The 110,915-nt window shown below is 62.8% G+C and carries 114 protein-coding genes, 3 tRNA genes and 3 pseudogenes (1 of these 120 cut by a window edge); 71 read left to right on the forward strand and 49 right to left on the reverse strand.

Annotated elements, in window-relative coordinates; genetic code table 11:
• The 3 genes from NLY37_RS03260 to NLY37_RS03270 all read left to right on the forward strand — a co-directional run.
• Positions 1-577: the 3' portion of a DinB family protein gene (locus NLY37_RS03260; RefSeq protein WP_023742330.1), read on the forward strand. It extends 152 nt beyond the left edge of the window; 577 of the gene's 729 nt are visible here — the last part of the coding sequence; its start codon lies beyond the left edge, outside the window; the stop codon is at positions 575-577.
• A 377-nt stretch (positions 578-954) separates the two neighbouring features.
• On the forward strand, positions 955-1,344 hold the full coding sequence (locus tag NLY37_RS03265; RefSeq protein WP_023742331.1) for a hypothetical protein: 390 nt from the start codon (positions 955-957) through the stop codon (positions 1,342-1,344).
• A gap of 341 nt (positions 1,345-1,685) precedes the next feature.
• Complete coding sequence (locus NLY37_RS03270) at positions 1,686-2,282, forward strand: glutathione S-transferase family protein (RefSeq protein ID WP_023689091.1); 597 nt, start codon at positions 1,686-1,688, stop codon at positions 2,280-2,282.
• Between the two features lie 63 nt (positions 2,283-2,345).
• On the opposite strand, the gene NLY37_RS03275 is transcribed toward NLY37_RS03270, so the two are convergent.
• Positions 2,346-2,996 carry an outer membrane protein gene (locus NLY37_RS03275; protein WP_023673452.1) on the reverse strand — a complete coding sequence of 217 codons (651 nt, stop codon included), beginning with the start codon at positions 2,994-2,996 and terminating at the stop codon, positions 2,346-2,348.
• Between the two features lie 411 nt (positions 2,997-3,407).
• On the opposite strand from NLY37_RS03275, the gene NLY37_RS03280 reads away from it, so the two are divergent.
• The 6 genes from NLY37_RS03280 to NLY37_RS03305 all read left to right on the forward strand — a co-directional run bounded on the left by NLY37_RS03280 (position 3,408) and on the right by NLY37_RS03305 (position 8,585).
• Positions 3,408-4,172 carry an SDR family oxidoreductase gene (locus tag NLY37_RS03280; protein ID WP_023742332.1) on the forward strand — a complete coding sequence of 255 codons (765 nt, stop codon included), beginning with the start codon at positions 3,408-3,410 and terminating at the stop codon, positions 4,170-4,172.
• Complete coding sequence (uvrC, locus tag NLY37_RS03285; RefSeq protein WP_023689090.1) at positions 4,169-6,244, forward strand: excinuclease ABC subunit UvrC; 2,076 nt, start codon at positions 4,169-4,171, stop codon at positions 6,242-6,244. The genes NLY37_RS03280 and uvrC overlap by 4 nt, the downstream gene beginning before the upstream one ends.
• A gap of 170 nt (positions 6,245-6,414) precedes the next feature.
• Entirely contained in the window at positions 6,415-7,011 is a 597-nt protein-coding gene (pgsA, locus tag NLY37_RS03290; RefSeq protein ID WP_023673449.1) for a CDP-diacylglycerol--glycerol-3-phosphate 3-phosphatidyltransferase, read from the forward strand.
• A 1-nt stretch (position 7,012) separates the two neighbouring features.
• Positions 7,013-7,270 carry a molybdopterin converting factor subunit 1 gene (moaD, locus tag NLY37_RS03295; protein ID WP_023673448.1) on the forward strand — a complete coding sequence of 86 codons (258 nt, stop codon included), beginning with the start codon at positions 7,013-7,015 and terminating at the stop codon, positions 7,268-7,270.
• A 4-nt stretch (positions 7,271-7,274) separates the two neighbouring features.
• Entirely contained in the window at positions 7,275-7,748 is a 474-nt protein-coding gene (locus NLY37_RS03300; protein ID WP_023742333.1) for a molybdenum cofactor biosynthesis protein MoaE, read from the forward strand.
• Positions 7,749-7,817: 69 nt separating this feature from the next.
• On the forward strand, positions 7,818-8,585 hold the full coding sequence (locus NLY37_RS03305; protein WP_023742334.1) for a YbaY family lipoprotein: 768 nt from the start codon (positions 7,818-7,820) through the stop codon (positions 8,583-8,585).
• Between the two features lie 65 nt (positions 8,586-8,650).
• On the opposite strand, the gene ndk is transcribed toward NLY37_RS03305, so the two are convergent.
• Complete coding sequence (gene ndk / locus NLY37_RS03310; RefSeq protein WP_023701900.1) at positions 8,651-9,073, reverse strand: nucleoside-diphosphate kinase; 423 nt, start codon at positions 9,071-9,073, stop codon at positions 8,651-8,653.
• 238 nt (positions 9,074-9,311) lie between these two features.
• On the opposite strand from ndk, the gene NLY37_RS03315 reads away from it, so the two are divergent.
• Positions 9,312-9,536, forward strand: a complete 225-nt coding sequence (locus tag NLY37_RS03315; protein ID WP_156933958.1) for a hypothetical protein — start codon at positions 9,312-9,314, stop codon at positions 9,534-9,536.
• Positions 9,537-9,548: 12 nt separating this feature from the next.
• Here NLY37_RS03315 and bluB read toward each other — a convergent pair whose 3' ends face one another.
• Positions 9,549-10,184 (reverse strand): 5,6-dimethylbenzimidazole synthase, encoded by a 636-nt coding sequence (gene bluB, locus NLY37_RS03320; protein WP_023684733.1) that lies wholly within the window; start codon positions 10,182-10,184, stop codon positions 9,549-9,551.
• 121 nt (positions 10,185-10,305) lie between these two features.
• Positions 10,306-10,392: pseudogene (locus NLY37_RS30900) on the reverse strand (glutathione S-transferase family protein); the annotation flags it as partial.
• 68 nt (positions 10,393-10,460) lie between these two features.
• Here NLY37_RS30900 and NLY37_RS03330 point away from each other — a divergent pair.
• The 3 genes from NLY37_RS03330 (at position 10,461) to NLY37_RS03340 (ending at position 13,259) form a co-directional block, all read left to right on the forward strand.
• Positions 10,461-10,973, forward strand: a complete 513-nt coding sequence (locus NLY37_RS03330) for a DinB family protein (protein WP_023684734.1) — start codon at positions 10,461-10,463, stop codon at positions 10,971-10,973.
• Between the two features lie 447 nt (positions 10,974-11,420).
• The gene (locus NLY37_RS03335) at positions 11,421-12,080 is read left to right on the forward strand and encodes a hypothetical protein (protein ID WP_023684735.1); all 660 of its coding nucleotides are present in this window, start codon (positions 11,421-11,423) and stop codon (positions 12,078-12,080) included.
• A 393-nt stretch (positions 12,081-12,473) separates the two neighbouring features.
• Positions 12,474-13,259 (forward strand): GGDEF domain-containing protein, encoded by a 786-nt coding sequence (locus NLY37_RS03340; protein ID WP_023742336.1) that lies wholly within the window; start codon positions 12,474-12,476, stop codon positions 13,257-13,259.
• Between the two features lie 26 nt (positions 13,260-13,285).
• On the opposite strand, the gene NLY37_RS03345 is transcribed toward NLY37_RS03340, so the two are convergent.
• From NLY37_RS03345 to NLY37_RS03380, 8 genes are all read right to left on the reverse strand, one after another.
• A complete protein-coding gene (locus tag NLY37_RS03345) occupies positions 13,286-14,308 on the reverse strand; it encodes a class I SAM-dependent methyltransferase (protein WP_023742337.1) in 1,023 nt (340 codons plus the stop codon).
• A gap of 21 nt (positions 14,309-14,329) precedes the next feature.
• On the reverse strand, positions 14,330-15,265 hold the full coding sequence (locus tag NLY37_RS03350) for a class I SAM-dependent methyltransferase (RefSeq protein WP_050586865.1): 936 nt from the start codon (positions 15,263-15,265) through the stop codon (positions 14,330-14,332).
• 7 nt (positions 15,266-15,272) lie between these two features.
• Positions 15,273-16,325 (reverse strand): acyltransferase family protein, encoded by a 1,053-nt coding sequence (locus NLY37_RS03355; protein ID WP_023715088.1) that lies wholly within the window; start codon positions 16,323-16,325, stop codon positions 15,273-15,275.
• 97 nt (positions 16,326-16,422) lie between these two features.
• Complete coding sequence (locus NLY37_RS03360; protein WP_023684740.1) at positions 16,423-17,493, reverse strand: glycosyltransferase family 2 protein; 1,071 nt, start codon at positions 17,491-17,493, stop codon at positions 16,423-16,425.
• Positions 17,490-19,829: a class I SAM-dependent methyltransferase gene (locus NLY37_RS03365; protein WP_156933959.1), complete on the reverse strand. Its 2,340-nt coding sequence runs from the start codon at positions 19,827-19,829 to the stop codon at positions 17,490-17,492. The genes NLY37_RS03360 and NLY37_RS03365 overlap by 4 nt, the downstream gene beginning before the upstream one ends.
• 873 nt (positions 19,830-20,702) lie before the next feature.
• The gene (locus NLY37_RS03370) at positions 20,703-21,005 is read right to left on the reverse strand and encodes a DUF982 domain-containing protein (RefSeq protein WP_023670262.1); all 303 of its coding nucleotides are present in this window, start codon (positions 21,003-21,005) and stop codon (positions 20,703-20,705) included.
• Between the two features lie 158 nt (positions 21,006-21,163).
• Positions 21,164-23,245, reverse strand: a complete 2,082-nt coding sequence (locus tag NLY37_RS03375) for an ATP-dependent helicase (RefSeq protein ID WP_023742340.1) — start codon at positions 23,243-23,245, stop codon at positions 21,164-21,166.
• A gap of 50 nt (positions 23,246-23,295) precedes the next feature.
• Positions 23,296-23,463: a hypothetical protein gene (locus NLY37_RS03380; RefSeq protein ID WP_023684745.1), complete on the reverse strand. Its 168-nt coding sequence runs from the start codon at positions 23,461-23,463 to the stop codon at positions 23,296-23,298.
• 136 nt (positions 23,464-23,599) lie between these two features.
• Here NLY37_RS03380 and NLY37_RS03385 point away from each other — a divergent pair, with 136 nt between their 5' ends.
• Positions 23,600-23,752: a hypothetical protein gene (locus NLY37_RS03385; RefSeq protein WP_023684746.1), complete on the forward strand. Its 153-nt coding sequence runs from the start codon at positions 23,600-23,602 to the stop codon at positions 23,750-23,752.
• A 241-nt stretch (positions 23,753-23,993) separates the two neighbouring features.
• On the opposite strand, the gene NLY37_RS03390 is transcribed toward NLY37_RS03385, so the two are convergent.
• The gene (locus NLY37_RS03390) at positions 23,994-24,962 is read right to left on the reverse strand and encodes a LysR substrate-binding domain-containing protein (protein WP_023705327.1); all 969 of its coding nucleotides are present in this window, start codon (positions 24,960-24,962) and stop codon (positions 23,994-23,996) included.
• Positions 24,963-25,073: 111 nt separating this feature from the next.
• On the opposite strand from NLY37_RS03390, the gene NLY37_RS03395 reads away from it, so the two are divergent.
• From NLY37_RS03395 to NLY37_RS03420, 6 genes are all read left to right on the forward strand, one after another.
• On the forward strand, positions 25,074-25,892 hold the full coding sequence (locus NLY37_RS03395; protein ID WP_031193522.1) for a hypothetical protein: 819 nt from the start codon (positions 25,074-25,076) through the stop codon (positions 25,890-25,892).
• A 28-nt stretch (positions 25,893-25,920) separates the two neighbouring features.
• Complete coding sequence (locus NLY37_RS03400) at positions 25,921-26,889, forward strand: DMT family transporter (RefSeq protein WP_245262692.1); 969 nt, start codon at positions 25,921-25,923, stop codon at positions 26,887-26,889.
• Complete coding sequence (locus NLY37_RS03405; protein ID WP_023684750.1) at positions 26,882-27,115, forward strand: hypothetical protein; 234 nt, start codon at positions 26,882-26,884, stop codon at positions 27,113-27,115. Before NLY37_RS03400 ends, NLY37_RS03405 begins: the two co-directional genes overlap by 8 nt.
• Positions 27,116-27,282: 167 nt before the next feature.
• On the forward strand, positions 27,283-27,729 hold the full coding sequence (locus tag NLY37_RS03410; RefSeq protein WP_023670270.1) for a Ros/MucR family transcriptional regulator: 447 nt from the start codon (positions 27,283-27,285) through the stop codon (positions 27,727-27,729).
• Positions 27,730-27,866: 137 nt separating this feature from the next.
• Positions 27,867-29,744 carry an ABC-F family ATP-binding cassette domain-containing protein gene (locus NLY37_RS03415; RefSeq protein ID WP_023689073.1) on the forward strand — a complete coding sequence of 626 codons (1,878 nt, stop codon included), beginning with the start codon at positions 27,867-27,869 and terminating at the stop codon, positions 29,742-29,744.
• A 158-nt stretch (positions 29,745-29,902) separates the two neighbouring features.
• Complete coding sequence (locus NLY37_RS03420) at positions 29,903-32,011, forward strand: molybdopterin-containing oxidoreductase family protein (RefSeq protein ID WP_023695559.1); 2,109 nt, start codon at positions 29,903-29,905, stop codon at positions 32,009-32,011.
• A 58-nt stretch (positions 32,012-32,069) separates the two neighbouring features.
• On the opposite strand, the gene NLY37_RS03425 is transcribed toward NLY37_RS03420, so the two are convergent.
• Positions 32,070-32,546, reverse strand: a complete 477-nt coding sequence (locus NLY37_RS03425) for an Lrp/AsnC family transcriptional regulator (RefSeq protein ID WP_023689068.1) — start codon at positions 32,544-32,546, stop codon at positions 32,070-32,072.
• Between the two features lie 103 nt (positions 32,547-32,649).
• Here NLY37_RS03425 and NLY37_RS03430 point away from each other — a divergent pair, with 103 nt between their 5' ends.
• The 6 genes and pseudogenes from NLY37_RS03430 (at position 32,650) to NLY37_RS03455 (ending at position 38,471) form a co-directional block, all read left to right on the forward strand.
• The gene (locus NLY37_RS03430) at positions 32,650-33,852 is read left to right on the forward strand and encodes a diaminopropionate ammonia-lyase (RefSeq protein ID WP_023705323.1); all 1,203 of its coding nucleotides are present in this window, start codon (positions 32,650-32,652) and stop codon (positions 33,850-33,852) included.
• Positions 33,853-33,854: 2 nt separating this feature from the next.
• Positions 33,855-35,080, forward strand: a pseudogene (locus NLY37_RS03435) (Zn-dependent hydrolase).
• Positions 35,081-35,092: 12 nt separating this feature from the next.
• Positions 35,093-36,265, forward strand: a complete 1,173-nt coding sequence (locus NLY37_RS03440; protein ID WP_023684755.1) for an amidohydrolase — start codon at positions 35,093-35,095, stop codon at positions 36,263-36,265.
• A gap of 96 nt (positions 36,266-36,361) precedes the next feature.
• Positions 36,362-37,165, forward strand: a complete 804-nt coding sequence (gene speB / locus NLY37_RS03445; RefSeq protein ID WP_023684756.1) for an agmatinase — start codon at positions 36,362-36,364, stop codon at positions 37,163-37,165.
• Between the two features lie 62 nt (positions 37,166-37,227).
• Positions 37,228-38,001, forward strand: coding sequence for a 4-hydroxy-tetrahydrodipicolinate reductase (gene dapB, locus NLY37_RS03450; RefSeq protein ID WP_023684757.1), 774 nt, complete (start codon positions 37,228-37,230; stop codon positions 37,999-38,001).
• Positions 38,002-38,237: 236 nt separating this feature from the next.
• Positions 38,238-38,471, forward strand: a complete 234-nt coding sequence (locus NLY37_RS03455) for a DUF680 domain-containing protein (protein WP_023689062.1) — start codon at positions 38,238-38,240, stop codon at positions 38,469-38,471.
• Between the two features lie 193 nt (positions 38,472-38,664).
• Here NLY37_RS03455 and NLY37_RS03460 read toward each other — a convergent pair whose 3' ends face one another.
• The 3 genes from NLY37_RS03460 to purM are packed head-to-tail and all read right to left on the reverse strand — an operon-like array spanning position 38,665 to position 40,979.
• Positions 38,665-39,189 carry a SixA phosphatase family protein gene (locus tag NLY37_RS03460; protein WP_023705321.1) on the reverse strand — a complete coding sequence of 175 codons (525 nt, stop codon included), beginning with the start codon at positions 39,187-39,189 and terminating at the stop codon, positions 38,665-38,667.
• 6 nt (positions 39,190-39,195) lie between these two features.
• Entirely contained in the window at positions 39,196-39,903 is a 708-nt protein-coding gene (purN, locus tag NLY37_RS03465; RefSeq protein ID WP_023689060.1) for a phosphoribosylglycinamide formyltransferase, read from the reverse strand.
• Positions 39,900-40,979 carry a phosphoribosylformylglycinamidine cyclo-ligase gene (gene purM / locus NLY37_RS03470; protein ID WP_023689059.1) on the reverse strand — a complete coding sequence of 360 codons (1,080 nt, stop codon included), beginning with the start codon at positions 40,977-40,979 and terminating at the stop codon, positions 39,900-39,902. The genes purN and purM overlap by 4 nt, the downstream gene beginning before the upstream one ends.
• Before the next feature lie 187 nt (positions 40,980-41,166).
• Here purM and NLY37_RS03475 point away from each other — a divergent pair, with 187 nt between their 5' ends.
• The 5 genes from NLY37_RS03475 to NLY37_RS03495 all read left to right on the forward strand — a co-directional run bounded on the left by NLY37_RS03475 (position 41,167) and on the right by NLY37_RS03495 (position 44,387).
• Positions 41,167-41,724 carry a CDP-alcohol phosphatidyltransferase family protein gene (locus NLY37_RS03475; protein WP_023742432.1) on the forward strand — a complete coding sequence of 186 codons (558 nt, stop codon included), beginning with the start codon at positions 41,167-41,169 and terminating at the stop codon, positions 41,722-41,724.
• Positions 41,696-42,889, forward strand: coding sequence for an AI-2E family transporter (locus tag NLY37_RS03480; RefSeq protein WP_023684761.1), 1,194 nt, complete (start codon positions 41,696-41,698; stop codon positions 42,887-42,889). Before NLY37_RS03475 ends, NLY37_RS03480 begins: the two co-directional genes overlap by 29 nt.
• Before the next feature lie 2 nt (positions 42,890-42,891).
• On the forward strand, positions 42,892-43,596 hold the full coding sequence (hdaA, locus tag NLY37_RS03485) for a DnaA regulatory inactivator HdaA (protein ID WP_023684762.1): 705 nt from the start codon (positions 42,892-42,894) through the stop codon (positions 43,594-43,596).
• A gap of 123 nt (positions 43,597-43,719) precedes the next feature.
• Positions 43,720-43,974, forward strand: coding sequence for a FitA-like ribbon-helix-helix domain-containing protein (locus tag NLY37_RS03490; RefSeq protein ID WP_023670289.1), 255 nt, complete (start codon positions 43,720-43,722; stop codon positions 43,972-43,974).
• A complete protein-coding gene (locus NLY37_RS03495; RefSeq protein ID WP_023684763.1) occupies positions 43,971-44,387 on the forward strand; it encodes a type II toxin-antitoxin system VapC family toxin in 417 nt (138 codons plus the stop codon). The genes NLY37_RS03490 and NLY37_RS03495 overlap by 4 nt, the downstream gene beginning before the upstream one ends.
• Positions 44,388-44,693: 306 nt before the next feature.
• On the opposite strand, the gene NLY37_RS03500 is transcribed toward NLY37_RS03495, so the two are convergent.
• The 4 genes from NLY37_RS03500 to NLY37_RS03515 all read right to left on the reverse strand — a co-directional run bounded on the left by NLY37_RS03500 (position 44,694) and on the right by NLY37_RS03515 (position 47,122).
• The gene (locus NLY37_RS03500; RefSeq protein WP_023684764.1) at positions 44,694-44,954 is read right to left on the reverse strand and encodes a hypothetical protein; all 261 of its coding nucleotides are present in this window, start codon (positions 44,952-44,954) and stop codon (positions 44,694-44,696) included.
• Between the two features lie 378 nt (positions 44,955-45,332).
• A complete protein-coding gene (locus tag NLY37_RS03505; RefSeq protein ID WP_023684765.1) occupies positions 45,333-45,644 on the reverse strand; it encodes a hypothetical protein in 312 nt (103 codons plus the stop codon).
• 165 nt (positions 45,645-45,809) lie between these two features.
• Positions 45,810-45,886: transfer RNA gene (locus tag NLY37_RS03510), tRNA-Pro, on the reverse strand.
• Positions 45,887-45,937: 51 nt separating this feature from the next.
• Positions 45,938-47,122: a flavin-containing monooxygenase gene (locus tag NLY37_RS03515; protein ID WP_023742341.1), complete on the reverse strand. Its 1,185-nt coding sequence runs from the start codon at positions 47,120-47,122 to the stop codon at positions 45,938-45,940.
• A gap of 173 nt (positions 47,123-47,295) precedes the next feature.
• Here NLY37_RS03515 and NLY37_RS03520 point away from each other — a divergent pair, with 173 nt between their 5' ends.
• Positions 47,296-47,601 (forward strand): ETC complex I subunit, encoded by a 306-nt coding sequence (locus NLY37_RS03520; RefSeq protein ID WP_023670294.1) that lies wholly within the window; start codon positions 47,296-47,298, stop codon positions 47,599-47,601.
• Positions 47,602-47,661: 60 nt separating this feature from the next.
• Positions 47,662-47,738 (forward strand) — tRNA-Arg (locus NLY37_RS03525).
• 20 nt (positions 47,739-47,758) lie between these two features.
• Here NLY37_RS03525 and NLY37_RS03530 read toward each other — a convergent pair.
• Positions 47,759-47,832 (reverse strand) — tRNA-Cys (locus NLY37_RS03530).
• Positions 47,833-47,962: 130 nt separating this feature from the next.
• On the opposite strand from NLY37_RS03530, the gene NLY37_RS03535 reads away from it, so the two are divergent.
• Together NLY37_RS03535 and NLY37_RS03540 are read left to right on the forward strand one after the other, a co-directional pair.
• Positions 47,963-48,298, forward strand: coding sequence for an antibiotic biosynthesis monooxygenase family protein (locus NLY37_RS03535; protein WP_031246330.1), 336 nt, complete (start codon positions 47,963-47,965; stop codon positions 48,296-48,298).
• The gene (locus NLY37_RS03540) at positions 48,298-49,188 is read left to right on the forward strand and encodes an alpha/beta fold hydrolase (protein ID WP_023742343.1); all 891 of its coding nucleotides are present in this window, start codon (positions 48,298-48,300) and stop codon (positions 49,186-49,188) included. The genes NLY37_RS03535 and NLY37_RS03540 overlap by 1 nt, the downstream gene beginning before the upstream one ends.
• A 46-nt stretch (positions 49,189-49,234) precedes the next feature.
• On the opposite strand, the gene NLY37_RS03545 is transcribed toward NLY37_RS03540, so the two are convergent.
• The 6 genes from NLY37_RS03545 to NLY37_RS03570 all read right to left on the reverse strand — a co-directional run bounded on the left by NLY37_RS03545 (position 49,235) and on the right by NLY37_RS03570 (position 54,907).
• Positions 49,235-49,849: a LysE family translocator gene (locus tag NLY37_RS03545; RefSeq protein WP_245261757.1), complete on the reverse strand. Its 615-nt coding sequence runs from the start codon at positions 49,847-49,849 to the stop codon at positions 49,235-49,237.
• A gap of 107 nt (positions 49,850-49,956) precedes the next feature.
• A complete protein-coding gene (locus tag NLY37_RS03550; protein WP_023742344.1) occupies positions 49,957-50,763 on the reverse strand; it encodes an ABC transporter permease in 807 nt (268 codons plus the stop codon).
• On the reverse strand, positions 50,763-51,596 hold the full coding sequence (locus NLY37_RS03555) for an ABC transporter permease (RefSeq protein ID WP_023670301.1): 834 nt from the start codon (positions 51,594-51,596) through the stop codon (positions 50,763-50,765). Before NLY37_RS03555 ends, NLY37_RS03550 begins: the two co-directional genes overlap by 1 nt.
• Before the next feature lie 21 nt (positions 51,597-51,617).
• A complete protein-coding gene (locus tag NLY37_RS03560) occupies positions 51,618-52,733 on the reverse strand; it encodes an ABC transporter substrate-binding protein (RefSeq protein WP_023742345.1) in 1,116 nt (371 codons plus the stop codon).
• 83 nt (positions 52,734-52,816) lie between these two features.
• The gene (locus NLY37_RS03565; protein ID WP_023742346.1) at positions 52,817-53,908 is read right to left on the reverse strand and encodes an ABC transporter ATP-binding protein; all 1,092 of its coding nucleotides are present in this window, start codon (positions 53,906-53,908) and stop codon (positions 52,817-52,819) included.
• Between the two features lie 102 nt (positions 53,909-54,010).
• Entirely contained in the window at positions 54,011-54,907 is an 897-nt protein-coding gene (locus NLY37_RS03570) for a LysR substrate-binding domain-containing protein (protein WP_023684774.1), read from the reverse strand.
• A gap of 83 nt (positions 54,908-54,990) precedes the next feature.
• On the opposite strand from NLY37_RS03570, the gene NLY37_RS03575 reads away from it, so the two are divergent.
• Positions 54,991-56,592, forward strand: coding sequence for a zinc-binding metallopeptidase family protein (locus NLY37_RS03575; protein ID WP_031246332.1), 1,602 nt, complete (start codon positions 54,991-54,993; stop codon positions 56,590-56,592).
• A 19-nt stretch (positions 56,593-56,611) separates the two neighbouring features.
• Positions 56,612-57,544: a dimethylarginine dimethylaminohydrolase family protein gene (locus tag NLY37_RS03580; RefSeq protein ID WP_023693913.1), complete on the forward strand. Its 933-nt coding sequence runs from the start codon at positions 56,612-56,614 to the stop codon at positions 57,542-57,544.
• Positions 57,545-57,868: 324 nt separating this feature from the next.
• Here NLY37_RS03580 and NLY37_RS03585 read toward each other — a convergent pair whose 3' ends face one another.
• The 3 genes from NLY37_RS03585 to NLY37_RS03595 all read right to left on the reverse strand — a co-directional run bounded on the left by NLY37_RS03585 (position 57,869) and on the right by NLY37_RS03595 (position 59,372).
• Positions 57,869-58,030, reverse strand: a complete 162-nt coding sequence (locus NLY37_RS03585) for an FCD domain-containing protein (protein WP_023742348.1) — start codon at positions 58,028-58,030, stop codon at positions 57,869-57,871.
• A gap of 237 nt (positions 58,031-58,267) precedes the next feature.
• On the reverse strand, positions 58,268-58,690 hold the full coding sequence (locus tag NLY37_RS03590) for a hypothetical protein (RefSeq protein ID WP_023684778.1): 423 nt from the start codon (positions 58,688-58,690) through the stop codon (positions 58,268-58,270).
• Positions 58,691-58,820: 130 nt separating this feature from the next.
• Positions 58,821-59,372 (reverse strand): cytochrome c, encoded by a 552-nt coding sequence (locus tag NLY37_RS03595; protein ID WP_031246333.1) that lies wholly within the window; start codon positions 59,370-59,372, stop codon positions 58,821-58,823.
• A 530-nt stretch (positions 59,373-59,902) separates the two neighbouring features.
• Here NLY37_RS03595 and NLY37_RS03600 point away from each other — a divergent pair.
• The 9 genes from NLY37_RS03600 (at position 59,903) to NLY37_RS03640 (ending at position 70,308) form a co-directional block, all read left to right on the forward strand.
• Positions 59,903-61,417 carry a DUF2778 domain-containing protein gene (locus NLY37_RS03600; protein ID WP_023742350.1) on the forward strand — a complete coding sequence of 505 codons (1,515 nt, stop codon included), beginning with the start codon at positions 59,903-59,905 and terminating at the stop codon, positions 61,415-61,417.
• Positions 61,418-61,598: 181 nt separating this feature from the next.
• On the forward strand, positions 61,599-62,384 hold the full coding sequence (locus NLY37_RS03605) for a ThuA domain-containing protein (RefSeq protein WP_023742351.1): 786 nt from the start codon (positions 61,599-61,601) through the stop codon (positions 62,382-62,384).
• Positions 62,385-62,487: 103 nt separating this feature from the next.
• On the forward strand, positions 62,488-63,546 hold the full coding sequence (locus tag NLY37_RS03610; RefSeq protein ID WP_023742352.1) for a Gfo/Idh/MocA family protein: 1,059 nt from the start codon (positions 62,488-62,490) through the stop codon (positions 63,544-63,546).
• A gap of 20 nt (positions 63,547-63,566) precedes the next feature.
• On the forward strand, positions 63,567-63,968 hold the full coding sequence (locus NLY37_RS03615) for a GFA family protein (RefSeq protein ID WP_023670313.1): 402 nt from the start codon (positions 63,567-63,569) through the stop codon (positions 63,966-63,968).
• A gap of 196 nt (positions 63,969-64,164) precedes the next feature.
• Positions 64,165-64,830 (forward strand): hypothetical protein, encoded by a 666-nt coding sequence (locus tag NLY37_RS03620; protein ID WP_023670314.1) that lies wholly within the window; start codon positions 64,165-64,167, stop codon positions 64,828-64,830.
• Between the two features lie 7 nt (positions 64,831-64,837).
• Positions 64,838-67,516 (forward strand): OmpA family protein, encoded by a 2,679-nt coding sequence (locus tag NLY37_RS03625; protein ID WP_286441532.1) that lies wholly within the window; start codon positions 64,838-64,840, stop codon positions 67,514-67,516.
• 11 nt (positions 67,517-67,527) lie between these two features.
• Positions 67,528-68,022 carry a Rab family GTPase gene (locus NLY37_RS03630; protein WP_023670316.1) on the forward strand — a complete coding sequence of 165 codons (495 nt, stop codon included), beginning with the start codon at positions 67,528-67,530 and terminating at the stop codon, positions 68,020-68,022.
• Between the two features lie 3 nt (positions 68,023-68,025).
• Positions 68,026-69,096, forward strand: coding sequence for an adenylate/guanylate cyclase domain-containing protein (locus NLY37_RS03635; protein WP_023742354.1), 1,071 nt, complete (start codon positions 68,026-68,028; stop codon positions 69,094-69,096).
• A gap of 144 nt (positions 69,097-69,240) precedes the next feature.
• Positions 69,241-70,308 (forward strand): cyclic nucleotide-gated potassium channel, encoded by a 1,068-nt coding sequence (locus NLY37_RS03640; RefSeq protein WP_023742355.1) that lies wholly within the window; start codon positions 69,241-69,243, stop codon positions 70,306-70,308.
• 208 nt (positions 70,309-70,516) lie between these two features.
• On the opposite strand, the gene NLY37_RS03645 is transcribed toward NLY37_RS03640, so the two are convergent.
• The 7 genes from NLY37_RS03645 to NLY37_RS03675 form a co-directional block, all read right to left on the reverse strand.
• Positions 70,517-71,290, reverse strand: coding sequence for an amino acid ABC transporter ATP-binding protein (locus NLY37_RS03645; RefSeq protein WP_502882091.1), 774 nt, complete (start codon positions 71,288-71,290; stop codon positions 70,517-70,519).
• 25 nt (positions 71,291-71,315) lie between these two features.
• The gene (locus NLY37_RS03650; RefSeq protein ID WP_023684787.1) at positions 71,316-71,990 is read right to left on the reverse strand and encodes an amino acid ABC transporter permease; all 675 of its coding nucleotides are present in this window, start codon (positions 71,988-71,990) and stop codon (positions 71,316-71,318) included.
• Positions 71,987-72,664 (reverse strand): amino acid ABC transporter permease, encoded by a 678-nt coding sequence (locus tag NLY37_RS03655; protein ID WP_023742356.1) that lies wholly within the window; start codon positions 72,662-72,664, stop codon positions 71,987-71,989. Before NLY37_RS03655 ends, NLY37_RS03650 begins: the two co-directional genes overlap by 4 nt.
• 150 nt (positions 72,665-72,814) lie before the next feature.
• The gene (locus NLY37_RS03660) at positions 72,815-73,603 is read right to left on the reverse strand and encodes an ABC transporter substrate-binding protein (RefSeq protein WP_023742357.1); all 789 of its coding nucleotides are present in this window, start codon (positions 73,601-73,603) and stop codon (positions 72,815-72,817) included.
• 108 nt (positions 73,604-73,711) lie between these two features.
• Positions 73,712-74,875 carry a saccharopine dehydrogenase family protein gene (locus NLY37_RS03665; protein ID WP_023742358.1) on the reverse strand — a complete coding sequence of 388 codons (1,164 nt, stop codon included), beginning with the start codon at positions 74,873-74,875 and terminating at the stop codon, positions 73,712-73,714.
• Positions 74,872-75,381 (reverse strand): Lrp/AsnC family transcriptional regulator, encoded by a 510-nt coding sequence (locus NLY37_RS03670; protein WP_023670324.1) that lies wholly within the window; start codon positions 75,379-75,381, stop codon positions 74,872-74,874. Before NLY37_RS03670 ends, NLY37_RS03665 begins: the two co-directional genes overlap by 4 nt.
• Positions 75,382-75,483: 102 nt before the next feature.
• Positions 75,484-76,215, reverse strand: a complete 732-nt coding sequence (locus NLY37_RS03675) for a 3-keto-5-aminohexanoate cleavage protein (RefSeq protein ID WP_023689036.1) — start codon at positions 76,213-76,215, stop codon at positions 75,484-75,486.
• Between the two features lie 200 nt (positions 76,216-76,415).
• On the opposite strand from NLY37_RS03675, the gene NLY37_RS03680 reads away from it, so the two are divergent.
• From NLY37_RS03680 to NLY37_RS03695, 4 genes are all read left to right on the forward strand, one after another.
• Positions 76,416-76,838, forward strand: coding sequence for an OsmC family protein (locus NLY37_RS03680; RefSeq protein WP_023742359.1), 423 nt, complete (start codon positions 76,416-76,418; stop codon positions 76,836-76,838).
• A gap of 44 nt (positions 76,839-76,882) precedes the next feature.
• Positions 76,883-77,407 (forward strand): carboxymuconolactone decarboxylase family protein, encoded by a 525-nt coding sequence (locus NLY37_RS03685; protein WP_023742360.1) that lies wholly within the window; start codon positions 76,883-76,885, stop codon positions 77,405-77,407.
• A gap of 117 nt (positions 77,408-77,524) precedes the next feature.
• Entirely contained in the window at positions 77,525-78,268 is a 744-nt protein-coding gene (locus tag NLY37_RS03690; RefSeq protein ID WP_023715114.1) for a 2OG-Fe(II) oxygenase, read from the forward strand.
• Between the two features lie 378 nt (positions 78,269-78,646).
• Positions 78,647-80,269, forward strand: coding sequence for an ABC-F family ATP-binding cassette domain-containing protein (locus tag NLY37_RS03695; RefSeq protein WP_023742361.1), 1,623 nt, complete (start codon positions 78,647-78,649; stop codon positions 80,267-80,269).
• Between the two features lie 24 nt (positions 80,270-80,293).
• On the opposite strand, the gene NLY37_RS03700 is transcribed toward NLY37_RS03695, so the two are convergent.
• The 3 genes from NLY37_RS03700 to NLY37_RS03710 form a co-directional block, all read right to left on the reverse strand.
• Positions 80,294-82,915 (reverse strand): bifunctional diguanylate cyclase/phosphodiesterase, encoded by a 2,622-nt coding sequence (locus tag NLY37_RS03700; RefSeq protein WP_023742362.1) that lies wholly within the window; start codon positions 82,913-82,915, stop codon positions 80,294-80,296.
• Positions 82,916-83,177: 262 nt separating this feature from the next.
• The gene (locus NLY37_RS03705; RefSeq protein WP_023733931.1) at positions 83,178-84,071 is read right to left on the reverse strand and encodes a hypothetical protein; all 894 of its coding nucleotides are present in this window, start codon (positions 84,069-84,071) and stop codon (positions 83,178-83,180) included.
• A gap of 244 nt (positions 84,072-84,315) precedes the next feature.
• Positions 84,316-85,962 (reverse strand): acyl-CoA synthetase, encoded by a 1,647-nt coding sequence (locus NLY37_RS03710; RefSeq protein ID WP_023733933.1) that lies wholly within the window; start codon positions 85,960-85,962, stop codon positions 84,316-84,318.
• A gap of 201 nt (positions 85,963-86,163) precedes the next feature.
• On the opposite strand from NLY37_RS03710, the gene NLY37_RS03715 reads away from it, so the two are divergent.
• The 6 genes from NLY37_RS03715 (at position 86,164) to NLY37_RS03740 (ending at position 94,592) form a co-directional block, all read left to right on the forward strand.
• Positions 86,164-87,285 carry a KamA family radical SAM protein gene (locus NLY37_RS03715; RefSeq protein WP_031246337.1) on the forward strand — a complete coding sequence of 374 codons (1,122 nt, stop codon included), beginning with the start codon at positions 86,164-86,166 and terminating at the stop codon, positions 87,283-87,285.
• 150 nt (positions 87,286-87,435) lie between these two features.
• Entirely contained in the window at positions 87,436-91,245 is a 3,810-nt protein-coding gene (gene metH, locus NLY37_RS03720) for a methionine synthase (protein ID WP_023742364.1), read from the forward strand.
• 190 nt (positions 91,246-91,435) lie between these two features.
• Complete coding sequence (locus NLY37_RS03725) at positions 91,436-92,029, forward strand: BA14K family protein (RefSeq protein WP_023742365.1); 594 nt, start codon at positions 91,436-91,438, stop codon at positions 92,027-92,029.
• 85 nt (positions 92,030-92,114) lie between these two features.
• Positions 92,115-92,432, forward strand: a complete 318-nt coding sequence (locus NLY37_RS03730) for a DUF2934 domain-containing protein (protein ID WP_023742366.1) — start codon at positions 92,115-92,117, stop codon at positions 92,430-92,432.
• A 262-nt stretch (positions 92,433-92,694) separates the two neighbouring features.
• Positions 92,695-93,702, forward strand: coding sequence for a hypothetical protein (locus NLY37_RS03735; protein ID WP_023693882.1), 1,008 nt, complete (start codon positions 92,695-92,697; stop codon positions 93,700-93,702).
• Positions 93,651-94,592 carry a class I SAM-dependent methyltransferase gene (locus NLY37_RS03740; RefSeq protein WP_196814116.1) on the forward strand — a complete coding sequence of 314 codons (942 nt, stop codon included), beginning with the start codon at positions 93,651-93,653 and terminating at the stop codon, positions 94,590-94,592. Before NLY37_RS03735 ends, NLY37_RS03740 begins: the two co-directional genes overlap by 52 nt.
• Positions 94,593-94,600: 8 nt before the next feature.
• Here NLY37_RS03740 and NLY37_RS03745 read toward each other — a convergent pair whose 3' ends face one another.
• On the reverse strand, positions 94,601-96,559 hold the full coding sequence (locus NLY37_RS03745; RefSeq protein WP_023711864.1) for a tripartite tricarboxylate transporter permease: 1,959 nt from the start codon (positions 96,557-96,559) through the stop codon (positions 94,601-94,603).
• Positions 96,559-97,611, reverse strand: coding sequence for a Bug family tripartite tricarboxylate transporter substrate binding protein (locus NLY37_RS03750; protein WP_023742367.1), 1,053 nt, complete (start codon positions 97,609-97,611; stop codon positions 96,559-96,561). Before NLY37_RS03750 ends, NLY37_RS03745 begins: the two co-directional genes overlap by 1 nt.
• A 210-nt stretch (positions 97,612-97,821) precedes the next feature.
• On the opposite strand from NLY37_RS03750, the gene minC reads away from it, so the two are divergent.
• The 8 genes from minC (at position 97,822) to NLY37_RS03790 (ending at position 104,306) form a co-directional block, all read left to right on the forward strand.
• Positions 97,822-98,655 (forward strand): septum site-determining protein MinC, encoded by an 834-nt coding sequence (gene minC / locus NLY37_RS03755; protein WP_023742368.1) that lies wholly within the window; start codon positions 97,822-97,824, stop codon positions 98,653-98,655.
• Between the two features lie 49 nt (positions 98,656-98,704).
• On the forward strand, positions 98,705-99,520 hold the full coding sequence (gene minD, locus NLY37_RS03760; protein ID WP_023670342.1) for a septum site-determining protein MinD: 816 nt from the start codon (positions 98,705-98,707) through the stop codon (positions 99,518-99,520).
• Positions 99,517-99,789: a cell division topological specificity factor MinE gene (gene minE / locus NLY37_RS03765; RefSeq protein WP_023684809.1), complete on the forward strand. Its 273-nt coding sequence runs from the start codon at positions 99,517-99,519 to the stop codon at positions 99,787-99,789. Before minD ends, minE begins: the two co-directional genes overlap by 4 nt.
• A gap of 269 nt (positions 99,790-100,058) precedes the next feature.
• Entirely contained in the window at positions 100,059-100,505 is a 447-nt protein-coding gene (locus tag NLY37_RS03770) for an ArsR/SmtB family transcription factor (protein WP_023742369.1), read from the forward strand.
• Positions 100,502-101,038 carry an SRPBCC family protein gene (locus NLY37_RS03775; protein WP_023684811.1) on the forward strand — a complete coding sequence of 179 codons (537 nt, stop codon included), beginning with the start codon at positions 100,502-100,504 and terminating at the stop codon, positions 101,036-101,038. Before NLY37_RS03770 ends, NLY37_RS03775 begins: the two co-directional genes overlap by 4 nt.
• Before the next feature lie 165 nt (positions 101,039-101,203).
• The gene (locus NLY37_RS03780) at positions 101,204-101,785 is read left to right on the forward strand and encodes a dihydrofolate reductase family protein (protein WP_031246339.1); all 582 of its coding nucleotides are present in this window, start codon (positions 101,204-101,206) and stop codon (positions 101,783-101,785) included.
• 318 nt (positions 101,786-102,103) lie between these two features.
• A complete protein-coding gene (locus NLY37_RS03785; RefSeq protein WP_023742371.1) occupies positions 102,104-102,985 on the forward strand; it encodes an EamA family transporter in 882 nt (293 codons plus the stop codon).
• Positions 102,986-103,130: 145 nt separating this feature from the next.
• Entirely contained in the window at positions 103,131-104,306 is a 1,176-nt protein-coding gene (locus NLY37_RS03790; protein WP_023742372.1) for a hypothetical protein, read from the forward strand.
• Positions 104,307-104,496: 190 nt separating this feature from the next.
• Here NLY37_RS03790 and NLY37_RS03795 read toward each other — a convergent pair whose 3' ends face one another.
• The 3 genes from NLY37_RS03795 to dinB form a co-directional block, all read right to left on the reverse strand.
• Positions 104,497-104,595, reverse strand: coding sequence for a hypothetical protein (locus NLY37_RS03795; protein ID WP_023670350.1), 99 nt, complete (start codon positions 104,593-104,595; stop codon positions 104,497-104,499).
• 58 nt (positions 104,596-104,653) lie between these two features.
• Entirely contained in the window at positions 104,654-104,752 is a 99-nt protein-coding gene (locus tag NLY37_RS03800; RefSeq protein ID WP_023670351.1) for a hypothetical protein, read from the reverse strand.
• 285 nt (positions 104,753-105,037) lie between these two features.
• Positions 105,038-106,279: a DNA polymerase IV gene (gene dinB / locus NLY37_RS03805; RefSeq protein ID WP_023742373.1), complete on the reverse strand. Its 1,242-nt coding sequence runs from the start codon at positions 106,277-106,279 to the stop codon at positions 105,038-105,040.
• A 233-nt stretch (positions 106,280-106,512) separates the two neighbouring features.
• On the opposite strand from dinB, the gene NLY37_RS03810 reads away from it, so the two are divergent.
• The 3 genes from NLY37_RS03810 (at position 106,513) to NLY37_RS03820 (ending at position 107,790) form a co-directional block, all read left to right on the forward strand.
• Positions 106,513-106,749 (forward strand): hypothetical protein, encoded by a 237-nt coding sequence (locus NLY37_RS03810; protein ID WP_023689015.1) that lies wholly within the window; start codon positions 106,513-106,515, stop codon positions 106,747-106,749.
• 153 nt (positions 106,750-106,902) lie between these two features.
• Positions 106,903-107,310, forward strand: a complete 408-nt coding sequence (locus NLY37_RS03815; RefSeq protein WP_023684822.1) for a heme-copper oxidase family protein — start codon at positions 106,903-106,905, stop codon at positions 107,308-107,310.
• A 258-nt stretch (positions 107,311-107,568) separates the two neighbouring features.
• Complete coding sequence (locus NLY37_RS03820; RefSeq protein WP_023670355.1) at positions 107,569-107,790, forward strand: hypothetical protein; 222 nt, start codon at positions 107,569-107,571, stop codon at positions 107,788-107,790.
• Positions 107,791-108,089: 299 nt separating this feature from the next.
• Here NLY37_RS03820 and NLY37_RS30905 read toward each other — a convergent pair.
• Both NLY37_RS30905 and NLY37_RS03830 read right to left on the reverse strand, forming a co-directional pair.
• Positions 108,090-108,224 (reverse strand): annotated as a pseudogene (locus tag NLY37_RS30905) (PRC-barrel domain containing protein); the annotation flags it as partial.
• Positions 108,191-108,520, reverse strand: coding sequence for a hypothetical protein (locus NLY37_RS03830; RefSeq protein ID WP_023742374.1), 330 nt, complete (start codon positions 108,518-108,520; stop codon positions 108,191-108,193). The pseudogene NLY37_RS30905 and the gene NLY37_RS03830, both read right to left, overlap by 34 nt.
• A gap of 160 nt (positions 108,521-108,680) precedes the next feature.
• On the opposite strand from NLY37_RS03830, the gene NLY37_RS03835 reads away from it, so the two are divergent.
• The 4 genes from NLY37_RS03835 (at position 108,681) to NLY37_RS03850 (ending at position 110,300) form a co-directional block, all read left to right on the forward strand.
• The gene (locus NLY37_RS03835) at positions 108,681-108,983 is read left to right on the forward strand and encodes a hypothetical protein (RefSeq protein ID WP_023684824.1); all 303 of its coding nucleotides are present in this window, start codon (positions 108,681-108,683) and stop codon (positions 108,981-108,983) included.
• Positions 108,984-109,324: 341 nt separating this feature from the next.
• Positions 109,325-109,654, forward strand: a complete 330-nt coding sequence (locus NLY37_RS03840) for a DUF1236 domain-containing protein (RefSeq protein WP_023670359.1) — start codon at positions 109,325-109,327, stop codon at positions 109,652-109,654.
• 98 nt (positions 109,655-109,752) lie between these two features.
• Positions 109,753-109,968 (forward strand): hypothetical protein, encoded by a 216-nt coding sequence (locus NLY37_RS03845; RefSeq protein WP_023670360.1) that lies wholly within the window; start codon positions 109,753-109,755, stop codon positions 109,966-109,968.
• Positions 109,969-110,060: 92 nt separating this feature from the next.
• On the forward strand, positions 110,061-110,300 hold the full coding sequence (locus NLY37_RS03850) for a DUF2934 domain-containing protein (RefSeq protein ID WP_023742375.1): 240 nt from the start codon (positions 110,061-110,063) through the stop codon (positions 110,298-110,300).
• Between the two features lie 154 nt (positions 110,301-110,454).
• Here the strand turns inward: NLY37_RS03850 and NLY37_RS03855 are convergent, their stop codons facing one another.
• Positions 110,455-110,706, reverse strand: a complete 252-nt coding sequence (locus NLY37_RS03855; protein WP_023684826.1) for a hypothetical protein — start codon at positions 110,704-110,706, stop codon at positions 110,455-110,457.
• Between the last annotated feature and the right edge of the window lie 209 nt (positions 110,707-110,915).

The raw sequence follows: 110,915 nt of genomic DNA on the forward strand, positions 1-110,915 counted from the left end.
GAAGATATTCGCCGCGCATCTTTCCGGCACGCGTCATGGCTATGCGTCCAACAACACCGAGGACACACCGGCACTCGATGAATTGAGCGCTGATGTCGCTGCGATGGATCGTTGGTATCTCGACTATATCGAAGCCGTCTCGCCAAAGCTCATGTCAGAGCCTGTGGCTTTCACCTTCACCGACGGCGACAGGGCGATGATGTCACGCCAGGAAATGCTGACACATGTCGTCACGCATGGCGGCTATCACCGCGGCGAGATCGGGCGGATCCTGATGCAGATCGGCATTGCGCCGCCGTGGGATACGTTTGCCGTCCACCTCCACCACGCCGAGCCTTCGCGCCGGCTGCAGGTGCGCGAGCGGTTGGCGCTTAGGGGCCTGCACCCCGTGGCTTCCAAGGGATCGCGGCTTCCCGGGAGGAGGATTCCCCGATCTTCGTTTCCCATTTCCGTTAGGCATCTCTTGCGCCGAAGCTGGCGATCTCCCTTCTCGTCTGGGAAACTCCGACACAACAGGCTGTCCCTTCAAGTGCTGTCTTTCCTGGCTTCCATCCAACCACTTTCGATATACGAGTAAAAAGCTCGCGTCTAGTTTAGTGCTGTTCCTGCAACCGTTGGGATGAAGCAAGATCAGCCTCTGCTGTGCGATGATTGTTGCCATCCGATAGGCCGCCGATGACCGCGTGAGATCGACGGCGTTGCAAGAGAATGTGAGCTTGACGAGAAGATCGTGTGAGTCGCGATATCAGAGATTTCTCTCGCAATAGTTCGCTGCGAAGCGGGAAGATTCTTTGCCGATTTCTGTGCCGATCATTGCGATCATGCTCTCAGCGTAACCGAAACTTAATCTGCAAAATTCTATGTAATGCTTCGCTGGCTAGATACGCACGAGTCAGATATGCATTAGCTCGCCGGGTCACTCACGGCCATCGGCACAAACGCAAGGGGCATCGCATGGCAAAGACCACGACGAAGGCGCCGGCGGCGAAAGCGCCGGCAAAGAAAGCGGCACCGAAAGCTGCCGCGAAACCTGCAGCAGTAAAGAAGGCAGCACCGAAGGCAGCGGCAAAGCCGGCCGCCAAGGCAGCGGCAAAGCCGGCAGCTAAGGCAGTTGCAAAACCCGCCGCCAAGGCAGCAGCGAAACCCGCCGCCAAGAAGCCGGCCGCCAAGGCTGTGGCGAAGCCTGCTGCGAAGGCAGCAGCCAAGCCCGCCGCCAAGAAGCCGGCAGCCAAGACAGCGGCAAAACCCGCCGCCAAGGCTCCGATGAAGGCCGCCGCCGCCAAGTCGACGGCAGCTGTGAAGAAGGCTGCACCGGCCAAAAAGCCAGCCGCCAAGAAGAAGTAACAGCGGACCATCTCAAAGCTCCCGGGAACTTTGCCGACTGGCAGATTCCCGGGAGCTTTTTTGTTGTGATTTAGGTCTTGTTTTGATGCATGTCGTTCTCTCGAAATTGACGCCACTTCTGTGAGACATGCATTGGCGATTTCATTGTCGGCGGATTGGCCGCCTGGTTTTGCCCTTCTGGCAGTTGCTCCCTCAGGGAAGATCGGCCAACACTAAGGCGGTCGCATCCGATGGGGTTCAGGCGACGCGCTCTAGACCTTTGTTTTACGCGCGTCGTTCTCAAGACCGGAGCCGCATTGTTGAGCGACATGCACTGGCCGTCCGAAAACAGGGAACCGATCATGCCGAAGCTGCTCTACGCGTCCTCATCCCCCTACAGTTCCAAGGTGCGCATGGCAGCACTCCATGCCGGCATTGCCGTCGAGCTGGTGCCGGTCAAGACCGAGGACAAGCCTGCTGAACTGATGTCAGCCAATCCTCTCGGCAAGATTCCGGTGCTGGTGCTCGACGACGGCCGCTCGATCCACGACAGCCGCGCCATCACCCAGCATCTCAACCGCGCTTCCAAGAGCCTGTTGTTGCCGCGCAATGCCGACAAGCGCCTCGAGGCCGAAGTGCTGGAGGCGCTGGCCGACGGCATATGCGACTGCGCGCTGTCGATGGTCTATGAGCGGCGCACGCGTCCGGAGGAGATGGTCTATCAACCCTGGCTCGATCGCCAGTGGACCAAGATCACCGCCGCACTCGATTTCCTCAACGCCAATCCGCCGAAGCTGCCGAAGAAGATCACGCTTGGCCAGCTGGCGTTGCGTGCCTGCCTCGGCTACCTCTCTCTGCGCTTCGCCGGCAAATGGGAAAAGGGCCGCGGCCGCCTGACCCGCTGGGCAGCGCGTTTCGATGAGAAGTTTCCGGGGCTGAAGGTGGCTGTGCCGGCCTGACGGGCGAAACAAAAAAAGCCGGGCGCGAGGCCCGGCTTTCTTGTGTCGTGGCTTGAACGACAGTTAGAACTTCATACCGACGCCGAAGGTGACGCGGTTGTCGCTCTCTTTGACCTTGGTGCCGACACTGTCGAAGCTCTTGGAACCGAAGTCGGTGTAGCGGTACTCGACACGGCCGAACACATTGTCGGTGATCTTGATGTCGGTGCCGACGCCGGCCGTCCAGCCGAGCATGGTGTTGCTGTCGCTGTCGCCGGGGACCGAGACCTTCTGGTTCTTCAGGGCGCCGCCGCCGGTGCCGTAGAGCAGGATTTCCGGGGTCACGGCGTAACCCAGACGGGCGCGCAGAGAGCCTTCGAAGCCGCCCTTGGAATTGACGCCGCCGCTGTCACCCTTGACGCCATTGTAGCCGAGATCGGCTTCAGCACCGTACACGAAGTTTTCCTGCTGCCACTGGTAGCCGCCGAAAACGCCGCCGACAAAGCCCTTGGTCTTGATGTCGGGGCCGCCGTCCTGGACTTTGGCATGACCGCTGAAGCCGTAGCCGGCGCTGAGACCGGCATACGGGCCGGCCCAGGAAGCGACGGGGAGCTCGGCGATCGGGGCCGGCGCCGGGGGCTCTTCCGAGACGACATCGGCAGCAAAAGCGGTACCGCTGAGGGCGAAGAGCCCGAGCGCAACCGCGAGCGGCGCGAATTTGAGATTGGTTTGCATTGTTGTTTACTCCTTAAGCCACAAGACACGTAGGCTTGTTTGTCCTGAGCGCCATCAACCCGTCCGGGGGGTGAAACGGATCTGGCACTCAACGGTTCCGAATGTCGTGTCAAAATGCGGCGGCAGCGAACCTGAAAATGGGTCATTCCCCGGCACGAATGAGGCCGAAGCTTGACGTTGCATCTTCGCAACAGCGAAATGTCAGTACGCAGGCGATGCTGCACTGCACTCGGCTTGGTGCAACGGGTTCAGCGTCCTATATTGCGGTCCTGCCGACCCGAATCCGGGGCGGTGCCGGCGGCGAAAAAGCCGTTTCGCCACATTCCTGCCCCAGGTGGAAACGGCATTTAACCCCTGGACGCGTCACAATGTGCCGCCAGCCGAATTGAGGCGCAGATTGAGGATTGACAGATGATCGAAGCCGCCGGAACGGCGCTGGTGACGGGCGGGGGGAAGCGGATCGGCAAGGCGATCGTCGAGGATCTGGCCGCGCACGGTTTTGCCGTCGCCATCCACGCCAACCGCTCGACCGCCGAGGCCGACGCGCTGGCTGCGAACATCAGGGACGGAGGCGGCCGCGCCGGCGCGGTAGCCGCCGATCTGACCGACATGGATGCGGTTGGCGATCTCGTCGGCCGCGCCGCGGCAGCGCTCGGCCCGGTCACGCTTCTTGTCAACAATGCGTCGCTGTTCGTCGACGATAGCGTCGAGGACTTCGACTGGGCGGCATGGGACCTTCACTTCGCCATCCATGTGAAGACGCCGGCGCTGTTGGCGCAAAACTTCGCCCGCGCCTTGCCGCAAGGGCAGGAGGGGCTGATCGTCAACATCATCGACCAGCGCGTCTGGCGGCCGACGCCGCGCTATTTCTCCTATGCGCTGTCGAAGTCGGCCCTGTGGACGCAGACCGAAATGCTGGCACAGGCGCTCGGTCCGCGCATCCGCGTCAACGCCATCGGTCCCGGTCCGGCGCTGAAGAATGCGCGCCAGGACGATGATGATTTCCAAAAGCAGGTCGATGGCCTGATTCTGAAGCGCGGCCCGCAATTGGCCGAATTCGGCGCCACCATCCGCTATCTCTGGGAGGCGCGCTCGGTGACCGGCCAGATGATCGCGCTCGACGGCGGCCAGCATCTTGCATGGCAGACGCCGGATGTGACAGGCATGGTGGAATGAGTCCCGCAGACCAGAAACACAAGACGCGCGCCGGCGCCGCCGACGATATGCCGCCTGACATCGAGCTTGAGGATGAAGCGGTCGAGGAGATCGTCGAGCCCGAGGCCACCGGGCCCGATGTCGCCTTCACAGCGATAGACTGGGCGCCGCATGCCGGCGACGCCGACGGCATGGTCGGCGCGGAGGTCATCCAGACATTGGTCAAGCGGCTGCCCAATGCGCCCGGCGTCTACCGCATGATGAACGCTGCCGGCGACGTGCTTTATGTCGGCAAGGCGCGCAGCCTGAAGAAGCGGGTGACCAACTACGCGCAAGGCCGGTTCCACACCGCCCGCATCGGCCGCATGGTGCGCGAGACATCGACGATGGAGTTCGTCGTCACCCGCACCGAAATCGAAGCGCTGCTGCTCGAGGCCAATCTCATCAAGCGCTTGCGGCCGCGTTTTAATGTGCTGATGCGGGACGACAAGTCGTTCCCTTACATCCTGTTGACCGGCGATCACGTCTCGCCCGGCATCTACAAGCATCGCGGTGCGCGCTCGCGCAAGGGCGACTATTTCGGACCTTTTGCGTCGGCCGGCGCGGTCGGGCGCACCATCAATTCGCTGCAGCGCGCCTTCCTGCTCAGGAGCTGCACCAACTCCTTTTACGAAAACCGCACCCGGCCGTGCCTGCTCTACCAGATCAAGCGCTGTGCCGGTCCATGTACCGGGGAGATCTCGCATAGCGACTATGCCGAGCTGGTCAGCGAGGCGAAGGATTTTCTGTCGGGCCGCAGCCAGAAGGTGAAGACCGAAATCTCTGCCGCCATGCAGCAGGCCTCGCAGGAGCTCGATTTCGAGCGCGCCGCCATTTATCGCGACCGGTTGGCTGCACTGTCCCATGTGCAGAGCCATCAGGGCATCAACCCGGCCACGGTCGACGAGGCCGATGTCTTTGCCATCCATCAGGAGGGCGGCCAGGTCTGTATCCAGGTGTTTTTCTTCCGCACCGGCCAGAACTGGGGCAACCGCGCCTATTTCCCCAAGGCCGATCCGGCACTGGAGGGGGCGGAAGTGCTGGGCTCGTTCCTGGCGCAGTTCTATGACGACAAGCCGACGCCACGGAACATCCTTCTGTCGCGAGGCGTCCAGGATCAGGAACTGTTGGCCGAAGCGCTGTCCACCCGCGCCGGCCGTAAAGTGTCGATCTCGGTGCCGCAGCGCGGCGAGAAGAAGGATTTGACCGACAACGCGCTGCAGAATGCCCGCGAGGCGCTCGGCCGCCGCCTGGCCGAAACCTCCACGCAAGGCCGGCTGCTCGCCGGCTTTGCCGAGACCTTCGGCCTGCCGAAGCCGCCGGTGCGCATCGAGGTCTATGACAATTCGCATATTATGGGCACCAACGCCGTTGGCGCCATGGTCGTCGCCGGGCCGGAAGGGTTTGTGAAGAACCAGTACCGCAAATTCAACATCCGCTCGACCGAGATCACGCCCGGTGACGATTTCGGCATGATGCGCGAGGTGATGGAACGGCGCTTTTCGCGGCTGCTGAAGGAACATGGCGATGTCGTTCCCGACGACGCGGCAGCCGGTGGAGCAGGCGACGACATCGAGGAAGACATCTCCGGCAGCTTCCCGGCCTGGCCGGACGTCATCCTGATCGATGGCGGCCAGGGCCAGATGAGCGCGGTGCGCAAGATCCTCGCCGACCTCGGCATCGAGGATCGCGTGGCGGCCATCGGCATCGCCAAGGGCCAAGACCGCGATGCCGGCCGCGAGCGTTTTTTCGTCAGAGGCAGGGACTCGTTTTCACTCCCCGTGCGGGATCCCGTGCTCTATTTCGTCCAGCGGCTGCGCGACGAGGTCCATCGCTTCGCCATCGGTTCGCACCGCGCGCGGCGCAAGAAGGAATTGGTCAAGAGCCCGCTCGACGAGATCGCCGGCATCGGTCCCGGTCGCAAGCGCGCGCTGCTGCTGGCCTTCGGCACTGCCAAGGCGGTCAGCCGCGCGGCAGTCGAGGATCTGGTCAAGGTCGACGGTATTTCAGAGCAGGTCGCCAAGCTCGTCTACAATCATTTCCATGAGAGCTGAGCGCCGGTGACGCCGCTGTCCCGATCAAATGGCAGCAGCCGTTCTTTTCTCGCAGGCCACGCGAATCCCGGCAATCGCGCGCTATTTTCGTCTGGCCAATCGAATCTCGCCTGTTGACCCCCTACATCCGGTTCTGATTTGAGTACGCAGGCAGAAAGAGTCCCTGAGATATGGCCAAGCGCGCGTTCAACCTTCCCAACATGCTTACCTACGCCCGCATCGTCGCGGTGCCGCTGGTGGTGCTGTGCTTTTTTCTCGAGGGGCATCTGAAATCGAGCGACTTCGCCCGCTGGTCGGCGTTGATCATCTTCCTGCTGGCTTCGATCACCGACTATCTCGACGGCTATCTGGCGCGCGCCTGGCAGCAGACGTCCAACATCGGCAAGATGCTGGACCCGATCGCCGACAAACTGCTGGTCGCCACCTGCCTGCTGCTGCTCGCCGCCGACACCGACCGCCATGCCGGCATCGCAGGCTGGTCGCTGTGGGCGGCAATCATCATCCTGTGCCGCGAAATCCTGGTTTCGGGGCTGCGCGAATATTTGGCGGCATTGAAAGTCTCGGTGCCGGTGACGCAGCTGGCCAAATGGAAGACCGCCATCCAGATGGTCGCCATCGCCTTCCTGCTGGCTGGGCCTGCCGGCGACAAGATCTTCCCGCTGACCACGCAGACCGGACTGGTGCTGCTGTGGATCGCAGCCCTCGTCACGCTCTACACCGGCTACGACTATTTCCGCGCCGGCCTCAAGCACATCATGGACGAGTGAGATGATCACCCGGCTCATTTATTTCGCCTGGGTGCGCGAACGGATCGGCAAGCCGGAAGAGGATGTCGAACTGCCCGCCGGTATCGAGACGGTGGCCGACCTCCTGCGCTGGCTGAAATCGCGTGGCGAGGAATATGAGCACGCGCTGCAATATCCTGATGTGATCCGCGTCGCCATCAACCAGGAACATGTCGAGCATCGCGAGAAGATAGCCGGCGCGCGCGAGATCGCGCTGTTTCCGCCGATGACCGGGGGCTGACACCATGTCCGGCGCGCCGACGGTGCGCATCCAGCGCGACGATTTCGACGTTGCCGCCGAGATCGCGAAACTGACCGGGGGTCGCGCCGACATCGGCGCCGTAGTGTCCTTCTCAGGACTTTGCCGCGACGAGCAGGGCCAGCTGTCGGCGCTGGAACTCGAGCACTATCCAGGCATGGCCGAGGCCGAAATCAGCCGGATCGCCGGCGAGGCGCTTCAGCGCTGGCCGTTGCAAGGCCTGACCGTCATCCACCGCCACGGCAAGATCGCACCGGGCGAAAACATCGTGCTGGTGGTGGCGGCGTCGTCACACCGGCAGGCGGCGTTCGAGGCGGCGAATTTCCTGATGGATTTCCTGAAATCGCGTGCGCCTTTCTGGAAGAAGGAGCACCGCGTGGACGGCAGCGATGGCGGCTGGGTCGAGGCCAAGGACGCCGACGACCAGGCTGCGGCGCGCTGGAAGGCGCGGCCCGAATAAATCTCGGCGCAGCCATGTATTGACCGCATTCCCTTGGCCAAATCGCATCGGCAAAAAGGGAGCAAGGGCATGCTGGACAGGATCGCCGAATTCTTCGTCTTCGGTTTTGTGCCGCTGGTTATCGGCGTTCTGGCCGTTCCCGAGCCTTCCGTCGCCGCCGAGAAAACCCTGAAGGGCGAGGTGATGTATCGCGAGCGCATCGCGCTGCCGCCCAACGCCGTGCTGTCGATTCAACTTGCCGATGTATCGCTGGCCGATGCGCCGGCCGCCATTGTCGGCGAGCGCAAGGTAGCGCCGGCCGGCCAGGTGCCGATCAAGTTCGAAATCAGCTTCGATCCAACGGTGATCCGGCCCAACATGACCTATGCGCTGCAGGCGCGCATCACCGCCGACGACAAGCTGCTGTTCGTTACGGACTCGCGCTATCAGGTCGATCCGCTCAGCGACGCGCCGCAGCCCATTGTGCTGAAAATGGTGGCGCCGAGCGACAAGCCGACCTCGGCCTCGCTGTTCGGCCAGAGCTGGCTGGTCGAGTATATCGACGGTATCGGCGTGATTTCGGAGCCGCAGGCGACGTTCCGGGTCAGCGAAGCCGGCAAGGCCGGCGGCAGCGGCCCGTGCAACGCCTATTTCGCCACCGCCAAGGTCGATGGCGAGACCATCGTCATCAGCGACATCGGCTCGACCTACAAGGCCTGCGCGCCGGAGATCATGGCCGAGGAAAAGGCGCTGTTCGAGGCGCTCGCCAAGGCGGCGTCATACCGTGTCGATGGCGGCAAGCTGATCATCGCCGACAAGGACGGCCGTGACATTTTGCGATTTAACGCAGCGAGTTGATCACGGGCAGCAACGAAAAAGGCCGGCAATGAGCCGGCCTTGTCGATTCAAAGCTGATGGTCGGCTCAGCCGACGATCTCGGTGTCGGAGAACCAGTACTTGATCTCCTGCGCGGCGGTTTCCGGCGCGTCGGAGCCGTGCACGGAATTCTCGCCGATTGACAGCGCGTGCACCTTGCGGATGGTGCCTTCGGCGGCGTTGGCGGGGTTGGTCGCGCCCATCACTTCGCGGTTGCGGGCAATGGCGTTTTCGCCTTCCAGCACCTGCACGATGGTCGGCGCCGACGACATGAATTCCACCAGTTCGCCGAAGAACGGACGATCCTTGTGGACGGCGTAAAAGCCTTCGGCCTCGCGGCGGCTCATCCACACGCGACGCGAGGCAATGACGCGCAGGCCGGCCTCTTCCAGCATCCTGGTGATGGCGCCGGTAAGATTGCGCCGGGTCGCGTCCGGCTTGATCATGGAAAAGGTGCGTTCGAGCGCCATGGGGTCGTCCTTGTCTTGAGATGGAAAGTCTTGAGATCGGAATGTGGAGTGGCGGGCTCTATACAAGCCGCCCGGCCCATTGCCAAGGGGAGGCGCCCCGGCAGCGTTATTCGACCGCGACCGCCCGCATGGCTGTTCGCAACGCTCTGGTCAAAGGCAAGGCTTTGCGGGAAAATGGCGATTGCGCAGGCACGCACGGTTTCGAAGGGAAATCAGCGGAACGGAAAGACATCGGACCATGTTTGACGGGACGCGCTGGCCCTACCACCACCTCAGGCCGGGCGACATAAAAGGGAGCCTATTGACTATCGGCATTTTTGCTGCCGTGGGCCTTGTTCTGCTGCTCTTTCTGGGTCGCCGCACAGATACGAACTTCGGCTTCGGCCCCGAATGGCAATGCACGCCGATGCCGAAGGGCGACCCGATCTGCGTCAAGCTGGTCGGCAAAGACGGCGCGAAGTGACTGTCAGTATCACTACCGCCTGATAACAACGGGCGGCCGCCGGCGCTCCCAGCCCTCGCGCTCCAGCGTCGGCATCTCATGCTCCTCGCTGGGATAGCCGAGGCAGAAATAGCCGATCAGCGTCCATTCGGGCGGCGTGTCGAGAATCTCGGCCATCTCGGCCGCATCGAGGATCGACACCCAACCCATGCCGATGCCTTCCGCCCGCGCCGCCAACCACAGCGTGTGCACCGCCATGACGGCCGAATAGTCGATGGTTGCCGGCATCGTCATGCGGCCGAGCCCATGGCCTTGTTGCGTTGTCCTATCGGCGAAAACCGCGAACTGGCAGGGCGCTTCACTGAGACCGGCGAGCTTCAGCCGGGCATAGAGCGCGGCGCGCTCGCCCGAAAAGCATGCCAGCGCCTCGGCATTGCAGCGCTCGAAACAGTCTCTCACCGCGCCCCGCCGCTCGGCGCTGTCGACCACCACGAAGCGCCACGGCTGGCTGAGACCGACGGACGGCGCGATGCTGGCAAGCTCCAGCAGCCGCTCCAGCGTACCCTCGGGCAAAGCCGTCCGCTCGAAGCGCCGCACATCCCGGCGCCAGCGCAGCAGCGTGACCAGCCCGGCGCGAAAATCATCGGTGAAATCGGGGGGTGGTGGCATGGCGATCAGGAGACTTGTGTGGGGAATAGGCAGTAGGCAGTAGGCAGTAGGCAGTAGGCAGTAGGCAGTAGGCAGTAGGCAGTACAGCGCTCGGACCCTATTGCCTACTGCCTATTCTCTAAGCTGCTGCCGCCGCCTCCTTCCAGCAATGCGGGCTGAACGGACGGGTCGCGTCGTGTCCGACGAGTTCATTGAACAGAATGGTCATTGGCGGCTGCGCCCTCGCGGTCTAATTAGTCGCCTGCGGCTGAAGCGGAACTCGTCGGCGGGAAAAAGATGAAACAGCATTTCATGATGTTCGCGGCCTACAATCAATGGGCCAATGGCCGCATCTACGATGCCGTCGCCGCACTTGAGGAAGAAGAGTTCAACCGCGATGTCGGCGCATTTTTCGGCTCGATGATGGGCACGCTCAACCATCTGCTGGCCACCGACCGCATCTGGATGAAACGCTTCACCGGCGAGGGCGACGCGCCGGCAAAACTCGACGCCATCCTGCACCGCGCGTTGCCTGGCTTGAAGCTGGCGCGTGAGGCCGAGGACAGGCGGATCGTCGACTGGGTCGGCGGTTTGACCGAAAAGGCTTTGTCCGGCCGCTTCTCCTACATGACCGTTTCCGACATGCGCACCGTCTCGCAGCGGCTGGCGCCGGCGCTGGGACACGTCTTCAACCACCAGACCCATCACCGCGGCCAGGCGCACGCCATCCTGACCATTCTCGGCCGGCCTTCGGTGCAGCTCGACCTAGCCTTTTTCCAACGCACCGACGAAGGCCGCGCCTACGCCTGATCTCCTGACCGCGCTTCCCGTTTAAACGCACGGGAGCGTTACCGGTACATTTGCGCCGACCATCCATCCCCGACGCCAGCTCTGAATTCCAGCCGGGTTGTGAGGACCCTGTCGGCACAACGCTGCCCGGTGACGGGGCCAGGTGGCTGGGCTGTCGGTGGCCCGCCTTTTGTGGGCCTTCGGCTCCAGGCCGCCGCAGCCACAACCCGCTCCAACTCCGGTGGAATTTCTGTTTAGAGAATTAAACAAAGTTTAAATGTTGAAGCAAAAACATATTTTTTTTTAGCAGACCAGTGCACGCCTTGAGAACTACAATCCTTATTCTTGGAAAAAATAAAGAAACTATAAGGAAGACTCGTGCGTAGCTGTGAGTGCATAAGCATATGTCTGCTTTGGTTTGCTGGCATGTTGCAATGCACAAAGCAGAACGGCAACAAGGAGAGTGTCATGGTTAATATCACTCAAAAAATCGCTAGAACACTGGCGGCGGGTGCAATTATCGTCATTTTTGCCGCTCCCGCGAATGCAGGCGGCGGAATTGGCGTCGGTGTCGGCGCATCTATCGGCGGTGCTGGCGGCATCAATGCCGGTGTTGGCGCTTCGATCGGCGGCAGCGGCGGGGTCAAGGCCGGTGCCGGCGCCTCGGTTGGCGGCAGCGGCGGTATCAAGGCGGGTGCTGGCGCAACGGTCGGCGGCAATAGCGGCGTTACTGCGGGCCTCGGCGCCTCAGTCGGCGGTAGCAGCGGCATCAAGGCCGGCGCTGGCGCGACGGTCGGCGGAGCCGGTGGCATCAAGGCCGGTGTTGGGGCCACGGTCGGCGGCAGCGGAGGTATCAATGCCGGTGTCGGCGTCAACGTCGGCAGCGGCATCAACGTCGGCGTCGGCGTCGGCATTGGCGGAACGCCGGGCACGCCCGGTACGCCCGGTACCCCCGGCACTCCAGGAACTCCTGGAACACCAGGCACCCCTGGGACACCCGGTGTCGTCGCCAGCATGTCGAACAGCCAGCTGACACGTATGAAGAAGCGCTGCGTCGATGTGCTCGCCAGCGAGGGCACCTACGACAGCGATCTGCGGCAGCTATGCCTTATGATCTCGCGTCGCTGAGACAGGTTTCGCCGGGAGTGTCGAACCAGCCGTGAGGCTTTACGGCACTCTCCTACCGCATGGCCCAGACTTCCCGAGGGACATGCGCTGACGAGAAGCCTCCGGCCAGTCGGAAAGCCCGCCGCGCAAGTGGCGGGCTTTTTGTCGCCACTCACAAGGCAATCGATCGCGCCTTTCGATTGGCGGAGCGTTTTATCGTTTAACGGAAACGATGAAACGCGCTATCCCTTTGTCTTGGTAATTCTCAGGGAAAGCGCCCACGCGCTTCTCCCGGGAAAGCTGCTCACACTTTCCTGGAATTGTTCTGGTTAACCACATTCGAATTGCAGGTAAGATTTTAGGGTTTCATTTGTGTTCCCGCTGCAAAATGGCGAACACAGTGGGAGAAATGGCATGCGGGTCGATCTTTCGCCCACGAGCTTGGGCAGGGTCATAGCAGTCACGGTTGTCGGCACGGCGATCTGTATCGCGGCGGCCTTCCTTGTCGATTCCTACAATTTTCCGTCGCTGTCGCCCGAAGCGTTGCGCTGGGCGCAGCTCACCGACCTGTTGCTGCCGCTCGTGCTGAGTGGATCGTTCTTCTCTTTCCTGATGTACAAGATGCGCCAGCTGGCGATCGCCCAGAAGAATCTGAGCATCGTCGCGGCGACCGACAGCCTGACCGCGGTGTTCAACCGCGGCGCGTTTTCGATGCTGGTCGAGGCCTATCTCGAACAGGCGCGCAGCCAGGCCGTCGTCGATGCCGGCGCCCTGCTGATCGTCGACGCCGATCATTTCAAGACCATCAACGATCGATTGGGCCACGATTGCGGCGATCAGGCGCTCAAGCTGATTGCGCAGACGATCAAGGCCCAGCTGCGCGGCGCCGACATCGTCGGTCGCATCGGCGGCGAGGAGTTCGCCATCTTCCTGCCTGGCGCCGACCCGTCGCAGTCCTGGCTGGTTGCCGAGGGGATCCGGCGGCGCATCCGCGAGGTCGAGTTTGCCCCGGATGGACGGCCCTGTCCGCTCTCGGTGAGCATCGGTGGCGTCGCCTTCAGCGGACCCACCACCTATGCCGACATGTTCCTGACGGCCGACCGGCACCTCTACAAGGCCAAGTCCAACGGCCGCGACCAGGTCAGTTTCGAAACGACCGGGCCGCGCAGCCTGCTCGCCGGTGATCCGACGTTGCATTAGGATACTTCGGTCGGCTGCAGACCCGATCAGGCGGATCGCCGCAACGCCGATCTGACATAGCGCAACGGTGCCGTCAGCTTCCACGATGTTGAGTGCAGCAACGCTTCGTTCCTCGCCGCAAGTAGCTGGATCTGCCAGTTTGCCGCTTCGATCTGTTGGTTCACGGCGTCGATTTGATGCCTCAGCGCAGCGGCCTTACTGTTCAAATGCAACCCGCCCCGGTCCACAGCAATTTCGCGCAGTTCCGCTTCCGCCTGCTTGAACAGATCGACATCGGAGACTTCCAGAACCGGAGCGGTCTTCGTCAGGCTGATATAGAACTCGTGCAGGTGCAACTGGCTCGGCTCGTTTTTGTGGAACGCAATCTCGCCAGATTTGATGTATCCGAGGGAGCGAAGTTTCTTGACCAGAAATCGGAACGACACCGGCGTGAACTGCCACGCGTGAGCATCATAATAGGCCCTGTCGACCTGCACGGCTTCGGCCATGTTTTTTGCCTCTTCGCCGCTTTGCAGCAAGGCGACGTCATCAAAGGTCGGCTCGAGCCAGACGACCTGTTGGGCCTTGGTGCAGAAATACGAAACCTGGTCGAACAGGATTCCCGGCGTGTGGCGCTTGCGCTGTTCGGCATAGGCCTGCAACGCCTGCCCCACAGTGGACAGCGGCCGCAACGCGTCAAAGCAAAAGCGCTTGTCGGGCACGGCCAGCACCAGCCGGCCCGCTGGCTTCAGAAGGACCTCGCAGTCCTGGATGAAACGAACGATATCGGTGACATGTTCGATCACATGTGAAGCAAAGATGAAGTCGTAGCGTTGCTCCTGGCCGATGGTCTCGAGCAGGCTGCGACCGTCCGAAACGTAGTCGACCTCTTCGATCTGTGATGCGTTGTCGCGATATTTCTCGCGCAAAGCCGTGGCATTGGCATGATCGACGATCTCGACGTTGAAACCACGGCATTTCGGCAACAGCGGATTGTAGCTCGGTCCGACTTCCAGGCCGAAGCCTTTGGGATCAAACATTGAAAACAAAAGTTCAGTCCTGTTCAGCATGACCCACTCCGACCGCCGGCTTCAATGTGAGTAGTTGAGATTGTAGATCGTGGCCGGGTCGGCGGCCCAGTCGGCGGTTGGAGGTCCGACCTTCCTGGCAAGGCAAGCCGACAAAAGGAATGTGGGGTGTTCGTCAAAGGTCTGTAGCGGCCCGCTCTCCATGTTTGCCGGCACGATCGCCGCCTCCAGGGCATAGCCGGCGTCGAGCACTTCGAAGCCTGTAAATTTGTTGAAGATCGACGACCATGATTCCTTGGAGAACCGGAAGAAATCCCAGGGCACCTCATGCAGGGGCCAGGCTGGATGCGACTGGATGAAGGCCAGGCCGCCGACGTTCAGCACCCGGTTGAGCGCGTGCGCTGCGACCCATGGCATCATCAGATGCTCGAAGACCGATATGGAAAAGGCAAAGTCGAACGTCTCGGTCACGCCTTCCATGGTGTGGGCGTCGGTGACGAAATCGACATTCGGCCCGGCCGAGACGTCGATGCCGAAATATCTGCAGTCGGGAAAGAAGTGCCGGTAGGTGTTGCCGGAACGGGCCCGTGAGCCGATCTCTATCAGCGGCGCGCCTGGCCTGTCGGCCACCGCCTTGCAGAATCTGGCGTGAATTGACGTCGACGTCTCCGCGTGTTTGGGCGAGCGCCTCAGCCGGTTGCCATTGTCGAACCCAACGGAGACATTCTGGTTGGCAATGTTTCTGTCGACCAGGGGAGCGGCGACCCGAAAGCCATCATGGGCCGTTGTTGCCAGGCCTGGGCGGGCAAAGCGCACGCAGACCTGGTTGGGAACCGGCTTGCCATCGTAGAGGATTACCGGGTCGGCGCCCGTGGTCCATCCGGTGGCAATCAGTATACCGTCGAGGAGGGAAAGCCGGTCGACGCAGTCTTCGGTGACTGGCCTCAGGGGTGTCGCCGGGCTGTGGACTGTAGGACGCGGTTTCAGGAACTGGAACATTCGTATCTCACTGCGCGGGGACGGAACTGGCGGCGATTTCAGCAGGTTCGCGATCTGCAGACTGGAAGAAGCGATGAAGCCTGGTCCGGGTCCACAAGGAAAGGTCTGTTTCCAGCAGCCGGTATGTTACGGCTGATATGGCGGCGATCGTCAGAAGGAACGCGCACGCCAACATGAGTATCTGCAGAGTACCCTCTACCGGTGGCGCGTAAACGGCGAAGGGGACAACAACCAGCCATTGCGAGATATACAGCGAGAAAGATGCGTTCCCAACGCTAACCAATGAGTTGGGGACCCATACCGGAGCGCGCTTCTCCATCAGCGCAACGGACATGACGATGCCGCCAAACGCTGCTGCCCAGACGAGACCATGATTGAATTCGCGGATGCTGAAAAATAGTAAATACCCAGTCAGCACGGCAAACGCCGCCAGAAGGCATGCCGCCAGCGGACGTGGCGGGCCGCGCCACTTGGAGCGATAGACAAGACCGGCGAGAACTCCGGCGATGAAGCAACCGCACACCGGGTTCGTCGCCAGCGCGACATAACCCCATAGACCGTCCGTTCGGGCCGATTGGCCGCCAAGCAGCAGAAAGGTCCCCATCGTCCCGAGTAGCAGCGGATAACGCCAGCGACCGAACAGCAGGCTGAAGGCGAAAAGCGCGTAGAAGAAGACCTCGAAAGTAAGCGACCAACCCGGGGCATTGATAGGCGGATTGTTCCATGCCGGCTGAAATGTCAGATCGTTCATCAGCCGTGCTGCCACATCTTGAGGTGCAACTGTCCCTATTATGCAGAAAGCAATCGCCATAGCGACGCTGGTGGCTGCATAGACCGGCCATATCCGCGCGAAGCGGTTGATCAAAAACAGCTTGAAAGCCCGTGGGCCGGTATGATTGCCGGTGCTGACCACCATGATGAAACCGCTTACGACGAAAAATAAATCCACTCCCGAATAGCCGAGCCTGAAGAACCACAGGTTGTGCGGCGCGTGGCAGAACAATACCAGCATTGCCGCCAAGGCCCGAAGACCCTGAATAGACCTTACCCGCTCCCGCATTCCCCACGCCCCCGTGCGTGCTCTATGTTGCTGTTTGAATGACTGCCATGTTGGTGATGATGGTGCCGCGCTGAAACAGGTGAATCGGGATCATCGGCTAGCGCAGCGACCGGGTGAAGAACACGCGCAAGCCGTGGCCGGCCTGGGCCAGCCTGATCGCCGTAAGGATGACGATTTTGGAATTGGTGTTCACAACCAGACGCTCGAGCCAGACCTTTGCTTTGAAACGCCAAGGTATCGATTTGTTGCTGAACACCGCTCGCCCATAGCCGTTGAAGATGGAGACCAACTCTTTCCTGTGTTCGGGAAGATGGTTGTCCTCCTGGACAGCCCACCGGATCGCGTCCTGGACGAATTGCGAATGGAAGCGGGGGATAAGCAAATCTCGAAAATAATAACGTACCATTTTTCGGTCGTCGGGAAACATTTCCTGGAGTTTCTTGAAGTAACGAAACCGGCTGCGCGACATCATCACGGTGTAGGACGTGCTGTTGGGGCGAATGCACCAGACGGTCACTGGCTCATCGACGAAGTAATTGCTGTATCCGCTGCGGAAAATGCGCAGGAAAAGATCGTCGTCCTCATAGCCTATGAACTGAGGGTCGAAACCGCCGACGGCTTCATAGGCGGTTCGCGAGATCAGCGACGCGGAGGGCAGGACGTGCATGTCGAAGCCCACCATCTGCTCAATGTCGCGCTTCGGGTGAGCGCTGTGGCGCTTGACGGTTGCCGTGCGCAGGACATTGCCGGCTCCGTCCGCCTCCATGAGGTCGCCATAGACCCAGCCCAGATGCGGATCGTCAGACGGAATGGCGCGCACCAGCGCCTCGACGTGGGTGTCGCGATAGAAATCATCCTGATCGAGAAAACTGATGTAGTTCGACGTCGACGCGCGAACGCCGGTGTTTCTGGCCGATCCCTGCCCGCCATTGGGCTGGTCGATCACTTTGAAATGCAGCCGTCTGGCAAGCTTGTGCAGAAATGCCGCTTCGGTGGCCGTCGAACCGTCATTGACGACGATGAATTCATCAGGCCGAAGCGTCTGGTTGAGGACGCTTCTGACGGACCTCTCGATGAACGCCGACCCGTTGTAATAGGGGATGACGACCACCACCGTGGGGGCTTTTTTCGAGGCGAGCTTCGAAAATTTGGGGGATACGTGCATCATAGGAACACCGACCTAATATAGCGTAGCGGGGCTGTTACCTTCCACGATGTCGAATGCAGCAAGGCATCGTTCCTGACCGTCAGCAGCTGGATCTGCCGGTTCGCATTTTCGATCTGCTGGCGCGCTGCCTGGGCGTCGCGCTCGAGCGCCTCGACCTGGCTTCTCGTCACCATCTCTTGAGGGCTTACGAAGAGACCGCGAAGTTCCTGCTCCGCCTGCTTGATGAGGTCAACGTCTGAGGTCGTCAGGACAGGCGCACTCTTGGAAAGGGTGATGTAAAACTCGTGCAGGTTCGGTTTCCCTGCAGGGTTGGTGTGAAATTCCATCTCGCCCGACTTAATGTAGCCGAGAGAGCGAAGCTTCTTGACCAGATAGCGAAACGAAGTCGGCGTGAACTGCCAGCCGTGAGCGTCCTGGTAGTTCGGATTTTTCTGTGACTTGTCGAAGTGGTCCTTTGCTGTCTCTTCACTCAGCATCAGGGCGACATCGTCGAGAGTCGGTTCGATCCAGACAGTCTGCTGCGCCTTACAGCAGGCATAGAAGGCTTGGTCGAAGAGAACCGCCGGTGAGTGGCGCTTGCGCTCCTCGAAATAGGACTGCAGCGCCTGCCCGACCGTAGACAACGGCCGCAAGGCGTCGAAGCAGAACCGCTTGTCGGGGACGGCCAGCACCAGCCGTCCATCCGGCTTCAGCAAGGTTTCACAATCCTGGATGAAGCGGACAATATCGGTCACATGTTCGATGACGTGCGAAGCATAGATGAAGTCGTAGCGCTTCTTCTTGCCAATGGTCTCGAGGATGCTGCGTCCGTCCGAAACGTAGTCAACCTCTTCTATCTGCGATGCGTTATCTTTGTACTTCTCGCGCAAGGTGGCGGCGTCGGCATGGTCGATCGTTTCGACGTTGAAGCCACGAGACTTCGGCAACAGCGGATTGTAGCTCGGGCCGACTTCGAGGCCGAAGCCGCTGGCATCGAACATCGACAACAGCAGCTTGGTCCTTTCCGGCATAACCCATTCCGGTCGGGGCGCGGGCTTGGATGGTTCCGACACCACGCCATTCGAAGCTGCCGCGTCGCTTTTCGGGTTCGCCGCAGCTTCGCTGCCATGCGCGGGGTAGGCTTGGCTGTGTTTGATGGACTGGCTTTTCTGCAGTGGCCAGGCGACGGCGCCTCCCGGAAGATCGAACGTCTTGCGGGCCAGCACGAAGGATGAGGCCATACCGTCGAATAGGGGAAACTGATGCATGGCGCCTTCGCGGAAATCCGGATGCACATACATCCTGAGCGGCGTGCACATGCCGACCTTGAGGATCTCGAAACCCATCTCCGGCGAAAACAGGACCTTCAGCGCTTCATCCGAAGCGCGCCAGAAATCGTTTGGCGTTTCATGTATGGGGAAGGCCTGCGGCAAGGAATGCAGCGTCAGCCCGCCGACCTTGAGGACCTTGTTGATCTCGGCCGCCAGCAGCCACGGGCATGCCAGATGCTCCATGACCGCAAACGACATAATTCCATCGATGGAACCGGGCTCAAAATGGTCGCCGAGGAAATGCGCGTCCGCCACCACGTCGACACCTGGCGCTGCGTGGATGTCCACGCCGATAAACTTGCATTCCGGCTTGAACAGTGGCGCCTGCAGCGACGATGCGGGTCCGACGACGCGGGCGCCGATTTCCACGACGGTTCCATTGACCCTCTTCATCTCGTTGATGAAGTCGGCCATGCCGTTGTCGACGGTGGGCAGCGGCGCGTTAAGGGGGTGTTCTGCGGGCAGCGCCGTGATGTCGACCTCGGTCCAGCCCGCAGGCGTCTCGGCTACCAGCCTGACCGGACGAAACGGACTGCACGCCAGATAGACGGCAAACCCGCATTTGGTGGAAGGAAGATGCGGATAGAAGTTCAGCACGTCCGGCCGGTCCTCAAACTCCGTGACCTGCGCCTGAAAATCGCCGCTGCAAAGCGACATCGCCGTGATCGGCTGCTCATGTGCATGCGCCCAACCCTTCAGGAACACGCCATGCCTGTCGCACCACATGTAGTCGATCAGGTGGACGAATTTTCCTCGGGCGAGCGTGCCGCGATGCGGTGCTTCGGCAAACAAAGCACTGGCGTTGGTTGCCGAGGAATCACCTATAGGCGGAAAAAGCCGACCCAGTCGTTCGGCCGTTGTGAACAGAGAGCCAAAATTGGCCTTATTCCAAAGCTGACCTGACCTAAACGTCAATACACCTCGTGTATTCTGCAAGATTCCACCATTCCCTGCGAGGATATACTTGGGATTTCCCTTATTAGTGTTTTCAGCGCACAGATCGCTTGATCGTCCTCCCGATCCCAAGGCACGTTAGCCCTCAAAGCTTGACCGCACAATATGCTCCATGGAGTTATGTACATCATGGATTGACCTACGTGGGGGGAGAGTTTCGTAAAGCAAAAATTGGAAATTGTGCCCAGTTTTTGGTGCAGCGGCGGCCAACATATTTGTTTCCATGTTGCCGGTAAAAACTATCGCTTCTGAGATCGACTTCTCGATAACCGCGATAATGTACAAAAACTTTGGAAAACATCGTTATACAGATGAAATATCGATTTTCGGGGCATCAGCCGCCGTCAGCAATCCGTTCATCTCTTAGCATTAATCTCTGGCGAGCTGATCTTCGGCCCCAACGAGGGCAGGGTGCCTCAAGGCGGTGCCGGTCATAGGAGATGGATTGGCTGGCAGCGCACCGCGTCCATCCTGTCGACCAGATCCTGACCAAATCGGCGTCGTTCCTGCCGGTCTTCGCGCTAGATTTTCGAGCCCCGCCATACTGGTCTTCACAGTGATCTATCAATGGCAGGCGCTGTTCATCCATTCGACACGCGTATCAGGGTCGGACCGTTGAAATGGCTGCTGGCGTCACCGCAATTTCATCACTGGCATCATGCCAATGAGCGCGAAGCCTGGGACAAGAATTTCGCCGGGCAGCTGCCTTTGCTCGACATGCTGGGAGGCACATTGTTCATGCCCGGCAGGATGCCGAGAATACGACACCGATGACCCGGTTCCCTCGCTCTATCATCAGCAGCTTGCCTATCCCTTTGTCGGCGATCAACTCTTTGTCGGCAACACCGAACAGACCGCCCCGCCGGCAAGGCTGCCAGAGGCTCGCCGACGTCTGCCGGCAAGTCCGAGTGATCTTTTTGCTGGGCAGGCCTGGTCCCGGCCGTCTCAGACGGCGTAGCCGCCATAACCGTGTGCGACCGGCTTGACCGAGACGGCCGGCTGGACCGCGGGCCAGAGGATGCCTGCCGTGACCGCAAAGGTGATCAGGGCATCGCGTGCGGCCTCGGTCGAGATTTCTCCGGCGCGCGCCGCCTCGCAAGCCCTCACGGCCGCGCCATAGCTCAGGCGCCGGCGTGACGGCGGAAATTCGGTCAGGAAATCATGCATCTCGAACAGCGAGGCGAGCATGCGTTTGTGGCCGGCGCCAACGCTAACGGCAACCGGGGTGAAGAACATCGCGTCGTGCATTCTGGCCTCTCTGGATGGGCGGAAGGGCGGCGGCCGCCGCCCTCCGATCGCGGGTTGGACGCCAGAAAACGCGGCTGGCGGCCCGAGGTTCCCTGAGAGATGCCATGACAGGACGATTTGCTCTTGAGGTCGCTCCCTGCCGGCATTCGCGGTTGCGGCTATTTCCACATGCCGCGCATGCGGGCGCCGAGGTCGACGCGGACTTCAGGTCTGTGGCGCGGATCGTCCTTGGCGTGGACGCTCGCCCAAGAGGTCTGCTCGAAGGCGCCGAGGATCGAGGCCGGGATGAAACGGGTTCGCGAGGCGTAGACGTGACGGTCGCCGCGCGCTGCCTGGCCGTGGGTGAAGAAGCGCTGCGGCGTCACCAGATGCAGGCCGTCCTTGGCCCGCGTCATCGCGACGTAAAGCAGCCGGCGCTCCTCCTCGATGTCTTCCTTGGTGCCGACGCCGAGATCGGCCGGGATGCAGCCATCGACGGTGTTGAGCACGAAGACGTTCTTCCATTCCTGGCCCTTGGCCGAATGAATGGTCGACAGGATCAGATAGTCCTCGTCGCGGTGCGGCGGCCCGGCCTGGTCGCTGGTCGCATCCGGTGGATCCAGCGTCAGCTCGGTCAGGAAGCGCTCGCGCGAAGCATAGCCTGAACCGATCTGCTCGAGCTGCATGAGGTCGGCCCGCCGCGTCGTCGCATCCTCGTGCATGCGCTCGAGATGCGGCTCGTACCACAGCCTGACCTGTTCGAGATCGGCCGGCCATTTCCCCGACCGGGCGCGCAGGCCGGAATAAAGCGCAACGAAGGCTGGCCAGTCCTCAGCCGCGCGTTGCGGCGGCCGGTAGCGGGCCAGCCCCATTTCCTCGTCGAGCGATGTCGCCATGGTCTCGACGATGGTGCTCGCCGCCGAAGGGCCGATGCCGGGCAGCAGCTGCAGCACGCGGAAGCCGGCGACGCGGTCGCGCGGGTTCTCGGCAAAACGCAGCACCGAAAGCACGTCCTTGACATGGGCGGCGTCGAGGAATTTGAGCCCGCCGAACTTGACGAAGGGGATGTTGCGGCGCGTCAGTTCGATCTCCAGCGGGCCGCTGTGGTGCGAGGCGCGAAACAGCACCGCCTGCGATTTCAGCACCGTGCCGGCCTCGCGCTCGGCAAGGATGGCCTGGCAGACATAGTTCGCCTGCTCCGCCTCGTCGCGCACGCTGACCAGTTTCGGTTTTTGCGAGGATTTGCGCTCCGACCAGAGGTTCTTGGTGAAACGCTCCGATGCCTCCGAGATGACCGCATTGGCTGCCGCCAAAATGGTCTCGGTCGAGCGGTAGTTGCGCTCCAGCATGATGACATCGGCGGCTCGCGCGAATTGTTGCGGGAAATCGAGGATGTTGCGCACTTCCGCGGCGCGAAACGAATAGATCGACTGCGCGTCGTCGCCCACCACCGTCAGTCCGGCGCCATCCGGCTTCAGCGCCGAAAGGATCGAGGCCTGCAGCCGGTTGGTGTCCTGGTATTCGTCGACCAGCACATGGTCGAAGCGCGAGCCCAGATGCACCGCGATCTCCGGCTCGGCGGCCATCTGCGCCCAGTAGAGCAGGAGGTCGTCGTAATCGAGCACGTTCTGCGCCTGCTTGGCCTCGACATATCGGGCGAACAGAACCTTCAGTTGTTCGGCCCAGCCGGCACACCACGGAAAGGCCGAACCCAGCACCTCGCCAAGCGGCGCCTGCGCGTTGACAGCGCGCGAATAGATCGCCAGGCAGGTGCCCTTCGTCGGAAACCGGCTTTCGGTCTTCGAGAATCCAAGCTCATGCCGGGCAAGATTCATCAGGTCGGCGGAATCCTCGCGGTCATGGATGGTAAAGGCGGGGTCGAGGCCGATCGTCAGCGCATAGTCGCGCAGCAGCCTGGCGCCGATGCCGTGAAACGTACCGGCCCAGCTCAGCGCGTCGGCGATGACGGACGCGTCTCGGCCCAGCACCTCGCCGGCGATGCGTTCGACCCGCCTGGCCATTTCGGTGGCGGCGCGGCGCGAGAATGTCATAAGCAGAATGCGTCTGGGATCAGCGCCCTTGACGATCAGATGCGCGACCCGGTGGGCGAGCGTGTTGGTCTTGCCGGAGCCGGCCCCGGCGATCACCAGCAGCGGCCCGGCGATCTGGCCGTCGCCATGTTCGACAGCGAGCCGCTGCTCGGCGTTGAGCTTCGCCAGACAGGCGGGCCGCAAGGACGAATCATTGATGGCGATGGTCATCGCCTATCAAGCATCGTTTCCGCTTTGTTCGCAACGGGCGGAAGTCGCCCTTACCGCCGTGGCGCGACACCCGTTGCCGCCGACTGGCGCCGCAAGGCGGCGCGTTCGTCGCCAGGCACCGGCAACGGATCGAAATTGTCAGGCACGTCCTTGATGATCTCCTTGGCGATGCGATAGGTCGCGTAAGCGAAAAGGCCGGTAATGAGCAGACGGATCATGGCGCGATCTCCTTTGGGCAACCAACCTCAGAGCCGCCGTTTGGTTCCAGCCGACGCGGTGTCGTTTGCGAGCGTGCAACCAAAGCTGAACCCTCTCGTTGCCTTCACGAGGGGAGGGCAAACGAAGGAGGTTGCCATGAAGAAGCTCCCTGTTCTGTTGGCCGTCGGCTTGGCGCTCGCCGCCTGCGACAACAATATCCAGCCGACCAAAGCACCCTTGCTCGACCATGCCCCGCAGTCGGATTCGGCGCCAAAGCCGGCGGCCGGCGGCGATCAGCCCGCGCAATGATCGTTTTAGCGGGACGACAAGGCTGAAGGTAGCCTTCGGGAGAAGAAGGCCGGCGCCGCTTGGGAGGTGAGCTGATAGCGCCGGCCAGGCGGATATCAGGTCCGCCGCAACAACCGAAGATAGCTGAGTCTCTCGCCTGCGTCATGAGGTGGCAGTTTTCGTGCTGGTTCTGCTCGTGCCGTCTGCGCAAAACCAGCAGAAAAGGCCACAAATCCCGCAAGGCCGCGGAAAGAATCCGACCTCAGGCAATGGCCTTGCGCAGCACCGGGCCGCTGGCAATCCCGGCGTCCAGCTGGCACTGCGTCAGCGCCGCCTCGGCCATGATCCACTGTTTGAACAGTTCCACCTTGCGCGTGTAGGGCGCGGTGACCGGGCAGACGAAATACCAGCCGGCGGTGTTGGGGTGATGCACGGCAAACGGCGCCACCAGTCTCTCTGCGCGGATCTCGCTCGCCATATAGGCGCGGTTGGCGACTGCAAAGCCCATGCCGGCATTGGCCGCCTCATAGGACATCATGCAGGAATCGAAATAGATGCTCTTGGTCTCGCCGAGCACGGAACTCGCGCCGGCAAAACCCAGCCACGACTGCCAGTTCTGCGTGCAGGTGTCGGAATGCAGCAGCGTGAAATGCCTGAGGTCGTCGGGCGTCACCTTTGACGGCGGCCTATCGCCGAGAACCTCGTGGAACAGCTTCCTGCTGCACACCGGCGTCAAATCCTCCTTGAACAGCAGGTCCGCTTTGAGGTCGGGAAAGCTGCCGTCGCCATAGCGGATCTCAAGGTCGAACTCGGAGGTGGCGAACTCATTGGTGGCGTAGGAGGTCGAGACGCGCATCTCGATTTCGGGATATTGCCGCTGGAACAGCGGCAGGCGGGCAAACAGCCAGCGCGCCGCGAACGTCGGCAGCACCGAAATCTTCAGCACATGCGCCTGCGACTGTCCGGTCGCCTCCATGCTGGCCGCCACGATGCGCTCCAGCGCCTCGCGAACGCGCGACACATAGGTCTCGCCTTCGGGTGTCAGCGACACCGCATTGCCACCGCGCTGGAAGATCTTGAAGCGCAGCTGGTCCTCGAGGCTTTTAACGCGCTGGCTGACGGCGGAGGCAGTAATAAACTGCTCTTCGCCGGCGCGCGTGAAGTTACGGTGCCGGGCGGCACTTTCGACAATCTTCAGCGAATTGAGGTTGACCTGACTGAGCAGACGCACGCGTTTCGACCTTAAGCTGGGCTTACACTAGCACCAGCATTCCTAATTTTACAGGGGTGGGGAAATTAATCGACAGTTTACCAAGTGATGCCCCCATCCTGGAGAAGTAGAATGAACGCCCATACCATACCTGAACTGCGCTACGCGATGAGCCGAGAAGCCATTATCGGCCATGAGACGGCCTGGAAAGTGTCGGGTTTCGGCGTTGCGCAGTATCTGCATGGCTACGACCCGGCGCTGCTGGCGGCGATCGAAGAGGCGGCGTTGAAGCTCAAGGCCAGCCACGCCGTGCACAAGCACCTCGACCTTACCTTCATCACCGGCGCCGACCGTTTTATCCCGGAGATCAAGGAGTTGCTGCATGACAAGCTGCGCCTGGAACGTCTGTCCGACATGATGGGCACCAAGCTCGAGCCCTATCCGCTGTCGATCGTCGGCTCGACCGTCACTTTCATGAATCCCAAGGACGGCGCCGTCGATTGGCATTGCGACGGTGTCCCGGTCACCGAACTCATTCCGCTGTCGATCAGCAATCCGCTGGTCGGCGGCCATCTCGAAATCTACTGCGACGATTCCGAGACCGGCCGCGCCATCCTTGAATCCGGCCGCGAGATTCCGCGCAACCAGGTCATGCGCATCGACCACAAGATGAACTACGCCACGCTCGGCCAGTTTCTCGGCGTCCTGCACCGCACCGCGCCGATCCAGCTCGGCTCGCGCGTCACGCTGGTCCTCAACCAGCGCTCGGTGGCCAAGCCTTATGTCGACGACAATCGCATGTTCTATCTCGCAGCCGACAATGATCAAGATCGCGAATGGGTCAACGAGCTCGCCGAAGACGTCTGGACGAACCAGCTGCCGGCCTATCGCCGCTTCGAGGAAGAACGTCCGGTTACGGCGGCGGCCGATGCGCCGGTCCCGGGCGGGTGAAGGGAATCCTGGTAGCCAGAGCATAGAAGTGGACGCCGGTTTGGCCGTCGGTAACATCATGGTCGGCGATAATGACAAGGCACCGTCTCGGCGATTCCGGGATGGATCGGGCTCGCCATCGGCCCTGGTCTTCGCCGCCGGCGCGGTCGCCCTGTGGTCGACCAACGCGCTGGTCGGCAAATCGCTGCTGGCCAGCCATCCGGTGTCGCTGGTGCAGTTGCTGCAATTTTGTGGAGCGGCTCTGGTGTTCGCCGTCATCCATCTGGCGAGCCGGAAGAGGGGCCTGCAAGACGCAGCCTTTTCCAAGGGTGCTGACGGCACCCTGGCGCCGGTCGCGGTCGGCTTTATTGGCCTGGTCGGCACCATGGTGCTGCAATACATCGCCTTTGCGTCCATGCCGGTGATCGAGGCCAATCTCGTCGCCTACACCTGGCCGCTGATGGTCGCGGCGGCGGTCATCGTGCTGGGCAAGCGGCAACGCCCCGTGCTGCTGGGGTTGACTGCCGTGCTCGGCTTTGTCGGCGTGGCGCTGGTGATCTCGGGTGGTCGCGGCCAGCCTTTTCTCCAAGGCAGCATCGTCGGCTATCTCGCTGCCTTCGGCTCGGCGCTGTGCATGGCCTTCTATTCGATTGCGGTCGCCCGCCTGGCCACACCGTCGGAGCGTTTGCTTTTGCCTTCGGCGTTGGTCGGCGTCGGCCTGACCTTGCTGTGGTGTATTCACGACGGCGCTGCCTGGCCATCCAGTGAGCACCTCCTGCTTGGCCTCTATCTCGGTGCCGGCCCGATGGGGCTGGGATATTATTTCTGGTCGCGCGCCTTGAAGCTTGAAGGCGGCGGCAAGGTTGCGGTCATCGCCTATCTGACGCCGATCGCATCGACGCTGCTGCTGACACTTTCGGGCGAAAGGCTGACGCTTACCGCGATAGCCGGTGCGGTCCTCGTCATCGGCAGCTGTATTGCGGTGGGCATAGAACGCTCGGAGGCTGAACATGCTTGACGACGATGAACGCCTCGCCAGACAGGAAGCATTCTGGCTGCTCAAGGAGTTCGGCGCCGAGGCGCCGCTCTACGCCGCCATGAAGGCCGAAAAGGCGATAGAGCAAAAAGATTTCGGCCGGTGCGCCCGCTGGAAGCGCATTCTGGACATACTGGCCGACTCTAAACCTGCGGCGTCCGTGCAGTTGAAATCTGCTGGCGCGAAGTCGGCCGTTTCCAAGTATTAGATTTTCTAATTTGCAACGTTGCAACCTGTTGTGGAAACATCCTCCTGTTCCGATTCTTGATCGTTTATTGAGACTTTAGCGACCCGTTGGGGGGTGCAGCTAGGTCGATACATCAAGAGAAGTCTTAAAAAAAGCCGGCAACTTCATGACCGGCGGGAGAAACAGAATTGCACACCATCGACAGCAAGACCGCTATTGAACTGACTGCTGACATCGTCTCGGCCTATGTCGGCAACAATCCTCTCCCTGCGTCTGGCCTGCCGGATCTGATCGCCAGCGTCAGCGCATCGGTGCGCAAGCTGGGCAGCATTGCCGCCGTGGAAAGCCCCGCGCTGAACCCCGCTGTCAATCCGAAGCGGTCGGTGTTTCCCGATCACATCGTCTGTCTTGAGGACGGCAAGAAATTCAAGTCGCTGAAGCGCCACCTGATGACCGACCATGGTCTGAGCCCGGAGGAATATCGTGGCAAATGGGGCTTGCCGTCGGACTATCCGATGGTGGCGCCGAACTACTCCGCGACCCGTTCGGCACTGGCCAAGTCCTCGGGCCTCGGCCGCAAGCCGGCCGTTCCGGCCGCCGCGGCCAAGGTGACGAAGCGCAAACCCAAAGCCTGAACCAGGCAGCCTCTTAAAGTCGGTCTGCAGTTAGCAGTGATGGACGGCGCGCTTTGGGCGCGCCGTCTTCATGCCTTATGCCCCCGCCAGCGCCCAGGCCCTTGCGAAGCGCCGCCCTCCCGTGCAAAAGCCCCGGCATGCTTATCATCAACGATCTTTCGCTCCGCATGGCCGGACGCTTGCTTCTCGATCATGCCTCGCTGACCTTGCCGGCCGGCACCAAGGCCGGCCTCGTCGGCCGCAACGGCACCGGCAAGACGACGCTGTTCAAGGCCATCACCGGCGACTTTCCCTCCGAGACCGGCTCGATAAGCCTGCCCAAGAACACCCGCATCGGCCAGGTGGCGCAGGAAGCGCCCGGCACCGAGGAGCCGCTGATCGAGATCGTGCTCAAGGCCGACCTCGAGCGCACCGCATTGCTCGAGGAGGAAAAGACCGCCACCGACGCGCACCGCATTGCCGACATCCATATGCGGCTGGCGGATATCGATGCGCATTCGGCGGAATCTCGCGCGGCCACCATCCTCGCTGGCCTTGGCTTCGACGACGCCGCGCAGCGCCGCCCGGCCTCGTCCTTCTCCGGCGGCTGGCGCATGCGTGTGGCGCTCGCCGCGGTGCTGTTTGCCGAGCCCGACCTTCTGCTGCTCGACGAGCCGACCAACTATCTCGATCTCGAAGGCACGCTTTGGTTGGAAAACTACGTGTCGAAATATCCGCACACGGTGCTTCTGATCTCGCACGATCGCGACCTGCTCAACCGCGCCGTCAATTCCATCGTTCATCTCGACCAGAAGAAGCTGACCTTCTGGCGCGGCGGCTACGACCAGTTCGAGCGCCAGTACACCGAGCAGAAGGAGTTGCAGGAGAAGGGCCGCGTCAAGCAGGAAGCCGCGCGCAAACACATGGAGTCCTTCGTCGAACGCTTCCGCGCCAAGGCTTCGAAGGCGAGACAGGCGCAGTCGCGCATCAAGGCGCTGGAGAAGATGAAGCCGATTGCCGCGATCGTGAACGACACGGTGAGGCCGTTCTCTTTCCCCGAACCGGTGAAAACGGTGGCGTCGCCGATCATTGCCTTGAACAACGTCAATGTCGGCTACACCGAGGGCCAGCCGATCCTGAAGAAGATGACGTTGCGCATCGATGCCGACGATCGCATCGCGCTGCTCGGCGCCAACGGCAACGGCAAGTCGACCTTCGCCAAGCTTCTCTCGGGCCGGCTGAAGCAGGAAACCGGCACCATGACGGTGGCGCCGGGCCTGAAGGTGGCGATCTTCGCGCAGCATCAGCTCGACGATCTCAGGCCTGATGAAAACGCCTACGAGCATGTCCGCCGGCTGATGCCGGAGGCGCCGGAATCCAAGGTACGTGGCCGCGTCGCCCAGTTCGGTCTCACCACCGAGAAGATGAACACCGCCGCCAAGGACCTGTCCGGCGGCGAGAAGGCGCGCCTGCTGATGGGCCTGTCGGCCTTTGAGGGGCCAAACTTGTTCATCCTCGACGAACCGACCAACCATTTGGACATCGACAGCCGCGAGTCCCTGATCCATGCGCTGAACGAGTTTCCCGGCGCCGTCATCCTCATCTCGCATGACCGCCATCTGCTGGAAGCGACCGCCGACCGGCTGTGGCTGGTCAAGGACGGGGCGGTCAACCCGTATGACGGCGACCTTGAGGACTACAAGACGCTGGTCACCGGCGTGTCCGGCGACCGACGCGGCAAGCGCGAGGCCGAGAAGGCATCCAAGGCCGATCGCCGCCGCGATGCCGCGGCGCGCCGCGCCGCCTTCGAGCCGCTGGCAAAGGAAATCCGCGCCACCGAAGCGCTGATGGACCGCATCCGCAAGCGCATCGACCTGATCGAGGATGAACTCGCCAATCCGGCGGTATACGAGAAGGATCCATCGACGGCGACCCGGCTGGCCAAGGAGCGCTCGCAACTGGCACAGCAGCTTGCCGGTCACGAGGAAAAGTGGCTGACCATGTCGGCCGAGTACGAGGAAGGCACGGCGGAGTGATTTACCCTCCCCCTTGTGGGGAGGGTCGATCCGCAAAGCCGAGCGGGGCGGGGGTCTGCGCCGCACCCCACCCCGGCGCTGCGCGCCGACCCTCCCCATCAAGGGGAGGGTAAGATCTGGCCCTACACGCCGCCTGCGAAACCCGCTAAAAACGCCGCATGAACCAGCACGCCAAGCTCAGAATCGGCCACTCCGCCTGTCCGCATGATTGCCCTTCGACCTGCGCGCTCGAGGTCGAGCTGCTCGATGGCAACCGCATCGGCCGTGTCCATGGCGCCAAGTCCAATACGTATACGGCTGGCGTCGTCTGCGCCAAGGTCGCGCGCTATGCCGATCGTGTCCATCATCCGGACCGACTGCTGAAGCCGCTGATGCGCGCCGGCGCCAAGGGCGACGGCGTCTGGAAGGAATCCAGCTGGGAAGCGGCACTCGACGTCGTCGCCGAGAACTTCATCGCGGCCGAGGAAAAATACGGCTCCGAGACCGTCTGGCCTTATTTCTATGCCGGCACGATGGGGCTGGTGCAGCGCGACGGCATCGACCGGCTGCGCCATGCGAAAAAATACTCCGGGTTCTTCGGCTCGATCTGCACCAATCTGGCCTGGACCGGCTGGATGATGGGAGCGGGCGCCTTGCGCGGTCCCGATCCGCGCGAGATGGCGAAGTCCGACTGCGTGGTGATCTGGGGCACCAATGCCGTGGTCACGCAGGTCAATGTCATGACCCACGCCATCAAGGCGCGGAAGGAGCGTGGCGCCAGGATCGTCGTCATCGATGTCTACGAGAACGCGACGATGAAGCAGGCCGATATAGGCCTTGTGCTGAAGCCCGGCACCGATGGCGCGCTGGCCTGCGCGGTCATGCATGTGCTGTTCAGGGAAGGCATGGCCGACCGCGCCTATCTCGAAAGATACACCGACGATCCGAAGGGGCTGGAAGCGCATCTGGAGACGCGCACGCCGGAATGGGCTTCCGCCATCACCGGTCTTGCCGTCACCGAGATCGAGGCTTTCGCCCGCCTCGTCGGCACGACGAGGAAAACCTATTTCCGCCTCGGCTATGGCTTTGGGCGTCAGCGCAATGGTTCGGTCAACATGCACGCGGCGTCCTGCATCGCCGCCGTCACCGGCGCCTGGCAATATGAGGGTGGCGGTGCCTTCCATTCCAATTCCGGCATCTTCAAGCTCAACCAGGATGTGCTGGAAGGCACCGCGATGCGCGATCCCAATATTCGCCATCTCGACCAGTCGCGCATCGGTCCGGTGCTGACCGGCGCAGCGGACGCGCTTTACGGTGGCCCGCCGGTGACGGCGATGCTGATCCAGAACACCAACCCGGTGAATGTCGCACCCGAGCAGCGGCTGGTGAAACATGGTTTTCTGCGTGATGACCTGTTCACCTGCGTGCACGAACAGTTCATGACCGACACGGCAAAGCTTGCCGATGTCGTTTTGCCGGCAACGATGTTTCTCGAGCATGACGACGTCTACAAGGGCGGTGGCAACCAGCACATCACGCTCGGTCCCAAGCTGATCGAACCGCCGGAAGGGCCGCGCACCAACCATTTCGTCATCGAGCAATTGGCGCAGCGTCTCGGCGTCGCCGACCGGCCGGGCTTTGGCCTGACCGAGCAGCAGCATATCGACATCATCCTCGGCAAGCGCGGGCTGGGCTCCTTCGCCAGCCTCAAGGAAGACAAATGGGTCGACCTGCAGCCGGATTTCGAGGCGGCGCATTTTATCGATGGTTTCGGCCATGCCGACAAGAAATTTCACTTCCGCGCCAACTGGAGCGGGCAGGCGGCGCCCAACCGGCCGCCGAAAAGCATGGGCCTGTTCGGGCCGGTGGCGGAACTCCCCGAATTCCCCGACCATGTCGACCTGATCGAGGTCGCGGATGCGGAGCATCCGTTCCGGCTGACGACATCACCGGCGCGCAACTTCCTCAATTCGACCTTCTCGGAAACGCCGGTGTCGAAGGCCAAGGAAGGCCGGCCGGAATTGTTGTTGCATCCGGACGACGCTGCCGCGCTTGGCTTGGGCGACGGCGACCGTATCGAGGTCGGCAACCGGCGCGGCGAGGTGGTGCTGCACGCAAAGCTGTTCGAAGGCCTCAAGCGCGGCGTGGTGATCGCCGAGGGCATCTGGCCAAACAGCGCCCATGAGCGTGGCGAAGGCATCAATGTGCTCACCGGCGCCGACGCACCAGCGCCCTATGGCGGTGCGGCCTTCCACGACAACAAGGTCTGGCTGCGGCCGGCTGGCTGAAGCAATTCCAGGAAAAGTGTGAGCGGTTTTCCGTCCGGAATTGCGTAAAAGTGACTGGCTATCCCGGCAGAGGCACCGTCAGCCCCACCTTGACACGGTCCATGGCAACGAAGGTGCGGAATTTTCGGACATTCTTGCTGTCGAAGAACAGTCTGCGCGTCAGCGCCTCATAGGCCCCCATGTCGGCCGCGGTGATGACTAGGATGAAGTCGGCCTCGCCGGTGACGTAGTAGCATTGCTGCACTTCGGGCTCTGCCGAGAATTGCCGCTTGGCCGCGTCGATCAGGTCCGAGCGTTCGCTCTCCAGTTCCACTTCGACGAAGATGGTGATGGGATGGCCGACCGCCGCCGGGTCGACCACGGCGACATTGCCCGCAATGACGCCGGACTGTTCCATGCGCTTGATGCGCCGCTGCACCGCCGGCGCCGACAGGTTGACGGCTTCGCCGATCAGCCGCTGCGGCGTCGTGTTGTCCCGCTGCAGGATGGCAAGGATGGCGAGGTCGAAACTGTCGAGCGAAGGCGATCGAGGCAAAGCGCTATCCTGGCGAAACAAACTTGCATTTCGAAGCGCCAATAACAGCGCTATTTGCGCCTCGGCTGCAATATGATTTCGTCACACCCAAAGGAGGCCACCCGTGTTCCTGCTCAACAGCAATGCCTTGCACCGTCGGCCGCTCGATCCGGTCGAGGCCGAAACGCTGGGGAATGCCGGCGCCGATACGGTCGAGCGCTTTCTGGCCCATCGCGACAATCACCTGGCAACTCCGTTGCATGCATTGCCGACGCTGGCCGGCGAACTCGGCCTCGGCGCCGTCCACATCAAGGATGAAGGCTTTCGCCTCGGTCTCGGCAGTTTCAAGGCGCTCGGCGGCGCCTATGCCGTTTTTCGACTGGTGCTGGAGGAGGCGAGCCGATCGCTTCATCGGCCCGTTGACGTGGCCGATCTCAACCGGTTCGACGTCCGGGCGGTCGCTGCCGGCATGACGGTTGCCTGCGCCACCGACGGCAATCATGGCCGCTCGGTCGCGCAAGGTGCACAGTTGGTTGGCGCGAAAGCGGCAATCTTCGTTCACGCCGGCGTCAGCGAGGCGCGCATTGCAGCAATAGCCCGCTATGGCGCCGAGATGATCCGCGTCGACGGCAATTATGACGACTCGGTCAGGCAGGCCGCCGAGGTTTCAGCGGAGCAAGGCTGGACCGTGGTGTCCGACACCTCCTGGCCGGGCTACGAGCGCATCCCCGGTCTGGTCATGCAGGGCTATACGGCGATCGTGCGCGAAGCGTTGGGCCAGTTGCCGCAGCCGCCGACCCATGTCTTCGTGCAGGCCGGTGTCGGCGGTATTGCCGCCGCCCTGGCCGGCCATCTCGCCATCGTGCTCGGTGACGCCAGGCCGACCTTCATCGTCGTCGAGCCGGCCCGCGCCGCCTGCGTTGTCGCAGCCGCCCGGGCGGGCCACGTGGTCAAGGTCGCACACGATCAGCCGACGGTGATGGCGATGCTCGAATGCTACGAGGCCTCGCAAGTTGCCTGGCGCGTTCTGGCGCGGGTTGCCGATGCCTTCATGACAGTGGATGAGGAGGAGGCGGTCGCGGTGATGCGGCGGCTGGCACGGCCGGCTGGCAATGATCCAGTGATCGTCGCCGGCGAAAGCGGCGGCGTCGGTCTGGCCGGGCTGATCCGGGCGGTGGCCGACCACAAGGCCGCGCTCGGGCTCGACGACAAATCCCGCGTGCTGCTGATCAACACCGAAGGCGCCACAGACCCGCATCGCTATACCGAGCTGGTCGGGCAGAGCCCCGCCGATGTGCTGGCCGGCAAGCTGAAGGCCGAGGCATAGCCATGATCGGGATCGATGCACAGCGTCTGCTTGGCCGCATCCGGGAACTCGGCGCCGTTGGCCGCGACAGTGAGGATAGGCTGATCCGGCTCGCCGCCTCCGACACAGACAGACAGGGCCGTGACCTCTTTGTCGGCTGGCTCAGGCAGGCCGGGCTGGAAGTCGCCATCGACCGGGTCGGTAATATCTTCGGCATCTGGCAAAGCCCCGACAATGCCGGGCAGGCGCCGCTGCTCATCGGTTCGCATATCGACACCGTTATCGATGCCGGCATCTATGATGGCTGCTACGGCGTGCTGGCCGGGCTGGAGGTGATCGAGACGCTGCAGGCTTCGGGCTTTTCGCCGTCACGCCCGGTCGCGGTCGCCGCTTTCACCAATGAGGAAGGCGTGCGCTACACACCTGACATGATGGGCTCGCTCGCCCATGCGGGCGGCGTCGACGCCGATGCGGTGCTGGCCGCTGTCGGCACGGACGGCAGCGTGCTCGGCCGGGAACTCGCCCGCATCGGCTATGCCGGCGACCGCGAACCCGGCTTCCTCAAGCCGCATGCCTATCTCGAACTGCATATCGAACAGGGGCCGGTGCTGGAGCGTGAAGGGTGCCGATCGGCGCGGTCGAGAATTTGCAAGGCATTTCCTGGCAGCGCATCACCATCGACGGCGCCGCCAACCATGCCGGCACCACGCCGATGTCGATGCGCAGCGATGCCGGCCATGCCGCCGCCCGCGTCATCACTTTCCTGCATGATCGGGCGAGCGCATCGAACACGCCGACAGTCGCCACCGTCGGCACAATGCGCTTCGAACCCAATGCCATCAACGTCATTCCCGCGCGCGCCGTCTTCACCATCGACCTGCGCGATCCCGACGAACAGTGCCTGCAGGCGCATGAGGCGGCCCTTGCTGCCTATCTCGAGGAGCTCGCTGCAGCCGAAAGCCTGTCGATTTCGGCAGAGCAACTGGCCCGTTTCGAACCGGTGCTATTCGACATCGGCATCGTCGAACGGATCGAGGCGGCCGCGAAGAACCGCGGTCTCGGCGTCAGGCGCATGACATCGGGCGCCGGCCATGACGCGCAGATGATGGCCCGCCTCGCGCCGGCGGCAATGATCTTCGTGCCGAGCGCCGGTGGCATCAGCCACAATCCGCGCGAACACACTGAAGATGCCGAGCTTGTCGCCGGCGCCAACATCCTGCTTGATGTCGCCAGTGAGCTTGCAAAATAGGTCGGGGAGAAAATGGCTGAGCTCGATCGTGATGTGCTGAAGCAGGAAATGACCGGCTGGCGGCGCGATTTGCACGCGCACCCCGAGTTCGGCTTCGAGGAAAAGCACACCGCTGCCTTTGTCGCCGCGAAGCTGCGCGAATTCGGGCTGGACGATGTTGCAGAGGGGGTCGGCGGCACCGGCGTCGTTGGCACGTTGAAGCGCGGCAGCGGCAACCGGGCGATTGCGCTCAGGGCCGACATGGATGCGCTGCGCATCACCGAGCAGTCCGCGACAGCCTATCGCTCGCAGAACCCCGGCATCATGCATGCGTGCGGTCATGACGGCCACACCACCATGCTGCTCGGCGCTGCAAAGCTGCTGGCCGCCGAGGGTGGTTTCGACGGCACCGTGCGTTTCGTTTTCCAGCCGGCCGAGGAATGGGGCAAGGGCGCGCTGGCAATGCTCGATGACGGGCTGCTGCAGCGCTTCCCCTTCGACGAGATCTTTGGCCTGCACAACATGCCGGGCCTGCCCATTGGACATTTCGAGACCCGTGCCGGCCCGTTTATGTCGGCGGAGGACAATTTCGAGATCGTGCTCAAGGGGATCGGCGGCCATGCGGCGCGGCCACATTCCGGGAACGAGACGCTGGTCGCCGCCTGCGCGCTGGTAACCAATCTGCAAACCATCGTCTCGCGAAGGCTGAGCCCGGCCGACATTTCGGTGGTTTCGGTGACCGAACTGATCACCGACGGCACCCGCAACGCATTGCCCGGCCTCGCCCGCATCCTTGGTGACGCCCGCAGTTTTCGTCCCGAGGTCAGCGCCGAGATCGAGCGCCAGATGCGGGTCATCGCGGCGGGCACCGCCGCCGCCTACAATGTCACCGCCGACGTGACCTACAGCAGGGAATTCGTGCCGCTGCAGAACGATGCCGACCTGGTGGACGCGGCCTTTGTCGCCGCAAGGCGCGTGCTGGCCGATGGCGCCGCCGGCATCGCGGCGGAGCCGATGACCGCCTCGGAGGATTTCGCCCGCTTTCTCGACCACGTACCGGGCTGTTTCGTCTTCCTCGGCAATGGCGAGGCCTCGGCCCCGCTGCACAATTCCAGCTACGACTTCAACGATGACGGGCTGTTGCACGGCACGAATTTCCACGCCGCGATCGTCAGGCAAAGGCTGGGCGGCGCGATCGGGAAGTGACGCCTGATCGCCTTCGCAGCTGGCCCAAGCGGCACTGCTATCGCCAGCCAGCTCCCAGGTTTAGGGAGATTGCCTGTTCCCGGAGATCGCACGCCGATGACCAGGGTTTCGCTTCTGGGAATACCGCATGACGAGAACTCGTCCTATCTCAAGGGCGCGGCTGCAGCGCCGGCCCTGATCCGGCGCGAACTCAAAAGCGACGCGCACAGCTCGTGGAGCGAAACCGGCTTCGATGTGGCGGACAGTTTCGTCGACCACGGCGACATCGACTTTTCAGGCGCCGGCGATCCGTGGGAGCGAATCGAGGCCGAGGTCGGCCGCGCGCTGGATGCCGGCCACCCGTTGATCAGCCTCGGCGGCGATCATGCCATCGCCTGGCCGGTGCTGCGTGCCGTGCGCCGCCGCCATGCCAGGCTAACGATCGTCCAGATCGACGCCCATCCCGACATCTACGATGCCTATCAGGGCAACAGGCGGTCCCACACCTCGTCCTTCGCGCGCATCCTGGAGGAGGGGCTGGCTGACCGGCTGATCCAGATCGGCCTGCGCACCCTCAATGATGAGCTTCGTGACCAGCTCAAGCGCTTCGGCGTCGAAATGATCGAGGCGCGGCATTTCAGCGAGGATCTGCAGCTCGATCTCAAGACGCCGGTCTATCTCTCGGTCGATCTCGACGGCCTCGACCCGGCTTGTGCGCCCGGCGTGTCGCACCGCGAACCCGGTGGTCTTACAACCCGGCAAGTGATCAACCTGATCCAGCGGATCGACCAGCCCATCGTCGGCGCCGATGTCGTCGAATACAATGCAAGCCAGGATGTCTCCAATCTCACTGCGCTGGTTGCCGCCAAGCTGGTCAAGGAGATCGCCGGCATGATGCTCAAGACCCATGGCGCCGGCTGAACCAATCTGGCAGGGCGGCATGGTAGATCATTGTTGTGACTCGCATTTCCAGTGAAAGCCGCATGCCGCATCCTTTGAAAATAGCCATAGCCGGCGCGAACGGGCGCATGGGCAGCCAGATGGCGCTGGCCGTCGAGGCCGATCCCAGGCTGACGCTCGTCGCCCGCTTTCACAGGCCGGGCAGCATCGGTGAGGGGCTGGTCGAGCGCGACGAAGCACTGGCGCTTGCGGATGTCGTCATCGATTTCACCACGCCTTCGGCCTCCGTCGATCTTGCACAAGCTTGCGCGGCCTGCGGCGGCCCGGCGCTGGTCATCGGCTCGACCGGCTTCGAGCCGGCCGATCTCGCCGCCATCGCTACTGCTTCGAAGTCCGTCGCCATCGTTCGCTCCGGCAGCTACTCGCTCGGGCTCAGCATGCTGACCGGGCTGGTCGAGCAGGCGGCGCGAGCACTTGGTCCCGCCGCCGACATCGAAATCCTGGAAGCGCATCACCGCATGAAGGTCGACGCACCGTCGGGCACGGCGCTGATGCTGGGCGAGGCGGCCGCTCGCGGACATGGCGTCAGGCTGGACGATGTGGCGAAACGCATCCGCGACGGCCTTACAGGTCCACGCCCTGCCGGCGAGATCGGCTTTGCCGTGCTGCGCGGCGGCAGCATCGTCGGCGAGCACAGCGTGAGCTTGCTGGCCGAGGGCGAGACGCTCACGCTTTCCCATTCGGCGGGCCACCGCTCGATGTTCGCGCGCGGCGCCATTGCGGCAGCACGCTGGGTCGCCGTCCGGCCGCCCCGCGAATACGACATGCGCGACGTACTGGGCTTCACGACCTTTTGAGATGCAAGGGTAACGCAACGAGGGGCGTTGGAGGTCGGAGCCGCCTAGAGAATAGAATATAGCAACAACTACGCCATTTCGCGCCTTCCAACACCGAACCGAACGGTTCGGTTCGCACATTTTTGTGATTGGCAATGGCAGCAACGCACACCCATTTCGGGGTGGTCCGAGCGACGCGAATTCCTCCCAAGGCACGCCACTTGACGGACAGAACTGAAAAATCTGGATTACCTGAAATGACCAAGATCGCACTTACCGCTGCTGCCATCCTCCTTGCCACCGGCACCGCTTTCGCAGGCAGCGACCACTACGGCTCCGACAGCGTCAACCAGCCTGCTGTAACAGCGCCCGCCGGCAACATCGATCACAATTATACCGCCTCGATCCGCAAGCCGGCCAGCCTCGGCGATTTCACGATCAAGGGCGACTCGAACCAGCCGGAATCCGGCCAGGGCATCTGGGGTCGTTGATTTTCTGAGAAATCTACGACCACAAAGAGCGGTGGGCCCGGCCCACCGCTCTTGTTTTTATGCAATCGACTCGGGGCCGCAAAGATCTTGAATCAATCCGCCAGCAATTGGTCCTATCTCCTTGTTTGACCGTGGTCTTTTCAAAACACGGTTTGCGGCTGTCACCTGCGGCTAGCCCGTTAGGCAGCTTGGTCTAGCTTAGATCCTTCGGCTTGATGCAATGCGTCAACCGGGCCGCGCCGAAGCCGAGATCCGCCCAGTCGCCGTCGATGACAAAGCGGGCAAGGGCGCCGGTCGGGAATTTCTCTTCAAGTTTCCTGAGAGCAGCCACACCCGATCGCGGACCGGCGAGCCGGCGGGCAAAGTCCTCCAGGCCGGGATTATGGCCGAGCACCAGGAGACAGCTAGCCGATGCGACTGCCTGCTGCAGCTCGGCCAGAATGTCGCCAGCCGTGGCTTCGAAAAGCGCCTCGGCGAACTCCACCGTTACGCTCGCCGACAGTTCCGCCGAGACCAGCCGCCATGTCTCGCGCGTACGCAGCGCCGGCGACACCAGCGCCAGGTCAGGCAGCCAACTGCGCCGGGCCAGTTCGCGCCCCATCAGCGGCGCCGTCTTCAGCCCGCGCGGCCCGAGCGGCCGGTCGAAATCAGCAAGCGCCGGGTCGTCCCAGCTCGACTTGGCGTGGCGCAGCAGGAGCAATTGTCTCGGTGTCGCCATGTCGGCCTACGGCGTGATCCGCGCCAGATGTTCGAGATCGCGTTCTTCGCGCAGCGGGTCGGGCGCCATCACCACGGAAGTTCCGTTTTCGGCATCGTCGGCGAAATGCGCCAGCACGGTGCGGCCGCCTTCCATGTGCGCCTTGCCGTCGGCGACCAGCCCGAGTGCCAGCGCATAAAGCCGGTGCTCGGCCTTCAGCACTCTGGCGGCCAGCGTGTCTTCGTTGTCGCCGACCATCACCGGCACCGCTGCCTGCGCGATGATCGGGCCGTCATCCATCTCTGATGTGACGAAATGCACCGTGCAGCCATGAATGCGAATGCCGGCGCGCAGGGCGCGCGCATGCGTATCGAGCCCTTTGAAGGCCGGCAGCAGGGCAGGGTGGATGTTGAGCATGCGCCCTTGCCACTTCTCGACCAGGCCGCGGGAGAGAATGCGCAGATAGCCGGCCAGCGCCACGATCTCGGCATTGAACGCAATCAGCGCGGCGTCGATCGCCGCATCATGGGCTTCCTTGCTGGCATGGTCGGCGCGCACGATGACCTTGGTCGGGATACCGCGCGCGGCCGCGATGCCGAGGCCGGCGGCGTTGGCCCGGTCGGAAATGACGCCAACGATCTCGGCCGGATAGGCCGGGTCGCTGGCCGCCGCGATCAGCGCCGTCATGTTGGAGCCGCGTCCCGAGATCAGAACAACCGTGCGTTTCCTGCTCATAGGCCGATCGAGCCCCGATAGATGACGCCGGCGTCGCGGCGCGGAACGATGCGGCCGATCGGCGTCACCGTCTCGCCGGCCTCCTGCAGCACGGCTGCGACCTGTGCGGCCTGGCCGGAGGCGACGACGAGGATCATGCCGATACCGCAGTTGAAGGTGCGCATCATCTCCTCCGGCGCCACGCCGCCAGTCTTCGCCAGCCAGGAAAACACCTGCGGCACATCGATGGCATTGAGATCGAGCTCTGCGGAAAAGTCCTTTGGCAGGACGCGCGGGATGTTTTCGGGGAAACCGCCGCCGGTGATGTGGGCCAGCGCCTTGATGCCGTGCGTGCCACGGATCGCTTTGAGGACCGACTTCACATAGATGCGGGTCGGCTCGAGCAGCGCCTCTGCCAGCGTCGCCTCATCGTTGAACGGCGCCGGATCGCCCCAGGCAAGACCGCTGACGCCAACGATGCGGCGCACCAGCGAAAAGCCATTCGAATGCAGGCCCGAGGAAGCCAGGCCAAGCAGCACGTCGCCTTCGACGATATCGTCGGTCGGCAGCAACTGGCCGCGTTCGGCAGCACCGACGGCGAAACCGGCCAGGTCGTAATCCTTGTCGTGATACATGCCGGGCATTTCGGCCGTCTCGCCGCCGATCAGCGCGCAGCCGGCCTGTCGGCAGCCGATTGCTATGCCGCCGACGATTGCCGCCCCCTGGTCGGGGTCGAGCTTGCCGGTGGCGAAATAGTCGAGGAAGAACAGTGGCTCGGCGCCCTGCACGACGATGTCGTTGACGCACATGGCGACGAGGTCGATGCCGATCGTGTCGTGCTTGCCGGCATCGATGGCGATCTTCAGCTTGGTGCCGACGCCGTCATTGGCGGCAACCAGCACCGGATCCGTGAAACCCGCCGCCTTGAGGTCGAACAGGCCGCCAAAACCGCCGATCTCGCCATCGGCGCCCGGCCGGCGCGTCGCGCGCACCAGCGGCTTGATCTTCTCGACCATGAGGTTGCCGGCATCGATGTCGACGCCCGCCTCGGCATAGGTGAGCCCGTTCTTGCGCTTGGCCCGGTCGCCCTTGCTCATCGTCGGCGCATCCCTGTTTCCCTCGGCGGCTCTTCGCATGAATGGTTTCGGGGGGCAAGGATGACGACAGGATACCGGGCTTTTGCCCAAGATAAATACGTGGACAGTCGCCCCTTCACCGCTGGTCCTTGCACCCACAATCCAACTCCATCATCTATCTGCAGAATAAGCATGGCGGGACATGCCTTTGACCATTCCCAACCTCATCACCATCCTGCGCTTCGTGCTGGTTCCGGCCGTCGTACTGGCGATGCTGAACATGCGCTGGGACTGGGCCTTTGCCGGCTTTCTCGTTGCAGGCATTTCCGATGGCGTCGACGGCTTCATCGCCCGCCGCTTCAACCAGCAATCGAGACTAGGCGCCTATCTCGATCCGATGGCCGACAAGGTGCTTCTGGTCTCGGTGTTCGTGGTCATGGGCTTCATCGGGAAATTGCCGCTGTGGCTGGTGGTGACCATGGTGTCACGCGATGCGCTGATCATCTGCGCCGTGCTCTTGTCCACGGTCATGGCGCATCCGGTCGAGATGAAGCCGCTCTATGTGTCGAAGGCCAACACCGCCGCCCAGATCGTGCTGGCGGCCGTGGTGCTGGGCGAACTTGCCCTTGGCCTCCACCTCGACCCGCTCAGGCCTGCGCTCATATTGCTGTCCGGGGTCTTGACCGTGGCTTCGGCCGCGGCCTATCTCGTGGCTTGGCTGAGGCATATGAGCGGCTATGGCGAAGGCTCCACCCCGGGTAGTTGACAAGAATGCCGCGACCGCCGCGCTGGCAGAGGCGGCTGCGTCCCTGGCGTTTCGCCGCCAGATTTTCTTCTGGCTGGGCACGGCAATCTTCCTGGCGCTGTTCCTCTACATTTTTTCCAGCATCCTGTTGCCGTTCGTTGCCGGCATGGTGCTGGCCTATTTCCTCGACCCGGTCGCCGACCGGCTGCAACGCCTCGGCCTCTCCCGGCTGATGGCGACGGTGGTCATCCTGATTGCCTTCATCGTCCTTTTGGTGCTGGCCTTCGTCATCCTGGTTCCGGTACTGGCCACGCAGATGGCCGATTTCGCCAGCAAGCTGCCGGAATATCTGACCCGGCTGCAGTCGCTGATCACCAGCTTCGATCCGAAATGGCTGGAGCAGAAATTCGGCGTCAATGCCAATGGCCTGCGCGACGGGCTGAATTCGCTGCTCACTTCCGGTTTCGGCCTGCTGAGCACCGTCTTCACCTCGATCTGGAGTTCCGGCGTTGCTCTGGTGTCGGTGGTCAGCCTGTTCGTGGTCACTCCGGTTGTCGCTTTCTACATGCTGCTCGACTGGGATCGCATGGTGGCGGTCGTCGACAGCTGGGTGCCGCGTGATTATGTCGGGACGGTCAGGGCGATCTCCAGGGACATCAACACCGCGACCGCCGGCTTCGTGCGCGGCCAGGGCACGCTGTGCCTGGTGCTCGGCGGCATGTATGCCACCGGCCTGACGCTGACCGGGCTGAATTTCGCCATCCTCATCGGCCTCTTCGCCGGGCTGATCTCGTTCATCCCTTATGTCGGCTCGCTGACCGGACTGGTCCTGGCCGTCGGCGTCGCCTTCGTCCAGTTCTGGCCGGACTGGACCATGATCGTTGCTGTCGCCGTGGTGTTCTTCATCGGCCAGTTCATCGAAGGCAACATCCTGCAGCCCAGATTGGTCGGAAAAAGCGTCGGCCTGCACCCGGTCTGGCTGATGTTTGCGCTGTTCGCTTTCGGCGCCCTGTTCGGCTTCGTCGGCCTTTTGATCGCCGTTCCTGCTTCGGCGGCGGTTGCCGTGCTGGTGCGCTTTGCCATTGCCCGCTATCTCGAATCGCCGCTCTACAAGGGACACTCCACCGAGCCAGTCCCGCCGCTGCCTGCCGATCGCGGCGGCGGCCACCGCTCGCCGCGCGGCTGAACGTGGCGGATCAAAAGACCGAACCGCCGCGCCAGCTGCCGCTAGACCTTGGGCATGGCACCGGCTATTCGCGCGACGAGTTGGTGGTGTCGGCCACCAACCGCGAGGCGGCAGCCCTTGTCGACCGCTGGCCGGACTGGCCGTCGCCGGTGATCGTGCTCGCCGGCCCGGCCGGTTCCGGGAAGACACATCTGGGCTCGATCTGGCAGGCGCGGGCCAACGCTGTGGCGGTCGATGCCCAGCGCATCGGCAATGCCATCACCGGGCTTGGCGGCAGGCCCGCGCTGATCGACGATGTCGACAAGACAGCCATCGACGAGACGGGCCTGTTCCATCTCATCAATGAAGTGCGCGGCGCCGGGGCCACCTTGCTGTTGACGGCGCGGCGCTTCCCCGCCGCCTGGAGGGTGACGTTGCCCGATCTTGCCTCGCGGCTGAAGGCGGCGGCAACCGTCGAGATCCATGAGCCGGACGATTTGCTTCTGGCCGGTGTCATCACCAAACTCTTCGCCGACCGCCAGGTCGAGGTCGAGCCGCATGTCGTGCAATATCTGGTGCGCCGCATCGAGCGCTCGCTGGCCACCGCCATGCGCGTGGTCGAGCGCCTCGACCGCACCGCGCTCGAGCGCAAGACGCCGATCACCAGGGCGCTCGCCGCCGAAACCGTCAGCGCAATGGACGAAGGGCAGGGCGAGTTCGAGGTATAGATCCTGCTGCAATTCCCTGGACGGCGATTGTCGATCCCGCCCGTGCGACGTTTTCAAAACACGCATGGTGACATCACCTGAAACAATATGATACTTTCAATCAATGACATCGGAGCGATATCAATGCCTGCAGTGACCGTCCGAAATCTTCCGGAAGCGACCCACCGAGCTCTGCGTGTACGGGCGGCCTTGCACGGTCGCAGCACCGAGGCCGAGATACGCGACATTCTGGAAAACGCGGTGCGGCCGGACGGCCGTGTGAAACTCGGCTCCGTTCTGGCAGACATTGCCCGACGCGCCGGGCTGACCAATGAAGACGTGGAGGTCCTGGAGCAGGCTCGCGACAAGGCGCCGGCCGAACCGCTGGGGTTCGAATGATCCTCCTCGATACCAATGTCGTTTCGGAGGCCATGAAGCCCGAACCGCATCAAGCTGTGTTGGCCTGGCTTGATGACCAGGCCGAGGAAACGCTTTACCTCTCCAGTGTGACGCTCGCCGAAGTGCTGTTCGGCATCGAGGCCATGCCGGCGGGTCGTCGCAAGGCTGCGCTCGCTGAAACCTTCGCCGGTGTGTGCGCCGTGTTTGAGCGCCGCATCCTGCCTTTCGATACCGAGGCGGCCCGGCACTATGCCCGACTTGCAGTGAAGGCGAGGGCAGCCGGCAAGGGGTTTCCTGTGCCCGACGGCTACATCGCGGCAATCGCCTCCGCAAACGGCTTTCATGTCGCCTCGCGTGACACGGCGCCATTCCATGCGGCCGGCGTGCCTGTCATCGATCCTTGGCAGCCGTAACCAGGTACGGCAGCCCGACCAGAGCGCGAGCTGCGAACATGCGTTTCGGCAGGATTTCCTCTTCAGCGACGACAGCGTGTTCGAATGAATACACTCGATCTCTCCGTGCCCACCGCCGCATGAGGGCCGCTGTCCCATTTCGGGAACATTATTTGGCATCCGTCTTGCACCTGGGAACTTGCCGGCTGACCCCGGTCCTGGTCGCGTTCCTGATCGGGTTGTAGGCTCGCCGGGAGTGATGATTGGGGTTCTCGCCCGGCGAGCTTACCTTCGTGGAGCAGTCACCGGAGTGTCCGGGAGGGTGCCCTATAGCCACAACGCCGCCAGATACCGGACCAGCAGATAGACCACCGTATGCGCTGCCACGTAGCACGCGGCGACGACGACAAAGAACAGCACGCTGGCGGGCCACGAGCGGGGACGGCCTTGCCTCTTGCTCGGCCGGTTGTTCCAGATCCACAGGGCTGCACAGATAATGGCCCAGACGACGACGAACGGAACCGTGATCCCGATGTAAGCGAAGTAGGCAGGGCCAATCAGCGAAAGCCATGCCTCGAGACCAAGCATCCAGAATCTCCCCTTTGCCCGGAGTCTAATGCATGTCGCTCAAGGTGGTCCCGGTTTTGAGAGAACGACATGCATCAAAACAAAAATCAAAACGCGTCGCCTGGATACGTTTCAGCGCGACGCGCTTTTAGACCGGCGATAGAGGTGGAAGCGAGGGGATTATCCCTGCGTCGATTTTCAGCCAAACCCGCCGAAGGCATGCTGTTCGATGACACGGGCGCCTGATGCATGTCGCTCAAGTGGCCCCGGTTTTGAGAGAACCACATGCATCAAACAAGACCTCAAGCGCGTCCTTGAGTCCGTTCAAATGCGACGCGCTTTAGGTCAGATTGGTGCTCCGGCCGCCAACCCGGCCGGAGCAGGTCCAAAGCGATCGGATCAGCCGCAGACCCTGACCTCTTCGACGACCCTGTGGTGATGGCGCCAGTGCCTGACCAGTTCGATATGGCAGCGGTGATGGCGATGGTGGCGCCGCCATTGGCCATCCTGGTTGTCGCTGTAGTCGTCGCCATAGTCGTCGCTATAGTCTTTGTGGCGCTGGTGATGGCGAAGAACCTGTATATCGCCATCGTCGGACGAATATTGATCGTCGTCATCGGACTGGATAGTCAGACTGGCGGCTTGCGCCGGTGCGATCAAAGCCGCCGTTCCGGCGAACGCGATCATCGAGGCGATGAGAAGGGTTTTCATTGTTGGCTCCTTGGGTTGAACATACACAACTCTCGGAGCGAACTGGTGTTCCAATGTAGGGTCCGATCGGCGAGCGGCTGCTGCTTGGGCAATGCGTGCCGCCATGCGCTACCGGCGAGGCAGTCATTGGCGACCTTGGGCAAGGACTGGCTTTGTGGGAAAAAATGGTCGGAGTGGAGAGATTCGAACTCCCGACCCTCTGGTCCCAAACCAGATGCGCTACCAGGCTGCGCTACACTCCGAGGCCCTGCGGCGTATACGGTTCCGGACCCTGTCGCGCAACCCCTAAAACATCAAACGGGGCTTGGCGGTCTGCGCTCCCGCGCAATCCTGGCTGCGATCGCCTTGGCCTGGATGCGAGCATTGGCGAAGCAGCCGCGGATGCTTGGCCGCATGCCGGTGAACCACAGGCCCGGCAGTTTCGGGTCGCTGTCGGCGCCGTTGAACAGCGGCACGCCCTTTTGGTCGAGCACGCCGAGCTTGCCCAGCATGGCCTCGAGCCCGGTGCGGTAGCCGGTCGCGGCGATGACGATATCCGGCTGGATCGTCGCGCCATCGTCGAAAACGACCGCGTCGCGGGTAAATTCCCGCACGGTTGGCAGCACGATGATCCTGCCGTCCTTGATGGCATCGACGGCGCCGTCATCGGTGGCGATGGCGGTATAATCCGACGCCAGCCGGCTTGCGCCGCCCGAAGGCGTCGGCGGCAGGCCGTAGGCCGTGAGGTCGCCGAAGGCCCATCGCTGCGTCGCCGCCATCACCGCATCGGCGAGCTTGAACGGCAGCCGCGCCAGGATCGGCGAAAACCGGTGGACGGCGATCTGGCCGAGGCGCTTGGGCAGCAGTGCCGGACCGTTGCGCGCCGACAGCCAGATCTGTCCCGTGCCGGCTGCCGCCAGGTGATTGAGCACGTCGAAGCCGGAATTGCCGGCGCCGACGACCAGCACTTTCTTGCCCGCATAGGCCTTGGCGTTACCGAATGCGGCCGAATGGATGATGCGTCCGGCAAAGGCCTTCATGCCTTTCCAGGCCGGGATGAAGGGCTGCCGGTCGCGCCCGGTGGCGATGACGACATGGCGCGCCAGCCGCGGCCCGGCACTGGTCCGCACAAGCCAGTGGTCGCCCTCGAAGCCAATCTCCTCGACCGCGATGCCGAACTCGACCGGCAGCCGGTGCATGGCGTGGAATTCGTTCAAATGGCCGATGATGGTGTTTCGGTGCGGAAAGGCAGGGGTGCCGGCAGGAAAGGAAACGCCCGGCAGCGCCGAAAGGTCGCGATGCGTGTTGAGATGCAGTCGCTCGTGCCGCCCGTGCCATGGCTCGGCCAGCTGGGCTTCCTTTTCCAACACCATCACAGGCACGCCGGTCTTGAGCAGCGCATGGGCTGCGGTCAAGCCGGCTGCCCCGGCGCCGATCACGATCGCGCCGTCGAAAATCGCTTGGCTGTCGGCCTCGGCGTGCAAAATCCCTGCGTCCATGCCTCTTTGTGTCGCCATCATGACCATGACTTTTGATGCTACGCCAGTGTATCCAGCCTATGCCGCTGCCGAAGCGGCCTGGTTGCAGGCCGCTTCGGCCTTGCCGTCGGCAGTGTTGCACAGTATTGACTGAAATAAGGCGGCGCTACCGCCAACGCAGCTACGAGGTGCCCATGTCCGCGCGAATTTTCAGCCCAGCCAAAACCGCGATGCAGTCCGGCAAGGCCAAGACCGGCCATTGGGTGCTGGAATTCGATCCCGCCCAGCGCAAGAAGATCGACCCGCTGATGGGCTACACCACATCGGGCGACATGCTGAGCCAGATCAGGCTGACCTTCGATACCAGGGAAGAAGCGGTGGCCTATGCCGAAAAGCAGGGGCTGGCCTTCCGTGTCGAGGAGCCGAAAGAGACCAAGCGCCGGCAGATTTCCTATGCGGAAAATTTCCGCTATGACCGCAGGATACCCTGGACGCATTGACCGGCGGTCAGCGCCTGGCACATAGACATCAGCCGGCCAAGATATCAAATGCCGGCCAGCGGTCCCGTAGCTCAGCTGGATAGAGCACCGGCCTTCTAAGCCGATGGTCACAGGTTCGAATCCTGTCGGGATCGCCAACAACTTCAAAGAGATAGTGTGGAGGCCTGAGTGGGAATTGAACCCACTACGTCGGTTTTGCAGACCGATGCGTCACCGTCCCGCCCTCAGACCATGGCTCCTTGTGCATTGACCGCGACAGCTAGTCAACTTGGCCAGCCTCTGCTCGCAGGTTCGGACCGCGATCCGGCTGCCACCAGTCGAGATGTTCGGAACGCGGCTCGCGTTCAGGCGTTTGTTGCTGATGGCACCGACAACCCCGACCATTGCGCGCATCTGGCGCGGCAGGACCTTGCCCGACAAGGCCGACGCCTATGAGCGCTACAACTACGAGGTCGGTATCAAGCCGCTGATCGAGAAAGCGCTGGGCGTGCAGACTTTTCGCGAGGACACGCCGACGCATTCGGAATTCATCACCATCTCCTATTGGGAGAGCGTCGAGGCGATGGCCGCCTTTACCGGCGGCGATCCGCAAAGCATCCACCATCTCGACCGCGACAAGGAGTTCCTGATCGAATTGCCGAAGGGTGTCCAGGTGTTGCGCATCCTTTCCAGCCACGGAATGGTTGGCGGCAGCTGATGTTTGCGGGCTTTGACGCCAGGACCGTTCAAATGGAGGAGACATCGATCTTCGTCAGGGCCGGTGGCTCAGGGCCGCCGCTGCTGCTCCTGCATGGCTTTCCCGAAACGCATGTTATGTGGCGGGACATTGCCGTGGCATTGGCGCCGAACTTCAGCGTGGTTGCCGCCGATCTCAGGGGCTACGGCCAAAGTGGTTGTCCGGCTTCCGGAGCCGATCATGCCGCCTATTCCAAACGAGCGATGGCGCGCGACATGGTGCAGGTTATGGACGCACTCGGTTTCGACCGCTTCATGGTTGCCGGCCACGACCGTGGCGGCCGCGTCGCCTACCGCATGGCGCTCGACCACCGTGAAATCGTATCGAAGGTCGCCGTTCTCGACATCGTCCCCACGGCCTCCGCCTGGGATCGGGCCGATGCCAGGTTGGCGCTGGCCTTCTGGCCGTGGAGCCTGCTCGCCCAGCCGGAACCGCTGCCTGAGCGCCTGTTGTCCGCAGCACCCGACGCAGTTGTCGACAATGCGATCGCCGGCTGGGGCTCGGCTCCAGATGCTTTTCCCGCTGAGGTCAGGGCCGCCTATATCGAGGCGCTGCGTGATCCCGCCCATGCCCACGCCATCTGCGAGGAATATCGCGCCGCCGCAGGCATCGACCGCGAGCACGACGCGCAGGACCAGGCTGATGGCTGTCGCATCAGATGCCCGCTGCTTGCGCTCTGGAGCGGCGAGGGCGGGTTGGAGAACTGGTATGCGGAGGAGGGCGGCCCGTTGGCGATCTGGCGGCAATGGGCTGATAACGTCGGAGGCGGCTCGGTCAAGGGTGGGCATTTCTTCCCGGAAGAGCACCCCGAAGACACGGCTGCAAGGCTGTCGAGATTCTTCGCAAGCTGACTACGGGCCGATTGCTAAAATCCGGGCCTGTGTGTTCCTGTGTCGACTATCTCAGATGGCCGAGGGATTGCAGGATCAAAGTGCTCGAAAGACCAAGCAGGGCGATACCGTAAAACCGGTCGATCCACACGGCGTTCGGCCCAGCCAGAAGCCTTGCAGCCCGCGCGCCAAGGGCTGCGTAAAACGTCAGCACAAACACATCGGCAAGCGCGGCGATAATGGCCAGGATGCCATACTGGATCGCGATCGGCTCATCCACGCGGACAAAATGCGGCAGGATCGCGGGGAAAAGCAGCCAGGCCGCCGGATTTGTGACCGCCACCAGGAAGCAGCGCCCAATGAGTGCCTTGGCTGAATGGCGTGTTTCGGGAAGGTTAGGGTTGAACGAAGGTCGGGATGCGGTGCGCAGGGTACCGATGGCGACGAAAAGCAGATAGCCCGCGCCGAACATCCTGAGAGCCGAGAGATAGAATTCCGAAGCCAGCAGAAGAGCGCCGAAGCCCAGCGCGACGATGCTGATAAGAACGAAATCAGACAGTACGACGCCGGCCATGCCGAGAAACGCGCGTCGAAAACCGTAGCGGGAGCCGTTGGTAATGGCGAGCACGACGTCCGGTCCCGGAACCGCCATTCCGAGAACCGACACGAAGGCAAATGTCACCAGCGGCAGGTTTCCCATGACGCCGCGTAATGTACCCGGCGCTCACCGTCCGTAACGCCCTTCACACAGCGGCTTGGCTATCGCCGATTGTTGTTGGCCACCTTGGCTCAGTGCCCGCCGCGCATCTTCACCACCACAGTCCTCACCGCCAGCACCAGCACAGTGATGATGATCAGGATCACCGAGAGCGCGGCGATCGCCGGGTCGATGTTGTCGCGCAGGCCCATCCACATCAGCCGCGGCAGCGTGATGGCGTTGACCGAGGTGATGAACAGGGTGACGCCGATCTCTTCCCAGGACAGCACGAAGGACAGCAGCGCGGCGGTGACGATGCCGAACTTGATGTTGGGCATGATGATGCGCGTGGCGCGTTCCCACACGCCGGCGCCAAGGCCGCGCGCGGCAAGGTCGATGCGGCGGTCGAGCTGGCTGAGCGAGACCAGGATCAGAACCGTGGCGAAAGGCACCGTCATCACCGAATGCGCCATGGCGACGCCGAGCCAGGTGTCGTAGCCGAAGAACGAGCTCATGCCCGAGATCGACGTCAGCAGGAAGTAGAGCGTGATCGCCGAGACCACCGGCGGCACCACCATCGGCAACAGCACGAAGCCGACAAGGGCGGCGGTAAATCGCGGCTGGAACATCCAGGCGCCAAGGCTGAAGCACAGCGCCAGCACGGTGGAGATGACGCTGCTGACGATGCCGATGCGGATCGACAGCAGGATGGCGTCGAGCCAGCGCGGATCCTCGATCAGCGCGCGGTAGTGGCGCAGCGACAGTTCGCCCGTCGGCATAGCCAGCATGCGGCTTGGCGTCAGCGACACCGGGATGACCGCCAACAGCGGCAGCAGCAGGAACAGCGCCACCAGCACGGCGAGGATCAGCGAGACGGGACCGGGGCGATAGGTCGGCATCAGATCAGTTGCTTCGGTCTGACATAGCGGAACAGCAGCGCCATGAGCGCGCCGACGAACAGCACCAGCACGACGCTGATCGCCGCGCCCAGTCCCCAATCGGGACTCTGAAAGATGCGCAGATAGATCAGCTCGGCGATCATCACGCTGCGGCCGCCGCCGAGGATCGCCGGCGTGACGAAGAAGCCGAGCGAGAAGACGAACACGATCATCGCCGAACCGATGATGCCGGAGCGCGTCATCGGCACGAACACGGTCCAGAAGGTGCGCATACGGCTGGAGCCGAGCCCGCGCGCCGCGAGCAGCACGCGCTCGTCGAGGCTGCGCATGGCGGAGGCCAGCGGGAACACCGCGAAGGGAATGAGGAAATGCGTCATGCCGACGATGACGCCGAACTCGTTGCGCACCAGCGCCAGCGGCTCGGAGATGAAGCCGATCGATTGCAGCCAGGTGTTGATCAGGCCGCGGTTGGACAAAAGCGCCACCCAGCCGAAGGCGCGGGTAAGCACCGAGATCCAGAAGGGGACGAGAATGCAGAATTCAGCGATTATGCGCTGTGCCGGGCTGCCGCGCACCCACACCATGGTGATGGCGTATGCCGCCGCCACGGAAACCACGGTGACGATCAGCGCGATGCGCAGCGTGCGGATGAACACAGACTGCACCAGGGCATCGGTGGCGAGCGCGCCATACTGGCCGAGCCCCGGTGTCGGCAAGGTGACGCTCCACTTGACGACGCCGAGGAACGGCCAGGCGTAGGCCAGCACAAGGAACAGGAGCAGCGGCGCCATCAGCACCGCCGCGCCCATCCTGTCGGAGAGGGTGCCTCTCATCGAAGCTCGTGCCCGGCCTGGTCAGGCCGAGATGATCTTGGTGTATTCGTCGAGTGCTGCCCCGTAATTCTTGGCGTACCAATCCATGTCGAGCGCGATCTGCTTCTTCATGTTTTCGGGATCGACCGGGTTAATGCGCTTCTTGTCGGCGGGGATCAGCGCATCGGCGGCCGGATTGGCCGGACCTTGTCCAAGCTTGTCGAACATCACCAGTTGCTTCGCCGGATCCTGGGCGCTGGCGATGAACTTCATCGCTGCGTCCTTGCCGCCGGGGTTGCCCTTGAGCACGGCCAGCGCGCCGGGCGAAATCAGGCCCTGGTCCCAGATGAACTTGATCTTGCCGCCCGAGTCCTGCTCGATCAGCGAGGCGCGGGTCGACCACACGATCGCCATCGAGGCTTCGCCGTTGAGCAGCACGCTCTGGCTCTCGGCGCCGCCGCCCCAATAGGCCACGACGTTTTCCTTGAAAGCGGCGATCTTGTCATGCGCTCGCTTCAGGTCGAGCGGGTAGAGCGAGGCCGGCGCGATGCCGTCTGCAAGCAGCGCTGCTTCCCAGCTCGACACGCCCCATTTGTAGAGCGAGCGCTTGCCCGGAAACTTCTTCACGTCGAAGAAGTCGGCCATGCCGGTCGGCGCGTCCTTGCCGTATTTCTCCGAGTCATAGGCGATGACGTAGGAGAAGAAATAGGTCGAGGCCGCGTATTCCCAGCCGAAGCCTTCTCGCATCTTCTTCTTGTCGACGACGGCGTAGTCGATCGGCTCGAGCGCACCCTGGGCGCCGAGCGTGATGGCCGAGAACGGGTCGACATCGACGAGATCCCAGGTCGGCGCGCCGCTCTTGAACTGTGCGGCAATCGCGCCTTCGGTGGGGCCCGAACCGTCCATCTTGACGGCGATGCCGGTCTCCTTGGCGAAGGCCTGGCCATAGGCGGCGTCATAAGCGGTGAGGGCATCGCCACCCCAGTTGACCAGCACCAGTTCCTTGGCCTGCGCAAACGCGCCGGTCGAGCGCAGCAGCATCGGCGTGCCGGCCAGCACGAAGGCTGCAAGCTGGGTGAATTGCCGGCGCGAAATCTCGCCGCGCACAGCCCGGGCGGATAGCGCGTCCATGGCTTGTTTTTTGCTTTGGTCTGTCATTTTAGTTCCCCTTTTTCGTTGTTGGTTCCGGTGGTTATGGCGCGCTCCAGATTCTTTGCTGGAAGACTTCGCCGTTCTCGTCGTCATCCTCCGTCCGGAAGGAGGAAACCCTTTTCCGCCGGCCAGGTCAGCCAGACGGAATTGCCTTTGCTCAGCGCCGCCGCCGCGACCTCATTCGGCACCGAGACGGTCACCTTGGCGCCCTGGCGTGTCGTCAGATCGAGTTTGGTCGCCGCACCCAGATAGGTCGAGCCGATGGCGGTGGCGGCAATGCCGTTCTCGCCGGCGGCGGCTTCGCGCGCGATCGACATATGTTCGGGCCGGATCGCCAATATGGCGTTGCCGTTCACCGCCTCGGCATTGCCGCGCAGCGTGATCGCGCGGTCTTCGCAGAGCGCGGTGGCGCCATTGTCGGCGCGCTTCACGCCCTTGAGCGGCAGCATGTTGATCTCGCCCAGGAACTCAGCGACGAAACGATTGGCCGGCCGGTCATACACCTCGTCCGGTGCACCGACCTGCAGCAATTTGCCATGGTTGAAGATGGCGACGCGCGACGACAGCGCCAGCGCCTCGCTCTGGTCGTGGGTAACGAAGACGAAGGTGGTGCCGGTCTCCTGATGCAGCCGCTTCATCTCGGCCTGCATCTGGCCGCGCAGGCTCTTGTCGAGCGCCGAGAACGGCTCGTCGAGGAGCAGCACGCCGGGTTCGAACACCAAAGCGCGGGCCAACGCCACGCGCTGCTGCTGGCCGCCGGAAAGCTGCGCCGGCAGTTTCGTCTCATGGCCCTTGAGGCCGACGCGCTCGATCATCTCGGCAACGCGGCGCTTGATCTCGAAAGCCGATTTCTTGCGTACCTTGAGCGGGAAAGCGATGTTGGCCTCGACCGACATATGGGGGAACAGCGCATAGCCCTGGAACACCATGCCGGCGGCACGCTGTTCGGCCGGCCGCTCGGTGATGTCGATGCCGTCGCTGAAAAGCTTGCCGGCGGTCGGTTGCACGAAGCCGGCGAGGATCATCAGGAATGTGGTCTTGCCCGAGCCGGAGGGACCGAGCAGCGTCAAAAACTCGCCGCGGCCGATATTGAGCGTCAGGTCGTCCAGCGCCCGGAACGAGCCGAAGCTCTTGCCGATCCCGATTGCCTTGATCTCTGCGGCCCGGCCGGGTTGCTGCATCCTGCCTCTTCCTTGATCGTGGCTTGAGCGTAGGGCAGGGCCCCGGCTCACCGCAACCGAATAGTTTTCGCCTGATCGGCAAATTTGATTCACGGATGGGGGCTAGTACGGGCTGATCCGGTTCTCCGACAGCTTCGACCTCAACCACCCATTGAACGCTTCCAGCACCGGGTGGCTGGCCTTGGCATGTTCCGACACCAGGAAATACGAGCGCGGCGAGGGGATCGCGATGTCGAAGGGGCGCACCAGACGGCCTTCGCTCAGCGCCCGGCGGCTGGTCAGCTCGTCGCCCATGGCGATGCCCTGGCCGGCGATCGCCGCGGAAAAAACGAGGTTCATGTCCGAGAAGAAGATGCCGCCTTCGGTGTCGGGGTTTTCCACCTTGGACAGCGCCAGCCAGCGCGCCCAGTCCTCGGTGTCGCCGAGATGCAGGAGATTGGCGCGCAGCACATCGGCCGGTTTTGAAAAGCCGCCGACCTTGTTGAGCAGTGTCGGGCTGCAAAGTGGCGTGAACGAGATTTCGCACAGCAACTCCACCGAGCGGTTCGGCCAGTTGCCCACGCCGAAGGCAATGAAGGCATCGGCGTCCGGATTGCTGACATCGTCCAGCCGCCGCGGTGTCAGGATCGACAGCGCCACATCCGGATACATCTGCCGGAACTCGCCGATGTGGGTGCATAAAAACAGAGAGGCGAAGCCCGGCGTGCAGGAAACGGCGAACGAACCGCCGACGCCGGTGCCGGCCTGGCGCGTTACCGCATCGCCAAGCACGGTCAGCGCCTTCCTCACATCGGCGGCATAGCGCTGGCCGCGCGGTGTCAGCGCCACGCCCTTGCCGATGCGCTCCAGCAGGTCGAAGCCGAGGTCGCGTTCGAGGAGCCGCAACTGATGGCTGACGGCGCTGCGGGTGAGGTGCAGTTCGTCGGCGGCGCGCCAGACGCTGCCGTGACGGGCAAAACTGTCGAGGGCGCGCAGCGCCTGTGTGGAAGGTATTCGCAAGAGGCCTCAGGTGAACCGAATTTGCATGAACCGGAAAAACATATCACTTTTTGCAATGCCGCTTCACTGCTTTCTTGGGCCGCATGGAGAAACCGGTGACGACCTCGGCGCAAGCCACCGCGCTTGCCTGTCTCGATGGCATCCAGCCGTCGCTGTCGGCGTGGACGCGCACCATTTTCGATTTCGGCGAAACAGCCTGGCGCGAATACCAGTCGGCGGCCTGGTATGTGGCGCGGCTGAAGCATGAGGGCTTTTCGGTCGAGGAAGGGTCGGCCGGCATGCCGACCGCCTTTTGCGCCCACTGGACGAATGGCCCGGGGCCGACCATCGGCATGTACGGCGAATACGACGCCGTGCCCGGCAACTGCCAGGACGCGGCAACGGTGAACCGATCGCGGCCGGGCCTCGGCAGCGAGGCCGGCGGCCACACCGATCCGCATTCCGGGCTTGGCATTGCCGGCCTCGGCGGACTTCTCGCCACCAAGGCGGCAATGCAACGCCACGGCATCAAGGGGACGCTGCGCTTCACCGGCGAGCCGGCCGAGAAGGTCAGGGGCTCGAAGCCGATCCATGCAGCCAAAGGCTATTATGACGGCCTTGCCGGCATGATCTCGTTCCATCCCTTCTATATGCTGCCGCTCTGCAACACGGCGCGCTGGGACACGCATTGCGGCGCGGCCTACGCGATGATCTACCGTTTTGTCTGCGACGAACCCGAAAACTGGGTTCGCGCAAGCGATGGCGCGCCGATCCCGCAGGCGCATTCGGCGGTGCGGGCGCCCGGCGCCAATGACGCGCTGATGACGATGTACATGACCTCCAAGGCGCTGCGCGATTCCATGCTGCCTCACCAGGGCGGCTGGTCGATCAGCGAGGCGATCCTCACCGCCGGGCAGGCGACCGCCGACAATCTGCCGGCGGGGCTGGCCGAGATCCAGTACATGATCCGCGTGCCGACCATCGCCATGGCAGAGCAGGTCACCGCGGTGCTCGACCGTAATGCGGCCGCGGCCGCGGCGATCAGCGGTTGTCGCTATGAGCGCCATTGGGTGTCGAAGTCGAGGCCGGGCCTCGCCAATCACGCCATGGCGGGGATTGCCTATGAGGCGCTGTCCACCGTTGGCGCTCCGAGCTGGGACGAGGCGGCGAAAGCGATCGGTCGCGAGGTCCAGGTCAATGCCGGCGGCACCGCGACCGACAACCCTTTCATCGACGAGATGGAGCGGCTGGTTGCGCCGCAAGAGGCCGAGGCAATCCTGCGCCGCGATTTGCCTCCGTCGCAGATCAACTCGACCTCCGACGACTACACCGACATGTCGTGGCACACGCCGACCGCACGCTTCTATGTCGCCCGCCCGGCGCTGCGCTCGGCGAATGGCCATGCCTATCCATCCTGGGCGATGAACGCGCTGGGCGGTATCTCGGCCACCATCGACCCGATGGTCATTTGCGCCGCCAAGACGGTTGCGCTTGCAGCCCTCCGCCTGCTCGAGGACAAGTCCGCGCGCGATGCGGCCATGGACGAATTCGTCACCCGCACTGGCGGCGGCGTCGGCGGCTCGAACTGGATCGCGCCGCTTTGCGACTATGACCCGCCGATCAATTTCCGCTGGCCGGAATATGTCACCACCGCGCGCGGACGCGATTGGTGGATTCCGAGCAGCCAATCCAATCAAGCTGCATAGTCAAATCGAGGAGAACCTTATGACCGTCCATGACCGCATCGTCGCCGAACCGTTCTCGCTGCAGCGCCGCAATCCCGCCGGCGGCACCAAGCCGCTGACGTCATGGGGCTTTGCCAACGAGACCGACGTGCTGACAGACGTGTTGCTCGGCTCGCCAAACTTCCTGCGCCACCTCTCGACCAGCTCGCTCTCGCGCAAGCATTTGCGCGAAGCGCCCTGCAACGTTCAGATCGCCCAGGCGCAGCACAAGGACCTCGTCGCCGCCTATGAGCATTTCGGCGTCAACATCCACTGGCACGAGCCGACGCCGGAACTGCCGATGCAGGTCTATTCCAGAGACTCCAGCGTCATGACGCCCTACGGCGCCTTCATCACCGCCATGGCCAATTGGTGGCGGCGCGGCGAGAACTATGCCGCCATCCGCACCTATGAAAAGCTCGGCATCCCCATCTACGACATGGTCACGGCTGGCACCTTCGAAGGCGGCGACTTCAACGTCATCGAGGAGGGCGTGGTGCTGATCGGCTGCGGCGGCGCCCGCACGCAGGAAGAGGGCGCCCGGCAGGTGCAGGACTGGTTCGAAAAGGAAGGCTGGGAAACGCGCCTCGCCTTCATCGACGAATATTATGTCCATATCGACCTGATGGTGGTGCCGATCGCTGAAAAGCTCACCGCGGTGTGCCTCGCCTGCACCGAGCCCGGCATTGTCGACTGGCTGAAGGGCAAGGGCCACGAGATCATCGACGTGCCCTTCCAGGACACGATGGCGCTCGGCTGCAACTTCATGTCGCTGGGCAAGGACAGGGTCATCGCGCCGACGTCGAGCCAGTCGCTGATCGGCCAGCTCAAGGCACGCGGCTTCGAGGTTGCTGCCGTCGACATGAGCGAGATTTCCAAGACCGGCGGCGGCATTCACTGCATGGCGCAGGCGCTCAAGCGCGAGCCGGCGTAAGGGCACGAATTGCCGCCGGGACCTGTGACGGAATGCTGTCAGATTTGACAAAACAGGCCTGGCAGAGGAAATTGATGCCATTAGAGGAGGGATTCTGTGAAGAAAACTTACGAAAAGCCGAGTCTGGCCAAAGCCGGCAAACTCGGATCGCTGGTCGCTTCAAACCCGTCGAAGCCCGCCCCCTGAGCGCAACCAGCCGCTGAAGGCCGAAATTCGGTCGTCCTGGTTACCGGCGACCGGATCGCGCTGTATGATTGAAGGGAGCCCGCCGGCTTTGAACGGCGGGCTTTTTGCTTTGCGCCAGAGCGCCGCCGCGTCAACTGGCTAGCCCAGTCTTCCCGACCCTGAATTGAACTTGCGCCGGGCGTTTTCCAGATGCGCGCGCATCGCCTGGCCGGCCGATTCCGGGTCGTGGCGCTCGATCGCCTCGAACACCGCCTGGTGGCCGGCAAAACTCCTGCGGTTTTCGATCTCCGTATTGGCCACGTGGATGCGCTGGTTGATCAGCCATTCGACCTAGCCGATGATTTGAAAACCAAGCCAGCTTCCCCAAAAGATCATGCCCAAACAAAGCCATAGCGCGAAGACCACATGCGCGCTGTTCCCGCCCGCCCGGCGATCAGGGAGTGGCTGGCGTGAGATGGCCGCGCTGACGACGGAACGAGATCGCCTCGTCTGGCCGGCCGGACTCGCGACGGCGTGGTCCGGCCGGAATTCCATCTGCTATGCGGGTATCAATACGGCGATGCGATGCACGCCGACCTCCTTGCTTGTATTCGTCGCTTCATCGGTCTTGCCCTTGGAGCAGGTGTACATATCACCCGTCTTGAGCTTGAATTCCTTGTCCGCTTTCTTGATCGTGAATGCACCTGAGGTAATGGTGCACACCATGTCGTTGTCCATCACGGTTTGAGGAGCATGTGCTCCGGGCTGAAACACAACGTCGATAATTGCGATGCTCTTGTAGGCGGGAATGTCAGCATTGCCGGTGCCGACCTCCACCACCCTGACACCGGGCGCAATCTCCTTGCCCTCTTTCGGGCCGTATTTCTTGATTTTTGCCGATGCCGCCAAGGTGAACAAAGGCGCTACCGCGGCGGTCGTCAGACCGAGGGCAATTGCAGACCTGCGATTCATGGTTTTCATTGCATCCTCCCGATGCTCGTCATGCATGGATATGCATGACCTCGATATATTAGCACGAACGAATTTACTTGTATGCAAGCGGCTGGGGCGCAGGCCAGCAAAGGGTATCGCTCCGGCGGGTAAGTCTATTTCACTGCAGCTTCCGCCGGAACTTCGAATGACAGCTCGAGCAATCCTGCAGGATCAGGTGCAGGAGATGCTCCGCCGGCACTTTGGTAGGATCGACTTCCACGGTGCTCGGCCGCTTGCCGAGCAGGCTGCCGCCGCCCATCGCCAGGCCGGTGCCCATGCGCATGTCATCGGTGATGACGGCCGGCGCGCTTTCGGCCTTGGCGGCCAGCGCGCGCGCCAGCGCCCCGATATGATTTGCAAGCGCCTCGAATTCCGCCCGTGACTGATCGATCTCCAGCCTGGCCTGCGAAGGCGGTCCAAGCGAGCCGCTCGGAAATTCGGCAATCAGGGCAGGGCCGGTGCGTGCGCGCAGCGTGTCCGCTGCCGCCTTGAAGGCTGCGGCGTCATAGGGTTGCCTGCGGTCGAACATGCCGGCAACGGTTTTCGCAGCCGCCGCCATCTCCTTCATCGACGCCTGGCGGGCCGCGACGATCGGTCCGCTGCCGACGGAGGCGCCCATCGTAAGGGCACAGACCAGCCACAGCAGCGCCGCTTTCACAGTCCATCTCACGGCGCCATGTCCTTGCCCCATCCATCCGTGCTCAGCCAGCCGCAGCAGGGGTTCGACCTGCAGTCGGATTCTTCAGTCGTGATGCCGGTTCTCATCGGTAAATTTCCGTCGCCGGAGGTCTCCGTCTCTGAGCAGATAGACCTTCCAGCCACCGGAAGGTCAACTGATTGAGAAGGCCGATCAGCGGGCAATCAGCACAGGCTTGCAGCAAGCTGACGCAGCGTTTCCTTGACTTGGATCGCAAAAACGGGCAGCAAGGCGGGGGTGAGGGAGAGCATTCTACCGTGGCGCAGACCATGGAGTGCTCTTTTTTTCGTATCAGGCGCCGCATAATCGGTGGCTGATGGAGGGATTGGTTAACCAACTTTGTCCATCTTTTGATTCAATCGGCAACAGAAGCGAAAGGTGCAGGGGGCACCAGCGAACTGTGGATGTCACGGATGCGAGGGTCGCAAGCCTGCATGCCGATTGAGAGTGGTTGTATGGCGTTTTTGCGTTTGAAAGACCGGGGCGATACTCCTGAACGGGGTTTGACTTCGAAGAGATCCGGCCAGCGCTGGGTGGTGGTGCCGGTTGTCGGCGCGGCCTTGGCGCTGTGGTCGGTGGCAACCATGGCCGGCCTCTATTCGCTCGGTACCTCGCTCACCGCAGCCTCCAACAGCCTTCCGCACAGTCTGCTTCTGCCGAACGCAGCACTTGCCGATTCGCGCCGCAGCCTCGCCAATTCGTGGGCGCCTCGGCTTTCGGCGCAAAAATCACAGGCCTCGCTGCTCAGCCAATGCGACGCCGGCTGCGCGCAAGCCGCCGCGAACTTCGCGCATGACGGCAAGATGGCGCGGCTGAAGCCGGCCGCGCACGCTGTGGCCTCGAGCATTGTCGCCTCAAACATTGCGCCAAACACCAGCGTCGCTCTCGCCACTTCGCGCGGCATGCGCTTCGACGGCGTGGTGGCCAAGGCAGAACTGTCGCCGCAAAAGCTGGCTGCCGCCTTCGCCAGGGCCTCGAATGCGCCGTTCATGCTTGCCAGCCTTCCGGTCGCTGCCCGTTTCGCCGAAGTCCGGCTGCCCGATCAGCATGGCCCCGCTTCGGAACGCTTTGGGCTGGAAGTGGCTGAGATCGAACGCTCATCGCGCCTGGCGCTGGCGCTGGCCAACAGCTTGCCGGAAGACGCTGACATGCTGGCCCCGCCGCCGGCCGTTGAAGCAATCGCCGGAGGGCAGGATCCTGAGCAGGCCGAGGTTCAGGTCGCTTCGCTGCCGCCGCAGGACGATCTGCCCGACAACATTGCGTTGCCGGGTTGGCGTCCACGCGCCGAAACCGCTCAGCCTGCCGAGGCTCGGCAAGCCAGCAAACCCAGGGCAGCCAAGCCACAGACCGACAGGGCGGCCGAGAGCCCCGCACCCCAGTCGCCGGGCAATTCGTCGCCGCGCTCGCCACGCAGTACTTCGGAGGTTGCCGCACTGCCTGGCGTGCCAGAAAGCCAGAGCATCCAATCAAGCCGGATCAAACCTGGCAAACGGTCGAAGACACAGGCCGGCGAGATGCTGGCCTATGCCAAGCCGGACGTCCCGGCGGGCGGTGTCGGTCGCGCCTTCAAGGATCTGTTCGCCACGCCCGGAATGGGCGGCGGCGTCGCCGTCTACGATATCTCGGCCAAGACCGTCTACATGCCGGACGGCTCGCGGCTGGAGGCCCATTCGGGGCTGGGTTCGATGGTCGACCAGCCGCGCTTCGTGCACAAGAAGAATGTCGGCCCGACGCCGCCCAACACCTATGATCTGCGTCTTCGAGAATCCCGCTTCCATGGCGTCGAGGCGCTCCGTCTCACTCCCGTCAGCGGCGGCAACAAGTACGGTCGCGACGGCCTGCTCGCCCACACCTACATGCTGCGCGGCGGCCGTGCGGAATCCAATGGCTGCGTCGTCTTCAAGGACTACGCCCGCTTCCTTGCCGCCTACAAGAAGGGCAAGATTAAGCGCCTCGTCGTCGTGCCGCGCCTGACCAAGCCGCTGACGCGGGTCGCTCAGGAAGGCCGGGGAGCGTAAGGCAGTAGGCAGTAGGCAGTAGGCAGTAGGCAGTAGGCAGTAGGCAGTAGGGCCCAGGAGCGTCCATCGCCTGTTGATTGTTTTTCTGCCCCTATTGCCTATTCCCCACTGCCTATTCCCTTTTCACCCCCAGGCAGACTATGAGTGACCCCTGCGGGTCGGCTTCACCACGAGGACATCCATGACAATACGCGCTGTCGTTTGGGGCGAGAACATCCATGAGCGGACCAATGAGGTGGTCGCAGCCCTCTATCCCGAGGGCATGCACACGACCATCGCCAAGGCGCTGAATGCCGACAAGGCGATCTCCGCCTCGACCGCCACGCTCGAGCAGCCGGAGCACGGCCTGCCGGCCGACCGTCTGGCCGAGACCGACGTGCTGGTCTGGTGGGGCCACAAGGATCATGGCGCGGTGGCCGACGAGATCGTCGAGCGCGTCGCCCGCCGGGTCTTTGAAGGCATGGGGCTGATCGTTCTCCATTCCGGCCATTTCTCGAAAATCTTCAAGCGGCTGATGGGCACGCCCTGCACGCTGAAATGGCGCGAGGCGGGTGAGCGCGAGCGGCTCTGGGCGACCAGTCCCAGCCATCCGATCGCCGAAGGCGTCGGCGAATATTTCGAGCTCGAGAATGAAGAAATGTATGGCGAGCAGTTCGCCGTGCCCGAACCGCTGGAGACCGTCTTCATCTCCTGGTTCCAGGGCGGCGAGGTGTTCCGTTCTGGGCTGACCTATCGCCGCGGCGCCGGCAATGTCTTCTACTTCCGCCCGGGCCACGAGACCTATCCGACCTATCACGACGCCAATGTGCACAAGGTGCTGCGCAATGCGGTTAAGTGGGCGCACAATCCGCAGGGCACCAAGTCGGCGATCCTTGAGGCGCCGAACGTGCCGGTCGAAAAGGCGCTGGAGCCGATCGTCGAGCGCGGCGGCAAGCTGCACGTTTCGGGCGAGGCCGGCTACCGCTAAAGCAAAGTCCAGGAAAAAAGGCGTAGCGGCTTTCCGCATGGGTTTCCTAGACCGTATCTGCGCCATATGATTGAATCGAACCAATTCGCTCGGAGTGCAGAGAATGCGGCTTTTGATACTGGGTACCGGCTGGATGGCGCAGGAGCATGCCCGCCGTTTCGGCGGCATCGACGGCGTCGAGATCGTCGGTGCTGCCGACGTCGATGAAAAGCGCGTGGGCGAATTCGCCGACGGGTTCAAGATATCGAAGCGATTCACATCGCTGGAAGACGCGCTGGCGTGGGGCGAGTTCGATGCGGTCGCCAACGTCACGCCCGATCGCATCCATCATCCGACGACCATGGCGCTGATTGCGGCCGGCAAGCCGGTGCTGTGCGAAAAGCCGCTGGCCGAAGACTTCGGCAAGGCAAGCGAGATGGCCAACGCGGCTGAGGCAGCCGGCATCGTCAACATGGTCAACCTCACCTATCGCAATGTCGCTGCCTTGCAGAAGGCGCGGCAGATGGTGCTGGCCGGCGAGATCGGCACCGTCCGCCACGTCGAGTCCTCCTATCTGCAGAGCTGGCTGGTGTCGAAATTCTGGGGCGACTGGCGCGCCGACCCGAAATGGCTGTGGCGGCTGTCGCGCGACCACGGCTCCAACGGCGTGCTCGGCGATGTCGGCATCCACATCCTCGATTTCGCCAGCTATGGCGCCGCACTCGACATCGACCACGTGTTTTGCCGGCTGCGCACCTTCGATAAGGCGCCAGGCAACCGCATCGGCGAATACGACCTCGACGCCAATGACAGCTTCGCCATGACGCTGGATTTCTCCAACGGCGCCTTTGGCGTCGTTCACGCCAGCCGCTGGGCGACCGGCCACATCAACGAATTGCGCCTGCGCATCTATGGAGACAAGGGCGGCATCGAAGTCGTGCACAATCTCGAGGGTTCGGAACTGAAGGCGTGTGTCGGCGAGGATATCGAGAACGCCAAATGGCAGGTGCTCGACGCCGGCACGGTGCCGACCAATTACCAGCGCTTCGTCGATGCGGTTCGCAGCGGCGTGCAGGCCGAGCCTTCATTCCACCATGCCGCCGAACTGCAGAAGGTGCTGGATCTAGCCATGGTTTCGGAACAGAAGCGGACGGAACTGAGGGCCAGCGCCGATACGCAGTGATGTGAAGGGAGGAAGAAACAATGGTCACGCGCCGCGCGCAATGTCTCTGCGGCCAGCTTTCAGCCGTCTGTTCGGGCGAGCCGGTGCGCATCTCGGTCTGTCATTGCCTCGACTGCAAGCGCCGCACCGGCAGCGCCTTCAGCTACAATGTCCGGTTTGCGCAAGCTGATGTATCGATCGAGGGACGGGCGAAGCAGTTCACGCGCACCGGCGACGAGGGCGGCCGCGTCATCTACAATTTCTGCCCGGAGTGCGGCGCCGCCGTCCACTATCGCATCGACACGCAGCCCGGTGTGATCGCCATTCCCGTCGGCGCCTTCGCCGACCCGTCGTTCCCGCCGCCATTTCAGTCTTTTTACCACGAAAGCCGGCGCTGTGAGTGGGTCGAGATCAATGCCGAGCCGCTGGCGACGTTCGACTGAAGGCCGCTTTTTGGATACCCGGAACCGTCCGCACGCTCCGCGCCTTCAAGAGGGCATCGCCCCTGATTGCCATTGCCGGGCCGTTAGCCATCGCGCTCGGCTGCCCCATGAATAGGCATAAGTCAAGACGAATCCGGCTTGCGGCCCGATTGCTGACATGCTTACCTGACGGCATGTGTTCAATGGGGGTATATGGATGGCTAAGGAATCTTCGAATTCCGCTTCTTCAGAAAAGAAGGCGGACGTAAATCTGATAGGTAACACAGAAGGAAACGGGCTGAACTTCATGGGAGTTCAGGCCCGCGAAAACGGAACCGCCGGCGACGCCGTCGGTGTCGACAAGATCCGTGACCTGCTGTTCGGCAACCAGATGCAGGACTATGACCGCCGTTTTTCCAAGCTTGAAGAACGGGTGTTGCAGCGCTTCAAGGATGTCGAGTCCGAGGCCAAGCGCAATCTCGAAATGTACGAGTCGAATGCAAAGAAGCAGATCGATTCGCTTGCAGGGCAATTGCGGAGCGAAAAAGATTCACGAGCCGATGCCGACAAGGAGATCGACCGGAATCTTCGCGAGCAAAACCAGGCTCTTGAAAAGCAGGTGCGCACGTTGTCGGATCAGTTAAGCGCGCTCGAGCGCGATGTTTCGGACCGGATAAATCGAAACGATCATTTGCTGCGTGAGGAAATCAAGCAGAAGAATGAAGGCGTTCAGATGCTGATCGAGAAGATGTTTGCCGACCTCAGCAACGTCAAGACCGACCGAAATCTTTTGGCTGGCCTGTTTGTCGAGGTTGCAAAGTGTCTCAATCAGGATCCCGTCGGGAGCAAGAGCAACTCGGACCGTAGCTGGAAAGTGAGTTGATGGGACCTTGACGTCCACCGTCGACCCATTCAACCTTCCGCAAAGAACAGCCTCGAACGATACAGAGATTGATCGCGAGGCTCTGGCTCGTCTTTTGATCGAAATTGCCCGGAACGTTGATCCGGACTACCGTGCGCAGTTCGAGGCGGTTCCAACCGCCGATCCGCGCATGGAAACGCTGCGGCAGTTGCTGGTCAGCCGCGAAATCTCCGAGCTTTCACGCGTCACGCATCTGCTCGACGAACCCGAGCAGCTTGCGGCGGCCGTGGGCGACGTTCTTCCCAGTGCTGCCGGACGAGCGCCTTACGCGCAACTCGGCGAGGCGCTTGCGCCAGCTGTCGAACGGGCTGTGCAACGGTCGATCCAGAAGAGCCCGCGCACGCTGACGGACATATTGTACCCGGTGTTTCTGCCGGCAATTCGCAAGTCGATCGGCGAAAAGATCGACCAGACCTTTCAGTCGCTGAATGAAACTCTAAGGCACATATTCACCTGGCACGGGCTCAAGTGGAGACTTGAAGCCTGGAGAACAGGGGCAAGCTTCTCGGCAGTTGTTCTGAAGCATTCCCTTGTCTACCGTGTGGAACATGCGTTTCTCATTCATCGGAATTCCGGCCTTTTGATAGCGCATGTAACTGCCGACAATGCGACGAGCGAAGATCCTCAGCTCATTTCTTCGATGCTCAGTGCGATTCAGGATTTTGTAAAAGACTCATTTAACGAGAAAGAGCAGAGCGGCCTGGACACAATCCGTTTCGGCGAGCTTCGTCTCTGGTCGGAAGTTGGACCGTTTGCGACACTGGTTTCGGTGATCCGGGGAAATCCGCCGGAGGAATTGCATGAAATCGTTCGCGATGTGTTGCTTCGCATCCATGAGCAATCCTCAGAGGCTTTAGAGCAGTTTGACGGCGACGGTTCGCAGCTGGCCTCTGTAGAGGCGCAGTTGCAGACCTGCGTCGAGCTCAAGCAAGAGGAATCAAACGACGGATTTCCGTGGCTGGTGGCGGCCGTTGCCCTGTTGCTCTTGAGTCTGGCAGGCGGTTGGTACTTTCTTTCCTGGCAATCAGCGCAGCGCTGGCAGGCTTACGTGTCGCGCTGGCAGGCTTACGTGTCGCGAGTGGAGGCCCAGCCGGGCATCATCGTTGCCGAACAGCAGGTACGCGATGGCCAGTTCTATATTGCCGGCCTGAGGGACCCGCTTGCCGTCGACCCGCAGTCGCTGTTGTCAGGCACGGGAGTCGATCCGGCCGGGGTTCATTCGCAATGGCAATTTTATCAGAGCCTTGAGCCGGAGTTCGTGCTGAAGCGGCTGACGGCGTCGCTGGCTCCGCCGGATTCAGTGCGACTTTCGATTGTCGATGGCCGCATCGTCGCCGAGGGTGAGGCTCCCGACACCTGGATCAGCCGGGCGCGCGCGGCGGCCCAGCAGCTTTCGGCAGGCGGGCCGGTCTTCGATATCTCGGGGGTTCGTGACGTAAGTCCCCAAGTGCGCGAGGCGGAGCGCTGGCACGCCTATGTGTCGCGACTGGAGACCCAGCCGGGCATCATCGTTGCAGACCAAAAGATAAGCGACGGCCAATTCTATATTGCCGGCCTGCGAGACCCGCTTGGCGCCGATCCGCAGTCGCTGTTGTCGGGAACAGAGGTCGATCCCGCCCGGGTTCATGCGCAGTGGCAGTTCTATCAGAGCCTTGAGCCGGAGTTCGTGCTGAAGCGGCTGACGGCGTCACTGTATCCGCCGGAAACAGTACGACTTTCGATCGTCGATGATCGCATCGTTGCCGAGGGTGAGGCTCCCGACACCTGGATCGATCGCGCGCGCGCGGCGGCCCGGCAGCTTTCGGCAGGCGGACCCGAATTCGACATCTCCAAGGTTCGTGACGTGAGCCCCGAAGCACGCGCGGCGGAGCACTGGCAGTATTATGTGTCGCGACTTGAGGCCCAACCGGGAATCATCGTCGCCCAACAAACGGCGAGGGGCGGACATTTCTATATTTCCGGCTTGAGAGACCCGCTTGCCGCCGACCCGCAAGCCCTGCTGTCCGGAACGGACGTTGATCCTGCCCGCGTTCATGCACAGTGGCAATTCTATCAGAGCCTTGATCCGAAGTTTGTGGTGAAGCGGCTGACGGCGGCGCTGTCCCCGCCGAAAACCGTTCAGCTCTCGATCATCCAGGGTCGCATTGTGGCCGCGGGTGAGGCTCCTGCCGGCTGGATCAACCGCGCGCGGGCCGCCGCTGAACAACTTTCGGCGGACGGAGTGGTTCTGGATGTCTCGCAGCTGCGTGAGCTGAACCTCGCAGAACTTAATCATTTGAGGCAGGCGATCCAGACGACCGATATTTTCTTCTCTTCCGGCAAGGTTGTGCCGGGACCCGAGCAGACGCCGGTTCTCGACAGGTTGGCGGATCAAATAAAGGAATTCGCCCAGAGTGCCCGCAATTCCGGCGTAACGGCGCGGTTTATGTTGACCGGGCATTCGGACACCACGGGCCGTGAGACGGCCAACGCGTCGATCAGCGCCGCCCGCGCCGAGACAGTTCGTGCGCTTCTCAACAAGCGCGGCGTTGCTCCCGAACTGCTGCTGGTTCGGGGCGCGGGCACTTTTGAGCCGGCTGTACCTGAAAACAGTCTAACCGGTAGCTCCACCAATCGCCGGGTTTCGATTACGGTAAACCTGGACTAGCGGAGCCCAACATGTTGCAAAAAAAGATCTGCATGCTGGGCGGCTTCGCCGTCGGAAAGACGAGTCTGGTCCGCAGGTTTGTGCAGAGCATCTTCTCAGAAACCTACTTGACCACCGTCGGAGTGAAAATCGACAAGAAAAGCGTCGCGCTCCCGGACAAAACCGTGGATCTGATTTTGTGGGATTTGGCCGGCGAGGACGATATCGGCTCATTCCGCGTCAGCTATGTTCGAGGTGCAACCGGGCTCGTGCTAGTCGTCGATGGAACCCGCGCTGCTACTCTTGCCGTGGCACTCACGCTGCGCGAACGGGTCGAGGCCGAATTCGGCGCCATGCCGTTCGTATTGCTGTTCAACAAGTCCGATCTGGCCGATCGGTGGGCGATATCGGATGGTGAGATCAACGAGTTGAGGCAACGTGGATGGCAAATCTATCTAACAAGTGCGCTTTCGGGCGAGCAGGTCGATGACGCCTTTCGTCAACTTGCCTTGATGGTCACCAAATAGACCATGCATGAATTGCCAAAAGAAGTCAGAAATTGGTTTTTCAATTTCTTCTTCGACGGGCACGCTGTCGCTTATCTGAAAATCGACGCTGAGCTTTGCATAGCTGCCAAGGGCGGTAATGTTGAACATTACGGGCTGTCATCGCTTCGCATCGGCAAGCCTGTTGCGGAGCAGCTTGAATTCATGGAAGGTTTGCTGCCTTGCCCGGAGCTTCCGTTTCGCATGGACATGGTTGAACTGCCCGGCGGGCGTGTCGCCGACCTCCATTTTTTTGCTGACAATGCGTTCGTGTGGCTGCTTTTTCTGGACGCCACTGCCGAACGAGACAACAGGCAGCGGCTTCAACAGAAGGCCTATGAAATGACGCTCCTGCAAGAGAGGGAGCGTCAACTCAACGAAAAATTGCAATCGACGAACGAGGCACTGAGAAAGAGCCAGGAGGGATTGGCGCGTGAATACCAGCGCGCCGAAAACCTGCTCCTCAACATTCTCCCGGCGTCGATCGCGGAGCGATTGAAAGCGCAAAAGAAAATTGCCGACAACCACGCAGAGGTGAGTGTGCTTTTTGCCGACATCGTCGGTTTTACGGAACGAGCGCGCAGCGTCGGAGCGGTGACGACGCTCGCTATTTTAAACTACTTCTTCAAGGCGGCGGATCGGCTCTCTGAGCGATACGGCTGCGAAAAGATCAAAACAATTGGCGATTGTGTGATGGTGGTCGCCGGCCTGCCCACGGCGCGATCCGATCATGCAAAGGCCCTCACGCGCTATGCGATTGAGCTGCGCAAAGCGGTCAAGCGGGAACGCTTCGCAGGAGAACCGATAAGGCTGAGAATTGGAATTCACTCAGGACCGATTGTCGCCGGCGTCATAGGCAAGAGGCGGTTCGCCTATGACCTGTGGGGTGAGACCGTTAATCTCGCCTCACGTATTCAAACGTCCGCGGAGCCCGATGAAATCCGTATTTCCGATGCAACTTACCAACTGCTTGGACCGAAATTTGCTTGCGACCCACTCGAGGAAACGGAATTGCGCGGTGCGGGTCGCGTGCGAATGTGGCGGCTCCCGAGCTGATCCGTCGCCTGCGGTGCGACCGTGGAGCGCCGATAGCGGCGCCCGAAAGCCATTGGCGTGACCTGATCTTGCGATCGCAAAGCACCCTTTGCGCTTGCCCGGAAGGCCTCTATTCTGGAGCACAGTGGCCGCTGGTGGGATAGAATGTCGGTACTGCCTTTTCTGAGAATCTACGCACCGCTAAATGCGGTGCTCGCTGCGCCTGGGCTTCTGGCGGTGGCTGCGCTCACGATGCCGAACATGTCCGGACGAAGCAGACTGGCTCTGGCTGCCGTGCTCGCTGTCATTTGGGCCGCCTATCTTCTGCAGATGGCCGAGACCCTGCTCAAGCGCTGGGCGGGAGACCTTCGGGACAGGACGCCGGCAATCACAATCGATGTGCTCGCGGTTTTGGTTCCACTCGCCGCATTCCTGCTCGACGGCACGCCCGACCGTAGCCTCTACTGTGCTGTCTGGCTGCTGAAACCGCTGCGCGACTCGACCTTCTTCCCGCTGCTTGGCAGGGTTCTGGCCAACGAAACGCGCAACCTGGTCGGCGTCACCACGGTCTTCGGCCTGGTTCTGTTCGGTGTCGCACTTGCGGCCTACGTCATCGAGCGCGACGTCCAACCGGAAAAGTTCGGCAGCATCCCCGAAACAATGTGGTGGGCGGTGGTCACGCTGTCCACTACCGGCTATGGCGACGACATTCCGCAAAGCTTCGCCGGCCGCGTTCTTGCCGGGGCTGTCATGATGTGTGGCATCGGCATCTTCGGGCTCTGGGCCGGCATTCTTGCCTCCGGCTTTTATCAAGAAGTCCGTCGCGAGGATTTCGTCCGCAATTGGCAATTGATTGCCGGCGTTCCGTTGTTTCAGAAGCTTGGCCCGGCCACGCTGGTCGAGATCGTGCGCGCGTTAAGACCTCGCACGGTGCCGACGGGCGCCGTGATCTGCCGCAGTGGCGAGACCGGTGATCGGATGTTCTTCGTCGTGGAGGGCCGCGTCAGCGTCGCGACGCCGAACCCGGTGGAACTTGGCCCTGGCGCCTTCTTCGGCGAGATGGCGCTGATCAGCGGCGAACCGCGTATGGCGACCGTCACTGCCGCAACTTCTGTCTCACTCCTGTCGCTGCACGCGGCGGATTTCCAGATGCTGTGCAGCAGCAGCCCGGAAATCGCGGAAATCATCCGCAGGACCGCGCTCGAGCGGCGCGGCGCGGCGCCGGTGGCTTGACCGTACAGCCGATGGTGGCCCGGCTGGAACTGGATGGTACGGCTCTATCGACCACGCGCGGAGGTTATGGACGGCACGTGGAAGTTCCCAGAGGCGTAGCCGGAGACCTAAACGTAGCCGATCCACTCTACCGGCGGCTCGTTGTTTGGCGCTGTGCGTCGACAGTTCCTGCCCCGCGGCCTTTCGGACGACCGGCTTTGGCTAAACTCTAATGCCTTAGAATCTTGCTTAGAAAAGCCCGGCTGCGGTCGGTCTTCGGGTCAGAGAAAAACGCCTCCGGCGTGCCGCTTTCGACGATGGCGCCGGCGTCCATGAACACCACGCGCTGCGCCACCTTGCGGGCAAAGCCCATTTCGTGCGTTACCACCATCATGGTCATGCCTTCCTCGGCCACCGCGACCATGACGTCGAGCACTTCGGAAATCATCTCGGGATCGAGCGCCGAGGTCGGTTCGTCAAACAGCATGATCTTGGGGCGCATGCCGAGGCAGCGCGCGATGGCCACACGCTGCTGCTGGCCGCCGGACAGCTGTGACGGGTAGGCGTTGACCTTGTCGGCGAGGCCGACCTTGGCCAGCAAGTCGCGCCCGGCCTGCTCGGCCTCGGCGCGGGGGATCTTGCGCACATGGATCGGCGCCAACGTGACGTTTTCCAGCGCCGTCTTGTGCGGGTAGAGGTTGAACGACTGGAAGACGAAGCCGATCTCGGTGCGCAGCTGCGTCATGTTGGTGGCGGGGTCGCCGAGGCGCTGGCCGTCGACGACGAGGTCGCCATCCTTGATCGCTTCCAGGCCGTTGATGCAGCGGATCAGCGTCGACTTGCCCGAGCCGCTCGGGCCGCAGACGACGACCACTTCGCGCGGCTCGACGCTGAGCGTGATGTCCTTCAGCACATTGAGCGAGCCGAACCATTTGTTGACGCCGCGAAAGTCGATCATGCCCGTTTTGGTCAGGTTTGGTTTGGTCGGGCTTGGATTGGTCATGGCGGTCGCCCTTTGGGGTTCGATGTCACAGCTGCACCTCGCCATGCGCCGCGCCCATGCGGCGCTCCAGCCGGCGGGCGAGCATGATCAGCGGATAGCAGACGACGAAATAGCCGACGCCGACCAGGAAGAAGACCAGCAGGCCGTTGGGCACACGCTGCACCACAAGCCAGCCGACGCGGGTGAGGTCGGTCAGCCCGATCGCCGAGACGACGGAGGAATCCTTGATCAAGAGTACATATTGCCCGACCAGCGGCGGCAGCACGATGCGCATCGCCTGCGGCAGCACCACCTGGCGCATGCGTTGCCAGCGCGACAGGCCGGACGCCAGCGCTGCCTCGACCTGGCCGGTCGGCACCGAGCGGATGCCGGCGGCGACGATCTCGCAGATGAAGCACGCGGCGAGGTTGGTGAGCGCGATGATGCCGGCCGTGAAGGCATCGAGCTCGATGCCGAATTCCGGCAGGATGAAGAAGATCAGAAAGATCTGCACCAGGAACGGCGTGCCGCGGATCAGGTCGACCCAGGCCCCGATCACGCTCGAGATCAGCCGGTTGCCGCCGGTGCGCAATATGCCGAGGCCGAAGCCAAGCAGCGTGCCCAGCACCAGGCTGATCGCCGACAGCATCACGGTCATGCCAAGGCCGCGCAAGGCGAGGGGATAGCTGCCGGCCAGGCTTTGCAGCTGTTGCCAGATCATGTGCTGCTCCTTGCCGGCTGCAGACCGAGCCAGCGACTGGACAGCCCCGCCAGTCCTTTGAGGCCGTAATAGAGCAGCAGATAGAAGGCGGCGATGGTGAGAAAGCCTTCCGCCGGCATGAAGCGGTCGGACGCCAGCAACTGGCCGGCGCGCGTCAGTTCGGAAACCGAGATCAGCGACAAAAGCGCGGAATCCTTGACCAGCACGATCGCCTGGCCGAGCAGCGGCGGGATCGTCACCTTGAAGGCTTGCGGCAGGATGACCAGGCGCATGCGCTGGACATAGGTCATTCCCGAGGCAACCCCGGCCTCGACCTGGCCGCGCGGGATCGACAGGATGCCGGCGCGGATGATTTCCGCGACATAGGCGCCGCTGTTCAGCGACAAAGCAATGATGCCGACGACGAGCTCGGGCAGGACGAAGCCGAGACGCGGCAGGCCGAAATAGAGGAAGTAGAGCTGCGCCAGCAACGGCGTGGCGCGCACGGCATCGATATAGCCCTTGGCCAGCACGCGAAACAGCCGGCCGCGCTGCAGGTTCATGGCGGCGAGCACGATGCCGACCGCCAGCGCGCCCGCAAAAGACAGCGCCGACAGCCACACGGTCGTGATCAGGCCCTGCCCGAACAGCGGCAGATATTCGACGATGGTGCGGAAGCTGAAATTTTCGAGCATAGCGGTGAATGGTGAATGGTGAATGGGCAGTAGTGAGTAGTGAGTAGTGAGTAGTGAGTAGTGAGTAGTGAGTAGTGAAGGGCGTCCGGAACGGACATTCACCATTCACTACTTCCTACTCACTACTTCCTGCTCCCTGCTTACCTCTGCTTAGTGATCCTTCTTCCAGGCGTCGGAATTGACCCAGTAGTCGAGGTTCTTCTGCAGGCGGCCGTCGATGCTGACCTGGTTGAGGAACAGGTTCATCCAGATCAACAGGTCCGGCTCGTCGTAGCGGGTGGCGAAGGCAAGCGGCTCCTTCGACAACAGGTCCGGCATGATGGTGAAGGTGCCGGCGGGATAGGCTGTCGACTGACCCTTGACCGCCGAGACGTCGTTGACGCCGCAATCGGCCTGGCCGTTGTTGATGGCATCGAGCAGCAGCGGGCCGCCGCCCTTGTAGCTCTTGATGTCGGCATCCGGGAAGGCGTTCTTGGCTTCCTTTTCGCCGGTGGCGCCCAACAGCACGGCGATCTTGGTGCCCTTGGCCTTGCAGTCCTCGGTGGTCTTGAACTTGCTGTCGGCCTTGGTGAAGACGGTGCTGCCCGTATACATGTAGGGCGTGGTGAAGGCGACCTTCATGCCGCGCGCCAGCGTCGGCGTCATGTCGGCGACGAGCAGATCGGCCTTGCCCGAAAGCAGCGCCGGGATCAGCCCGTCCCAATCATAGTCGAGGAAGGTGATCTTGACGCCCATTTCCTTGGCCATCAGTTCGGCGAGTTCGACCGAACTGCCGGTGCGCTCGCCATTGGCACCGACCAGCGAGAAGGGAGGTCCTTGCGTCTGCACCGCGACCCGCAGTTCGCCGCGCTTGGTGATCTCGTCGAGCGTTCCGGCACTGGCAGCAGCGGTCAGGCCCGCAAGCGCAAGTCCGGCGATGAAAAGCTTGGCAATCTTCATTTGGCATTCCTCCTGTTATCGTTGTTGTTCCACTTTGTTATTCCACCCTTTAGGGAGTTTTTTGAGCGGCGGCACCGTTTGCCGGCGGCAGCCATCGTTCGAAAATCGTCAGTCCCAGGCCACCGTTTCGGTCACCTTGATGCCACGCCTCGCCAGCTCGTCGAAGAAGGGTTCTTCCGGCACATGCAGCAGCGGGTTGAGCAGGCCAGGTGTGGCGATCTCGCGCCGCGCCAGCATCTGAGCCACGATGCTGGCGGGATAGCCGACGCCGAGGCTCATGCCGAACAGGCCTGATGCCACGTCGCGTTCGATGATCAGGTCCGACGTCACCGTTTTGGCGCGGCCGCCCTCGAGACCGGAAAAGACATTGCGCATCACGCAAAGGTCCTTCTCGTCGGCGCCATATTGCAGTTGCGGGCCGAGCAGACGGCCGAGAAATTCGCGTGGGCTGGCGCCGGTGCCGGGCACCTTGTCTTCGGAGAGGAAGCCGAGTTCCTTCAGCGGCGCCCAGAACGCCGACCATCCCGGCCAGCGCAGTGTATAGCGGCCCGAGCGTTGCAATCCCTTGGCGGCCGCCAGCATCTCGACGTAGTGCAGCGCGTCGCCATTGGGGAAAGCTTCCAGTCGGCCAAGGCCCGCGACCTCGATTTCGTGGATGAAGGGATTGTCGTGTTGCCGCCCGGCCGGCACTTCGACGCGCTTGCCATCCTCGATCATGACGCTGTCGCGGTTCTGGCTGACCAGAACCATGTCGAAATTCCAGCTCACCTTGTAGCACAGCGGCTTGGCCATCGCCTTCGGTTCGGGGATGCCGCCGCAATAGGAATCGATCGAAGAAATCGTAGAGAACTGCTTTGCGGCGCGCGCGTAGAGCACGAGGTCGATGCCGGGATCGAGCCCGCATTCGGTCATGATCGAAACGCCGGCCTGTTCAGCCTCTGGCCCCAGGTCGGCGATTGCCTTGCCGTAATTGGTAGTGACCAGCGGCGTGCGCGTTGCGATCGCGGCCTGCACCGCCTCGCGCATCAATGGCTGCGGCAACAGATCGATGATGGCGTCGACATCCGCCAGCACAGTGGTCAGCGCCGGACCGATCGCGCCTTCGGGCACGACGAAACGCACGCGGGAAAGATCGGTCAGGCCGGCAAGCCGGGCAGGGCCGTCAGCGGCTGTGTCGACGCAGACGATTTCCTCGACACCGGCGCTGGCGACGAGATCGGCGATGGCCGCCCGTCCCTGCAGGCCGAGGCCGCCGAGAACAGCTATTCTCATGCCGGCTCCTTGCGTGACGGTGTTTCTTCCGACCAGCAGCCTTCGGGAAGGCTGACCCATTTGTTGCATGAAGCCATGACGACGAAGGTTTCGCTGCGCACGACTTCGCCGGGAATGCCGGCGCCGGGGATCAGCTCGCTGGTGATGCGGTAGAGGTCGGCGACATCGCCGGCCACGGTGACATCGACAATGATATCGAAGCGCCCGGTGACCACCGAGGCCGAGTTGACGAAAGGCAGTTCGGCAATGCGCTGCGCCAGTTCCCGGGCGCGGCCACGTCCCTGAGCGTTGATGCCGACAATGGCCGAGATCAACTCGGGGCGTTCGGTCAGATTGAGCAGCCCGACGATCTTCAAGAGGTTGCGGTCGAGCAGATTGCGCAACCTTGAGCGCACCGTCGGCACCGAGATCGCCATCGTCTCGGCGAGCCGATTGATGCCGGGCTGGGCATCCTGCGACAACAGCTTTACCAGCCGTCGATCGGTTTGATCGAGATGCTCACGCAAAAGGCAAGGCTTTCATAAAGGAGAAAAATGTGGTGGAATTTCTTCCTGATATGAAAATAGCCTACGAGATATTTATAGTAACAGCAAGAGGTGAGTTTGTTGCTACGCTGATCGAATGGACTGGAACATCGCTACCGCCGCAGCTGTCAGCGCCGCATTGCCGGATGCCGCCGCGCCATCCGGCAGATGCTTCCCATCCTCCAGCCCGACTCGCGTCGACCAGTTGCGATCCGCGGCACGGCGCACGAACGGCCACACCGTCGCGTTCTCGCCATGCAGCAGGATGGCACGGCGAATGCCGGCGCGCTCCAGGACCTGTTCGATGCCGCCGGCGACCGCAAAAGCCTCGTCTAGCGTCTGCTCGGAAATCTCGATCAGGACGCGCAGCACGCGCCCGCCATGGTCGAGGCTGACGAGGCGCTCGGCGTCGGCGACCGAGGCCAGACCCGCCTCGATGCCGATGCCGCGCTGGCGCAGGCTCTCCATGACGATGGGTGCCGCCGCCTCGCTGAGATTGACGGAGGCATAGTCCGGCAATTCGCGCCAGCCGGCGATGGCGACCAGCGTGCTTGTATCGTCATTCTCGATCCAGGCGCCGGTGGAGACGCCGATCAGCGTACCGGGGCAGGCACGGCGCAGCCCTGCGATGGTCGGATCCATCGCTGCCGGCGCAAGGCTCTCGCGGCGGTCCGCGCTGCGGGCATGGACATGCAGCTCAGCTGCGCCCGCGGCAATCGAAGCCGCCCCGTCGCGCGCCATAGCGTCGGAGTCGAGCGGCAGTGTGGGGTGAAAATCGGCGGCGCGCGCGCCATTGATGCAGGCCTGGACGATCATGGCTCTCGCGATCCTGTTGCGGATCGCGCGAGCCTACCGCAGGGCAGGGCGGAGAGGGAACGGGCGTGGTGAAGATTGCTGACAGGGTGCCGCTTCTGCGGAGGTTGCGGTATCGGCCCAGGACATACCATATAGCGGGACAGGACACGCCACGGGCGATCCTTACCCCTTTGCCGGACTGCCGGCCAGAAGGATTTGCGATGGCTGAGTTGAAGGTCAGGACCCGTGTCACCGGCGCGACGGCGACGCTTCAGCCAGGCGGCTTGCCGGCTGTCACGACGCCGACCGGCGGCGCGGTCGACGTAGTCACCGGCGTGAGCGCGCCGGGCTTCAATCCGCTCGACCTGCTCTACGCCTCGCTCGCCGCCTGCATGGTTCTGAGCGCGCGCATCGCCGCCTCGCGCCTCGGGGTTGCCGCCGAGCTTGGCGAGGTGCGCGCCGAAGTCAGCGGCGAGAAAGCCAAGGACGAGCCGTCGCGCGTCGAAAGGCTCAACATCAGGCTCGACATTGCAGGCGATCTCGACGCGGCGACGAAACAGCGGATCGTCGAGGACGCCGAGGCGATCTGCACGGTGTCCAACACGCTGCGCGCCGCGCCGCACTTGCATACGACGCTTGGGTGAGGGTGTCGCAGAATGCCTCCCTACCACCAACCAAGGACCGTCCCATGGCCATGATCCCGCCGATCGACTACGCCTCGGCATCGCAAGAGATCCGCGCCGAGCACGACAGGGAACTTGGCCTGCGCGGGCGCATGACCAACATGAAGCGCATCCTGCTGCATTCACCGGCGGCCCACCGCATCTATGCCGAATGGTTCGCCCTGCGCGATCTGCTCAAGCCCACGCTCGACGACCGCGCCATCTGGCTGTTGTCGCTGGCGGTCTCCGAGAGATGCCGCGCCGAGATACCGCTTACCTTCTTCCGCCGCGCGCTGATCGATGGTGGCCTTGATCCCGAGGCAATCCAGCCAACTTCCGACGAGGCGTTGCTGATCGAATTTGGCAAGGCAGTCGCCGCCGATGCCAACGCCGTTCCCGACGATGTCTGGGCGGCAATCAAGGCTCGCTACGACGACACACTGCTGGTCAACCTCGTCGCCTTCGCCGGCGTCATGGTGGCGACCTGCTTGTTCACGAATGCGGTGCGCGTTGATCTCGACCCGGAGCTGGAGGTGTATCGCAAGCGGTGAAGCGCGTTTTCCCTTCTCCCACAGGGGGCGAAGGGGAAGATCGCGCTTCACCTCGCAGGAATCGGGTGGTTCACGCCCGCCGTTCGCCCCACTTTGATCACATCAAAGGAGGCATCGATGACCATCCATTCGATAAGCACCAAACGCGCAGCCCATTCGGCCGAAGCGCGCGTCGCAGCGCAGGACTGGAGTGCTCTGATCGGCGAACTGAACAGCCACGGCAGCACCGTCATGCCGGCGCTGCTTTCACCCGAGGAGTGCACCGAGATCGCCGGTCTCTATCCGCATGAGGACCATTTCCGCAGCCATGTGGTGATGGCCCGCCATGGCTTCGGCAAGGGCGAGTACCGCTATTTCCGCTATCCGCTGCCGGATCTGGTCGGTGGCCTGCGCACCGCGCTCTATCCCAGGCTGGCCGGCGTCGCCAACGACTGGAACGAACGCATGGGCGCGGCACGGCGCTATCCCGATGACCACGCCGCCTTCCTCCAGCTTTGCCACGAAAGCGGCCAAACGCGGCCGACGCCGCTTCTCCTGCAATATGGCCCCGGCGACTTCAACTGCCTCCATCAGGACCTCTACGGCGATCTCGCTTTTCCCCTGCAGGTGGCGATCCTGTTGTCGCAGCCCGGCGAGGATTTCACCGGCGGCGAATTCGTCCTGACCGAACAGCGCCCGCGCATGCAAAGCCGTGCCGAAGTGGTGCCGCTGACCCGGGGCGATGCGGTGATCTTTGCTGTCCACAACCGCCCGGTGCAAGGCACGAAAGGCCATTACCGCGTCAACCTCAGGCACGGCGTCAGCCGCCTGCGCTCCGGCAGGCGGCATACAGTGGGGATCATTTTCCACGACGCGAAGTGACAATTCGTCGGACACAGCCAAAGCACCTCACTACCGCTGCTTATTGACATGGCGAGTTCGGCGGAACAGTCTCCGCTTGTGTAAGAGAGGGGAATTTATGAAACGATCCTATGAGAAGCCGACACTCGTCAGACGGGGCAAGCTCGCCTCGCTCGCCGCCCAGCAGGTGCCGTCAATAGAAGCGGAAGTGCCCGCACCGAACTGAGTACAGAAGCTGGTTCAAAAACAGCCCGTTGCGCAAAATCGCGCGGCGGGCTGTTTTGCATTCTGGAGGTGCGGACCGCAGCGGCTTTTGCGCGCGGCGTCAAATGGGCGCTTCCTCTGGCGCGGCCGATCGCGTAAGGGCCGAGGAAAATCCTCCAAGGTTCTTCCAGTCGCATGATCCGTCTTGAAAGCATCAGCAAGCAGAACGGCCGCCAGCTTGTCTTCATCGAGGCCTCGGCCTCGCTACAGAAGGGCGAGAAGGTCGGCCTTGTCGGCCCGAACGGCGCCGGCAAGACGACGCTGTTTCGCATGATCACCGGCCAGGAACAGCCTGACGAAGGCCAGGTGCAGGTCGATCGCGGCGTCACCATCGGCTATTTCAGCCAGGATGTCGGCGACATGGCCGGCCGCAGTGCTGTGGCCGAAGTGATGAACGGCGCCGGGCCGGTCAGCGACGTGGCGGCCGAAATGGCGGAACTCGAGGCGGCCATGGCCGATCCCGACCAGGCCGACCGGATGGATGAGATCATCGAGAAATATGGCGAGGCGCAGCACCGTTTCGAGGAACTCGACGGCTATGCGCTGGATGGCCGCGCCCGCGAAGTGCTCGACGGCCTCGGCTTTTCCCAGGAAATGATGGATGGCGATGTCGGCAAGCTGTCCGGCGGCTGGAAGATGCGCGTCGCGCTGGCCCGCATCCTGTTAATGCGGCCCGACGTGATGCTGCTCGACGAGCCGTCGAACCATCTCGATCTCGAAAGCCTGATCTGGCTGGAGCAGTTCCTGAAGGGTTATGAGGGCGCGCTGCTGATGACCTCGCACGACCGCGAGTTCATGAACCGCATCGTCAACAAGGTGGTCGAGATCGACGCCGGTTCGCTCACCGCCTATTCCGGCAATTACGAATTCTACCAGCAGCAGCGGGCGATCGCCGACAAGCAGCAGCAGGCGCAGTTCGAGCGCCAGCAGGCCATGCTGGCCAAGGAGATCGCTTTTATCGAGCGCTTCAAGGCGCGGGCGTCACACGCCGCCCAGGTGCAGAGCCGGGTGAAGAAGCTCGACAAGATCGATCGTGTCGAGCCGCCCAAGCGCCGTCAGATCGTGAATTTCGATTTTCAGCCGGCGCCGCGCTGCGGCGAGGATGTCGTGACGCTGAAGAACGTCCACAAGGGATATGGCAGTCGCTCGATCTATGAGGGGCTGGATTTCCAGGTCCGCCGCCGCGAGCGCTGGTGCATCATGGGCGTCAACGGCGCCGGCAAGTCGACGCTGCTGAAGCTGGTTGCCGGCGCGTCTGACCCGGATGCCGGCACAGTTGCTCGGGGGCCGAGTGTGAAAATGGGCTATTTCGCCCAGCACGCCATGGAGGTGCTGGAGGGCGAACGCACCGTGTTCCAGACGCTGGAGGACGCGTTTCCGCAAGCCGGCCAGGCGCCGCTCAGGGCACTCGCCGGCTGCTTCGGCTTTTCCGGCGACGAGATCGAGAAGAAATGCCGGGTGCTGTCGGGCGGCGAAAAGGCGCGCCTGGTAATGGCGCTGATGCTGTTCGACCCGCCCAACCTGCTGGTGCTGGACGAGCCGACCAACCATTTGGACATCGCCACCAAGGAGATGCTGATCACGGCGCTGTCGCAATACGAAGGCACCATGCTGTTCGTCTCGCACGACCGCCATTTCCTGGCCGCACTCTCCAACCGCGTGCTGGAACTGACGCCCGAAGGCATCCACACCTATGGCGGCGGCTATACCGAATATGTGGAGAGGACCGGGCACGAGGCGCCGGGGCTGCGGACCTGACGCAGGTCCTGCGTCCAGGATTTGTCAGCTCGCCGCCAGCCATTTGCGCGACTGCGCGAAGGCCTTGAAGGCTTTGGCATCCATCGGGTAGCCGAACAGGAAGCCTTGCAGGATGTCGCAGCCAAGCTCTTTCAGGATGCGCGCGTGCTCCATCGTCTCGACGCCCTCGGCGATCACTTCGATCCCGAGCGACTTGCCGATGTCGATGATGGACGACACAAGCTGCCGCTGTGCGGTTGAGCTGGTGATGGGGGTGACCAGCTGGCGGTCGATCTTGAGGCGACGGGGCCGCAACTTCAACAGCGAGACGATCGAGGCATGCCCGGTGCCGAAATCGTCGATCTCGACGTCGATGCCGAGCCCCTTGATGTGTTCGATGTTCCAGCTGACCAGCTCGTCGTTTTCGTCGAGGAAAATCGACTCCACCAGTTCGAACGACACGGTCCCTTCCTTGATGGGAAGCTTGCGCAAACCCTTGATCAGATCCCTGTCTTCCAGGCGCCTGGCGGAAACGTTGACCGAGACGCGCGGGATGTTGAGGTGGCTGCGCGACCAACGCTCAAAATTATCGAGCGCCTGCTCCAGGACGGTGCGGTCGATAAGCGCCACGACATTAAGTTCTTCAGCCACCTTGATGTAGGCGTCGGGAGTCAGCATGCCGCGTTGCGGATGATCCCAACGCGACAGCGCCTCGACGCCAACGATCTCCAGCGTCTTGGCGTCGAACTGCGGCTGATAGTAGACGATGAATTCGTTCCGCTCGAGCCCGCCCAGAATCTCGTCGGCGGTCTGCTTGGTCCGCACGATCTCGCTCTGCAGCTCTTCGTTGAAAAACTCGTAGCGGTTGCGGCCGCGGCCTTTCGCCCGGTACAGCGCCAGATCGGCATTGACAAGCAACTGCCTTGCATCGACGCCGCTATTGGCCGCAATGCCGATGCTGACGCCGAACCGGCACTGGTGACCCAGATAGTCGACCGGCTGGCGCATCGCATCGATAATGTGGTCGGCCAGCGCGGCGAGTTCCTTGTCGTCGCGTCCATGGCTCAGCACGACAAACTCGTCGCCGCCGATGCGCGCAACGAAATCGGCACTGCCGACGCTGGCCTTGATGACTTTCGAAGCATGCACCAGCAATGCATCGCCCGCTGCATGGCCGAGCGTGTCGTTGATCTGCTTGAACCGGTCAAGGTCGAGATGCAGCAACGCCGCGCGGCCGTCGGCTTCGCGGTTTTCGGCAAGCATCTCGTCCAGATACCGACGGTTGGGCAGACCGGTCAGCGAATCATGCATCGCGACATGCTCGATGCGGGCTTTGGCCAGGTTCAGTTCGGCATTTTTCGATTCTGAAAGGCGACGTTCACGCACGAGATTCTCGTTGAGCAGCACGTCGCCTGTCACATCCCATTCGGCGCCGATCATTTTTGGCGTGCCGTCGATGTCCCGGAAGAAACTGGCGCGGGTGCGCACATGGCGAATGGTGCCGTCCGGCCGCAGGAGCCGATACTGCGAAGAGTAGGGGCCTTGTGTTGCAACAGCCGAATCGAAATCTGCTTTAGCCCGTTCGAAGTCTTGGGGATGGATCGCCAGCGCCCAGTCGTCATAGCTACGGGTCTTGCCGCCGCCGGGTTTGCCATAGATTTCGTTGATGCGGTCGTCCCATACGAGTTCGTTGCTGACGGTATCGTGCTCCCACACGCCTATAGCAGAGGCTTCCAACGCCAACTCCAGCCGGCGGGACAGGCGCCTCAACTCGGCGTCACTTTTCTGCCGCTCACCGAAAAGACGTCCTGCCACGAGGATCGGCAGCACCACCAGCGCGCCGGCAAGCGCCATGAGCAGACGCAACAGCCACTCATTTTTCGGAGCGGTCGGCCAGCCGCCCTTCGGTATGGCTGAAATTTGCCAGGAGCCTGAAGGCAATTGCACCTCTGCCATCACCGGATTGCCGGACACGACATTATCGCCGCCGAAGAACAGTTCCCCGCCGCCGCCGAGCGCATCCTTGCCGATAAGCGCCACATCGATATCCAGATCAGGGTCGGTCAGTCCGCTGGCAGCGTAGAGCCGATCGACATCGATCACGGCCGAGACGATACCCCAGAAACGGTCGCCGCCGCCCGCCGTCGGCACGAAGACCGGGATACGGCCGATGAAGCCACGTCCGCCTTGCGCCAGTTTGACCGGCCCGGCGAGCACCAGCGCGCGCTGGTCACGGGCGCGAAGCGCGGCCATGCGTTGCGTATCGCTCTTGCGGTAGTCCAGCCCGATGGCTTTTTCATTGCCTTCCAGCGGATATATCAGCGCGATGACGAGGTCGGGCGCACCGGCAATATCGCGCAACTGCGATTTTTGCTCGAACAGATTGCGGGCGAGTGCCGCAAATCTTTGCTGGCCCATATAGGGCTCGGTAACGATTGTCGAAACGAGACCCTGAACCAGCTGGAGATTGCCGCCTATGTTGCCTTCGAGCTTGGCACGTATGATGTTGACCTTGGCCAGGACGTCGGCGCGCGCCAGCTGATCGGAGACCTCTCTGTTCCTCTGGTCGGCAACCAGGGCGCAGACGAGAAGCACGACAAAGGCAATCGCCGCCGGCAAGTTGGCGGAAGAAAAAACGGCCCGTTTAAACCGGCCGGAATTGAGCATTGCGCCTGCCAACTCGATCCGAAGACCTTTCCAGGACAGTAGTCCTTCGGTCGACCATAGTAGCTAAAGCTTAAATTTGAGCTTCGAGACGAATCCGAGAACAAACGGTAAGCTTTTGGTTGCCAGGGTCCAGCCGAAATCTGAATGACTGTCCGAAAGTAGGACGCCAGGTTGCAGAGTTCTGCAACCCAGCGGCGAAGTCATATTCGCCTCAGATTGCAACAAGCCGCCTGATCTTGCCGCGCGGGCCCTTGCGGGAGGCTTACTTCCCAGCCATTTGATCGGCCAGCGCCTGCGCCTGGGCGAGCAGCGCCGGGAAAGCCGGGTCAGCCGGCAGGCGCTGCGCCATGCAGGCCCGGTAGTCGCTGTCGCCCTTGTCCCAGGCGGCGTTGGAGGACTCGAACGCTTTTTCGTCCTTCAGGTCCGATGCCTGGTAGGCCTCCTGGAATTTCTGCGCGGCGGCGTCCGCAGCAGCCCACACGGCGTCGCAGGCGGCGAACTTCGGAACGGCAGGGGCTGCCGGCGCTGCGACAATTCTCACGCTGTTGCCTTTGACGAGCGTAACGATGACTTCCTGCTCGTAGATCGGCCCGACGTCCTGCGTCCAGCCGCCGAGCCGTGCGAAGGCGATGTCGGCGCCTTCGGGCTTCTTCAATGGAAAGTCGAGTGTTCCCTCGAAGGCGGCGTCGCTGTTGATCGCCTGGGTGTAGAAGGCATCGAGCTTAAGCGCCTCATCGATGCCGGCGGGCAGTTTGAAACTCTCGTCGGTCTCGGCGGTCCTGGACTGGAGCCAGCGCTCCAGCAGCCCTCGCGTCGTTGCCACTAGGCTGGGGCCGTCGTCGCCCTTGGTGTATCGCAGCCCATCGAGCATGCCATAGCCGATATCGGAGTCGCTGAGGCTTTCGATATTGATTGTGCCGGTTGGCGGAAAGTCCTTGACCGCCAGCGGCCCGATAATGCCGGCAAGACGCTGCTGGAGGTCGGCCAAGGCCTTCTCGTTCTCAGCGTCGATGGTCTCGATTGCCGCGTTCGCGCTGTTCAGCGCCGCGATATCAGCCATCGCCTTGTCACGCGCGGCGACATAGTCGTCCTCCGGCGAGGCCGCGAAAGCCACGCTGCTCACCAGCGCAAACAGAAACGTCCAGACCCACCGCATGATATAAACCCTGCTCTACGTTCGATTCCAAGGATACATGACAACATTGGGCTGAAAAAAGACGGCGTTGGAGCTGCAGATCTCTCCCCTTGATGGGGAGATGGCCGGCAGGCCAGAGGGGGTCGCCGCGCGTGAAGCGCTGACTCCTTTTGCAGCGCGAGACGACGTTAGCGCTTCACGCGCAACGACCCCCTCTGTCGCCTTCGGCGACATCTCCCCCTCGAGGGGGGAGATTGGCGCCTAGTCACGCCTTGCGCTTCTCCACCTCCGCCTTCCTCAGCAGGAAGCGCTGGATCTTGCCGCTCGGGGTCTTCGGCAGTTCGGTGATGAACTCGACCTCGCGCGGGTAGGCGTGCGCCGACAGCCGTTTCTTGACGTGCTGGGCAAGCTCTTCGGCGAGGTCGGGGTTGCCCTTGTAAGCCGGCACCAGCACGACGAAGGCCTTGACGATCTCTGTGCGCTGCGGATCGGGTACGCCGACCACGGCCGCCTCGTTGACCGCCGGATGCTCGATCAGCGCGCTTTCGAAGTCGAACGGGCCGATGCGATAGCCGGCCGAAGTGATGACATCGTCGGCGCGGCCGATGAAGGAGACCGAACCGTCCGGCTCGTACTCCACCGTGTCGCCCGTGCGGTAGTAGCCGCCCCTGATCGCCGGCGTCTCGGCTTGGTGATAGCCGTCGAACCAGCGCAGCGGCGACTTCGCGATGTCGACGGCGAGGATGCCGGGCTGGTTGGGGCCGAGCTCGTTGCCGGCCTCGTCCAGTACCACCATGCGATATCCGGGCATGGCGAAGCCGGCCGAGCCCGCGCGAACGACATGCGAGAGCCCATGATGGTTGTTGACCATCATGCCGTTCTCGGTCTGGCCGTAATGGTCGTGAATGGGCGCGGCGAGATTTGCGTCGAACCAGCGGATGACTTCCGGGTTGAGCGGCTCGCCGGCGCTGCTCACCACGCGCAGTCTGCCTTTGACGCGGGCCGCAGCTTCCGCGCCTTCCGCCATCAGCAGGCGATAGGCGGTCGGCGAGCCGGCAAGGCTGGTGACGCCGAGCCGCTCGATGATGTCGTAAGTGCTCTTGGCGTTGAAGGCGCCTTCATGGAAGGTCGTGGCGATGCCGAGCTGCAACGGGCCGGTGATGGCGTAATAGAGGCCGTAGGCCCAGCCGGGGTCGGCGATGTTCCAGAAGATGTCGTCGGGCAGCAAGCCGATCGCGTCACGCATATAGGCGCCGAAGGCGAGCAGGGCGCGGAGCGGCACCGGCACGCCCTTGGGCAGGCCGGTCGTTCCCGACGTCGACATCATCATGAACAAGTCGTCGCCCTTGCGCATCACCGGCTGGCAGTCGGGCGAGGCGGCGGCAAGCGCGGCGCGGAAATCGATGTCGCCTGCAGGCAGCACATCGCCATTGCCAAGAATGGTGGCGATTTGCGCTGATGTCTCGACCTCGTCGAGCTTACCGCGATCGGCCGGGTTGGTCACCACGATCCTGGCGCCGCTATAGCCGAGGCCGTGCTCGATGGCTTTCGGACCGAAGGCGGTGAACAGCGGCTGGTAGACCGCGCCGATGCGCCACGTCCCGAGGATCAGCGCCACCAGTTCGGGGACGCGCGGCAGCATGCCGGCGACGACATCGCCGGCACCGACGCCGGCGGCCTTGAGCACATTGGCGGCGCGCCCCGACATGTCGGCGAGATCGTCGAAGATGAATTCGCGAAGCTCGCCGCCGGCCGAGATCGCGCGCAGCGCCAGCCGGTCTTCTCCGGTGTAGCGGCCGCAGCATTCGACATAGGCATTGATGCCGGTTCCAGGGTTGCCATACAACCGCGCGATCTCATCTTCGATGCGAAAGCGCTGAACGGCATCCTCATAACGCGGCATTTTGCTCATGGCGATCCTCCCTAGGCGGCGCCCATCTCCCCTTGGAGCGCCTTATCGGTGAGATTGCCTGAAATTGCTGCGCTGGTCGATTACGGCGATAGTCGGGGGATGCGAAGGATCGCAGCGCAGCGACAATCCGCGCCGAGCCACTGCTGTTGACCGAACCGTCCATCCGGCCGATAGCACCGCCAGAATTGCCCCGAGGCCCCAATGACCCCAGACTCAACTTTCGATGACGCGGCCATCGCCGACGAAGGACGCGATGCCGACACCGCCTGGCAAAACGACATCCGCGCGGGCGTGCGCCACGTCCGCGATCTCGCCTCCCTGCCGCTGTCACCCGCCGAGCGCGCGGCGGCGCAGGAGGCGGTCGTACGCCACAAGGTGCGTGCCCCCAAAACCTATCTCGACCTGATCGACTGGAACGATCCCGCCGATCCGATCCGCGCCCAGGTCATTCCATCGCCGGATGAGCTGACGGAAACGGAAGGCGAGCTCGACGATCCGATCGCCGACCATGCCTTCAGTCCGGTCCCGCGACTGACGCACCGCCACGCCGACCGGGTGCTGTTGTTTGCGACCTACCAATGCGCGGTCTATTGCCGTTTCTGCTTCCGCAAGGAGTCCCTGACCTCGATCGGCCGCGGCTATACGCGAGAAGCGCTCGAAGAGGCTTTTGCCTATATCGAAGGCCATACCGAAATCCGCGAAGTGATCCTGACGGGCGGCGATCCGCTTTCGCTGCCCGACAAGGCGCTGGCTGAAATCCGCGCCCGCATCGAGGCGATCGCGCATGTCAGGCTGCTGCGTATCCACACGCGCGTGCCTGTCGTACTGCCCGCGCGCATCACGCCGGGGCTGGTTCACGCCTTGCAGGGCCGGCTGATGGTCACCGTCGTCACCCATTTCAACCATGCGCGGGAGATCACGCCGGCCGCCGAATTGGCCTGCCGCGCCATGCGCCAGGCAGGCTTCGTGCTGCTCAACCAGAGCGTCCTGCTCAAGGGCGTCAACGACACGGTCGAAGTGCTGGAGGAACTCTGCCGCGAACTGATGTACCGGCTCGGCGTCAAACCCTATTACCTGCACCATGGCGACCTCGCGCGCGGCATGGCGCACAGGCGCACCACGATTGCGCAGGGACAGGCGCTGGCCGGCGCGCTGCGCGCCCGCCTGTCGGGCATCTGCAATCCGGTCTATGTGCTGGACCTGCCGGAAGGCGGTGGCAAGGTGCCGCTCGGGCCATGCCATGTCGAGGGCCGGGACGGGCAGGACTGGCGCATCCGCGGCCAGGACGGCGAGGTGAGGCTGTATCGGGACGTCGTGGTGTAGGCAGGGCGCAGCGGCGACGATGACCGCCGCCGTCACATTGTCGATCGGGATGACCATCGCACCAAACTCTCGCCACTACGCGTTCGCTTGCATTCCGTATGTTGACATAAAGATATCCTTATGTGATGGTTGTCGCCTCAAGGATAAAAAATGTCGCAGAATTCTGCATCGCTGGACGCAATGTTCGGCCCCGTCGCGGCCAAGCCCGACGGTTCGGAAGTGCTTGCGGCGCTCACCGCGGCGGCACGCGAACGCATCCTCATCCTCGACGGCGCCATGGGCACGCAGATCCAGGGTCTCGGTTTCGACGAGGAGCATTTCCGCGGCGAGGCTTTTGCCGGCTGCGCCTGCCACCAGCAGGGCAACAACGACCTCTTGATCCTGACGCAGCCGAAGGCGATCGAGGAGATCCATTATCAATACGCCATCGCTGGCGCCGATATCCTCGAGACCAACACCTTCTCCTCGACCTCGATCGCCCAGGCGGATTACGGCATGGAGGATGCCGTCTACGCGCTGAACCGCGACGGCGCGCGGCTGGTGCGTCGGGCAGCGGCGAGGGCACAGCAGGAGGACGGCAAGCGGCGCTTCGTCGCCGGCGCGCTCGGGCCGACCAACCGCACCGCCTCGATGTCCCCCGACGTCAACAATCCCGGCTACCGCGCGGTGACCTTCGATGAATTGCGCCTGGCTTATGGCGAGCAGTTGCGCGGCCTGGTCGACGGTGGCGCCGACATCATTCTCATCGAGACCATCTTCGATACGCTGAACGCCAAGGCGGCGATCTTTGCCTGCAACGAGATTTTCCTCGAAAAGGGCGTGCGCCTGCCGGTGATGATTTCGGGCACCATCACCGATCTCTCCGGCCGCACGCTGTCGGGCCAGACGCCGACCGCCTTCTGGCATTCGGTGCGCCATGCCAACCCCTTCACCATCGGCCTCAACTGCGCGCTCGGCGCCAATGCGATGCGCGCGCATCTGGCCGAAATTTCAGGCGCCGCCGACACCTTCGTCTGCACCTATCCGAATGCCGGCCTGCCCAATGAATTCGGCCGCTATGACGAGAGCCCGGACTTCATGGCCGCGCAGATCGAGGATTTTGCGCGGGAAGGGCTCGTCAACGTCGTCGGCGGCTGCTGTGGCTCGACGCCGGACCACATCCGCGCCATCGCCGAGGCTGTCAAGAAGTATCCGCCGCGCGCCATCCCCGAGATCGAGCGCAAGATGCGCCTGTCGGGGCTGGAGCCGTTCACGCTGACCGACGAGATTCCCTTCGTCAATGTCGGCGAACGCACCAACGTCACCGGCTCGGCCAGGTTCCGAAAGCTGATCACGGCGGGCGACTATGTCCCGGCGCTCGACGTGGCGCGCGACCAGGTCGCCAATGGCGCACAGATCATCGACATCAACATGGATGAAGGCCTGATCGATTCGAAAAAGGCGATGGTCGAGTACCTCAATTTGATCGCCGCCGAACCCGACATCGCCCGTGTCCCGGTGATGGTCGACTCCTCGAAATGGGAGATTATCGAGGCCGGGCTTAAATGCGTGCAGGGCAAGCCGCTGGTCAATTCCATCTCGATGAAGGAAGGCGAGGAAGCGTTCCTGCACCACGCGAAGCTGGTGCGCGCCTATGGCGCGGCCGTGGTCGTCATGGCCTTCGACGAGGCCGGCCAGGCCGACACCAGGGCGCGCAAAGTCGAGATCTGCACCCGCGCCTACAAGCTGCTCACCGAACAGGCCGGTTTCCCGCCCGAAGACATCGTCTTCGACCCCAACGTCTTCGCGGTCGCCACCGGCATCGAGGAGCACGACAATTACGGCGTCGACTTCATCGAGGCCACCGGCGAGATCACCGCCACGCTGCCGCATGTGCATATCTCGGGCGGCGTCTCGAACCTGTCCTTCTCCTTCCGCGGCAACGAGCCGGTGCGCGAGGCGATGCACGCGGTGTTCCTCTACCATGCCATCCAGCGCGGCATGGATATGGGCATCGTCAATGCTGGCCAGCTGGCCGTCTACGACACGATCGAGCCGGGGCTGCGCGAAGCGTGCGAGGACGTCGTGCTCAACCGCGCGCCCAGGGCCGGCGGCACCGCCACCGAACGCATGCTGGAGATCGCCGAGCGTTTCAAGGGCACGGCCGGCAAGGACGCCAGGGAGCGCGATCTCGCCTGGCGCGACTGGACAGTCGAGCAGCGGATTTCCCATGCGCTGGTCAACGGCATCACCGAATTCATCGACGCCGACACCGAAGAGGCGCGGCTTGCGGCCGAGCGGCCTCTGCATGTCATCGAAGGCCCGCTGATGGCCGGCATGAATGTCGTCGGCGATCTGTTCGGCGCTGGAAAGATGTTTCTGCCGCAAGTGGTGAAGTCGGCGCGCGTGATGAAGCAGGCGGTGGCCGGATTGCTGCCGCACATGGAGGCCGAAAAACTGGCCAACGCCGCCAATGGCATCGACAATGGCGAGCGCCAGACGGCCGGCAAAATCCTGATGGCGACTGTAAAGGGCGATGTCCACGACATCGGCAAGAACATCGTCGGCGTCGTTCTGGCCTGCAACAATTACGAGATCATCGATCTCGGCGTCATGGTGCCGGCGGCAAAGATCCTGCAGACGGCGCGCGAGCAAAATGTCGACGTCATCGGCCTGTCCGGCCTGATCACCCCATCGCTGGACGAGATGGTGCACATGGCCGCCGAGATGGAGCGCGAAGGGTTTGACATTCCGCTGCTGATCGGCGGCGCGACAACCAGCCGCGTGCACACGGCGGTGAAGATCCATCCCCGCTACTCCAGGGGACAGACGGTCTATGTCAATGACGCCAGCCGGGCGGTCGGCGTCGTCTCGTCCTTGCTGTCGAACGAGACCAAGGGCGGCTACGTCGACACAGTGCGGGCCGAGTACAAAAAGGTCGCCGACGCGCATGCCCGCTCCGAGGCCGACAAGCAGCGGCTGCCGCTGGCAAAGGCCAGGGCCAATGCGCACAGGGTGGACTGGTCCGCCTATGAACCGCCGAAGCCGTCCTTCACCGGCGTGAAAGTGTTCGAGAACTGGGACCTGACTGAGCTCTCGCGCTACATCGACTGGACGCCGTTCTTCCAGACCTGGGAGCTGAAGGGGCGTTATCCCAAGATCCTTGAGGACGAGAAGCAGGGAGCCGCCGCGCGCCAGCTTTTCGAGGACGCGCAGGCGATCCTGAAAAAGATCATCGCGGAAAAATGGTTCGCGCCGCGCGCCGTCATCGGCTTCTGGCCGGCGAACACCGTCGGCGACGACATCAGGTTGTTCACGGATGAGGCACGCTCGCAGGAACTGGCAACCTTCTTCACGCTGCGCCAGCAACTGACCAGGCGCGACGGCAAGGCTAATGTCGCGTTGTCGGATTTCGTCGCGCCTCAGGACATAGGCAAGCCGGACTATATCGGCGGCTTCATCGTCACCGCGGGGATCGAGGAGGTGGCGATGTCAGAGCGCTTCGAGCGCGCCAATGACGATTATTCCTCGATCATGGTCAAGGCGCTGGCCGATCGTTTCGCCGAAGCGTTCGCCGAGCGCATGCACGAGAAGGTGCGCAAGGAATTCTGGGGCTATGCATCAGACGAGACGCTGGCGCCCGACGAACTGGTCGGCGAGCCCTATCGCGGCATCCGCCCGGCGCCCGGCTATCCCGCGCAGCCCGATCATACCGAGAAGGCGACCTTGTTCCGGCTGCTCGACGGCGAGCGCAATGTCGGCGTCAGCCTGACCGAGAGCTATGCGATGTGGCCGGGCTCCTCGGTCTCCGGCATCTATCTCGCCCATCCCGAAAGCTATTATTTCGGCGTCGCCAAAGTCGAGCGCGACCAGGTCGAGGACTATGCCCGCCGCAAAGCCATGCCGCTGGCCGATGCCGAGCGCTGGCTCGGCCCGATCCTCAACTATGTCCCTCAGCACTATGCCGAGGCGGCGGAATAGCGGCTGCGACGTGGCCCAATGGCTGCTCGACCGCTCCCTTGATTTTTCACCGTCGAAAAAAATCGCGCCGCACCCGGTTCTCGGCGAGCTGGCGGTTGTCGGTAGGTCAGACTTAGGTCCCTCGCGCCTGCTTTTCTGGAACAAGCCGTGATGTCCCGCATTTTATTGGCAGGGACACAAGGAGTGTCGAGTGAAAGCGATTTTGGGACTGGTCGGCGGCTTCGTGCTGACCCTTGCGGTGTTCGGCAGCGGGCTGGTTTTCGCAGCTTGGCTGCTTGCCGCCAAGCCTGTGCGGGAGGCAAGGCCCACCGTCAGCGTGGCGGAACTGTGGACCCGGAAAGCGCGGCCGGTGGACAAGACGGCGCAGGACTTCGAACGTGTGCCGCCCGAGCAGTCCGCGCCTGCCGACATCGCCGCCAAGGAGCCAGCCCAGGACCCGGCCAGGCAGCAGCCCGATCCCACAGTCACCGGCGCCATCGCGCGGACCGGACTGCCGCCGCCGCATCTCGCCTGGTGCGCCAGCCGATACCGCTCCTACGATCCCGACGACAACAGCTACATGTCCTATAGCGGACAGCAGCGCACCTGCGTATCGCCCTATCTCGCCGCCGACCGCGTCGCGCCGCGAGAGGCAAGCTACGTCGAGGGCGCGGGCGCCTACGCGGCCGCCGGCGGCGACCAACCGGACCATGTCGCCTCCTGCTTCAGCCGCTATCGCTCATACCGTCCGGAAGACAACAGCTACCAGCCATATTCCGGCGGGCCGAGACGGCAATGCGAATAGCCAGCGCGAAGGGCGCCGCAACGATTGCGACCGCGCGATTTCTGGGATCGTTCGGATCGTCCTCAAAGCCCAGGGGAGAACCACCATGGAAGACGACCGGCATCACAAGATACAGCAGCGCGCCTACCAGATCTGGGAGCGCGAAGGCACTGGCGACCCCGAGCACCACTGGCACCGGGCCGAGGCCGAAATCGACCGCGAAGCAGCCCTGCCGCTGACCGCCGACGACGCCCTGCCGCGCGAGATCGCCAGCACCGACGTCCTGACCGTCGAGGAACTCGCCGTGCGCACCGGCATATCGGGCGACGAGGCGCAGGAGTTGATCGACAGACTGGGCACGGACCGCGCCGCAGTTGAGCAGGCTGCGCGGGGGATTGAGGGAAAGAGGCGGGCGACGTCCTGATCGGAGGGCTAGGACGATCTTTCAGAGTGTCTTGTTGACACTTATCACTTGGCAGTCGCGACAGAGGCCGTCATTTCCGACAGCTTTGCGCCCAAATTGATCCGTGCTGGCCATAGCAACATCCGTAAGCGGACGGTGCCGACGCCGGCGAAGCAGCCCAGATGCCGCGATACGAAGTGCCAACCACTTCGCGGCACCAGCGTGCCTGTAGACACTCTCGCCACTTTCTCTATACGACGTCGAGACGGGGTGGCGAGCAACGATGATCACAGTGTTGGTGCACGAGTTGAATCAGACGCCGATGCGGCGGCTGATTTCGTCGGCAGGGCACTTGTTGCCGCTTTTGCGCATGGAAACCTATCAGTCAGTCTTCCGCCGACTAAACTTTCCCGCGGGTACCTTGGTTTTTACTGATTTTGAGTATCTGAATGGCATGGAAATGATGGCGGCGGCGGATATTGCCGAAGCCGCAAAGCGCGCCGACCCTGATGCTCGAATTCTAAACCATCCCGCGACTGTCCTGGAGCGGTTCGCCCTGCTCCGCCGGCTTCGTATTAGAGGAAGCAACCCGGTCGAAGTATCGCGTCTGGAGCAGGATGAGCGACCAACCCGTTACCCTGTTTTTATCCGGATGGAAGATGGCTTTTGGGGGCCGGAAACCAAGCTTCTGGAAAACCCACGCCAACTTGAAGAGGCGATCGCCGTGCTCCAGGGCAACGCCAAGCCGATGAAGCGGCGCATCGCCGTCTCCTTCGAAGCCGATCGCGATTCGAACGGCTACTATCGAAAGTATGGCGCATTCCGCATTGGGGATGCGATTGTGTCCCAGCACATACTTAGGTCCGTCGACTGGAACGTTAAGTCATCGGCAAGCAGCACCGACCCGGATTTCGTGCGCGAGGAACTCGCCTTCGTAAAGGACAATCCGCACGCTGAGGACCTGCTTCGCGCCTGCAATACGGGCCATATCCAGTTCGGCCGCGTGGACTACACGTTGCGAGACGGCGCATTGGTGATATTCGAGGTCAACCCCAATCCGACTTTTCCGAAGTTCAAAGGTGGCGCAGCCGCCCGTGAGGAACGACGTGGCCACATTATCGCGGCGTTGAAAGTTGCATTCGAGGCAATCGACAGTTCCGGCACCGGGAGAATCGACTTCCTGCCTTCAGCCGGATCTTACCAATTCATTCAGTCGGGCCGCTGGATATGGCCGGTGAGATGGCTTTGGAGAACAAGAATGGCCCGGCGAAGGAAGATGCAATCGCAATGAACGGCCCGCGAGAAAGCCCACCGGCAGGACAACGGCTCTCGATTTACACCGACGAACCACTCACGCAACTTGCCCGTTTTTCGTTTGATTGGGCTGAGGTGCTGTGTGACCCGAGCCATGGGTGTATGCCCTACCATCGCACGTGGAGCATGATCCGCCTGCTGGAATCGAAAGGTGCCAAGCCGGCCGGCGGGGGGTTCTTTGGGCGTGAATTGGCTGCCGTGGCCCAGGAGGGACGCTGTCGCATTCTCCTGTCGGGCGCGGCCGACACCGGCCTGGCGGCAATGGTTCTGGGCCAAACGAGGCCGGTCGGCATCGAGCCCGAATTTGTGCTGATCGATCGCTGTGAAACGACGGTCGAACAGAACAGGCTGTTTGCCCGCTCCGCCGGTTTTGCGCTCGAGACCCACCGCGCCGACATTCGCGGTTGCGACTGTGCGCCGGTGCAGGCAGTTGTCGCGCATAGCGTTCTTAATTTCTTCGACCGCAGCGCACGCCAGCAGGTGGTCGACAGTTGGGCGCGTAGTCTCAAGCCTGGCGGACGCCTGCTTCTCTCCCAGAGGTTGCTATCGGAAAAAGACCAGCCGAGGGGGCCTCGCGGCAGCGCTGAAATCGGCCGAAGGCTTTCGACCATCGAGAAGGCCGCCGTCGCGGCGCATTTTCCTGCCGCTGCCGTGGCGGAGCTGAAGACGGCCGTCGAAGCGCTCTGGGGTGAACCGCTGCATGAAGATCGCACTACATATTCAGACCTTGCGGATATGCTGAAGCAATCCAACCTGACGATTGTCGGCTCGGAGCAGCATCATACCGGGAAAAGCGTTTCCCCGCTTGCCGCTGCCGACAGCGTCCAGACAATTCCAAGATACGAAATCGTCGCCGTCAGGATGTAGCCCGACCACTAGAATAAGTGCGACATCGCAGAAGCGGGAAGGTCGATAGCGGCTATCCGATCGAGATAAAACCAGGTCGCCACTGCGACCGCAACCGAGGTGCAAGATGCCAGTGTCGCCGACTTCAAGGTCAGCTTCTGACCGGCTGAAATCCATACCAGGGTAAACAGGGACAGCGCCGGCGGGAGGCCCGCCAGCCAGACAGCGACCGGCAACAGGAGCATCATCATCAACGGCACACGATGGCTTTCCGGGATCGTATGGGTCCGTTCGCCTCCCTGTTTCTCGTGGCCAACAAGCGAGATCGTTTGCACAAGGGCGACCGCGAGCATCGCAAACAGACAACACCAGGCCACGGCCTGCGCGAAGATCGAATAGCCTGGCTGCCCTTGGAGCGATATCGCTGCCATCACAGCGCATCCACCGGTCAACAGCCATGCGACTGCGGCATCGGCACGCTTTGGCTTGACACGTCGCGGCGGCAAAACACCACCGCGCACGATCCATGCGAGGGAAAGCGCGATTATGACCATGATCGTCAACGACGCCGGCCGTTGTAGAGGGTTTAGCCTGCCGACACGGGCCAACTCCACACTGAGCGCCAGGTTTCGCTCGATGAAGCCGCCCAGGACGAATGATATGACAAAAGGAATTTGCGGCCAGGCGAGGCGCTTCAGCATGTAGCCGGCCAGCCCGAAAGCGACGGCTACGTACAGATCGATCAGCAGCCCGTTTAGCTGCACGATCGTCACGAAGCTGACGACAATGATCGGGAGCGCGATGCGGTCGATCCTGAGAGCAGTCAGGCGCGCAAAATATGGTGTCAACACCAATCCCACTGCGGACGTCAGCAGGTTCGACAGCAGCAGCGCGGTAATCAACGTGAACGTCAGGGGCAAGCCGGTCGTCAGCATCGGTATGCCCGGAACGATGCCGTGTACCGTCAGGACTGTCAGCAGGATCAAGCCGCCCTCGCTGCCGGGAAGGCCGAAGGCAACGGTCGGCAGAAGCGAGCCTCCGTCCTTCGAATCGACGGCCGCTTCCGGCGCAATGATGCCCCTGATGTCACCAGATCCGAACCTTGAGCGCTGGTCCTTGGGGGTTGTCTGGATCGCCTGCCCGTAGGCAACGAAGCTGGCGACCGTTCCTCCAACACCTGGAATGATGCCGACCAACACGCCGATGGCCGACGATCGCATTGTTAGTCCCCAATGACGAAAGACAGCAAGCATACCGGTCCAGATCGAGTCGTTCGCGTTTTCCAGGCCAGCCGCTTTTTCAAGCTGCAATCTTTTTCGCCACGAGATGATTTCAGAAACGGTGAAAAAGCCAAGCAGCAGCGCGACCATGTCGACGCCGTCGAAGAGAGCGATGCTCCCAAACGTCCAGCGTGGTTGGCCATAGGTCGGATCAGTTCCGACAAGACCGACCAAAAGCCCCAGCAGCGCCATCGCCAGCGCTTTCAGACGGGACGCGCTTGGAACCGCAATGATCGTCGACAGGCCCCACACGCCGAGCAGCACGTATTCAAACGGTCCGAATTGCAGGATGAACGGCCGAATGATCGGCATAAGCGCTATGAGGACGAGGACGCCAAAAACCGATCCGACGGCCGAGGCCGTTGCCGCGGCGGCTATCGCGGTGCGAGGCAGGCCGGCCCTGGACATCGGATGGCCGTCGAGCAGGGTTGCCGCGCTTGGCGCGTTGCCAGGTATGTTGAAGAGGATAGCCGTTATAGATCCCATGAAGGTCGCGCCGCCGGTCAGGGCGCCAAACAGCAACAACACCGATACCGGATCCCAATGCACGGTTGCGACCAGCAGAAGGGTTGCAAGGCTGGCGCCGCCAATCCCTGGAAGAAAGGACGTAGCCATGGCAACCAAGGTGCCAAGCACCGGGATCAGTATGTTCGGCCAGGAGAATACATTGCCCAGTCCAGTGCCGAGGGCAGCCCAATATCCGGTCATCAGCGCGTTGCTCGCGCATCCCGCTCGAGTTCCGGGTGTTTTTTCAGATACGCTTCCGCCTCATGGAAGGCACTGAGCATATCGTTGATCACGATGACGGTCTCGTCGGCGTCGCGCGGCTCGATTGGACGTTTCTGAGCTTCAAGCGCCACCTTGAACCCATCGCTCTTAACCGCGGCGGAGACGGCGTCACGAAGACAACCTAGCGATTTCTGCTCCATGTCGGCAGGGGCAAAAAATCCCCGCGCTGTCGCCGAAGCTTTCGCGACGGCGATGGCCAACCGCAATCGCTCTTCCTGCTTCTCCTTGGAAAGGCCTTGGCTGCGCTGCCACACCAACCCTCCTTCGCCCGCCAGGAAAGCCACGCCTGGCGCGTTCGGGTCAGGTCCCTCCGTGAGAACCAGACCGACTTTGGCCTCGCCTGCGGCGGTCGAGCGCAAGCCTGTCGTCAATGAATTGGATGTCATATCGCCTTCGCCACGCAGGAGCGCGGACATGAGTGCGCCGCTGCCTTCATAGCCTGAGACCACGTCGACCTTGATATCGAGGAGGTGCGCGGTGAGCACTATCGGCAGGATGCCGGCTTCAAACGATGAAACCGACGCGACCAGATGTTTGGCGCTTTGCAAATCGACATCGTTCCGAACGATCCACGCTTCGGGATCGATGTGAATCAGTCCTATCGGATTTAGCCGATTGATCCAGTTGTCGACGCCAGCCGGAATGTCACCTTGCGAAATTATGTCGGAGACGCTTTCAATCATAAGGACCAGTTCGTCGGACGGCGCATTGGTTACACGCTTTAGCGCCGCAAATCCGCCTGCCGCGGGCATATTCACGACCCTGACATCGAGCTCGGTCGTGCTGGCAAGGGCCGGCGCAAATGCACGGGCATAGGTATCATAGCCGCCGCCGGCAGCGTTGGGGACAACGAGGGTGATTCGCCGGCCGGCGTAGGTGGTTGCGCAAGCGATCTCGCCGGCGCTTGCCGCGGACGGCAGGTAGATTGCCGCGGCGGTGATTGCCGCCAACGCCACACGAAAGAACTTCATCTCGCCAAGCCCCAGATTTCACCCAGTGGTGATACTTTAGATAGCCCTTGCAACGCCAGCGTTGTTCCTTAGCAATCGCGCTTAGTTTCGTGAATGTCGCGGTCTGTGTCGCCAATTGGCGTCCGATCTGCCATGCGGTTATTCAGTTCATTAACCTTTCATTAACCATACCACGGCTAGCGTTTACCTCTCAGTAAGGAATCGCCCGCCGTGACCTTTGCCGCTCCCCTCGAGGCCAAGTCCATTCGCTTTCGCGCCCGCTCCTTCGTCGCTTTCACGCTGACGCCAGATGCGCCTTTGGATGTTTGGCTGGAGAGCCTCGATCGCTGGGTCGGCAATTCGCCGGGCTATTTTGCCGGGCGCCCGGTGGTGCTCGACCTGAACGTGCTGAAGCCCGATGTCGTGGCCATCGAAGCGCTGGTCGATCTGCTCGGCCAGCGCGGCATTCGCATCTACGCCATCGAGCTCGACGGCGGCACTGAGCTTGGCGCGCATCTGCCGCCGGTGCTGGTCGGCGCCAAGGAGGCGACCACCGACGGGCTGCTGCTGCAGCCGAGCCGCAAGGCGGGCAGGGCGGAGGACGCCACTGCGGTGGGCGACATGAAGGCGGCCGGTGACATCAAGGCAGAGGCCGGCGATTTGAAGGCGGGCGAGTTGAAACCGGCGGGCGGTGCCAAGACGCAGCCTCAAGACGTCAAAATTGCCGCGCCGGACGCCGGCACGTTGATGATCCGCTCGCCGATCCGTTCGGGGCAGCTGATCTTCCATCCGCATGGCGATGTCATCGTGCTGGGTTCGGTCGCCTCCGGCTCCGAGATCGTCGCCACCGGTTCCATCCATGTCTATGGCACGCTGCGCGGCCGCGCTTCGGCGGGCGCTCAAGGCAACACGGCGGCGCGTGTCTTCTGCCGCAGGAACGAAGCCGAACTTCTCTCGGTGGATGGCTGGTATTGCACCGCCGAGGAGATGGACCCGTCAGTCCGGGGCAAGCCTGTGCAGGCATTTCTCGACAACGGCATGCTGCGCATCGCCCCTTTCAGCTAATGCGTCTCGCCCGACAACGACATAACGAACAACAATGGAGGCTTTATTGATGGGCAAGGTAGTGGTGGTCACCTCGGGCAAGGGGGGCGTCGGCAAGACGACCTCGACCGCGGCTCTGGGGGCGGCGGTCGCCAAGACCGGCAAGAAGGTGGCGCTGGTGGATTTCGATGTCGGCCTGCGAAACCTCGATTTGATCATGGGCGCCGAGCGGCGCGTGGTGTTCGACCTCGTCAACGTCATCCAGGGCTCGGCAAAGCTGTCGCAGGCGCTGATCCGCGACAAGCGGGTGGAGACGCTGTTCCTGCTGCCGGCCTCGCAGACGCGCGACAAGGATGCGCTGACCGAGGAGGGCGTGGCCGAGGTCATCGGCAAGCTGCGCTCGGTGTTCGACTATGTCTTCTGCGACAGCCCAGCCGGCATCGAGCGCGGCGCGCAACTCGCCATGCGCTTTGCCGACGAGGCGGTCATCGTCACCAATCCGGAAGTGTCGTCGGTGCGCGATTCCGACCGCATCATCGGCCTGCTCGATTCCCGCACCTTGCGCGCCGAGGAGGGCGAGCAGATCGCCAAGCATGTGCTGGTCACGCGCTACGACGCGGGACGCGCCGCGCGCGGTGAAATGCTGTCCATCGACGATGTGCTGGAGATCCTGTCGGTGCCGCTGCTCGGCATTATCCCCGAGAGCCAGGATGTGCTGCGCGCCTCCAACCTCGGTTCGCCGGTGACGCTGTCGGAGCCGCTGAACGCCGCTGCCAAGGCTTACATCGACGCGGCCAAGCGGCTCGAGGGCGAACAGCTGCCGGTCATCGTGCCCTTCGAGCGCAAGGGCTTCCTGGATCGTCTTTTGGGAAGGAGGGCGGCATGAACCTGCTCGACATCTTCAAGCGGCGCACCAGCGCGCCGGTGGCGCGCGAACGGCTGCAAGTGCTTCTCGCCTATGAGCGCCGCAACCGCAGCCAGCCCGATCTCGTCTCCATCCTGCGCGAAGAGATCATGGCGGTGATCGCCAAGCATGTGCAGATCGACCAGGATTATCTGCAAGTCTCGATGGACCGCGGCGAGACCATGTCGACGCTGGAGATCGACATCCAGATCCCCAACAAGAGCGCGGTGCCGCTGGCCATGGCGGGGTGAGGGCACTTTACCCTCCCCCTTGTGGGGAGGGTCGATCCGCAAAGCGGATCGGGGTGGGGGTCTGCGCGGACCTCCGCCATCTTGGGTTCCTCTCCCAGACTTCGTGAGGGAAGAGGAAATCCACATCCCCCACGGTCAGCGCTAGTACCCCCGCCCGGACCTGCGGTCCGACCTCCCCACAAGGGGGAGGTAGGGGGCCAGCGCCTCTCCCCAAAAAACATTCAACCAACTAGTTGACTATCTAAAATCTCGCCTCTATATTCAACTACATGGTTGAATTAGAGACGCCCCAGATGGACCAGGTTTTTCACGCCCTTGGCGACGCCACGCGCCGGAACATGCTTAACCACCTCGCCGGCGGCGAGCGTACGGTGAGCGAGTTGGCACAGCCCTTTGCCATGTCGCTGGCCGCCGCCTCCAAGCACATCAAGGCGCTGGAGCATGCCGGGCTGATCCGGCGTGAAGTGCGCGGCCGCACCCATGTCTGCCGCCTCGAGGCCCGCCCGCTGGCCACCGCCTATCAGTGGCTCGGCCAATACGCGCGTTTCTGGAACAGCCGCCTCGATGTCCTCGAACAGCTTTTGCGCGAGGAGGCGGGGCGCAAAACGTCGACAACGCCGTCAACGCCGGCACCGGCAAATCTAGAACCATCCAAGCCGGAATCACCCAAGCCAGACACATCCAGGCCAACATCATCCGAGGGAGACGACCGATGAACCAGATGAACAGCTTCGACGGCTACGCCCAGCTGATCCAGCCGGCCACTTTGAGGATCGAACGGCTTTTGCCCGGAACCAGGGAGCGCGTCTGGGAATATCTGACGCAGAGCGACCTGCGCCGCCAATGGCTGGCGGCCGGCGACATGGAGATGGAGGAAGGCTCTTCCTTCGAGCTGGTCTGGCGTAATGACGAACTGACCGACCCGCCCGGCGACAGGCCGGCCAGCTTCAGTGGCGGCGAGCAGCGGATGCACAACCAGATCGTCGAATGCGATCCGCCGCGCAAGCTCACCATCACCTGGAACGGCAGCGGCAATGTCACCTTCGAATTGGCGCAGCGCGGCGACGACGTCTTGCTTACCCTGGTCCACCGCCGCCTGCCGGACCGCTCGAGCCTGATGATGCATGCCGCAGGCTGGCACGTGCATCTCGACCTCCTGGTTGCCCGCGTGGCGGCCGAGAAGCCCGAACCGTTCTGGGACAGCTTTAGCCGTATCGTGGCGGAATACGACCGGCGCCTGCCGGCCTGACCTGACCTGACGCATCGCCCGGTCCAACCGGGCACCATCGATCCCTTGCGCCGGATGCCGGCGCAGGGGCCGGCGAAACACGCGCCTTCGCCAGACACCGCGGCGCGCCAGCGGAAATGAAACCAGGCAACGTGCTTGCATCCCGCAAGCCCGAAGGAGGAAGTCATGCGTAAATTGATCACCGGAATGAAGATCTCCATCGACGGCAAGATGGAAGGCCCCGAAGGCTTCGCCGACTGGGTCGACAACTGGTCGGAGGAATACGGCCTGATGCCCGGGATCGACGCCTGCCTGCTCGGCGGCGTCATGTATGCCGGTTATGAGCGCTACTGGAGCGCGATCCAACAGAACGAGCCGGACCAGCCATTGCCGATGACCGGCAGACTGGTCGACCCGGCCGAACTCGAATGGGCGCGCTTTGCCGCGAAAACCCCGCACTATGTGCTGTCGAACACCATGACTTCGGCCGCCTGGGCCTCGACGCGCTTCCTGCGCCGCCTCGACGACGTCGCGGCGCTGAAGCGCGAGCCCGGCAAGAACATCTACCTCATGGGCGGCGCCCGCATCACCGCCAGCCTGATCGAAGCCGGCCTGGTCGATGAAATGCGGCTGATCGTCTATCCGCTGCTCGCCGGCGAAGGCAAGGCGCTGTTCGGCACGGTGCACGCCCGGCACGGACTGGAGCTGCGCAAGGCCGAGGCGCTGTCGGATGGACGTGTGAGCCTGGTGTATGGGCTGGCGAGCTAGCTTCTTTTCCTCTCCCTCCGGAGGGGGGAGAGGTGGCGCCGCGAAGCGGCGACGGAGTGGGGGAAGGCGCTCATGAAACCCACGGTCGCCGCCTCCGGCAAGCAGGCAATCGGGCGGATGTGATGGACGGTCGACCCCCACTCCGTCGAGCTTCGCTCGACACCTCTCCCCCGATCGACGGGGGAGAGGAAATGCGTCGGCGTTCGCCTCCCACCCTTGCCCTATCAACAGCCCGCTCGTGCCACACGACAGCCAGGCCCTTTATCCCTATCTCCGGCCTGCGCTACGGCCGGCTGGTCGCGCGGGGAGGGACTGGAATTGACGTCGACGCCGATTGCCGCAGCTGAAGCGAAGGCCTTGCCGATCGGCGCGTTGCTTGGCGCCATGGTGTCGATCCAGATCGGCGCCACCTTCGCCAAGGGCCTGTTTCCGCTGATCGGCGCCAATGGCACCACGGCGCTGCGGCTGGTCGTGGGCGCGCTGATGCTGGCGGCGGTGCTGAGGCCGTGGCGGGTGCGGCCGTCGCGCGCCGTGCTGCCCTGGCTCATCGCCTACGGCGTCAACCTCGCGGCGCTGAACCTTTTGTTTTACGCAGCGCTCGCCAGAATTCCGCTCGGCGTCGCGGTGGCGCTCGAATTCTCCGGCCCGCTGCTCGTGGCGACGCTGTCGTCGCGGCGCGCCACCGACTTCGTCTGGGTGGTGCTGGCCGTTGCCGGCATATTGCTGTTGTCGCCCTTCATCCACTCCGGCAGTGCACTCGACCCGCTCGGCGTGATGCTGGCGCTGGCCGCCGGCGGCTGCTGGGCGCTCTACATCGTCTTTGCGCAAAAGGCGGGCGCCGAGCTTGGCAGCCAGACCACGGCTTACGGGCTGGTCATTGCCGCTGCTCTCGCCCTGCCGTTCGGCCTCGCCGAGGCGGGTACCGGCCTGATCGCACCCGCGATCCTGGTCAGCGCGCTGCTGGTCGGGCTGTTCTCCAGCGCCTTGCCGTTCTGGCTGGAGATGGTGGCGCTGACCCGGATGCCGGCCAGGCTCTACGGCACGCTGACTTGTCTGGAGCCGGCGCTGGGCGCGCTGGCCGGCTTCCTGTTCCTGCACGAGATCCTGAGCCCGTTGCAATGCGCGGGCATCGCCGCCGTGGTCGTCGCCGCCTTCGGAGCCGCGCTGACCACCAAGCCGCCGGTGCCATCGCCGGAATAGGTGCCTGAAATGGGTATGTGACGCCGATGCCGTGGTCCGCCGGTCCCGTGTCCGGTTGCTCAAGCGCCTGCAGCATCGATATATGGATCGATGTATGTGCAGGAGATCCAGATGAGCAGGGCCGACAGCATTGCTTGAGCCGTCCGTGATCAAGGCAATACTCCTTGTCGGGTTCGCCGCTGTCGTTGCGGCTCTCGCCTGGCGGCTGGCGCGGTCTCGTCTCAGAGCCCGGCTTCGTGAAGATCCGGCCAGCGACTACGCCCTGCGCCGGGACTGGTCGGGCAACCACGGCAAGCTCAATCATTCGTCCTTTGTCTATTTCGATGCCGATCGCGACGGCCGCTACGGGCTCGGCGACCGCCCGATGGCCGGCATCATGGTCAGACTGCATGATGGCGACGGCCGCTTCGTCGCCGCGGCGCGGAGCAACCGCGGCGGCTTTGCCAATTTCCTGGCGTCGGCGAAACGTCGGGCCGCGCCCATCCATGTGCCGGGCAGCTACCGCTTCACCGTGTCGGTTCCGCCCGGCTGGCGCTCCAGCAGCGCCAACGAGGTCCAGTCGCAGCACCTCCGGCCGCTGCCGGGCTCGCCCACCGGGCTGGCCTCGGAAGCAATGCTGCAGCCGGTCGGCCTGTTTGCGATACGCCGGCTCAGCGGCCGCGTAGCGGACGGTGCTTCGGCGAGCATCTCGGTGATGGCGAAAGGGCAAGAGGTGGCAGTGCATCCGCTAAGTGCTGGGGCTGGCTTCCGTCTCGATCTGCCCGATGACGCCGACGCGATCGAAATCACCGGCGGTGGCATGGAACGACGACTGGCCTTGTCGGCCTACCCGACCGAACTCGGCCTGCTGTCGCCCGAGAACGCGGCTGTCGACAGCGCCGCGTCCTTGCAGGCCATCGGTTTCGACGATGTCACGACGCGCGGCCTGCGCAAGGTGCCGTCCGGTTATGCCGGGTTGACCTGGTTCAACCTGAACGCACTGGCGCGCGATCATACCGAAGGCAGCGAAGGCTACGTCAACGGCAATATCTCGGGAGACCATGTCTGCTATACGAGCAGCGGACACCCGGCCGAATTGTCGAGCGACAAACCGTTCGGGTTCCATTCCGTGATGCTGACAGCGGCATGGTTGAAGTCCGAAGGCGAAACCGCACTGGTCGAGAGCTGGCTTGGCGACCGGCTGATCGCCAGCGACACGATCGTCCTGTCGGCACTGGCGCCCGTCCACTATGCGCCGATGCTGGCGGCGGTGACGCGCGTGCGTTTTTCAACGAGCCACTATTGGCAGCTCGTGCTCGACGATCTGGTGGTTGTGCGCTGAAGCGTGTCGCGATCAATCGGGGTGAAAGGGTTTATCGCGGATTGGAAGCACCGTTCGCGGTGACCTGCGAGAGCTTGCCTTTTTGACCAGCACCGGTTTCAGATAGGTTTTCTTCATTTCCACTCTCCACGTCGGGCACCCAAAGCCCTGTTCCCGGCCAGACGGCACGAGGCGTCCGGATGATCGGCTGTTAGATGGTGACCGGCCCGGAGCCGTTACCATTATCGGCTGTAACCTGCGAGAGCTTGCCCTTCTTGACCAGCACCGGCTTCGAATAGGTCTTCTTCATGCCGCATCTCCAGTGTCAGGCGGGCCGCCAGATCAGGCGACAGTCGGACTCAACGACCTCACTCGATCGGGCCGGAACCCGCTCCATTGGCGAGCGCCGTAACCTGCGAAAGCTTGCCTTTTTTGACCAGAACAGGCTTCGAATAGGTTTTCTTCATAGTGAATCCTCCAAGCTTACGCGATAATGCCAGACGGATCGGCACTGTCAACCTTCGCGGCCTCGCTGTCCCATCCCGGTTTTTCTTGGCGCCGATGCGCTAACTGCAAGTCCACCTTCATCGACAAAGCGTTGTTCTTGGGCGTGCATGGCGTGGCCGGGTTGCGGTGCGAAAAATGTCCGAAACTGCGGCGGGTCTGGCCTGGTTGGTCGGCCTGCTCAAACAGAGCGGCAATGCAGCGCGGACTGGCCCAGCCTAAACATTGGCCTTGCCGTCGCGCCGCACTCACAGTTCCTTCTCCGCCAGTTCGCGGAAGGCGTCGGGAACCGAGCGCCGGGCTTCCAGCGCCACGGCGCCATAGCCGACAGCCTCTCTGCCAAAGCGCTGGCGGATCTTGTCGATGGCGCGGTCGGCGCCAAAGCGCGCCAGGCCTTGCCTGCTGCCGGGCCGTTGCTTTTCGTCGGCAAGCCCGAGCGGCAGCTCCAACTGTAGCTCGACACTTTCTTCCAGCTGCGACACCGAGATCGCCAGCAGCGAGATGGTCTTCTCCCGAGGGTTGGCGGCCAGCACGCCGCGCACCAGCTCCCCGGCGATTTCGGCCAGCATCGCGGTTGCCGAAATCGGCTGCTCGAGCGTCAGCGAGCGTGTGACAGCGTGCAGATCGGCGAAACGCACGCGCACCGTCACCGTGCGCCCGGGCCGTGATTTCGCCCTGAGCCGGCTGGCGACCCGGTCTGCCAGATGCAGCAGGACGGGTCCGAAGATACGCGCCTCGGCCGGCCGTCTGCCAAGCGCCGACTGCGCGCCGGCGGAATGCGACCGCCTGTGGGTTTCGAGCTTTCGCGGGTCGCGGTTCCATGCCAGCGACGACAGCTTTTCGCCGGCGGCGGGCCCGAGCAATCTTCGCAGCGCCCCACCATGCGTCTTTGCCAACTGGCCGATGGTCTCGATGCCGATCTCGGCCAGCCGCGCTCTGGTCGCCGGGCCGACGCCCCACATCAGCCCGACCGGCAGATCATGCAGGAAGGCAAGTTCGGTGTCCGGATCGACCACCACCAGCCCGTCGGGCTTGGCCACCTGCGAGGCGATCTTGGCCAGATGCTTGGTGCGCGCCACGCCGATCGAGATCGGCAGGCCGAGCTCTGCCCGGACGCGCCGACGCACCGTGGCGGCGATCTCGGCCGGCGGCCCGAACAGATGCGTGCAGCCGGCGACGTCGGCAAAGGCTTCATCGATGGAAATCCGCTCGACCAGCGGCGTGAAATCGTCGAGCACCTTGATGGCGGCGTCGCCCAGCCGCTGATAGTCGGCGAAATGGCCGCCGACGAAAATCAGTCCGGGGCAAAGCTCGCGCGCGCGTCGTCCGGGCATGCCGCCGCGCACGCCGAAAACCCTGGCTTCGTAGGAGGCGGCAAGCACGACGCCGCCGCCGACGGCGATCGGCTTGCCCCTGAGCGCCGGGTCGAGCAACTGCTCGACCGAGGCGTAGAAGGCGTCGAGATCCGCATGCAGGATGGTGGGCTCCATCCCGACCGTTCCCTTTGCGGCGTTGCAGCATTAGCCGCGTCTGTTGTGAGAGGCGTTTTTGCCGAACAAATAGAGAACAAACAGGGCCTATTGTCAAGCGAAGCGGTTGTCGCCGGCCGGTCCGTTCCAGATCGGGCTGTCGAGTGCTCCGCCTGGGCATCGGACCTGCGGAACATTGTCTCTCGCCTCAGCGTTCATATCCGCGACGGGACGCTGTTTTTGTGGAGGCCGGTATGGGCCAGTTCGAGATGATCGACCTCGTCAGCGTCGTTGACGCCTGCACGAGCGATCGCGTTGCCGGGCACTGCGTGTCAATGGCCAGGGCGGTAGAGGAGTTGCGAGTGCTGACCGGTGATTTCGTGTCGCCGGACGAGACGGTGGCCAACGCGCTGTCGGCAGTGGCGCTGGGGCGCGGCTGCGCGGTGGTGTTCGACGAGCGAGCGGGCGCCGACATCTTGCTGACGCCGTAGCGCGGCGGCGCCGGGTTTGGCAGCCAGAAAAGTCGAACAGCGTGCAAAAAGCTGTGCAGGCATGGCCCCATAACCGGGGCGTGGAAAAGGTCTGCGCGTGGGTGTATTCTCCAGGTCGCAAGCGGTCGCAGACCGCATAGGGGGAGAAATGACATGCCGAGGGTTTCAGAACTCTTTTTCAAAACTGCCATCTTGTTCCTGATGTTGGGGATTGCGGCCGGCCTGCAGATGGCGATCTCGGGTGACCACGCCGCTTTTCCGGCGCACGCGCATATCAATCTGCTCGGTTGGGTGACGAGCGCCATCTTCGGCGGCTACTACGCGCTCAATCCGCAAAAGGCGGCGCGTCGCATCGCCATGATCCACTACGGGCTCTACACACTCGGCCTGGTGATCATGCTGCCGGCGCTGTATGTGATGCTGCAGGGAAACCCGGCGCTTGAACCGATCGTCGCCGGCGGCTCGCTCATCGTCGCCGCTGCCGTTCTGGTTTTTGCTTTCGTGGTGTTTTCGCCCGAAACGGCGCGCTCGGTGTCCGGCGTGGTGCCGGCTTCTCGCTGACTGTTCGCGCAGCGATCAAGTCCGACCCGCGTTCGCGACCCGCGACGCGGGTTGGCCAGCCCGATGGACAGCCGCTGGTTTGCGGTGTCTACCGCCGCGTGGGCGACCATAACTGAGCCCCACACGTATTATTTCGTGACTATTTGGCGCCGGAACCTTCCCAGATATCGCGCGTTGCGGCGACTGTATTCGCGCTGCCTTATATATAGGCAGCCTTGAGTACGTCCACAGCATGGGTTGGGGGAGGAGCAGGACACCATGTCGAACAGAGAAATCGGAACGTCGGCCTCGCTGGGCCGACGCATCGCCGATCTGAAAGCCAGGATGCGAGACGCCAGCGTTACTGAACACGAGATGCAGACCTTCCAGAAGGTCGCAGCCATCATGGGAGGTGTCGAAGGCTCCCTACGCCTCGACGCCGACGACCTGATCGCGGCGTCCTTCGTCACCGAGGCGCTCGGCGATCCCGGGTCGAATTGAAGCCATGCGCCCGTCGGCACTAAGTGCCGGCGGTCGATGGGCCGTTACGCCGGTCGTCTGCGATACTGGAGCGTGTGCGACCGCCTGCGGCGGACAATCTCTTGCGCACTTTGAAGATTTCAGGCGAGCGGCCTCAACGGCGCTTGGAACATTGGACTTCGCGTTCGTGCTCTCGGCTGCCTCGCGGCTGTCGAAGGTGTGTCGCCGTCGCCGTCCAGTCCTTGACCACAAGGGCTAAATTAACCAAACCGCCAAGGCGCCTTAAACGAAGGATCCGACCAGCCGGATCCTTCGAAATATCAATCGCGATGCTCCGGCATCGCCTTCAGCTCATCCTTGGTCCAACTGGTGACGGCGTGGACGTCCCGGGAAACCTCTCGAAAGTCCGCGGTCGCTGCCCTTACACCTCGTCGAACGGGCCGCCGCGCCTCGCCAGGTCGTGACCAATGGCGGCTTCCTCGGCGTCGTCGGGCAAGGCATCGTCACTGTCCTGGTAGGGGTTGTCGTCATCCTCCTCGGGCAGTTCGCCTTCCTTCTCGACTCCGGTGGTGTCCGGCAGGCTTTCCTCATCTGCTCCGTCGGGCAGGACCGTTGCGCCACGCAGCGCATCCCAATCCTGCCGGCGCGGCGTCGGCGCTTCCACCTCGTCATTGGCCATCCTGTCGCGGGCATCGTTTTTGCTCGGTGGCGCCTCGACCTCGTCATTGGGTTTTCTGTTTCGTTCTTCCATGATTGCCTCCTCCGGGCGGCTTTGCGTCGAGAAGGTGGAACTCACTTCCGGCTGTCAGGTTCCGGCAACCACTCCATCTCCGTGGAACCAATTGCCGCCAGTCTGCTTTGCCAAGGACTAGTCTGCTTTGCCAAGGAGATGAATCCAGAGGAGCTGGACCATGAAGACTTTCCCCCTCATCCCATGCGTGCTGCTCTTGGCGCTGGCCGACCCGGCGGCTGCGCAGGACAATGGCGACCAGCACGGCCCTGCCGCGCCTTGCCAGGCGCAGCCTCAGGACGATGGTCAGAAGCCGCCGGTCGCCAATGGCGGTGGCGAATCGACCAGCACGCTCGGTCCCTGCGGCGGCGTGCTGCAGCCGCCGCCCAGTGGTGACCAGGGTATGACGCAGCCGCCGCCGGATCAGGGCAAGACGCCGGTGATCAAGCCTGGCGAGGTGCCTGCGCAGCCGCCGAAGCAATGACCTTTGCTTGAAACTTCACGGCGTGGCACGAAGGCGGTCGGTTCCGGTCTTGGCCGGGCGACGCGGTCACCGGATCAATGCCGGCGCCGGCCGCAATCGCCACCGGAATTGGAGCCGTGCATCATCCATGTCGACGGTCTCCTGAGGGATTGTGCTTCAATGCGAATCTTGCGGGTGCGGGTTCTGCTGGCATGACCGGGAAGCCGATCAATTTAGTCTCCGCTTGCGGAACAAGACCGTACCGGCTGCGTTTGCCTCCAGGAGCCCGCCACCTCGATCTGCGCTGTTTTCGCCTCATGCGGGAACACGGCGGAGCTCGCCAACAACGACAGGAGACGAAGATGAAAACCATCCTTATTCCCGCCGTCGCCGGGCTCGCCATGATCGCTGGTATCGGCATTGCCGCCGCCGACGAGGTCATCGTCACGCAGCCGGCACAGCAGCAGGTGATCATCACCCCGGAACAGCGCACGGTCGTGCACCAGTACGTAAAGAAACATCCGCTTGCCTCGGTCAATCTGCTCGGCGTCGAATTGAATGTCGGCACTGCCTTGCCTGACACTGTCGAGCTGCAGGAGGTTCCGGACGTTCAGTACAGATACGCCGTCGTCGACAACCATACCGTGTTGGTCGACCCCAGCACGCGCAGGATTGTCGAGGTGGTCGAGTAACGCTCGACAACCTAACCATTCATCGGTGATACGGCCCTGTCGTTCTTCCTAAAAGGGCGGCAGGGCCGAATGACGAACATGATGAAAGGAGAATTGCCATGTTGCCGCATGTCGAGACCCCGAACTCCGCCAATGTTGCGGCGTGTTGCGACAAGTTGCTGGCCGAGCGCAACACGGCGCTGTTATCGATGAAGGAAGCGATCGCGCTCCTGCGGGAGCGCACCGGCACCGATCGTTCGGATGCCGACCTCGCGGGGCTGATCGTCAAGAAAGCGGCGCTGCTCGGCGTTGCGGTGATTTCCGACCCGCGCTGAAATGTCTCGTCACTCAAGACGCCGGCCGAATTTTCGGCTAATGTTTTCGTGGAATCTGGACCAACCGACCGGACCCAACCACGGAGGCTTAAGTGACGGACGACAAACAGGACCGCATTCGCCAGCGCGCGCACGAGATCTGGGAAAAGGCCGGCCGGCCTGAAGGCGCGCATCAGGAACACTGGGAGCAGGCCACGGCTGAAGTCGATGGCGCGGTCGCCAAGCCCAAAAAGGCAGCGAAGAATGCTGACGCCAAGCCCGCCAAGGCAGCCGCCAAGCCAAAGGCCGCGAAGCCTGCCGCCGCAAAGTCCGGCAAAGCCAAATCGAAATAAGGCCAGAAATAAGGCCAGTCGAAATAAAGCAAGGCCGGAATTCGCTGGCCGGGCCATCCTTGGCGTTCGCCGTTCAGCGCGCCCGAGCCTCTCAACCTGACGAATTGCGCCTGCGATGGGCAGCGCAATTCCTTGTGTTTCGCGACAGGCGCCCTCATGCCTCCCAGGCATAACTCGACAGCGCAAAGCGAATCCCGGCAGCTGTCATAGCCAGTTCGCATTCGGTGATCTGGCGCAGGTGGCGCAGATAGCGCGTCACGGTCTGTGGCAGCCAGCCGGCGCAGGCCTCGACATAGGCGCGGCTGTGAACAAGGGTGCCGGTCGACAGCCTCTCGTCCTTCTCGGCAACGACTTTCAGATATTGGCGGATGAAGCGGATGTCGTCGGCGATGTCCTGGCTGGCCATTCGCCAGGCCCCGGCGAGGCGTTGGCACTGATCGAATGACAAGGGCAACAAAGGGGGCGGCAATAAAGGCGGCGGCAACGACGGAGATGACGGCAAAGGACGAGAGAGATCGGCGAAGGCAACATGGTTCGCTGTGCTCAAGGACATTCCTCTCTGCGAAAAGAGATATCGTACTTTATGTACGAATGAGCGTCAAGCCAATTCGTACA

Source organism: Mesorhizobium sp. C395A (assembly GCF_030323205.1).
Classification (GTDB): domain Bacteria; phylum Pseudomonadota; class Alphaproteobacteria; order Rhizobiales; family Rhizobiaceae; genus Mesorhizobium.

Coding starts and splice junctions, on each gene's coding strand:
- NLY37_RS03610 (WP_023742352.1), top strand. CDS start 62,488: ATGCGGCTTTTGATACTGGGTACCGGCTGGATGGCGCAGGAGCATGCC.
- NLY37_RS03740 (WP_196814116.1), top strand. CDS start 93,651: ATGGCTTTGGAGAACAAGAATGGCCCGGCGAAGGAAGATGCAATCGCA.
- NLY37_RS03835 (WP_023684824.1), top strand. CDS start 108,681: ATGAAGACTTTCCCCCTCATCCCATGCGTGCTGCTCTTGGCGCTGGCC.
- NLY37_RS03855 (WP_023684826.1), bottom strand. CDS start 110,706: ATGGCCAGCCAGGACATCGCCGACGACATCCGCTTCATCCGCCAATAT.
- minE (WP_023684809.1), top strand. CDS start 99,517: ATGAACCTGCTCGACATCTTCAAGCGGCGCACCAGCGCGCCGGTGGCG.
- NLY37_RS03795 (WP_023670350.1), bottom strand. CDS start 104,595: ATGAAGAAGACCTATTCGAAGCCGGTGCTGGTCAAGAAGGGCAAGCTC.
- NLY37_RS03280 (WP_023742332.1), top strand. CDS start 3,408: ATGATCGAAGCCGCCGGAACGGCGCTGGTGACGGGCGGGGGGAAGCGG.
- NLY37_RS03745 (WP_023711864.1), bottom strand. CDS start 96,559: ATGACCGGATATTGGGCTGCCCTCGGCACTGGACTGGGCAATGTATTC.
- NLY37_RS03830 (WP_023742374.1), bottom strand. CDS start 108,520: ATGGAAGAACGAAACAGAAAACCCAATGACGAGGTCGAGGCGCCACCG.
- NLY37_RS03705 (WP_023733931.1), bottom strand. CDS start 84,071: ATGCGGTGGGTCTGGACGTTTCTGTTTGCGCTGGTGAGCAGCGTGGCT.
- NLY37_RS03715 (WP_031246337.1), top strand. CDS start 86,164: ATGACCCCAGACTCAACTTTCGATGACGCGGCCATCGCCGACGAAGGA.
- NLY37_RS03540 (WP_023742343.1), top strand. CDS start 48,298: ATGTTTGCGGGCTTTGACGCCAGGACCGTTCAAATGGAGGAGACATCG.
- bluB (WP_023684733.1), bottom strand. CDS start 10,184: ATGCCACCACCCCCCGATTTCACCGATGATTTTCGCGCCGGGCTGGTC.
- NLY37_RS03695 (WP_023742361.1), top strand. CDS start 78,647: ATGATCCGTCTTGAAAGCATCAGCAAGCAGAACGGCCGCCAGCTTGTC.
- NLY37_RS03730 (WP_023742366.1), top strand. CDS start 92,115: ATGGAAGACGACCGGCATCACAAGATACAGCAGCGCGCCTACCAGATC.
- NLY37_RS03355 (WP_023715088.1), bottom strand. CDS start 16,325: ATGCGGGAGCGGGTAAGGTCTATTCAGGGTCTTCGGGCCTTGGCGGCA.
- ndk (WP_023701900.1), bottom strand. CDS start 9,073: ATGGCGCTCGAACGCACCTTTTCCATGATCAAGCCGGACGCGACCCGG.
- NLY37_RS03620 (WP_023670314.1), top strand. CDS start 64,165: ATGGCTAAGGAATCTTCGAATTCCGCTTCTTCAGAAAAGAAGGCGGAC.
- NLY37_RS03375 (WP_023742340.1), bottom strand. CDS start 23,245: ATGACCATCGCCATCAATGATTCGTCCTTGCGGCCCGCCTGTCTGGCG.
- NLY37_RS03520 (WP_023670294.1), top strand. CDS start 47,296: ATGTCCGCGCGAATTTTCAGCCCAGCCAAAACCGCGATGCAGTCCGGC.
- NLY37_RS03630 (WP_023670316.1), top strand. CDS start 67,528: ATGTTGCAAAAAAAGATCTGCATGCTGGGCGGCTTCGCCGTCGGAAAG.
- NLY37_RS03275 (WP_023673452.1), bottom strand. CDS start 2,996: ATGCAAACCAATCTCAAATTCGCGCCGCTCGCGGTTGCGCTCGGGCTC.
- NLY37_RS03640 (WP_023742355.1), top strand. CDS start 69,241: ATGTCGGTACTGCCTTTTCTGAGAATCTACGCACCGCTAAATGCGGTG.
- NLY37_RS03505 (WP_023684765.1), bottom strand. CDS start 45,644: ATGAAAACCCTTCTCATCGCCTCGATGATCGCGTTCGCCGGAACGGCG.
- NLY37_RS03605 (WP_023742351.1), top strand. CDS start 61,599: ATGACAATACGCGCTGTCGTTTGGGGCGAGAACATCCATGAGCGGACC.
- NLY37_RS03335 (WP_023684735.1), top strand. CDS start 11,421: ATGGTTAATATCACTCAAAAAATCGCTAGAACACTGGCGGCGGGTGCA.
- NLY37_RS03580 (WP_023693913.1), top strand. CDS start 56,612: ATGACCGTCCATGACCGCATCGTCGCCGAACCGTTCTCGCTGCAGCGC.
- purM (WP_023689059.1), bottom strand. CDS start 40,979: ATGAGCAAGGGCGACCGGGCCAAGCGCAAGAACGGGCTCACCTATGCC.
- NLY37_RS03440 (WP_023684755.1), top strand. CDS start 35,093: ATGGCTGAGCTCGATCGTGATGTGCTGAAGCAGGAAATGACCGGCTGG.
- NLY37_RS03675 (WP_023689036.1), bottom strand. CDS start 76,215: ATGATCGTCCAGGCCTGCATCAATGGCGCGCGCGCCGCCGATTTTCAC.
- NLY37_RS03845 (WP_023670360.1), top strand. CDS start 109,753: ATGTTGCCGCATGTCGAGACCCCGAACTCCGCCAATGTTGCGGCGTGT.
- moaD (WP_023673448.1), top strand. CDS start 7,013: ATGATCACCCGGCTCATTTATTTCGCCTGGGTGCGCGAACGGATCGGC.
- NLY37_RS03380 (WP_023684745.1), bottom strand. CDS start 23,463: ATGATCCGTCTGCTCATTACCGGCCTTTTCGCTTACGCGACCTATCGC.
- NLY37_RS03680 (WP_023742359.1), top strand. CDS start 76,416: ATGGCTGAGTTGAAGGTCAGGACCCGTGTCACCGGCGCGACGGCGACG.
- NLY37_RS03270 (WP_023689091.1), top strand. CDS start 1,686: ATGCCGAAGCTGCTCTACGCGTCCTCATCCCCCTACAGTTCCAAGGTG.
- purN (WP_023689060.1), bottom strand. CDS start 39,903: ATGAGCAGGAAACGCACGGTTGTTCTGATCTCGGGACGCGGCTCCAAC.
- NLY37_RS03820 (WP_023670355.1), top strand. CDS start 107,569: ATGTCGAACAGAGAAATCGGAACGTCGGCCTCGCTGGGCCGACGCATC.
- NLY37_RS03415 (WP_023689073.1), top strand. CDS start 27,867: ATGCTTATCATCAACGATCTTTCGCTCCGCATGGCCGGACGCTTGCTT.
- NLY37_RS03840 (WP_023670359.1), top strand. CDS start 109,325: ATGAAAACCATCCTTATTCCCGCCGTCGCCGGGCTCGCCATGATCGCT.
- dinB (WP_023742373.1), bottom strand. CDS start 106,279: ATGGAGCCCACCATCCTGCATGCGGATCTCGACGCCTTCTACGCCTCG.
- NLY37_RS03575 (WP_031246332.1), top strand. CDS start 54,991: ATGGAGAAACCGGTGACGACCTCGGCGCAAGCCACCGCGCTTGCCTGT.
- NLY37_RS03515 (WP_023742341.1), bottom strand. CDS start 47,122: ATGGACGCAGGGATTTTGCACGCCGAGGCCGACAGCCAAGCGATTTTC.
- NLY37_RS03555 (WP_023670301.1), bottom strand. CDS start 51,596: ATGAGAGGCACCCTCTCCGACAGGATGGGCGCGGCGGTGCTGATGGCG.
- NLY37_RS03550 (WP_023742344.1), bottom strand. CDS start 50,763: ATGCCGACCTATCGCCCCGGTCCCGTCTCGCTGATCCTCGCCGTGCTG.
- NLY37_RS03815 (WP_023684822.1), top strand. CDS start 106,903: ATGCCGAGGGTTTCAGAACTCTTTTTCAAAACTGCCATCTTGTTCCTG.
- NLY37_RS03265 (WP_023742331.1), top strand. CDS start 955: ATGGCAAAGACCACGACGAAGGCGCCGGCGGCGAAAGCGCCGGCAAAG.
- NLY37_RS03665 (WP_023742358.1), bottom strand. CDS start 74,875: ATGAGAATAGCTGTTCTCGGCGGCCTCGGCCTGCAGGGACGGGCGGCC.
- NLY37_RS03535 (WP_031246330.1), top strand. CDS start 47,963: ATGGCACCGACAACCCCGACCATTGCGCGCATCTGGCGCGGCAGGACC.
- NLY37_RS03385 (WP_023684746.1), top strand. CDS start 23,600: ATGAAGAAGCTCCCTGTTCTGTTGGCCGTCGGCTTGGCGCTCGCCGCC.
- NLY37_RS03480 (WP_023684761.1), top strand. CDS start 41,696: ATGGCGAAGGCTCCACCCCGGGTAGTTGACAAGAATGCCGCGACCGCC.
- NLY37_RS03645 (WP_502882091.1), bottom strand. CDS start 71,290: ATGACCAATCCAAGCCCGACCAAACCAAACCTGACCAAAACGGGCATG.
- NLY37_RS03655 (WP_023742356.1), bottom strand. CDS start 72,664: ATGCTCGAAAATTTCAGCTTCCGCACCATCGTCGAATATCTGCCGCTG.
- NLY37_RS03660 (WP_023742357.1), bottom strand. CDS start 73,603: ATGAAGATTGCCAAGCTTTTCATCGCCGGACTTGCGCTTGCGGGCCTG.
- NLY37_RS03800 (WP_023670351.1), bottom strand. CDS start 104,752: ATGAAGAAAACCTATTCGAAGCCTGTTCTGGTCAAAAAAGGCAAGCTT.
- NLY37_RS03345 (WP_023742337.1), bottom strand. CDS start 14,308: ATGCTGAACAGGACTGAACTTTTGTTTTCAATGTTTGATCCCAAAGGC.
- NLY37_RS03685 (WP_023742360.1), top strand. CDS start 76,883: ATGGCCATGATCCCGCCGATCGACTACGCCTCGGCATCGCAAGAGATC.
- minD (WP_023670342.1), top strand. CDS start 98,705: ATGGGCAAGGTAGTGGTGGTCACCTCGGGCAAGGGGGGCGTCGGCAAG.
- uvrC (WP_023689090.1), top strand. CDS start 4,169: ATGAGTCCCGCAGACCAGAAACACAAGACGCGCGCCGGCGCCGCCGAC.
- NLY37_RS03590 (WP_023684778.1), bottom strand. CDS start 58,690: ATGAAAACCATGAATCGCAGGTCTGCAATTGCCCTCGGTCTGACGACC.
- NLY37_RS03615 (WP_023670313.1), top strand. CDS start 63,567: ATGGTCACGCGCCGCGCGCAATGTCTCTGCGGCCAGCTTTCAGCCGTC.
- NLY37_RS03775 (WP_023684811.1), top strand. CDS start 100,502: ATGAACCAGATGAACAGCTTCGACGGCTACGCCCAGCTGATCCAGCCG.
- NLY37_RS03635 (WP_023742354.1), top strand. CDS start 68,026: ATGCATGAATTGCCAAAAGAAGTCAGAAATTGGTTTTTCAATTTCTTC.
- NLY37_RS03420 (WP_023695559.1), top strand. CDS start 29,903: ATGAACCAGCACGCCAAGCTCAGAATCGGCCACTCCGCCTGTCCGCAT.
- NLY37_RS03455 (WP_023689062.1), top strand. CDS start 38,238: ATGACCAAGATCGCACTTACCGCTGCTGCCATCCTCCTTGCCACCGGC.
- NLY37_RS03770 (WP_023742369.1), top strand. CDS start 100,059: ATGGTTGAATTAGAGACGCCCCAGATGGACCAGGTTTTTCACGCCCTT.
- speB (WP_023684756.1), top strand. CDS start 36,362: ATGACCAGGGTTTCGCTTCTGGGAATACCGCATGACGAGAACTCGTCC.
- NLY37_RS03305 (WP_023742334.1), top strand. CDS start 7,818: ATGCTGGACAGGATCGCCGAATTCTTCGTCTTCGGTTTTGTGCCGCTG.
- NLY37_RS03650 (WP_023684787.1), bottom strand. CDS start 71,990: ATGATCTGGCAACAGCTGCAAAGCCTGGCCGGCAGCTATCCCCTCGCC.
- NLY37_RS03315 (WP_156933958.1), top strand. CDS start 9,312: ATGTTTGACGGGACGCGCTGGCCCTACCACCACCTCAGGCCGGGCGAC.
- NLY37_RS03460 (WP_023705321.1), bottom strand. CDS start 39,189: ATGGCGACACCGAGACAATTGCTCCTGCTGCGCCACGCCAAGTCGAGC.
- NLY37_RS03565 (WP_023742346.1), bottom strand. CDS start 53,908: ATGCAGCAACCCGGCCGGGCCGCAGAGATCAAGGCAATCGGGATCGGC.
- NLY37_RS03395 (WP_031193522.1), top strand. CDS start 25,074: ATGAACGCCCATACCATACCTGAACTGCGCTACGCGATGAGCCGAGAA.
- NLY37_RS03300 (WP_023742333.1), top strand. CDS start 7,275: ATGTCCGGCGCGCCGACGGTGCGCATCCAGCGCGACGATTTCGACGTT.
- NLY37_RS03500 (WP_023684764.1), bottom strand. CDS start 44,954: ATGCTTGGTCTCGAGGCATGGCTTTCGCTGATTGGCCCTGCCTACTTC.
- metH (WP_023742364.1), top strand. CDS start 87,436: ATGTCGCAGAATTCTGCATCGCTGGACGCAATGTTCGGCCCCGTCGCG.
- NLY37_RS03370 (WP_023670262.1), bottom strand. CDS start 21,005: ATGCACGACGCGATGTTCTTCACCCCGGTTGCCGTTAGCGTTGGCGCC.
- NLY37_RS03780 (WP_031246339.1), top strand. CDS start 101,204: ATGCGTAAATTGATCACCGGAATGAAGATCTCCATCGACGGCAAGATG.
- NLY37_RS03495 (WP_023684763.1), top strand. CDS start 43,971: ATGATCCTCCTCGATACCAATGTCGTTTCGGAGGCCATGAAGCCCGAA.
- NLY37_RS03560 (WP_023742345.1), bottom strand. CDS start 52,733: ATGACAGACCAAAGCAAAAAACAAGCCATGGACGCGCTATCCGCCCGG.
- NLY37_RS03340 (WP_023742336.1), top strand. CDS start 12,474: ATGCGGGTCGATCTTTCGCCCACGAGCTTGGGCAGGGTCATAGCAGTC.
- NLY37_RS03750 (WP_023742367.1), bottom strand. CDS start 97,611: ATGAAGTTCTTTCGTGTGGCGTTGGCGGCAATCACCGCCGCGGCAATC.
- dapB (WP_023684757.1), top strand. CDS start 37,228: ATGCCGCATCCTTTGAAAATAGCCATAGCCGGCGCGAACGGGCGCATG.
- NLY37_RS03700 (WP_023742362.1), bottom strand. CDS start 82,915: ATGCTCAATTCCGGCCGGTTTAAACGGGCCGTTTTTTCTTCCGCCAAC.
- pgsA (WP_023673449.1), top strand. CDS start 6,415: ATGGCCAAGCGCGCGTTCAACCTTCCCAACATGCTTACCTACGCCCGC.
- NLY37_RS03490 (WP_023670289.1), top strand. CDS start 43,720: ATGCCTGCAGTGACCGTCCGAAATCTTCCGGAAGCGACCCACCGAGCT.
- NLY37_RS03690 (WP_023715114.1), top strand. CDS start 77,525: ATGACCATCCATTCGATAAGCACCAAACGCGCAGCCCATTCGGCCGAA.
- NLY37_RS03330 (WP_023684734.1), top strand. CDS start 10,461: ATGAAACAGCATTTCATGATGTTCGCGGCCTACAATCAATGGGCCAAT.
- NLY37_RS03350 (WP_050586865.1), bottom strand. CDS start 15,265: ATGTTCCAGTTCCTGAAACCGCGTCCTACAGTCCACAGCCCGGCGACA.
- NLY37_RS03405 (WP_023684750.1), top strand. CDS start 26,882: ATGCTTGACGACGATGAACGCCTCGCCAGACAGGAAGCATTCTGGCTG.
- NLY37_RS03360 (WP_023684740.1), bottom strand. CDS start 17,493: ATGATGCACGTATCCCCCAAATTTTCGAAGCTCGCCTCGAAAAAAGCC.
- NLY37_RS03810 (WP_023689015.1), top strand. CDS start 106,513: ATGGGCCAGTTCGAGATGATCGACCTCGTCAGCGTCGTTGACGCCTGC.
- NLY37_RS03710 (WP_023733933.1), bottom strand. CDS start 85,962: ATGAGCAAAATGCCGCGTTATGAGGATGCCGTTCAGCGCTTTCGCATC.
- NLY37_RS03735 (WP_023693882.1), top strand. CDS start 92,695: ATGATCACAGTGTTGGTGCACGAGTTGAATCAGACGCCGATGCGGCGG.